This window comes from Pseudobutyrivibrio sp. YE44, from assembly GCF_900104335.1.
Taxonomy (GTDB): Bacteria; Bacillota; Clostridia; order Lachnospirales; family Lachnospiraceae; genus Pseudobutyrivibrio.
Genome location: NZ_FMXT01000011.1, coordinates 1 through 82322 on the forward strand (window position 1 = coordinate 1; position 82322 = coordinate 82322).

At 39.7% G+C, this 82322-nt stretch carries 76 protein-coding genes, 8 tRNA genes and 1 rRNA gene; 76 read left to right on the forward strand and 9 right to left on the reverse strand.

The window, feature by feature from the left end:
• From BLR54_RS12225 to BLR54_RS12275, 11 genes are all read left to right on the forward strand, one after another.
• Positions 1 to 190 (forward strand): 23S ribosomal RNA (locus BLR54_RS12225); the annotation flags it as partial.
• 73 nt (positions 191 to 263) lie between these two features.
• A tRNA-Asn gene (locus BLR54_RS12230) sits at positions 264 to 336 on the forward strand.
• Positions 337 to 426: 90 nt separating this feature from the next.
• Positions 427 to 498 (forward strand) — tRNA-Glu (locus BLR54_RS12235).
• Between the two features lie 28 nt (positions 499 to 526).
• Positions 527 to 599: transfer RNA gene (locus BLR54_RS12240), tRNA-Thr, on the forward strand.
• A 64-nt stretch (positions 600 to 663) separates the two neighbouring features.
• Positions 664 to 737: transfer RNA gene (locus BLR54_RS12245), tRNA-Ile, on the forward strand.
• Positions 738 to 758: 21 nt separating this feature from the next.
• Positions 759 to 832 (forward strand) — tRNA-Asp (locus BLR54_RS12250).
• A 23-nt stretch (positions 833 to 855) separates the two neighbouring features.
• Positions 856 to 928 (forward strand) — tRNA-Val (locus BLR54_RS12255).
• Positions 929 to 944: 16 nt separating this feature from the next.
• Positions 945 to 1028 (forward strand) — tRNA-Leu (locus BLR54_RS12260).
• Positions 1029 to 1058: 30 nt separating this feature from the next.
• A tRNA-Arg gene (locus BLR54_RS12265) sits at positions 1059 to 1132 on the forward strand.
• A gap of 334 nt (positions 1133 to 1466) precedes the next feature.
• Positions 1467 to 1799 (forward strand): nucleotidyltransferase family protein, encoded by a 333-nt coding sequence (locus tag BLR54_RS12270; protein ID WP_090421497.1) that lies wholly within the window; start codon positions 1467 to 1469, stop codon positions 1797 to 1799.
• Positions 1789 to 2190, forward strand: a complete 402-nt coding sequence (locus BLR54_RS12275) for a HEPN domain-containing protein (protein ID WP_090421499.1) — start codon at positions 1789 to 1791, stop codon at positions 2188 to 2190. Before BLR54_RS12270 ends, BLR54_RS12275 begins: the two co-directional genes overlap by 11 nt.
• A gap of 193 nt (positions 2191 to 2383) precedes the next feature.
• On the opposite strand, the gene BLR54_RS12280 is transcribed toward BLR54_RS12275, so the two are convergent.
• Positions 2384 to 4453 (reverse strand): pectate lyase family protein, encoded by a 2070-nt coding sequence (locus tag BLR54_RS12280; protein ID WP_090421501.1) that lies wholly within the window; start codon positions 4451 to 4453, stop codon positions 2384 to 2386.
• A gap of 417 nt (positions 4454 to 4870) precedes the next feature.
• On the opposite strand from BLR54_RS12280, the gene BLR54_RS12285 reads away from it, so the two are divergent.
• The 17 genes from BLR54_RS12285 (at position 4871) to BLR54_RS12365 (ending at position 24556) form a co-directional block, all read left to right on the forward strand.
• A complete protein-coding gene (locus BLR54_RS12285; RefSeq protein ID WP_090421504.1) occupies positions 4871 to 5059 on the forward strand; it encodes a hypothetical protein in 189 nt (62 codons plus the stop codon).
• A gap of 25 nt (positions 5060 to 5084) precedes the next feature.
• Positions 5085 to 5786: a hypothetical protein gene (locus BLR54_RS12290; RefSeq protein ID WP_090421506.1), complete on the forward strand. Its 702-nt coding sequence runs from the start codon at positions 5085 to 5087 to the stop codon at positions 5784 to 5786.
• A gap of 222 nt (positions 5787 to 6008) precedes the next feature.
• Complete coding sequence (locus tag BLR54_RS12295) at positions 6009 to 7634, forward strand: glycoside hydrolase family 25 protein (protein ID WP_090421509.1); 1626 nt, start codon at positions 6009 to 6011, stop codon at positions 7632 to 7634.
• Between the two features lie 280 nt (positions 7635 to 7914).
• Entirely contained in the window at positions 7915 to 11166 is a 3252-nt protein-coding gene (locus BLR54_RS12300; RefSeq protein WP_090421511.1) for a carbohydrate binding domain-containing protein, read from the forward strand.
• A gap of 215 nt (positions 11167 to 11381) precedes the next feature.
• Complete coding sequence (gene nikB, locus BLR54_RS12305) at positions 11382 to 12326, forward strand: nickel ABC transporter permease (RefSeq protein ID WP_242871250.1); 945 nt, start codon at positions 11382 to 11384, stop codon at positions 12324 to 12326.
• Positions 12319 to 13161: a nickel transporter permease gene (gene nikC / locus BLR54_RS12310; protein WP_090421513.1), complete on the forward strand. Its 843-nt coding sequence runs from the start codon at positions 12319 to 12321 to the stop codon at positions 13159 to 13161. Before nikB ends, nikC begins: the two co-directional genes overlap by 8 nt.
• Positions 13162 to 13238: 77 nt before the next feature.
• Positions 13239 to 14810 (forward strand): ABC transporter substrate-binding protein, encoded by a 1572-nt coding sequence (locus BLR54_RS12315; RefSeq protein WP_090421516.1) that lies wholly within the window; start codon positions 13239 to 13241, stop codon positions 14808 to 14810.
• Positions 14811 to 14859: 49 nt separating this feature from the next.
• The gene (locus BLR54_RS12320) at positions 14860 to 15666 is read left to right on the forward strand and encodes an ABC transporter ATP-binding protein (protein ID WP_090421518.1); all 807 of its coding nucleotides are present in this window, start codon (positions 14860 to 14862) and stop codon (positions 15664 to 15666) included.
• 8 nt (positions 15667 to 15674) lie between these two features.
• Positions 15675 to 16445 (forward strand): class I SAM-dependent methyltransferase, encoded by a 771-nt coding sequence (locus BLR54_RS12325; protein ID WP_090421520.1) that lies wholly within the window; start codon positions 15675 to 15677, stop codon positions 16443 to 16445.
• 65 nt (positions 16446 to 16510) lie between these two features.
• Positions 16511 to 17275 (forward strand): class I SAM-dependent methyltransferase, encoded by a 765-nt coding sequence (locus BLR54_RS12330; RefSeq protein WP_090421522.1) that lies wholly within the window; start codon positions 16511 to 16513, stop codon positions 17273 to 17275.
• A 1100-nt stretch (positions 17276 to 18375) separates the two neighbouring features.
• Positions 18376 to 19047, forward strand: coding sequence for a hydrogenase nickel incorporation protein HypB (hypB, locus tag BLR54_RS12335; protein WP_090421524.1), 672 nt, complete (start codon positions 18376 to 18378; stop codon positions 19045 to 19047).
• 212 nt (positions 19048 to 19259) lie between these two features.
• The gene (locus BLR54_RS12340; RefSeq protein WP_090421526.1) at positions 19260 to 21200 is read left to right on the forward strand and encodes an NADH-quinone oxidoreductase subunit 5 family protein; all 1941 of its coding nucleotides are present in this window, start codon (positions 19260 to 19262) and stop codon (positions 21198 to 21200) included.
• A complete protein-coding gene (locus BLR54_RS12345; protein WP_090421528.1) occupies positions 21197 to 22075 on the forward strand; it encodes an NADH-quinone oxidoreductase subunit H in 879 nt (292 codons plus the stop codon). Before BLR54_RS12340 ends, BLR54_RS12345 begins: the two co-directional genes overlap by 4 nt.
• Before the next feature lie 3 nt (positions 22076 to 22078).
• Positions 22079 to 22519 carry an NADH-quinone oxidoreductase subunit B family protein gene (locus BLR54_RS12350; RefSeq protein ID WP_090421530.1) on the forward strand — a complete coding sequence of 147 codons (441 nt, stop codon included), beginning with the start codon at positions 22079 to 22081 and terminating at the stop codon, positions 22517 to 22519.
• 49 nt (positions 22520 to 22568) lie between these two features.
• On the forward strand, positions 22569 to 22943 hold the full coding sequence (locus BLR54_RS12355; protein ID WP_090421532.1) for an NADH-quinone oxidoreductase subunit C: 375 nt from the start codon (positions 22569 to 22571) through the stop codon (positions 22941 to 22943).
• The gene (locus BLR54_RS12360) at positions 22933 to 24012 is read left to right on the forward strand and encodes a hydrogenase large subunit (protein ID WP_090421534.1); all 1080 of its coding nucleotides are present in this window, start codon (positions 22933 to 22935) and stop codon (positions 24010 to 24012) included. The genes BLR54_RS12355 and BLR54_RS12360 overlap by 11 nt, the downstream gene beginning before the upstream one ends.
• 148 nt (positions 24013 to 24160) lie before the next feature.
• A complete protein-coding gene (locus tag BLR54_RS12365; protein ID WP_090421536.1) occupies positions 24161 to 24556 on the forward strand; it encodes a 4Fe-4S dicluster domain-containing protein in 396 nt (131 codons plus the stop codon).
• Positions 24557 to 24716: 160 nt separating this feature from the next.
• On the opposite strand, the gene BLR54_RS12370 is transcribed toward BLR54_RS12365, so the two are convergent.
• Entirely contained in the window at positions 24717 to 27812 is a 3096-nt protein-coding gene (locus tag BLR54_RS12370) for a sensor domain-containing diguanylate cyclase (RefSeq protein ID WP_090421538.1), read from the reverse strand.
• 244 nt (positions 27813 to 28056) lie between these two features.
• Between BLR54_RS12370 and hypF the strand changes: the two genes are divergently transcribed.
• The 3 genes from hypF (at position 28057) to BLR54_RS12385 (ending at position 33880) form a co-directional block, all read left to right on the forward strand.
• Positions 28057 to 30366: a carbamoyltransferase HypF gene (gene hypF / locus BLR54_RS12375; protein WP_090421540.1), complete on the forward strand. Its 2310-nt coding sequence runs from the start codon at positions 28057 to 28059 to the stop codon at positions 30364 to 30366.
• Positions 30367 to 30570: 204 nt separating this feature from the next.
• Complete coding sequence (locus BLR54_RS12380) at positions 30571 to 32847, forward strand: cyclic nucleotide-binding domain-containing protein (protein WP_090421543.1); 2277 nt, start codon at positions 30571 to 30573, stop codon at positions 32845 to 32847.
• A 151-nt stretch (positions 32848 to 32998) separates the two neighbouring features.
• Positions 32999 to 33880 (forward strand): serine O-acetyltransferase, encoded by an 882-nt coding sequence (locus BLR54_RS12385; RefSeq protein WP_090421546.1) that lies wholly within the window; start codon positions 32999 to 33001, stop codon positions 33878 to 33880.
• 741 nt (positions 33881 to 34621) lie between these two features.
• Here BLR54_RS12385 and BLR54_RS12390 read toward each other — a convergent pair.
• Positions 34622 to 34963 carry a hydrogenase maturation nickel metallochaperone HypA/HybF gene (locus tag BLR54_RS12390; RefSeq protein WP_176761945.1) on the reverse strand — a complete coding sequence of 114 codons (342 nt, stop codon included), beginning with the start codon at positions 34961 to 34963 and terminating at the stop codon, positions 34622 to 34624.
• A 78-nt stretch (positions 34964 to 35041) separates the two neighbouring features.
• On the opposite strand from BLR54_RS12390, the gene BLR54_RS12395 reads away from it, so the two are divergent.
• From BLR54_RS12395 to queF, 19 genes are all read left to right on the forward strand, one after another.
• Positions 35042 to 35251: a HypC/HybG/HupF family hydrogenase formation chaperone gene (locus BLR54_RS12395; RefSeq protein WP_090421550.1), complete on the forward strand. Its 210-nt coding sequence runs from the start codon at positions 35042 to 35044 to the stop codon at positions 35249 to 35251.
• Positions 35251 to 36294 carry a hydrogenase formation protein HypD gene (gene hypD, locus BLR54_RS12400; RefSeq protein ID WP_090421552.1) on the forward strand — a complete coding sequence of 348 codons (1044 nt, stop codon included), beginning with the start codon at positions 35251 to 35253 and terminating at the stop codon, positions 36292 to 36294. The genes BLR54_RS12395 and hypD overlap by 1 nt, the downstream gene beginning before the upstream one ends.
• A 194-nt stretch (positions 36295 to 36488) precedes the next feature.
• On the forward strand, positions 36489 to 37490 hold the full coding sequence (hypE, locus tag BLR54_RS12405) for a hydrogenase expression/formation protein HypE (protein ID WP_090421554.1): 1002 nt from the start codon (positions 36489 to 36491) through the stop codon (positions 37488 to 37490).
• A gap of 110 nt (positions 37491 to 37600) precedes the next feature.
• Positions 37601 to 37984 (forward strand): response regulator, encoded by a 384-nt coding sequence (locus tag BLR54_RS12410; RefSeq protein ID WP_090421556.1) that lies wholly within the window; start codon positions 37601 to 37603, stop codon positions 37982 to 37984.
• Positions 37985 to 38392: 408 nt separating this feature from the next.
• Entirely contained in the window at positions 38393 to 39541 is a 1149-nt protein-coding gene (locus tag BLR54_RS12415) for a THUMP domain-containing class I SAM-dependent RNA methyltransferase (protein WP_090421558.1), read from the forward strand.
• Positions 39542 to 39544: 3 nt separating this feature from the next.
• Positions 39545 to 41284 carry a lectin like domain-containing protein gene (locus BLR54_RS12420; protein ID WP_090421560.1) on the forward strand — a complete coding sequence of 580 codons (1740 nt, stop codon included), beginning with the start codon at positions 39545 to 39547 and terminating at the stop codon, positions 41282 to 41284.
• Between the two features lie 39 nt (positions 41285 to 41323).
• Positions 41324 to 42388: an N-acetylmuramoyl-L-alanine amidase gene (locus BLR54_RS12425; RefSeq protein ID WP_090421562.1), complete on the forward strand. Its 1065-nt coding sequence runs from the start codon at positions 41324 to 41326 to the stop codon at positions 42386 to 42388.
• A 59-nt stretch (positions 42389 to 42447) separates the two neighbouring features.
• Positions 42448 to 43062 (forward strand): RdgB/HAM1 family non-canonical purine NTP pyrophosphatase, encoded by a 615-nt coding sequence (gene rdgB, locus BLR54_RS12430; RefSeq protein ID WP_090421564.1) that lies wholly within the window; start codon positions 42448 to 42450, stop codon positions 43060 to 43062.
• Complete coding sequence (locus tag BLR54_RS12435; RefSeq protein WP_090421566.1) at positions 43043 to 43546, forward strand: metallophosphoesterase family protein; 504 nt, start codon at positions 43043 to 43045, stop codon at positions 43544 to 43546. The genes rdgB and BLR54_RS12435 overlap by 20 nt, the downstream gene beginning before the upstream one ends.
• Positions 43536 to 45053, forward strand: coding sequence for an ASKHA domain-containing protein (locus BLR54_RS12440; RefSeq protein ID WP_090421568.1), 1518 nt, complete (start codon positions 43536 to 43538; stop codon positions 45051 to 45053). The genes BLR54_RS12435 and BLR54_RS12440 overlap by 11 nt, the downstream gene beginning before the upstream one ends.
• 113 nt (positions 45054 to 45166) lie before the next feature.
• On the forward strand, positions 45167 to 45754 hold the full coding sequence (locus BLR54_RS12445; RefSeq protein WP_090421570.1) for an NADH peroxidase: 588 nt from the start codon (positions 45167 to 45169) through the stop codon (positions 45752 to 45754).
• A gap of 421 nt (positions 45755 to 46175) precedes the next feature.
• On the forward strand, positions 46176 to 46853 hold the full coding sequence (gene hypB, locus BLR54_RS12450; RefSeq protein ID WP_090421572.1) for a hydrogenase nickel incorporation protein HypB: 678 nt from the start codon (positions 46176 to 46178) through the stop codon (positions 46851 to 46853).
• A gap of 101 nt (positions 46854 to 46954) precedes the next feature.
• The gene (locus tag BLR54_RS12455; RefSeq protein ID WP_176761946.1) at positions 46955 to 49744 is read left to right on the forward strand and encodes an FAD-dependent oxidoreductase; all 2790 of its coding nucleotides are present in this window, start codon (positions 46955 to 46957) and stop codon (positions 49742 to 49744) included.
• 217 nt (positions 49745 to 49961) lie between these two features.
• A complete protein-coding gene (locus tag BLR54_RS12460; RefSeq protein ID WP_090421574.1) occupies positions 49962 to 50957 on the forward strand; it encodes an alpha/beta hydrolase in 996 nt (331 codons plus the stop codon).
• A 262-nt stretch (positions 50958 to 51219) separates the two neighbouring features.
• Positions 51220 to 51642, forward strand: coding sequence for a 6-pyruvoyl trahydropterin synthase family protein (locus tag BLR54_RS12465; protein WP_090421576.1), 423 nt, complete (start codon positions 51220 to 51222; stop codon positions 51640 to 51642).
• Between the two features lie 2 nt (positions 51643 to 51644).
• Positions 51645 to 52313, forward strand: coding sequence for a putative 7-carboxy-7-deazaguanine synthase QueE (gene queE, locus BLR54_RS12470; RefSeq protein ID WP_090421578.1), 669 nt, complete (start codon positions 51645 to 51647; stop codon positions 52311 to 52313).
• A gap of 19 nt (positions 52314 to 52332) precedes the next feature.
• Positions 52333 to 52905: a GTP cyclohydrolase I FolE gene (gene folE, locus BLR54_RS12475; RefSeq protein ID WP_090421580.1), complete on the forward strand. Its 573-nt coding sequence runs from the start codon at positions 52333 to 52335 to the stop codon at positions 52903 to 52905.
• 26 nt (positions 52906 to 52931) lie between these two features.
• Positions 52932 to 53618, forward strand: coding sequence for a 7-cyano-7-deazaguanine synthase QueC (queC, locus tag BLR54_RS12480; protein ID WP_090421582.1), 687 nt, complete (start codon positions 52932 to 52934; stop codon positions 53616 to 53618).
• 19 nt (positions 53619 to 53637) lie between these two features.
• On the forward strand, positions 53638 to 54129 hold the full coding sequence (gene queF, locus BLR54_RS12485) for a preQ(1) synthase (protein WP_072915344.1): 492 nt from the start codon (positions 53638 to 53640) through the stop codon (positions 54127 to 54129).
• An 85-nt stretch (positions 54130 to 54214) separates the two neighbouring features.
• Here the strand turns inward: queF and BLR54_RS12490 are convergent, their stop codons facing one another.
• The 5 genes from BLR54_RS12490 to BLR54_RS12510 all read right to left on the reverse strand — a co-directional run bounded on the left by BLR54_RS12490 (position 54215) and on the right by BLR54_RS12510 (position 59038).
• Positions 54215 to 54817, reverse strand: a complete 603-nt coding sequence (locus BLR54_RS12490) for a cytidylate kinase-like family protein (protein ID WP_090421584.1) — start codon at positions 54815 to 54817, stop codon at positions 54215 to 54217.
• Positions 54818 to 54902: 85 nt separating this feature from the next.
• Positions 54903 to 55556 carry a hypothetical protein gene (locus BLR54_RS12495; protein WP_090421586.1) on the reverse strand — a complete coding sequence of 218 codons (654 nt, stop codon included), beginning with the start codon at positions 55554 to 55556 and terminating at the stop codon, positions 54903 to 54905.
• Between the two features lie 2 nt (positions 55557 to 55558).
• Positions 55559 to 57061: a TrkH family potassium uptake protein gene (locus tag BLR54_RS12500; RefSeq protein WP_090421588.1), complete on the reverse strand. Its 1503-nt coding sequence runs from the start codon at positions 57059 to 57061 to the stop codon at positions 55559 to 55561.
• A 6-nt stretch (positions 57062 to 57067) separates the two neighbouring features.
• A complete protein-coding gene (trkA, locus tag BLR54_RS12505; protein WP_090421591.1) occupies positions 57068 to 58456 on the reverse strand; it encodes a Trk system potassium transporter TrkA in 1389 nt (462 codons plus the stop codon).
• 81 nt (positions 58457 to 58537) lie between these two features.
• Positions 58538 to 59038 carry a hypothetical protein gene (locus BLR54_RS12510; protein WP_090421593.1) on the reverse strand — a complete coding sequence of 167 codons (501 nt, stop codon included), beginning with the start codon at positions 59036 to 59038 and terminating at the stop codon, positions 58538 to 58540.
• 214 nt (positions 59039 to 59252) lie between these two features.
• Between BLR54_RS12510 and guaA the strand changes: the two genes are divergently transcribed.
• The 13 genes from guaA (at position 59253) to BLR54_RS12575 (ending at position 72680) form a co-directional block, all read left to right on the forward strand.
• Positions 59253 to 60800 carry a glutamine-hydrolyzing GMP synthase gene (guaA, locus tag BLR54_RS12515; protein WP_090421595.1) on the forward strand — a complete coding sequence of 516 codons (1548 nt, stop codon included), beginning with the start codon at positions 59253 to 59255 and terminating at the stop codon, positions 60798 to 60800.
• 757 nt (positions 60801 to 61557) lie between these two features.
• Positions 61558 to 62190: a GyrI-like domain-containing protein gene (locus tag BLR54_RS12520; protein ID WP_090421597.1), complete on the forward strand. Its 633-nt coding sequence runs from the start codon at positions 61558 to 61560 to the stop codon at positions 62188 to 62190.
• Positions 62191 to 62209: 19 nt separating this feature from the next.
• On the forward strand, positions 62210 to 62692 hold the full coding sequence (locus tag BLR54_RS12525; RefSeq protein WP_090421599.1) for a GNAT family N-acetyltransferase: 483 nt from the start codon (positions 62210 to 62212) through the stop codon (positions 62690 to 62692).
• Positions 62693 to 62706: 14 nt separating this feature from the next.
• Entirely contained in the window at positions 62707 to 62838 is a 132-nt protein-coding gene (locus BLR54_RS15175; protein WP_255396701.1) for a hypothetical protein, read from the forward strand.
• 51 nt (positions 62839 to 62889) lie between these two features.
• Positions 62890 to 63672: a class I SAM-dependent methyltransferase gene (locus BLR54_RS12535; RefSeq protein ID WP_090421601.1), complete on the forward strand. Its 783-nt coding sequence runs from the start codon at positions 62890 to 62892 to the stop codon at positions 63670 to 63672.
• On the forward strand, positions 63660 to 64133 hold the full coding sequence (locus BLR54_RS12540) for a dihydrofolate reductase (protein WP_090421603.1): 474 nt from the start codon (positions 63660 to 63662) through the stop codon (positions 64131 to 64133). Before BLR54_RS12535 ends, BLR54_RS12540 begins: the two co-directional genes overlap by 13 nt.
• A 57-nt stretch (positions 64134 to 64190) precedes the next feature.
• Positions 64191 to 64691: an NUDIX hydrolase gene (locus BLR54_RS12545; RefSeq protein ID WP_090421606.1), complete on the forward strand. Its 501-nt coding sequence runs from the start codon at positions 64191 to 64193 to the stop codon at positions 64689 to 64691.
• Between the two features lie 6 nt (positions 64692 to 64697).
• Positions 64698 to 65543, forward strand: coding sequence for a carbon-nitrogen hydrolase family protein (locus BLR54_RS12550; RefSeq protein ID WP_090421608.1), 846 nt, complete (start codon positions 64698 to 64700; stop codon positions 65541 to 65543).
• A 589-nt stretch (positions 65544 to 66132) separates the two neighbouring features.
• Positions 66133 to 66873: a PDDEXK family nuclease gene (locus BLR54_RS12555; RefSeq protein ID WP_143008444.1), complete on the forward strand. Its 741-nt coding sequence runs from the start codon at positions 66133 to 66135 to the stop codon at positions 66871 to 66873.
• A gap of 71 nt (positions 66874 to 66944) precedes the next feature.
• The gene (locus BLR54_RS12560) at positions 66945 to 67823 is read left to right on the forward strand and encodes an SPL family radical SAM protein (RefSeq protein WP_090421612.1); all 879 of its coding nucleotides are present in this window, start codon (positions 66945 to 66947) and stop codon (positions 67821 to 67823) included.
• Positions 67824 to 67856: 33 nt separating this feature from the next.
• The gene (locus tag BLR54_RS12565) at positions 67857 to 68627 is read left to right on the forward strand and encodes a class I SAM-dependent methyltransferase (RefSeq protein ID WP_090421614.1); all 771 of its coding nucleotides are present in this window, start codon (positions 67857 to 67859) and stop codon (positions 68625 to 68627) included.
• Positions 68628 to 68896: 269 nt separating this feature from the next.
• Complete coding sequence (locus BLR54_RS12570) at positions 68897 to 71326, forward strand: response regulator (protein ID WP_242871251.1); 2430 nt, start codon at positions 68897 to 68899, stop codon at positions 71324 to 71326.
• Positions 71319 to 72680, forward strand: coding sequence for an ABC transporter substrate-binding protein (locus BLR54_RS12575; protein ID WP_176761947.1), 1362 nt, complete (start codon positions 71319 to 71321; stop codon positions 72678 to 72680). Before BLR54_RS12570 ends, BLR54_RS12575 begins: the two co-directional genes overlap by 8 nt.
• 6 nt (positions 72681 to 72686) lie before the next feature.
• Here BLR54_RS12575 and BLR54_RS12580 read toward each other — a convergent pair whose 3' ends face one another.
• A complete protein-coding gene (locus tag BLR54_RS12580) occupies positions 72687 to 73268 on the reverse strand; it encodes an Hpt domain-containing protein (RefSeq protein ID WP_090421618.1) in 582 nt (193 codons plus the stop codon).
• A gap of 123 nt (positions 73269 to 73391) precedes the next feature.
• Here BLR54_RS12580 and BLR54_RS12585 point away from each other — a divergent pair, with 123 nt between their 5' ends.
• The 13 genes from BLR54_RS12585 to BLR54_RS12640 all read left to right on the forward strand — a co-directional run.
• The gene (locus BLR54_RS12585; RefSeq protein ID WP_090421620.1) at positions 73392 to 74414 is read left to right on the forward strand and encodes an HD domain-containing phosphohydrolase; all 1023 of its coding nucleotides are present in this window, start codon (positions 73392 to 73394) and stop codon (positions 74412 to 74414) included.
• Between the two features lie 82 nt (positions 74415 to 74496).
• Positions 74497 to 75201, forward strand: a complete 705-nt coding sequence (locus BLR54_RS12590; RefSeq protein ID WP_330388208.1) for an amidohydrolase family protein — start codon at positions 74497 to 74499, stop codon at positions 75199 to 75201.
• 14 nt (positions 75202 to 75215) lie between these two features.
• Positions 75216 to 75323: a hypothetical protein gene (locus tag BLR54_RS15265; protein WP_334292239.1), complete on the forward strand. Its 108-nt coding sequence runs from the start codon at positions 75216 to 75218 to the stop codon at positions 75321 to 75323.
• Positions 75320 to 75481, forward strand: a complete 162-nt coding sequence (locus BLR54_RS12595; RefSeq protein ID WP_090421621.1) for a rubredoxin — start codon at positions 75320 to 75322, stop codon at positions 75479 to 75481. The genes BLR54_RS15265 and BLR54_RS12595 overlap by 4 nt, the downstream gene beginning before the upstream one ends.
• Positions 75482 to 75519: 38 nt before the next feature.
• Entirely contained in the window at positions 75520 to 75870 is a 351-nt protein-coding gene (locus BLR54_RS12600; protein ID WP_090421623.1) for an arsenate reductase family protein, read from the forward strand.
• 16 nt (positions 75871 to 75886) lie between these two features.
• On the forward strand, positions 75887 to 76795 hold the full coding sequence (locus BLR54_RS12605) for a metallophosphoesterase family protein (protein WP_176761948.1): 909 nt from the start codon (positions 75887 to 75889) through the stop codon (positions 76793 to 76795).
• 64 nt (positions 76796 to 76859) lie between these two features.
• The gene (locus BLR54_RS12610) at positions 76860 to 77648 is read left to right on the forward strand and encodes a class I SAM-dependent methyltransferase (protein ID WP_090421627.1); all 789 of its coding nucleotides are present in this window, start codon (positions 76860 to 76862) and stop codon (positions 77646 to 77648) included.
• Between the two features lie 89 nt (positions 77649 to 77737).
• Entirely contained in the window at positions 77738 to 78409 is a 672-nt protein-coding gene (locus BLR54_RS12615; protein WP_090421629.1) for a methyltransferase family protein, read from the forward strand.
• An 87-nt stretch (positions 78410 to 78496) separates the two neighbouring features.
• A complete protein-coding gene (locus BLR54_RS12620) occupies positions 78497 to 79054 on the forward strand; it encodes an alpha/beta hydrolase (protein ID WP_090421630.1) in 558 nt (185 codons plus the stop codon).
• Between the two features lie 316 nt (positions 79055 to 79370).
• Positions 79371 to 80459, forward strand: coding sequence for an MFS transporter (locus tag BLR54_RS12625; RefSeq protein ID WP_090421632.1), 1089 nt, complete (start codon positions 79371 to 79373; stop codon positions 80457 to 80459).
• Positions 80460 to 80489: 30 nt separating this feature from the next.
• Positions 80490 to 80978: a flavodoxin family protein gene (locus tag BLR54_RS12630; RefSeq protein ID WP_090421634.1), complete on the forward strand. Its 489-nt coding sequence runs from the start codon at positions 80490 to 80492 to the stop codon at positions 80976 to 80978.
• Between the two features lie 27 nt (positions 80979 to 81005).
• Entirely contained in the window at positions 81006 to 81776 is a 771-nt protein-coding gene (locus tag BLR54_RS12635; protein WP_330388209.1) for a GNAT family N-acetyltransferase, read from the forward strand.
• A 333-nt stretch (positions 81777 to 82109) separates the two neighbouring features.
• Positions 82110 to 82322, forward strand: a 213-nt coding sequence (locus BLR54_RS12640) for a hypothetical protein (protein ID WP_330388210.1), incomplete at its 3' end; no start/stop codon positions are given.

The following is an 82322-nucleotide window of genomic DNA, read 5'->3' on the forward strand; positions in this document are numbered from 1 at the left end:
CATAGCTGAGTAGCCAAGTCTGGACGGGATAAACGCTGAAGGCATCTAAGCGTGAAGCCCCCCTCAAGATGAGATATCCCCTCCTTCAAGGAGATAAGATCCCTTAAAGACGATAAGGTAGATAGGTTCAAGGTGTAAGTGCAGTAATGCATTCAGCTGATGAATACTAATAGATCGAAGGTTTATTCTAAATGATGTAAGCGTAAAGTTCTCGTAATCTGTATGAAGTTTTGAGGTTGCTAGTGCAGTCCAATAATCAATAATCCTCAATAGCTCAGTTGGTAGAGCACTCGGCTGTTAACCGAGTTGTCGTAGGTTCGAGTCCTACTTGGGGAGCTCATCAAAACAAAAGATATTGAATTTATTGATAGCTTATGTTATGATTAATCAGTCGCTGAACACAAGGGTTGTGATTTCAGTCGGTTTGGCTCCGTGGTCAAGCGGTTAAGACATCGCCCTTTCACGGCGGTAACACGGGTTCGATTCCCGTCGGAGTCACTTGCCTAAAGGCAATACTTAGTAATAAGCCGATGTGGCTCAATTGGCAGAGCAGCTGATTTGTAATCAGCAGGTTATCGGTTCGAGTCCGATCATCGGCTTTTTTCTATTGAGTAGAAAGAGGCCAATTTTTTTTATAAGGGTCTTGCTTGTTACATACAATATGGACCTTTAGCTCAGTTGGTTAGAGCAACCGGCTCATAACCGGTCGGTCCAGGGTTCGAGTCCCTGAGGGTCCACTTTCTAAAATATGTTAATATGGCCTCATGGCTCAGTTGGTTAGAGCGCCGCCCTGTCACGGCGGAGGTCGAGGGTTCAAGTCCCTCTGGGGTCGTTTTCCAGTTTTATTATTATCATGGGATCTTAGCTCAGCTGGGAGAGCATCTGCCTTACAAGCAGAGGGTCACAGGTTCGAGCCCTGTAGGTCCCATTAGCCTTTTGGCTATGCCGTAGTGGCGGAACTGGCAGACGCGCGGGACTTAAAATCCCGTGGTGGCGACATCGTACCGGTTCGATTCCGGTCTACGGCATTTACTCATTAGAGTATAAAAACAAAATATGTGTGTGTAGCTCAGCTGGATAGAGCACTTGGCTACGGACCAAGGTGTCGGGGGTTCGAATCCTCTCACGCACGCTATATGATAAAAAAACGATGAGTTTATCTCATCGTTTTTTTGTTATCCACAGTGTAGCTGTGCTCACCGGCAGGTCGAATTCGAACAGGTTCGAATTCTCGCCTGCCGGCTCGGTCGGTGCTAAACGACGTCCACCGGACGTCAGCACCCTCTCACGCACACAGTTTAATTATTGAATTATAACTATATAAATAATGTTATACTAGAAATAGTTGAAGAGCATGGAATAGAAAATGATATATAACCTACTTTGAATGATGTGTATGATTTGTCTTGAAAAAAATGTTATACTGTTAAAGAGGTAAGTGTATATTGTTTATAGAGGGAAAAATAATGGCAGTTATTAATGCTAATAGAATAAATAAATTAAAACTGGATAAGATTAAGCGTGCAATAGATTTTATTGAATCCGAATCAAAAAAAGAGCGTGTTATCGATAAAGTAATATTATTTGGCAGTTGCATTACAGATAATTGTACAAATCGTAGCGATATAGACGTTTGTCTTGTGTCAAACTATGATTGCAAGAATAAAACTTTTTTTAATATATATGGAAGATTACCATTGGTAATGGATGATTCATGTGATATTTTGATATATTCAAAACTGCATGGTGCTCTTAAGGACGAAATTGACAAAAAAGGAGTAGTTGTTTATGAATCTTAATCGAATTAACGCGGATATCCAAACAGCTGAATTGAACATCTCAGATACAGGAAATCCAACAAATGATGAATTTCTATATGATGTAGCAGCGTATCATATCCAGCAAGCTATCGAGAAGGAACTTAAATACATTCTGCATAATGTTTATGGAGCAGATGAAACTACCAAAAGATTCAGGACTCACAATATTTCAACACTGTTAATTCAAGTAAATGAGTACGATAGTAATTTTATTAGTAGCCACCAAGATATAGTAGAAAATGCTGATGAGATTACTAGTTGGGAAGCTTCTACAAGATATGGAGAGGATTTGGTTGCAACTAAGGATAAGATTAAAGAAGCAATAGAGTATGCTAAGAACTTACTTGAGGAAATAAAAAATAATAATTAATAAAGACTATAAGACGGAGCCTCTACAGATTGAGAGATGGAATTTTTCCATCTCTTTTTTTTTTAACTCACCGGCAGGTCGAATTCGAACAGGTTCGAACTCTCGCCTGCCGGCTCGGTCGGTGCTAAACGACGTCCACAGGACGTCAGCACCCTCTCACACACATTTACATTTACTTTGGGGCAGTTATACTTTAGTTATTAGGATATGTTAATGTTCCGTTTTGAGCGCCTGCATGGGACATAGCCCATGACTTTGCTGCGTTTGCATCTTTAAGCTGGTAACCATAGTTATTGCTTGGTCTCCAATTGGTTGTGCCAGCAGTCTTTAGATTAGAAATGCTTGATGATAAAATGCTGCCGTTATCTGTAAAACGACCTTGATAATCCATGTCATTAACTACAGCACCTTTGTGATTTCCTTTTTCGAAGCAGTTCTTTTCAGAATAGATATTGCATTCTGTATAAGGAGTATATCCTAAATCAAAGTCATAAACATAGTTATTGTAACAATGGAAATATCCGTATCTCATAAGACCAGGTGCACGTGTTATTGTTTGTTTAAAGTAGTTGTTGCAAATGGTCATGCATGGATATCCGTTGTAGGTTCCTCTTCCGTTTTCTTCAGGATAGCCTAAAATCAATCCATATTTATGACCGCCAAAGAAACAATCTGTTACAGAAACATAATTGGCTTTTAATCCTACATAAAGGAATTTGTCTGTATCATTTGAATGAATATTATAATCTCTATTCATATCATGTCCTGGCCAAGAGCAATGGTCTAGCCAGAAATTATTCCCATCTGAAATATACATTTGAATATCATCGTTATTATTAATATTTACAGAATGTGTAAAGTTGATATTTTTGTATATGTTGTTTCCTGATGCTTTTATATTTCTAAAGTGAATATTATTAAGTGTGTGTGCTCCATACGAGCCAATAAATGTTTTATTAGATCCTACATTTACTTTTGTAAGAGAGCCCTGAGAAATATTAGAACCAATCACGATTGTGTAAGGAGTAGAGCCAGAGGCATACTGCTGAAGCTCGCCAAGAGAATTAGCAGTGACAGTTTTTCCGAACACACCACCTATAACAGATGCTTTTTCATGTCCTGAATTATCCTTTGAATATCCAGCAAAGCCTTCAACTCCAAAAGGATTAATTCTAAAACACTGGCTTGCCTGTCCACTATAGTTAGAAAGTTTGAAAGATTCGCCAGAAAGTGTTAGGGCAAGGCTTGTGTTATTGCTGCTTACGATTTTGTAGTTAAGTGCTGTGTTACTAGCATCTTTTTTTACAGCAACGATTTTCCAGCACTGAGAATTGTCGCTGCTTAAAATACCTGAGTCAGTAATCTTAACACCATCAGATACATTGCTTGAATTAGGTGTTAAACAGTAGCCAGTCTTAACATTTACTATTCTGTACACACCCTCTGAAACATATGAAAGAATCCATCTGTTTGAAGGGCTACTAGATTCAGTCGAGGTGAGCGCGGAACCATGTGAACCTCCGTCTGTCATAAGCTTTCCATCTTGACAGTTAACAAAATTCAACTGTTCCTCAGGGAAGTTGTTAGAAAGAGGTGACTGAGGACTTGGGGCTGGTGATGGATTTGTTGAAGGTGTATCAGAAGGGGTATCTGCTGGTGAAGGATCAGATGACTCTGAACCCGATGAACCATTATTGCTAGGCCAAGGAGCCTGCTCAAAATACCAGATTTCATTATTCTTTCCCTTGTATGTATATTCCTGAACATTTACACCAGAATATTTTCTTGCACCATATACATTTAAAGCTGATTTAAAATTGGAAACTTCAGTGGCAATATAATAGCCTTGATTTGAGTCAGCAGACAAAATAGCAAAATTCTGAGCTGATTGACCGTTATTAGAATAGATTTGAATATTGGTTTCATCCTTAGGTGAACCATAAGCTACATCAAGAGATAATCCACCAGTCATATCGGTGGCTGGATGTAGGCGGTAGTTACCGGTTGATGAGTTTTTCTCAAGAATCCATCGTTGACCTAGAGAACCGGTGCCAGTGGCCTGGATTACATTAGCACCTGCTGTGGATGAATCATTTTCAACAGTGAGGTACAATCCACTATTCTTATTTTTAATATAGTAGATATTACCTGATTCAGGTGCTACCGCTGCTGCCCTAACATCAATAACAGGCATAGCAATTAGTGAAGCTACAGTCATGACAAGCATAGAGAATAGCGACACGGCGCGTTTGAATGTTTTCATAAAGTATCCTCCATTATAGTTTTTTAATCATTCAAACTCGTCTCCCCATAAATTGTGTGTCCTCGCCCCAAAAATAATTGACACATATGTATTGTACCAAATTTCGTCTTTATAAATACATTCCAAATCTCTAGATGAGTATAAAATTACATGAACTCTGCTTTGTAGAGCAATATTATCTTTTAGAAAAAATTAGTTCATCGATGGTTTTTGAATTAATAAGAATGTTTATTAGATATGCATTTACTAATGTGACACTAGTGTGATACTTGGGGTGATAATATTACATCAGATAATAAAACAGACGTGTCTTTTAGGAGTGAGGAAAAAGATGAAATTTGAGAATTTTACAAGAGGAATGATGGTTTTAAGCTTAGTCGTACTAGTATGTATGATTTAAAGCTAGGAGGAAGAGTTATGAGTAGAGTTTTAAGAAGACATATAGTAATAAATATAAAGTATTTAACATTAATGAATCTTGCGTTTTTTCTAGGCGCCCATTTAGTTGGTGGAAGCTATATGTTTAGTTGTATAATAAGTATATTAGTACCAATGTGTTGTGCAGAAGCAGCGCTTTACGCTATGAATGCGGGGCTTTGTGAATAAATAAAACAGTTTTTAGGAGGAAGAAATGAAAAAAGGATTAGTAATGTTAATGATTAGTATGACATGTATGTTTGTGGCATGTGGAAGTCAGGAAGCAGTAAAGGAGGAAGCAACACAGGAGACAGCAACAGTTGATACTACAACAGAAGAGACTTCAGCAGAAACAGAAAGTCAGGAAATTGCTGTAAATGAGGAAAGTGTTGGAAAGTTAAATGATGGTGAAGGTATAGCTCCGGCAATAGACATTGAGGGATGCGCTACATTTACTGAAATTGTAGATAAAAAGCTTGAGCCTGGTATGGGTTATGCAAATGTTAAAATTGGTGATAAGGATGTAATTCTTATTACAAGTGGATGCTTCAACAATAACCCAGAGGGTGAAGAAGAGGAGATGGTTGCTATTGATGCAACAATTTTTAGATACACAAGTGAAGGAACAATTGAAGAGGTTGGAAAGGTAACTTGTGGAGGTACAGCTTATCCTTTAGCAATTAAGGATGGAGAACTTATTTGTGGCGCAAATCATTGGCTCGTAAAGGATACAATCAAAGACGGAAAGCTTGAACCAGTTTTAAAAACATGGGTTGATTATTCTGTTGGTGATGGTGCTTATTATTCAATTGACGCTACAGGAGAAGGTAAGACTATAGATGAAGATACTTTCTGGGAAGCTTTTTCTGTATATGACAATGCAGAAGTTATCACATTTTCTGTTATTGCAAAGTAGAAAGATATATATATGACTTCTCATGAGTTACATAAGGAAAAAGGCCACGAGAACCATTTTTTACAGGGAAAAAAGTTCTTTCATAGAATTGTACACTATGGGATGGATTAATTTCTTATAATAAGTAAGTATTCATAAAAGGATATTAAAAAAGTCAGGTTGAATTCTCTATAATTCAGGATTAGAATAGTTGATGATATTCTGAAAGAGGAGAATGATAATATGAAATCTGAATATGATCACTTGAATAATGGTGGTAAGCGTGCCCATTCAAGGAACAAGATAAAACGAAACAAAATACGCCGCAGAAGGATAATGATTCTCGCGGCGTTTTGTGTTGTTCTGATATTAGGAGTAAGCATATTTGCTATTAATAAAATAAGAAAGAATAATCAAGAAGAGGAACAAGCTGCTAATAGTCAGCTGACTACAGAAACAGCAGATAACACTAATGTTATGGAGGAGGAGAATCCTGAAGCAGTAGTTGAGGTTGTTGAAGATTCATCCCAAGATGAGAAAGAGACAGAAGACAGCGACCCTCAGGCGGAAGTTACTAAGGAAAATGGTGTGGAAGTAAACGTAAAAGAGGCGGTAACTGCCAGCAATGTGGGGGAAAATTCCAACCTCACCTGGGGTATAGATGTATCGAGATTCCAAGGAACCATAGATTGGGCACAGGTCGCAACTAGCGGAATTGATTTTGCTATGATTCGTGTAGGAATTAGGGACGCCAAAACCGGTGAAATCAAAGCAGACACAAATGCAAAATATAATATGCAGGAAGCAGAAAAGAATGGAATAAAGATTGGTGCTTATTTCTTTTCTACAGCAGTAACAGAAGCTGAAGCAATAGAAGAAGCGGATTGGGTTGCTTCATATATATCTAAATATCCAATCACTTATCCTGTTGGTTACAACTGCGAAGGTTTTGAGAATGCAACTAGTCGCCAGTACAACTTAACCAAGGCTCAGAGAAGCACTATTGCAGCTGCATTTCTTAAGGAAATATACAACAAGGGATATACACCTATTTTTTATGCATCAAGAAATGAACTTAGAAATGATGCAAAATGGAATGCTTCTATAATAGAAAAAAACTATAAGGTGTGGGTGGCGCAGTACACAGATGATACTTCACACCTTGATCAGGGACCAGCCTACAGTGGAAAGTATGCAATGTGGCAATACACAAACCAAGGCACAATTCCAGGTGTATCGAAAAAGGTGGATGTAGACGTAGCCTTCTTTGGATATAATGGTACGGAAACAGCAAAGGATACTTCTGAACGTGAAACTGCCACAGCTGATGTTGAAGCTCTTATGAAGTTTACCGATTGTAATGAAAGTGTCACTGCAAAAAGTAAAACAAACTTGAGAGATAAGCCTAGTCAGGGTGCAGACAGCACAGTGAAGGTTACTCTTACAAACGGACAGATTGCCACTCGTACTGGAATCAGCAACAGTGGATGGTCAAGACTGGTATACGAAGGTGGAACTTATTATGCAGTGTCAAGTTACTTAACTACAGATACTTCGGCACCAGCCCAGACCACTGACAATTCAACTAAAGCTGATTCAACTCAGCAGGTAACAACTCCAGCACCGACTACAAACACAGGTTTTAAAACTAAATTTACTGATTGCAACGAAACTATAACTGCAAAGGAAAAGGTTAACCTGCGTAATAAGCCAAGCGTTACAGATCCGGACTCACAGGTGGTTGCCACATTATATGCAGGAACAACAGCTACTCGAACAGGAATTAATAATGAATATGGATGGTCAAGAATTGTGATAGACGGACAAACTCTTTACTGTGTAAGCAGCTACATTAAAGTTGTTGAATAAGAGGACTACAAGGCTTTCTGAAACAAAAGTTTAAATGTTGCTAGTGTTGTAAAAATATAAATAAGATAATATTTTTAACAGCTCTTTGGATAAAACCAAGGAGCTGTTTTTTATTGTTTCAGTAAAAAAAGATTGTGTGATACTAAATGTCCAAATTGAACTCCTTAAATTCATAAATATTTTTGAATAGATTTGACAAAAAAAGTTGTTTTTCGATATAAATATGATTTTTTTTTACCTAATATGAAAACATGAGTTGAAATTTTAAAGGAGAAGGAAAATGAAAAAAGGAAAATGGTTTAGCACTCTTGCAATGGCTATGGCGGTATCTGTTGCAGCAACAAGTGTGCCAGCAGTTAGTGTCCAAGCGAAGGGCAAGGATGCTATCAAGGACAAGTATTCCGATGAAGGCTATAGCCTCGTATGGAATGACGAGTTTGATGGTGATTCACTTGATACCTCAGATTGGAACGTGGAGCAGCACGAGCCAGGATGGGTAAACTCTGAGCTTCAGCGTTACACAAGTCTTGATGAAGGAAATATTGAAGTCAAGAATGGAAAGCTTCTTTTGAAGCCACATGTAACAGAACCAGAGTCAACTGATGAGGAAGAAACAGAGACAGAGGTTGAAGAAAAAATCACACACATTTCGTTTGATGTAAATATAGGTGAAGATAAAAATGATTCTGATTCAATTGCCCTCCAGGTAAATTTTGGAAAGATTGATGATAGCGAGGCCGGTTCAGCTCCAGCTACAGTTAAGCTTTCTAACATATCTTTAACAGAGGATGGCGACGAGCTATTAAAGGATACAAGCTTCTCAGGAAGTGATTGGAACTGCGGCTTTAGTGAAAGTGGCAAGGGTTCATGCTCTTTTGAGGATGGAAAAGCAGTTATTGATATCGAAAATTCAGGTGATGCAAATTGGCACATTCAGCTTCAGCAAAATGGATTAAAGCTTGAAGCAGGCCATACCTATAAATTTGAAATGGATGCTGTTTCATCAGCAGACAGAATGGTAGAAATCAGTCTTCTTGATCCAGATAATGGATACGACTGGTATGGTGGAAGTAAGGAAACAATTGAGGGGTCTAAGGTTGTAGACGGAGGAAGTAGTAGTTCTTCAGGAAAGCGTGAGATTACTTCTGGACGTATTACAACTCAGGGAAAGCGCGACTTTACATATGGTCGTTTCGAAGCCAGAGCGAAGGTGCCTACAGGAAAGGGTTATCTTCCAGCTTTCTGGCTTATGGCATCAGATGAGGGACTTTATGGTCAGTGGCCAAGATGCGGAGAAATTGACATCATGGAAGTGATGGGCCAGGACACTACAAAGTCTTATCATACAATTCATTATGGCTACAGTGCGGGAAGTGGTCATAAGGAGAACCAGGGCAGCAAGGTTATTAGGGAGAATGATTTTGCGGAGGAGTACCATGTTTTCAGAGCGGATTGGGAGCCGGGAAAGATTACTTGGTATGTGGATGATGAGCAGGTTTACAGCACCAGCGATTGGTATACAGGCGCTGATGAGGCAAGCCAGCTCACTTATCCAGCCCCATTTGATCAGGATTTTTACATTATCCTTAATCTTGCAGTTGGTGGTAGCTGGGTAGGAAATCCGGATGAGGAAGCCTACGAGCACATGAACGATGACAGCTATGCTATCGACTATGTCCGTGTATATCAGAAGTCAGCTGATGAGTATGAAGAGGAAGAAGCAAAGGCAAAGCGCCCAGAGCAGAAGCCTGTAACATTCCGTGAGCCTGACGAGGATGGAAACTATGTAATAAATGGTGATTTCTCAAAGGACATTGCTTTAGATGGTAGTGATGAGGCAACAGACGATAACTGGGTGCTTCATCTTGAAAGCGATGCTAAGGATTCTAAATATAAAATAAAGAATAACAAAATTAAGATTACACCAGCGGCGGTAGGTTCACAGAATCATAGTGTACAGTTAAAGCAGGCTGGCATCCCAATGTATAAGGGATGGGAATATGAACTCACCTTTGACGCAGTTGCAGAAGAGGACAGAGATATTATTGTAGATGTGGAAGGCCCAGACAGAGGATGGACACGCTACATGCAGGACACAACAGTTCCTGTTACTACAAAGAAGACAGCTTATAAATACACCTTTACAATGAATGATAAGACTGATCCTAACACAGCACTTGAGTTTAACCTTGGTAAGCTTAAGTCTACTGCGGCAGTTACTATTTCAAATGTAAAGCTTGTTCACAAGTCAGGTGAAGAGATTGCTGATGAGAATCTCAAAGAGATTCGCCCAGATGGAAACTACATTTATAATGGTGGTTTTGATCAGGGTGAAGGCAGACTTGGATATTGGGAAATTGACGAAGATGACAAGGATGCTTTCTCAGTTACAAATAAAAAGAATACAAGAATGCTTAAGGTGGTAGCACCAAAGGGTACTTCAAAGGATAAGCCACTTAAGATTTCTCAGTCAGAGCTTTCTCCACTCTCAGCAGGACAGTATGAAATAAGCTTTGATGCCTTCACAGAGGATGGAAAAGCTGATGGACTTACAGTTTATGTGGCAGGAGAAAAATATACTCCAGAGTTAAAAGATTCAAGTAAGAACTTTGCAAAGAAGATTACACTTGAGGATAGTCTTTCACGTAAGGCCTCAAAGGTTGAATTCGTATTTACGAATCCAGGAACCTACTATCTTGATAATGCATTTTTAGGTGAATCTGCACTTATTAAGAATGGTTCATTCAATGCTGGAATAACAGGCTTTAGCCCATATATTTACGATTCAGTAAAGGCAAATTATGTAATCGACAATATGAATGGAAATGACAATGCCTTTGCCATTACTATTGAAGATACAGTTGCTGATTCAGATGATAATTGTTGGTATGTTCAGCTCAATCAGGATGGAGTTAATCTTGAAAAAGGAAAGACCTACAAGGTATCCTTCAAGGCAAAGTCATCTATTGATAGAGTAATCAAGTATTCTCTTCAGGAATTCGAAGGAAATTGGACAAATTATAGTGGAACAGGTTCTGTAGAAATTGGTAAGGAGTGGAAGACCTTCACCCATACCTTCAAGATGGAAAATGAATCTGATTCTAAGACAAGATTCAACATTACAATGGGTTCTGTTGATGGTGTTAGAATTAAGGAAAAGCATGATGTATTTATTGATGATATAGAGCTTGTAGAAGTGGATGAAAATACACCAGTAGACGAGCCAGACCCATCATTAGGTCCAGCTAATCCAGAGCCTACACCTACACCTGGTGAGGCCCCAACTCCTGGTTCAGACCCATCAGAGAATCCAGGGGAAAATCCTGGAGAAAACCCAGGTGAAAATCCTACAGTGGAGCCAACACCTACAGTAGACCCAGAGCCTACAGTAGAGCCAACTCCAGAACCAAAACCAACACCTGCGCCAAGTGTTTCACCAGAGGTTAAACATTTTATGAAGCAGGTTGCAAAGGTGGTTCATGAAATAGCAAAACAGGTTGTAAAATTCTTTTCACGTATTTTTAAATGGTAATACCCAATCCCCAACTTAAGGAATGCCGCACTACTGCGGCATTTCTTTTTTTATGCTATAGATCAAAGGATAATTGGGATAATGGATGAGGCGATATTCTTGTATGGAATGGCTACTAACAATAATGGAATAGGATAACCAGCTGGATTTTCTTGTAGAATCTAGGTTCAGATTATAATATTAATAAGCTATCAAAAGATAAAAGAGGTATTCCTTTGAAATATACTATCAAACGACTATTAGGATTAATACCCATATTACTTGCAATCACCTTTTTAAGCTTTGGAATGATGAGATTAGCAGGTTCAGATGTTGTTGAACAAAAGATGTTTAACACAGGACAGGTGGTAAGTGAGGCACAGCTTCAGGCAGCTAAGGCAGAGCTTGGTTTGGATCGTCCTTTCATTATCCAGTACGGTTCATGGCTAAACAATCTTTTGCATGGAGATATGGGAGTAAGTTATGTGTCAGGAAAGAATGTATTCGATTCTTTTGTGGAAAAGCTTCCTGCAACACTTTATTTGACGGTTGCGTCTATTTTTTTAACCGTTATTATTTCAATTCCATTAGGAATAATATCAGCAGTGTACAAGAATAAAATTTGGGATTATCTAATTCGATTTTTGAGTTTTATTGGAAATAGTCTGCCAAATTTTTTTGTATCGCTGGTACTCATGTATATATTGTCAATTAAGCTAAAGCTTTTTCCTATCATATCCAAGGAAGTAAGCCTTCAAAGCGTTGCTATGCCAGCGATTACTTTAGCAATAGCAATGTCTGCGAAATACCTAAGACAGGTTAGAGCTACAGTTTTAGATGAGCTAGGGAAGGATTATATTCTTGGTGCAAAAGCCAGAGGTGTAAAGTTTTCCATTACCCTGTGGAAGAGTGTAATGAGGGCATGTCTTGTGACAATTATCACTCTGTTGGCTCTATCTATAGGAAGTTTGCTTGGAGGAACTGCTATCGTAGAAGCTATTTTTATGTGGGATGGAGTTGGAAAGCTTGCTGTGGATGCAATAAATATGCGTGATTACCCTATCATCCAGGCATACGTAATGTGGATGGCAATTATCTATGTGACAGTTAACCTGGTGACAGATTTATCCTATAGATTACTTGATCCTAGAATAAGATTGGAGGACGCTGCTCATGAGTAAGACAAAATTGTTCTCCAAAGGAAAAAATAATAGGGTCAGACTAAAAATTATCGTATTTACGATATTAGTGTTGATGCTATTACTTACGGCGATTTTCGCAAATCATTTATGTCCATTTGATCCCTATGAACAGGATTTGACCATAGCCTACAATTCACCTAGTGCCAGTCACATTATGGGAACAGATGCCTATGGTCGTGATATGTTTTCACGTGTGTTGGTAGGTGGAAAAACCAGTATTTTATCTACCTTAGCACTTGTTTTGGTTATTACTATCTGGGGCACAATTGTGGGGGTTATTTGTGGATATAATGGCGGTGTTATCGATTCCTGCGTTATGAGGATTTCTGACCTGTGCCTTGCCTTTCCGGGGCTTGTGTTTGCTCTTGCTGTAGCGGCACTTCTTGGTGGAGGTGTAGGAAATGCTGTTATTGCACTTGCTATTATAAGTTGGCCCAAGTATTCGAGAGTGGCAAGAAGTCAAACTCTTTCCACAAAGGAAACCTGTTATGTGCAGGCGTCAATAGTTGCAGGAGCAAGGCCTGGGAGAATAATAGTGCGACATATCCTGCCTAATATATTTGGCCCAATTTTGGTAACTGCTATGTTAGATATAGGAACCATGATGATGGAGCTGGCCGGTCTATCCTTCCTTGGGCTTGGGGCACAGCCTCCTATTGCAGAATGGGGAAGCATGATGAGCAATGGACGCTCTATGCTACAGACATATCCATGGGTGGTATTGTCTCCAGGGTTTGCAATTTTCGTCTCCGTGGTTGTATTCAATCTTTTAGGAGATGCAGTGAGGGATTGCTTTGACCCAAAAGCAGCTTAGTTTGTGTAAGCCTTTGGCTTATTCATTATAATTCTTGGACAATAGTGTCTAAAAAGCATATATAAAGGAGTATAAAAATGAAGAGAATTAGAAGAGTATTGGCAGTCACACTTGCTATGATGATGGCTGTAGCAGCCCTTACAGGTTGCGGTTCTGGTAAGACAGATGCTTCAAAGAATGGTGCAGCTTCAACTGGAACAAAGGTATTCACCTTTGGTGATACAACCTTTAATGCTGAAAATGAGGAACCAACCATTGATCCTCATAGCGCATATTGTGGATGGCCTTGTGTGCGATATGGTGTTGGCGAGACCCTTTTCAAGTTTAATGATAGCATGGAACTTGAGCCATGGATTGCAGAAAGCTACGAGAATGTTGATGAGCTTACCTGGAAGATTGTGCTTAAGGATGGTGTTAAATTTTCAAACGGCAAGGCCTGTGATGCAGCAGCTGTAAAGGCTTGCATTGAAGATTTGGTGGAAGTTCATGAGCGTGCAGCAGGAGACCTTGATATAGCATCTATTGAGGCTGATGGCAATACACTTACCATCAAGACAAATAGTTCAAAGCCAACATTAATCAACTATCTTTGTGACCCATACGGTTGTATTATTGATGTTGAGGCAGGCAATGAAAACGGAATTGTAGTTGGAACAGGTCCATTTGTAGCCACTGAGCTTGTGACAGATGATCACATTAATCTAGTTAAAAATGAAAACTACTGGAATGGCGAAGTTAAGCTAGACGAGGTAAAGGTTCTTACTATTACAGATGGTGATACCCTTGCTCTTGCTCTTCAGAATGGGGATATTGATGCTGCATATGGTATGGCATATGCTTCATATCCAATTTTTGAAAATGATGATTATCAGTTTACATCAACAGCAACAAGTAGAGCTTTCTACTGTCAGATGAACTACAATTCACCAGTTATCAAAGATGATGCTGTCAGAAAAGCCCTTGCAATGGGAATTGATAAAGAGAGTTTCGTAAATACGTTATTATCTGGCTATGGATATGTGGGTCAGGGTGCATTCCCAGAGTCCTTCACATTTGGTGGACAGAACGTAAAGACAGAAAGCTATGATCCTGAAGGCGCAAAGAAGCTTCTTGAAGAAGCAGGCTGGGTTGACTCAGATGGTGATGGAATCCGTGAAAAGGATGGAAAGACTCTTACTATCAAATGGGTTAGCTATCCTTCACGTCAGGAGCTTCCTCTTCTTGCAGAGAGTGCCCAGGCAACTCTCAAGGATATTGGTTTTGATGTGCAGCTTAATGTAACTGCTGACCACGGAACAATTGTAGCTGAAAAGGATGGTTGGGATGTATATGCAGCAGCCTTTGTAACCTGCGGTATCGGCGATCCAATGTATTTCTTTACAACACATTGTTTTGATGATTCCTCAAAGAACCGTGGTGGATATCACAGCGATGAGCTTCAGGAATTGGCTGATAAGATGAATGCTACCTTTGATAAGGATGAAAGAAGTCAGATTGCAATTGATATGCAGCAGCAGATTCTTGATGACAACGCCTTTATCTTCTGTTCATTCCTTAAGATGAGCATGATTAGCAAGTCAAATGTAACTGGCTTAAAGGCTTGGCCATCAGATTACTACGAGCTTACAGCAGACTTAGATATAGAATAAGCCTTCCTACTGAGGGAGGGTGGCCTGAAGGGCCCAATGAGGTGTATATTTGGAGATACTAAAGCTAGACTCAGTGCAAATTACATATGATGGTATTCCAGTTGCGGAAGATATAAGTTTTTCCCTAAATGAGGGGGAAATTCTAGGTGTGGTAGGCGAGTCTGGTAGTGGTAAGTCTACAATCATAAAAGCGGTGGTTGGATTATTGAATTCTGGTGGTGCTGTAAAAAATGGCACCATCAGATATAAGGGTGAGAATCTTCTTGAGAAATCCGAAAGGCAGCTGCGCCAGATACGAGGTAAGGAAATCGGTATGATTTCTCAGAATGCCAGTACAACCTTTTGTCCAATAAGAAAGGTTGGGGATCAGATTTATGAAACTTTGCGAGCCCATGGAAAAATCAGCAAAAGGGAAGCCAAGACGAAAACTCTTGATATTTTTAATAAGCTGAACTTTATGGATGGGGAAAAGGTTTGGAACAGTTATCCTTTTCAGTTGTCTGGTGGAATGAATCAGCGTGTGGCAGTGGCTTTGGCCATGCTTCTAGAACCAAAGATACTGTTGTCTGATGAGGCAACAAGTGCTTTGGATAACATTTCCCGCAATCAGGTTATAAGCGAATTAATTAAGCTTTATGATATGGGGACTTCAGTCATCTTTGTCACCCATGATATCGATATTGTTGAATCAATCTGTGACAAGGTGTTGGTACTGAAGGATGGTCGGATGCAGGAATATGGCTCAGCAAAGCAAGTATTATTTAATCCTCAGAATCAGTATACAAAGCACTTAATACAATGTACTAGACAATTACGCGGTACTGGCTATGGTAAGGCCGCAGGAAATGAAGTATAATCCAGCCTATGGACATTTATGAAGAAAACAAAGCCTACTGGCAAGGTAGGGCTGAAGGATATTCAGAAGTAAACAAAGAAGAACTAGCAGGCGTCCAACGAAAAAATTGGACGTCTTTTTTGAATTCACAGATTCAGGAACACTTCCCCGAGAGAGCACCAGAAACTATCAGAATTTTAGATGTGGGTGCTGGGCCAGGTTTCATATCAATTATATTGGCAGAGTCCGGCTACCAGGTCACGGCTCTTGATTTTGCAGAGCATATGCTTGAACAGGCAAAGCTAAATGCAGGTCCTCTGGCATCGCAGATTACGTATGTTCAAGGGGATGCCACCAAGCTTCCATTTGACAAAAGTAGCTTTGATGTAGTATTCTCTAGAAACTTGATTTGGAATATCCAGTTTCCTGAGAAAGCTTACCAGGAATGGATTCGCGTTCTTAAGCCTAATGGGTTGATGCTTGTGTTTGATGCCAATTGGTACGCTTATCTTGTGGATGATAAAAAGCTTGCAGAGTATGAACAGGATAGAGCTAATGTTGCAGCAGAGGGACTTGGAGATTATAACATCGGAGAGAATTTCGATAAGATGGATGTTATAGCCTCTAAAATGCCTTCTACGGCTCGATTACGTCCAGAGTGGGATAAAGACTACCTGGAATCTATAAAAGCCGGCACAGTGGAAACTAGAGAGGATATCGGCAGCATCCTGTATTCGGAAAAGGAAAAGATAAACTATAAGTCAACACCACTTTTTATGGTGAAGCTTATTAAGAACTGAGAACATAGTCTTGCTCATTAGATAAATGAGCATCTCCCTTAGGGAGTTAGAATGGATAAAAAGTAATGGGTGAATTACACTATATAGCCTTTGAAGACGAGGCAGACAATATAAAGGAAAAGGTGGAGAGCTACTGGACAAAGAGAGCAGACAGCTTTTTTGAACTTCGACACGACGAGATAGAAAGCGAAAAGGCTGCTCGCTGGCTTGGAGAGATAAAAAAGCTTTTACCTGAGGGAAAACAGCTAAATATCTTGGACGTGGGTTGTGGCACTGGATATTTCGAAGTACTTTTAGGAAGACTTGGTCACAGGGTTACAGGCATCGATTTGACTCCAGAGATGATTAATGGCGCCAACGAAATGATTCGTATATACCAATTGGATGCTGACAAGGTGAAATGTCAAATCGGTGATGCTGAGCATCTGGAATTTGAGGATGAAACCTTTGACGTGGTCATCACTCGAAATCTTACCTGGACTTTACCTCATCCAATCGAAGCATACGGTGAATGGTATCGTGTGTTAAAAAAAGATGGCGTGCTTATAAATTTTGATGCTGAATATGCAAAAGGAGCACACAATCTTAAGAGTCCAGAGAATATAGCTCATAGCAAAATTAGTGATGAGCTTAAGGATGAATGTCATGATATTTATCACATGTTAACCATTAGTACACTTAATAGACCAAATTGGGATGAGTGTGTATTACGCCACATTGGGTATGAAAACGTAAAAATCGATTCTAGTTTCGGAAGCCGCATATTTATTGAAAAAGATGAGTTTTATATCCCAGATCAGATGTTTTGTATATCGGCTTCTAAGCCTTGAAAATAGCGGAATTGGTACACAATACTTACCAAGTGTGCATGAGAGTTAGCGCTGACTAATTCGAAGTACATGAAAAATACAAAATTTGTGAATAAATTGTGAAAAAAAGTCTTGCGCAAACGGTTACGTAGTGTTATATTATCTAACGTACTAGCGAAAAGCTAATACCAAATTTTTCATAACTCAGCGACCAAGGGCAACTTTGGTCGCACTCCCCGAACTTTCACCGGCGCCTTCAAGCGTCGGTTTTTTAATGTCCATTTCCCCGCTATTCACACCCTCTATCTTTTTTATATGCCAAGGCTCCCCTGCCCATATAATCCAGCCCCCGCATTACGACCTCCCTTGTAGTTACTAGTGCACAGCCTCACCTGCTGCTCCACCCGGGCCCGCCACTTATGTATTAACATGATTGAAAATGAATTTTGTATTTTCTTAATGCTACAAACGAGCTTTTGGTAGGTGTCTTTTATTTGGTGTTGCACTTTGAAGCTACTGTATGTATAGCTCAGACACTTATAGGTTAAAATAATGCTCCTCATCAGGGGATATAACTATCAGTTGCTTCCATACTCCGTTTGCTAAGTAAAATTTAAAAAGCAGGTTTTGAATGTGTAGTCACCGTGGCACATTCAACATCGTGTCTCAAGTGACCACTGCAGCCGCCGTCCTAGCGACTGCTGCCTATACATACAAAACCTGCTTTTTATTTTACTAAGCGCACTTCAAATTCCAGCAACTGATAGTTATATCCCCTGAGGAGAAGCATTACATAAAATAGAGTGTGTCTGAGAAATACATACTGTAGCACCCAAAGTGCAATGAATATAAAAGACACCTACAATAAAGAAAGCGCAGTGTAGCATTTAGAAAATACAAATTCATTGACACTGTTAATACATAGGTGGCGGGCCCGGGTGTAGCAGCAGGTGTAGCTGTGAACAGAATTAATAGAGGGAGGTCGTAACGCGGGGGCTGATTTAATGGGCAGGGGAGCGTTGGAAGGGGCTAAACTGGAGGGTGGGAATAGTGATGGGAATGGGGTATAATAGGGGTAGGCTTTGTGAGGGCGAAGCGGGTTTAGAGTAGGAGTATAAGTGATGAGTGAAGTAAAAGTAATTGAGATTGGAGAGAGCGTATTTGCTGAAAACGAGCAGGCTGCTGAGAATATACGTGCTCAGATGAAGGCTCAGGGGACATTCTTTTTGAATGTAATGTCGGGGCCAGGTTCAGGAAAGACAACGACGCTTTCTGCAATTATTAACAGAATGAAGGATAGATACAAAATCGGTGAGATGGATGTAGATATCGAGACTAGTATTGATGCCCAGAGGGTGGCTGATGCCACAGGGGTACAGTCAATCCAGATTCATAATATGGGGTTGTGCCATATTGATGCGGATATGACAAGTCGTGCGCTTATGGAGTATGACACTAAGGATTTTGATCTGTTGATTCTTGAGAATATTGGTAATCTTGTTTGTCCGGCGGAGTTCGATGTTGGAGCAAATAAGAACCTGATGTTGCTTTCTGTGCCAGAGGGGGATGATAAACCTTTGAAGTATCCTCTCATGTTCGAGATAAGCGACGTGGTGCTTATTAATAAGATAGATACCTTGGAGTATTTCGATTTTAGTAAGGAAAAGGTTACTGAGCGTATTTTGAAGCTAAACCCAAATGCAAAGATCTTCTTTGTTAGCGGAAAGACTGGAGAGGGCTTGGACGATGTTATTGCTTGGTTAGAGCAGGAAATTGCTGAGGCGAAAAAATAATTATTTAGGCTTGAGGACTGTGTGGTCCCCAAGCCTTTTTTATATAGAGCTTGAGAGCTAGCGTAATCATAGGTGGTTGTGCACAATTACTGTAAAAAAGCAATTTTTAGGATAACATTATGGTAAAAGTGTGGTATAGTAATTATGTTGTCTCTTGGGGGTAAAGGGGCAACGGAGAGGGATTTTTTATAATGTAATAGGAGGGAGTAATAATGGAAGTATTAGTGACAGCATTGATTTGCTTTCCATTTCTCTGGGCGATATTGCCTGCCGTGATTCATAATTCGAAGCGCAGGGCATTTACCGTCTATCTAGGCTGCGGAATCGTTATGGTTCTTTCAGTCTTCACTGCGATTCAGTGGTATTTGGCAGGGGGCCAGACACTGGATTTTCGTCTACCATATCAGGAAGCATTTGGAGAAATCTTCTTGTGGGGCGATATTTTCTTAATGTGTTTTATCACATATCTTTCATACAAACATAATAGATTAATAATCGCATTCCTTTCGATTATATCTACTGTGGTACCTACAATTTTAGAAAAGTTTGGACCAGAGCTTCCAGCGGGACCAACAATGCGTTTTGACTGGCTCACCTTCATTATGGTTCTGATTATTGGTGTTGTAGGTTCACTTATTGGAGTTTATGCAGTTGGTTATATGCATGGCTTTCACATTCATCATCACAAGGAAGTTACTGATAGAAGAAGCTTCTTCCTTTCAATGATATTTGTGTTCTTCGGAGCAATGTTTGGTCTGGTTACATCTGCAAATCTTCTAGGATTATATTTCTTCTGGGAAATTACATCTGTTACATCTTTCCTTTTAATAGGATATACCCGCACAGATGAAGCAATTAATAATTCTTTCAAGGCTTTATGGATGAACTTACTTGGTGGCTGCGGTCTTGCAGTGGCTATTTCTGTTGGAATTATCTATTTCAACACAGCAAATCTTTACACTTTGATTGCTGCAGCAGTAAAGACACCAACCAAAATGCTTTGTTTGCTACCAATAGCAATGCTAGCTTTTGCAGCACTTACCAAGTCAGCCCAGTTCCCATTTTCTGGATGGCTCCTTGGTGCCATGGTTGCGCCAACACCTTCATCAGCACTTCTTCATAGTGCAACAATGGTAAAGGCTGGTGTTTATATGCTTATTAGACTTTCACCAGCGATGGCAGATAACTATGTAGGAAACATGGTTGCGTTGATAGGAGGATTTACCTTTGTGGCAGCATCCTGCTTCGCAATTACGGTATCAGATGGAAAAAAAGTTTTGGCTTATTCGACTATTTCAAACCTTGGACTTATAGTTGCATGTACTGGTTGTGGTTATGAGGAAACCATTTGGGCTGCAGTATTCCTTGTAATTTTCCATGCTGTTTCAAAGTCAATGCTTTTCCAGTGTGTAGGTGCTATTGAAACAACAATTGGAAGCCGTGATGTGGAGGATATGCAGGGCTTGATGAGCATCTTCCCTAAGCTAGCCTTCATCCTTATGGTGGGTATTGCAGGAATGTTCCTTGCTCCATTTGGAATGCTTATTTCAAAGTGGGCAGCGCTCAAGGCATTCATCGACACAAGCTCAGTTTATGTTTCCACACTGATGGTTATGTTCATTTGCTTTGGTTCGGCTACAACAATGTTTTACTGGACAAAGTGGATGTCGAAAATCCTTGGAGCGTCAAAAAGGGAAAAATCCAGAGATCTTACAAAGAAGAATGAGTATATTTCAATGTTCTTCCATGCTTTTATGATGATTTCTCTTATACTTGGTTTCCCATGGCTTTCAGAGCATGTGCTTAAGCCTCTTTCAAATGATATGTTTGGCGTGGTTAAGCAGGTTATTTCCTATGAAAACATGGTAATTATGATTGTTCTTCTTTGCGGCGTATTCGTAATTCCGTTTATCAATTATCTTTTGACAAAGGGCCAGAAGGGCAAGAAGGTCATAACATATATGGGCGGTGCAAATGCAGGAGATAACTTCAATTTTGTATCCGCAACAGGAGACCCAAGAGAGATGGATATTTCCAATTTCTATATGGAAGATTTGATGGGTGAAAAGAAATTATTCACTCCAGCAATTCTTATTTCATCCTTCATAATTGTTGTTTACCTAATTATCGTAGTGGGAGGTGCTTTACAATGACAATTCAGACTAGAGTTTTATTTGCCGTCCTCTACGTGGTACTGACACCCTTTGTGATTGGATTATTAGATGGCTTCGACAGAAAGATTTCCGCAAGAATGCAGGGCCGAAGAGGCCCATCAGTGCTTCAGCCATTTTTTGATTTAAAGAAGTTATTTGAAAAAGAATTTTTGACAGCAAATAAGATGCAATTATTTTTAATTCGTTCTTATCTTTGCTTCATCGTATTATCAGGAATTATTTTCTTTGCAGGCTTTGATTTATTGTTAGTTATTTTTTCACTTTCAACAGCTGCAATGTTTTTGATTCTTGCATCCACCGCGACACATTCACCCTTTGCATCACAGGGTACCTCACGAGAGCTTGTACAGATTATGGCGTGTGAGCCAATGGAGCTTCTCGTGGCAGTAGGTTTTTATCTTGCAACTAGCACTTTTACAGTGTCAGACATTGTTACAAAAAGTCCAGTTGCAAACATTAGATTTTTACCAGGATTTTTTGTAGGCTTTGTATTTATCCTGACTATAAAGTTTAGAAAGTCACCATTTGATATTTCTACAAGCCATCATGCACATCAGGAGGTTATCAAGGGCGTTACCTCTGAAATGGTTGGTAAGGAATACGCAATGGTAACAATTGCAGAATGGTATGAGAATGCTATTCTTCTTGGAATCGTAGGATTGTTCTTTGTCAGCAGCAATATCCTGACAGTAATTGGAGCAGTTATTGCCATACTTGTGGTATGGTTCCTTGAGATTCTCATCGACAACACATCAGCAAGAGTAAAATGGCAGCTTATGTTAAAGCTTGCATGGGGAACAACAATAGTTGCAGCAGGCATGAATTTATTCTTGCTAGAGATAATTAGGGGGTAGGACATGGCTAAGATACATAAATCTCCATGGCTGCTTCATTATGACGGAAGCAGCTGCAATGGATGTGATATAGAGGTATTGGCATGCACAACGCCAGTGTACGATGTAGAGCGATTTGGTGTAATCAATACAGGCAATCCAATGCATGCAGACATTTTTCTTATAACTGGAGGAATTAACTCCCAAAACGAAGCAGTGGTTAAGCAGATATACGACCAAATGCCTCAGCCAAAGGTGGTTATTGCAGTTGGAACCTGTGCGTGTACAGGAGGAATATTCAAGGAGTGCTACAACATAAAGGGTGGCGCAGACACAGTTATTCCTGTAGATATATACGTTCCTGGTTGTGCTGCTAGACCAGAGTCAATAATCGACGGTGTAGTAAAGGGAATTGGTCTTTTCAAGGAAAAGGCAGCAGCTCTGGCAGCTCAGAGTAAGGCTTAAAGATATAGGTTTCAATTTTTGTTGAGACCCAAGGAGGAAGATAATAGTTATGCAGGAATTAAAGACAGACTTATTTTTAATAGATAAGGCAGAGCTTCTGAATATCATTATGGAAAAGAAAAATGCTCTTTGGAGACTTTGCCAGATTTGCTGTTCATATCCCAAGGCAGAGGACCATTTTGAAATCACCTACTCCTTTGCCAATGGACAGGAATTAGCAAATTACAGATTGATTGCTGAAAGAGAGGAGGAGGTTCCTTCAATCTCTCGTGTTTACAAATCAGCAATCTACTACGAAAACGAAATGCATGAGCTTTGGGGCCTTCATGTTGAAAACATCAAGCAGGATTTCCATGACAAGCTATATCGTATAGACGTAGAGACACCATTCCTTGAAAAGGAGGAAAAGAACGATGGGGAATAGAAGTGTAGTACCATTTGGCCCACAGCATCCAGTTCTTCCAGAACCAGTTCATTTGGATTTGGTGCTGGAGGATGAGAAGGTTTTGGCGGCAATACCATCAATAGGATTTGTACATAGAGGACTAGAAAGCCTTACTAGCAAAAAAGATTTCAACGAGATGGTGTATGTTGCGGAACGTATATGCGGTATATGCTCCTTTATGCATGGCATGTCATATTGCATGGCTTTGGAGGATATTATGAACGTAGAAGTCCCACGACGTGCTGATTATCTCAGAACTATTTGGGGTGAGATGAGTAGACTTCACAGCCACTTGCTTTGGCTAGGTCTATTGGCAGATGGATTTGGATTTGAATCATTGTTTATGCACTCATGGAGACTTCGCGAAAAGATTCTTGATATGTTTGAGGCCTCTACAGGTGGACGAGTTATCTTTTCTGTAAACACTATCGGTGGTGTATTAAAGGATATGCCAGCAGATATGCTAAAGGATTTTGTCCGCCAGCTTGATGAAATGGAAAAGGAAATCCGAGAGACTACAGCCATCTTCTTAGATGACTACACAGTAAAGAGTCGTCTTGTGGATATAGGTATAATTAGTGGAGAGGATGCAATCAGAAGAGGTGCAGTTGGTCCTATGATGCGTGCGTCAGGAATCAATGTTGATATGAGAAAGAACGGCTATGGCGCCTACAACGATATTGACTTTGAGGTGATTACCTCTAATAAGTGTGATTCCTATGCAAGATGTGAGGTGCGAATCGGAGAGATTTTCCAGTCTATTGATATTATTCGACAATGTGTAGCAAAGATACCTGATACGGAGATTAATACAAAGGTTACGGGAATGCCTAATGGGGAATCTATTATAAGAGTGGAGCAGCCACGAGGGGAGGCCTTCTATCACGTGCGAGCAAACGGAACAAAATTCTTGGATCGCTTCCGTGTACGAACACCTACCTTCGCCAACATCCCAGCCCTAGCTCAAACCCTCCAGGGCTGCCAATACAGCGACGTACCATTACTCGTCTTAACTATAGACCCATGTATTAGCTGTACAGAGCGTTAACAATGTTGCTAATAAGTATTTTTTATTATTTCAATAAACTAGCTGGTAGCTAACAATTTCTACTGCTATTTTTGAGAGTATAGTGAAAACGATGAAAAAATAGTAGTAGGAATTGTTAGTGTAACCAGCGGAATTTATGGAGAAGATTATGGGACAGTTTTTACCATTTAGTAAGCAAGTACTCAAGAATCTATTTTCTGAGCCAGCCACAACTCAATACCCATTTGTACCACGTGAGTACCCTGAGCGTACAAGAGGTCATGTGGATATTGACAAAGACAGCTGTATTTTGTGTGGTATGTGTATGCGCAGCTGCCCACCAGGGGCAATCAAGGTGGATAGAGCAGGCAAGACCTGGAGTATAAATCGCTTTGATTGTATTCAGTGTGGATACTGCACCGAAAAATGCCCAAAGAAGTGCTTGAGTATTACACCGGGCTATCAAGAGCCTGGTCCAGAAAAATTCGTATATATGGTGGAGGTTCCTTACGAACCCCCAAAACCTGCGGCAAAACCCGCGACCCCTACACCGTCACAATCGTAGGATAAAAAGCATAAAATAAGCCTATTACTATACCCAGAATCTTAAGTGAGCTAGTAGGCATCAAGCTCTTAGATTTCTCAAGTGAAGCTTTCTATAGCTGAACGGAGAAATACTAAGGCTTGTAGCCGTAACTAGCGGAGTATGGTAATAGGCTCTTAGTTTATGCGTATACTTTAGTTTTTAGGGCTTTTTTATCGTAATACATTTCTTTGTCGGCCTTGTCAAAGACATCTGATACGCGTCTTTCTCCATCGTATCTTGCGTATCCAGAGGCTATAACAACTTGCCCTTTGCGCTGATTCTCAAGAACTTTTTCTCTAAAGGAAGCCATAAGCTCATTTAGCTTGTTGTAATCAGAGCCTTGAGCAATAGCTACAAACTCATCGCCACCTATTCTAAATACAGGGCTGTGTTGGAATTGCTTACATATGAGCATACAACCTTCTTTAATGTATCGATCGCCCTCATGGTGACCAAGAGTATCGTTTATTTCCTTCAGACCATTTAAGTCGAATACTATTATTGCAAAATCGGTATTCGTCTTTTCTTCTATTAGGATGTTTAACTTCGCTTCAGCATCAATATAGGCATGCTTATTCTTCACACCTGTTAATGGATCGGAGTTAGCAGCTTTACTCATCTCTGCAAGATTCTTGTGGTAGCTTTGTTCTTTTCTAACTTGAGAATCAATATCCACAAGACCGAGAATGAGCTGAGGGCCTAGCTCCTCATTAAGGACCGTTGCCTTTATGCAGGTGTATCTTGGGCTTCCTTCGTATATTAATCTAAGGTTAAGCGAGAAAATACCTTCTGTCTTAATAGCTTCAAGAACATTTTCTTTAGTAAATAGTGTCAGGAAGTTCTCGATGTCGTCAATGAAAACATTCTTTAAGGACTTTATTCGGAAGTATTCATAGAAGTCGTCACCCTCATTCTCATGACCTAAATATTTGTAATCATCTGCTAGGACATAGCGGATATAGTGGTCAGTTTCAATATCCACTGCAAATATACAAATGAAATCTCCAGTAAGAGAGGTAACTCTAGAATAGGTTTGTCTTTCCTGTTTAATTCTTTCTAACTCATCTTTGTGTCTAAGCTCTAAGTCATTGTCCAGGTATCCAAGTATAACAACGGAAAGTGCTACAGCACCGGTTTCAGGATTGCTAGCAACCTTTCTTATGAAAAGATGAACTACATCATTTTTGGTTCCTCTTATGTCTACAATTACAGGTTTACCATCCTCTTTGCACTTTATAACAGCATTGAAGAAGTTTATATCGTTAGTACCTTTTAGATACCCATCGGTATTGCTAACAAAGGAAGGATAATAATTCTTTATAAATTGTTTGTAGGACTTGTTGCTCTTTAAGAGGCTTATTTCATCATCTACAACTTCTACGATAAGCATTGGCATTGTGTCAAAGAAACCGTTATAATTATCATCCCCATCAGATAAAGAGAAGGAAAAATCGTATAAATCCATATTTCCGATGGTGGAATAATATTCTGCCTCGTTAGGATTTTCAAAGGCAAACTTGGCACCTTTTTTGTAAATATCAATAATTACAGAAAATGGTAAAGCCTCACTATAGTAGAAGCCTTGAAGCAGTGTACATCCAACCTCATTGAGGAAGTCGATGGATCTATCTGTTTCAACGCCTTCTGCGACAGTTTCACTACCGAGACCTTTTGCAATTCTAATCAACTCTGAAACAATAATTCTACTATCTTCACTATGATCAAGCTGATCAATATAGGATTTGTCTAGTTTGATTACATCAAAGTGGATTTTTTGTAGCAAGTCAGGAGAGGAATAGCCGCTTCCAAAATCATCAAGCCATACGCTGAAACCTAACTCTCTGAACCTATTAACCTGAGTAAGCATAAACTCAGTATCATCCATAATGACACTCTCGGTTAATTCGATGGCAATATTGCTTCTGTCTACACCTGACTCATCCACAAGCTTTCTTATTTCCTCTACAATATCGCAGGAATAGAAATCAGTACGAGATAAATTGATGGAATTTGGCACAACACCAAAGCCGTACTTCTCTTGATTTTTTATTTTGATAATAACCTGTTTAGCTACATATAAATCCAGCTTGTAGGCAATTTTAGCATCCTCAAGAATAGGAATAAAATCATTTGGTTCGATTAATCCTTTTTCAGGGTCATACCATCTAACAAGGGCTTCCTCGTTACATACTTTGCTATTTGAGGTACGCACAATCGGCTGATAACAAACCTTTATCCAACCATCCGACATTGCTTTATCTATATTTTCAAAAATGTAGCGTCTATCCTCAAATCGTTTGAGCATAGCTTCGTCGAAATACGCAATTGTGGACTCAAAGATATTGCCACAGCTGTCACAGGCAATCTTGGCTCTGTCTGTTGCAGTTGCAGGTCCAACAAGGCCATATTTTGTATCATAAATACCAATTCGTACAGGTAAATTCTGTCCCCCGTTAATGTGTTTGAAATCTTCTAAAAGTTGCTCAAGCAACCTTTGTGAACCATACTTTTCTGTATAGCAGGCAAAATGGTCTGAGGTTGTTCTACAGCAATGGTAGTTACCAAAGGTTCTTGACAGAAGGTGGGCTACTTCTTTAATGAGCGCGTCGCCAGCAGTATAACCATAGCGCTGGTTATAGGCCTGCATGCCGTTTAGATTTAAGAAGATCATCAATAACTCGTGCCCCTCACTGATTGCTTCCTCTCTATAGGCTTCTGCCAATTCAAAGAAGTAGTTCATATCTGGAAGGCCTGTTAAATAATCATAGCTTAAATTGCCCATGCCCTTTTTGTTTTGAAAGCTTTTATTGTGAATAAGATTGAAACCTAAGGCAATGTCGCTGTTATCTGTATTGTAAACTCCTTCGTTTACATAATTGATTACAGCAAGCTTGGTGCCGTCTTCTTTAATTACATGTGTGCCTATTGCGTGGACAATAATATAATCCTCACCTTTTTTCTGGCGATAAATAACGTCATATTCTTCATCTTTAGATGCGAAACGTACAGCAGCGTCAGCCATCTCAGCTATATCATCTGGATGAACATATCTGTACATGTCCTTATTCATAAACTCATAGGTTTCCTCAAGGGTATCAAGACCAATAAGCTCTCTAAAGCCATTGGACAGAGCAATAGTAACTACCCGCTTATTAATAAACTGGTAGACACCCAAAGGTATACTGATATTTTCAATTAGTTTTAATTCACTGGCGTTATACTTGTATTTTTTCATGTTGTAAATCCCTTCATAGGCATTTGGATACAACTTTCACAACATACATCAAAATTATATCAAGTCAATCTTTATAAATGTTGATTTTGCATTAATGTTCAAAGAATGTTACGAGAATGTTCAAACTTTATTTTTGAATAATTATTTAAACGTCCACGGGAGTAATATGATAGAATTATGTAATGAAATGAATAATATAATCTTAAATGAGATGTATAAATAAACGGGATTAGGGAATAATGTAATGACTAATAAATACGTTATTAAGGGGCTGGTTCAGGGAATTGGATATCGTCCCTTTGTGGCAAGAATTGCAGAGGAATTAAAGCTTGATGGATGGGTAAGAAACACTGGTGGAATTGTGACTGTTATGGCCTCGGGATCAGAAGAGGCTTTGCAGCAGTTTTTTCAAGTGTTATCTAATCAGGTACCTACAGGTGGCTTTGTAAGCGCAATTGATGTGGATGAGTTGTCCTCTCCGACAGAGTTTGCGCCAGGATTTTACATCCTTGAGTCGGATTTTGATGAAGCTTCTAATTTACCCATGCTTCCAGCGGATATAGCTACTTGTGACAGCTGTAAGGAAGAACTTTTTGAATCTCGTAATCGACGCTTCTTACATCCGTTTATAAGCTGTACTATCTGTGGCCCTAGATATTCTATTCTTAAAAATCTTCCATATGACAGGGATACAATCACAATGGAGGATTTTGAAATGTGCCCACAGTGTAGGGCTGAGTATACTGGGAAAAAGGACCGACGAAGACATGCTCAGACTGTTGCCTGCAAAGATTGTGGACCAAAATTGGAATTTATCAGAATAAAAGACAAAAATACTGACAATGTTACGACTTGTGGAAAAGTTGATAACTCTGTGGATATATATAACGAAAACGATTTAGGTCCAGAATTATCAAGGGCTTGTGAAATATTAAAAGATGGGGGAATACTGGCTATAAAGGATATTGGTGGATATCATTTGGCATGTAATCCTTTTGCAGAAAGGTCCGTATCAGCCCTTAGAATTCTTAAACACAGAGAGGCAAAAGCTTTTGCTGTAATGTTTGAGAAATTAGAACAGATTCGAGGGTATTGCCAGGTTAATCAGCAGGAAGCTGAGCTTTTAGAATCACCAGCCAGACCTATAGTTCTGGTTAGAAGAAAAAAGGTTGGTGGTGATAGTTTAGATGCTGTCTGTCTTAACAGTCCAGATATTGGGGCAATGCTTCCATGTAACCCTGTGCAAATAATATTGACAAGAATCTGCGGTCCTCTTGTTATGACCAGTGGAAATGCCAGCGGAGATGTGCTAGAAATAGATAACGATAGAATGAGATTATGGCTTGAAGGGCGTGTGGCTTCCGGAGATATTCCAGAGGAAATTCAAATTGCTATGCTTGGTCATAACAGGGCTATCCTTCGACCTTCCGATGATTCTGTAATGAAGGTGGTAAAGGGAAGACAACAGTTTATCAGAAGAGGAAGAGGCCATGTGCCAAGTCCACTGACAACGGATATAATGGATGAGATATTTGCAGCAGGGGGAGATTTAAAATCCAGCTTTTGTTATGTGCAAAACGGGTATGCCTATGTAAGCCAGTATCTAGGAGATATGGAAACTGTTAGCTGTCAAAACTTCTATGAAAAGGAAAGGACAGCCATGAAGGATATCTTTGGCTTCAATCCTAAGTATATAGCTGCTGACTTGCATCCTGGTTATTTTAGCAGAAATATGGCTAAGGAGCTTTCGGAGGATTTGAATCTTCCTATTAGCTGTTATCAGCATCATAAGTCACATGTGGCTGCGGTTATAGCTGAGCACAGATTATCAGAGCCAGTGCTTGGCTTTGCCTTTGACGGTACAGGTTATGGTGAGGATGGAAACATCTGGGGGAGCGAAGCTTTTATATGGCGTGGAACAAGCAATATGGAACGAGTTGCACACCTGAAGCCATTGAAGCTTATTGGTGGTGATGAAGGGGCAAAGAATTGTGATACTATCCTTTCAGGATTTTTACATAGTATTGGCCTTGAGGCCTTTGATATAAATCCTAATAAGGAGCTAATCTATGCAGCTATAGATAATAATATAAACACTGTAACCTCCACTTCCATGGGACGTTTGTTTGATGCAGTATCTGCTATGCTTGATATATGTCATTACAACTCCTATGAAGGGCAGGCTCCGGTTGAACTGGAAAATATAGCAGCAAGAAATAATGGAGAAGCATATGCCTTATCCCTTGGCGAGGATGGTGATGTGGCAGAGCTATTTGCAGGGATAGCTGAGGCTATGAAAAATCAGATACCAAGAGAGAAAATTGCAAAGGGATTTATTCAGGCTGTTGGAAAATATATTCAAGCTATTGCTTTGAAATCAGGAATTACAACTATAGTTTTATCGGGAGGAACCTTCCTAAACAGAATCCTTTTGGAGTATACAATCGATTTGTTGGAGTCAGAAGGATTTACGGTTTACATATCAAATCAACTTCCTTCAGGAGACGGTAGTATTTGTTTGGGCCAGGCTTTTTTGGCATACATGGAAAAATAGATATTTGTTAATTAGAAAAGATTTCTGCCGGTAGAATATCCTTCTGCCAGTGGGAATCTTTATATTTTTGTGAATTCTTTTACAGTTAATTGACATAATTTTCTGACAATTTTATAATTATAGTGTGGTTTAATCTAAGTAAAAATAGGGATTAAGACATAAAGAGTGCTTCGTTGGTAACTGTGTAAATTGGGGGAATTTACTGTGGAACCTATTAACATTCAACAGGGACAAAAGCTAATAAATGAAGGGGACCCAGTTGATAGCATGTATGTTATCGTCACTGGTGCTATTGAACAGATTTGGAGGGGACAGCATTTGATGCTTGGACCAGGTACAATTGCTGGACTTTCAGATTCTCTGAACCATGAGTATGAGGCTGATTATGTGGTGGCCGAGGATGCCATGGTTATTAAATGCCCTTACAAGACGGTGGCTGATTTTGGAGGTATTTTTGAGGCTCAGCCAGTCTACATTTTCGGCTTTTCTAAGGGCGCCTTTAGACAGTGCCGAGATGTTTTCAAGATTTATGATGACAATAAAAAGAAGGTTGATGATTTCCTTAACTATTGTAGAGGCATCAACAATGAATATAAAAAGCAGTGCCGTGCTATAGGTGCTGAAATTCAAGAAAATCCTATGTTAGAGGAACTGGAACCGCTAGTATTGGATTCAGAGATTTTACAGTGGGAGCACGACTATATTGACAGCCTTAATTCTGTTGATAACAAAGAAATAGAGAATATATATGGTTCGAAAACTGAAATAGCCACAGGTGTTATTGGAATAAGCTGTGGTTATATGAAGCGTGCTATTGAAGCTATTGAAACTATGGGCTTTTATTTGGAGGAATTTACTCCAATTCTTCTTGCACCTGAAAAGGGTGATATGTTTGAGCAGATTTTCAATCTTCGTATATACGCTGCTCAAAGAGGCGCTGATCAGGAAAATGTAATTAAGCTTATGAAGATGCTTTACAAGTTCCTGTCTCAGTCTGGAATATATGACAAGAAGCTTTTAAAGGAACGTTGGCAGGAGTATGACAGCCATGACTTTGCAGCTACAGCAGCATCCTTTGATGAGGCCAAAATGCAAAAGCAGGCAGAGTTTACCCAGACCTTTGAGCACCTTTGCGAATTTGCTGAAATTGAAGAGGAGAAGACAGCAGAATATAGAGAACAGCTTGATGCATATCTTGCTCTTGATGACCGTGAAGGTAAGGATGATGAGGAGCGAAAGGCTCGTAAGAAGGCTGTTGATTTGTTCTACGACTTATACATGAAAATCTTCTTTAGAGCCCTTGAATTGGAAGCCTACGGAGGAGAGTTGGATACAATTGTCCGCATGTTCCTGAACTTTGGATATATTGATTACAATGCAGTGGGGGATGAGTTGACAAATGAATTGGCTGATTTGGTAGACAGATTAGATACATTATGTCACTCGGAGAATTTGTTTACTATTTATACCTGGCTTAGGGCGGTTTATGCCGGTGACAGAGAGCCAAGCAGAAACGAGCTGGACTTAGACTATCGAGGCTTTGTTTTAGAGGAGCGCAAAAACGGAAATATTTCTGAGGCAGATATGCCAACTTGGATGAATGACCAGGAGCAGAAGGTAAAGTTTGAGATAACAAATTTCTTCGTATCTGCAAACAGAACCACCTCAGGAAAAATGACCTCCTTCTGTCCTGTTCTCACCAAGGAGGACTTTGGCGCGGAGCCTATGCGAATGCTTCTTACCAACGCAAAGCTTATGGAAGCCATGGAAAAAATAGAATCAGTGGATTATCAGATATTCCTTCGAGAAGCATATTTCACAGATATGGAAGCCAACGTAAAGAGTGAGGCTTATCCAAAACGTGTTCAGCCAGATATTATTCTTCTTCCAAACTGTGGTATGCGTGCCATGATGTGGCAGGAGTGTGGTGGTATCAAGGTGGATTCGCCAGGTAGATTCGTATTTCCGATGTTCACCTTCGACGATCTTGATAAGCTCATGATTTACTGCTGTGGTGCCTTCCGTTGGGAGATTTGCCGTAAGGAGCAAGGCCCTAGATGGAATGATATTGGAAGTGAATGTCTCACCTCTGATTTCTACGACTACTTTACCTTCTACAGAAAGAACAAGGAACTTTCTGCTGAGAATAAAGAAAAGGTTAAAACTCTTCTTAAATCATCACGTAACAATATGCGTGAAGCCTTTACCAAGCAGTACACCATCTGGATTAATTTTGAGGCCCAAGGAAGTATTCGTTTGAACAAGCCTGAGCGAAATATTCTAAACAAGCACTGTACCTTCTCAAAGCCATATCGCTCAAAGGTTGCTAACCATCCTATGTACGAGCAGGTAATTTCTCGTCATGAGATTAAGTGTAGTCAGGCGTTAAATCATTTGAAGACCCAGCTAGACAAGGTTGAAAAAAATGGTGGAACTGTTCCAGAGGAAGTATTAAAGGGAATGGAATATCTTAGAATGTAGAACTAAAATACAAGGGCTCCCAGACAACTGGGAGTCTTTTTCTGTGTAAAAAAATAATTTTATGTGCTAAACTAGTACCATCTTAATGTTTCTAGTTGGCAGACATATTTTGCCGGCAGGAAGACAACGAAAACTGACAGGAGAATTAATCATGGATGGCAAAAAAATAGAGCAGGAAATCCTCGAGATTACTGAAGAACTTATTAAAGATTACAAATCAGACAGAGCTATAGACAAGATGGATACCTTCCATCAGCCAAACAAAGACAGCATCATCGACATCACAATGAAGCTGCTTCGTATTGTTTATCCTGGCTACTATCGTGATCACGTATACAAGGTGTACAATGTTGAGACCAACCTTAACACCCTTATGGAGGATGTAGTTTACAATCTTAACAAGCAGATTGCATTGATTCTTTGCTACAGTGCAGATTACTGCAATTGCTGCGATGATGATTGTGCTGCTAAGGCTGAGGAGCTTTCCTTAGCATTCCTTAAGCGAATTCCACACGTAAGAGCCCTTCTTGATACTGACTTAGCTGCTGCTTATGATGGAGATCCTGCTGCCACCAGCATCGACGAAATCATTTTTGCATATCCAGGTATTCTTGCTATTACAATATACCGCTTGGCTCACGAGCTTTACCTTTTAGGCGTGCCAATCATCCCACGTATTATGACTGAGTATGCTCATTCCAACACAGGTATCGACATCCATCCTGGTGCCACCATTGGTGAATACTTCTTCATTGACCACGGCACAGGTATCGTAATCGGTGAAACTACCATCATCGGCAAAAACGTAAAGGTATACCAGGGCGTAACACTTGGTGCCCTTTCTACACGAGGTGGCCAAAACCTTCGTGGAGTTCGTCGTCACCCAACCATCGAAGACAACGTAACCATCTACTCCAACGCCTCAATCCTTGGCGGCGACACCGTCATCGGACACGATTCCATCATCGGCGGCTCAACCTTCATCACCGAATCTGTACCGCCTGAATCTCGTATCTACTACGACGTAAAATAAAACCACGCAAACCTGCGGCTCTTTTGATATCTCAAGGGGGCCGCTTTTTCTATGCCCACTCGCCGTCCTTTTACCCCCGCCTGCCCCGCCCCAGCCCCGGCACCGACCAATACGGCACACCTGTTATCACAATCGCTAAACGTTGGTTTTCTAATTCCTGCTTTTCGCTTTTTTATTAGTGAGTGTTCTTTCAATTTATTGCACTTTTATCGCTACTGTATGTATTGCACAGACACACACTATTTTTTGTAATGCGCCCCATCAGGATATATAACCATCAGCTGCTGGAATTTGGAGTGCGCTTAGTAGAATAAAAAGCAGGTTTTGTATGTATAGGCAGCAGCCGCTAGGAAGGCGGCTGCAGTGGTCACTTGAGACACGATGTTGAATGTGCCACGGTGACTATACATTCAAAACCTGCTTTTTTAATTCTACTTAGCAAATGGAGTATGGAAGCAACTGATGGTTATATATCCTGATGGGGCGCATTGTTTGAATTCATAAGTGTCTGTGCAATACATACAGTAGCTTCAAAGTGCAACACCAATGAAAGTACACTCACAAAAGCTCAAATTGCAGGAATAAGAAAACCTAACGTTTCGCTCAAATGATGATAACAGGTGTGCCGTATTGGTCGGTGCCGGGGCTGGGGCGGGGCAGGCGGGAGACTTTGGAAAGCTGAGTGGGCATAGAAAAAGCGGCCCCAGGAAAGAGTCAGGAGCCGCAGGTTTGCGTGGAACTTTAGCTTACTTCGATGTTTTTTACGATGAAGTCGGTACAGCGCTGGAGCTTAAGGTTGGAGCTGCCGCATTCTGGACAGCGGTCCGAGAACTGGTGTCGCGTGAAGGTGGAACGGCAGTCGGTGCAGAGAACGGTGGATTCTTTGATGGTGGCGTCCACCTTGACTCCGGCTAAGGGGGTGCCTTCACTCATGACCTGAAGGTATTGTTCGATGATTTCGGGTACGTAGTCGCACTGGTCTCCTAAGAGGAGGTGGATTTTGTCTACATGGTTGACGCCCGCTGCGTCAGCCTGTTTTTTTACAAGGTTAAAAACGTATTCTGTCACTGCTAGTTCGTGCATTTTATCCTCCCAAAACATGTCAAATGTAGTATAGTAATACTGTTGAATAATTATATCAAAGATTAGGGGAAAAATGTAATGTGTGTGGCAATTCCAGGACTTGTAAAGAAGATAAAAGATGGCAAGGTTACCGTGGATTTCAATGGGAATGAAGTGGAAGCTTATGCAGGTCTTGTAAATATAAAGGAAGGCGATTATGCCTTGGTTCATGCAGGCTGTGTTATTCAGACCTTGAAGAAGTCGGAGGCTGAAGAAATTATTGAGCTGATGGGAGGTCTGGAGGCTTAATGGAAATAGCAGAGCTTGTAGATTTTTTACGAAATTATGATGGGAAGCCTATAAGGCTTATGGAGGTATGTGGCAGTCATACTCATGCTATTGCGAAGCATGGAATACGTGGGTTGTTGTCAGATAAGATAGAGCTTTTGTCTGGGCCAGGGTGTCCGGTTTGTGTAACGCCTACGGCATATATTGACAAGCTTATTGAGCTTAGTTTGCAGGAAAATACTACGGTGGTTACCTTTGGGGATTTGCTAAGGGTACCTGGTAGTGAAGAAAGCTTGAATGCTGCTAAGGGACGTGGCGGTTCTGTGGAGATGGTTTATTCGCCTATGGATGTGCTGCAGCTTGCGAAAGATAATCCATATCGTATATACGTATTTGCGGCGGTGGGTTTTGAAACCACAGCTCCGGTATACACCTTGCTTTTAGATCAGGCAGTGGAGCAGGGGCTTTATAATATCAGATTGCTTACAGCCTTAAAGACTATGCCAGGGGCTATTTCATATCTGTGTGATAATGGTGCAAGGATTGATGGTTTTATTGCTCCGGGCCATGTGAGTGCTGTTACAGGTGCGGATTACTTTAATGACTTGGCTAAGAAGTATCAGATTCCTTTTGCTGTGTCAGGCTTTGGGGCTAAAGAGTTGGTGGTAGCTATTTATGGCTTGGTTCAGATGGTTATAAACGGTGATAGCTCTGTAAAGAATTTCTATACCTCAGTTGTGGAACAAGACAAAAATCCTGTCATAGAGATGCAGATAAATAAATACTTTGAAGCTGCAGACGTTGCGTGGCGTGGAATGGGAATAATTCCAGGTTCTGGCTTGTTGCTTAAGGATGATTATAAACAGTTTGATGCTGGAAGTATGGGGCTTGATGTGGATAACAAAAAGAATAAGGCATGTCGATGTGGAGAAATTCTCATGGGTAAGGCAAAGCCTTCCGATTGCCCACTGTTTGGCACTGCGTGCACCCCATCAAATCCAGCTGGTGCATGCATGGTCTCAGAGGAAGGGGCATGTAACAGCGTATATCTGAGCAAGAATTAATTAGATAAATATAAAATATAAATGAGCAAATTCTAATTACTGATATATTCAAATGTTAAAAGTCTTAAGTGAGCAAATTCCAATTAACAATCTATTAGAACTCTACTGCGAGACGTGTTAGTCGAGCAGAGAGTTACTAATGATTGTTAATGTAGGGATTTGCGGACTAGAATTTGCGGATTAGGGTATTAATTATGGAGAAGATTTGTATGGAGCATGGCTCAGGCGGCCGTGCAACAGGTGAATTGATTAGAGAAATTTTTGAGTCACAATTTGATAGTGATGTGCTTTCGGAGATGGAGGATGCTGCGGTGGTTCCTGGGGATGCCACAATTGCAATGACCACTGATAGCTTTGTGGTAACTCCTTTGGAGTTTCCGGGAGGAGACATTGGAAGGCTGTGCATATGCGGAACGGTTAATGATTTGTGTATGCGAGGTGCCACCCCTAAATATATTACCTGCGGGTTCATTCTTGAGGAGGGGGCTGATATACCTACCTTACGAAGAATTGTAAAATCCATGGCGGATATTGCAAAGGAAGCTGGAGTGAAAATCGTTGCCGGAGATACAAAGGTTATTGAGGGCAATGGTGGAATATATATAAATACGGCAGGCGTTGGCTTTGTGTCAAAGTCTGTGGATATAAAGGCAAAAAATGCTAAGCCTGGTGATGCGATTATAGTCTCAGGAAATGTTGGGGATCATCATGCTGCTATTTTAAGCCAGCGCATGAATATCAAAAATTCTATTGAAAGTGACAATGCACCTCTTCAAGATATGGTGACAGCTTTAATCCAAGAAGAAATTCCAGTTCATGTTTTGAGAGATGTTACTAGGGGAGGTCTGGGAACGGTTCTTAAAGAATTGGCAATGGCTAGCAGGCTGTCTTTTTGTATAGAACAGGAAAAGCTACCTGTCACTCCACAGGTTCAATCCTTCTGTGGGCTTCTTGGATTGGATCCTCTTTACATGGGAAATGAAGGGAAGTTAGTTGCTATTGTTCCAGAGGAATATGCAGCTAAGGCTGTTGAAATAATAAGAAGCTGCAAATATGGTGAAAATGCCTGTATAATAGGCAAAATCTGCGCTCCTAAAAAGGATACAGACGCAGGTACTCTTATTATGAACACCGAAATTGGCGGCCAAAGATACTTGGATATTCTTCAAGGTGAAGGATTACCACGTATCTGTTAGCCTTTTGTATACAAAGAGTTAACAGAAGTTTCATAATTTTAGCACCACTTCATGTGGTATAATATATCTACACTTCCAAATTGATTTGTTTCATAAGAGGAGGATGCACGGTGGGTAAGACAGTTCTTATAGTTGATGACTCCAAGTTCATGCGAGCTGTAGTCAGAGGCGAAGTAGAAAGAAATGGTCTCACTGTAGTTGGCGAAGCAGATTGTAGTGATGGTGCTGTTACCAAGTACAAGGAGCTTAAACCTGATATAGTTACGATGGATATCACCATGACAGTTGACGGACATACTGTCGGTCGTAGTTCTAACGGCATCGATGCTATTAAGCAAATCAAGGAATTCGACCCAGATGCCAAGATCTTGGTGGTAAGTGCCATGGGCCAAAAGTGTTACGTTATCGAGGCAATAGAGGCTGGAGCTAAGGATTTTGTTATTAAGCCATTTGATGAGGTTAGATTTGCGGAAGCGCTAGCTCATTTTAAGTAATAGAATATATACAAAGGGCTACATTTTGTAGTCCTTTTTATTTAGACATCATTTTGAAAACGTGTATAATATAATTCATAAGTAGTTTTAAAAAATGTAATAATATGGAAACTGTATTTGAATATGGTATAAGAGACACTTGAGGATTTGAAAAATTAATGCAAAAGAAAAAGACCGAGTTTTCGGTCTTTTTGAGGGGAGTATAAATAATTAATAAGGGCGTGGGCGGGAAACTCCGTCCACGCTTAGGATTATAATATAGATGATACCCCTTTGCAAGAAAATATTTCAGAAATTTTTCACATTTTTGAAATATAGAACAGTCAATTTATTTGACGTGCTTGGTGATAAATAATAAGATATTTTTGTTAAGTATAAGTAATAAAAGAAAGAGATAGAAATTTTAATATGCCAAAGATTTTCACAATTAGTTGCCCTTGCCATTTTGGTTTAGAGGCTCCTTTAAAAAGAGAAATATATGATATGGGATACGACGTTACAGAGGTTACTGATGGTCGAGTAACCTTTACTGGTGATGCAGAGGCTATTTGCCGCGCAAACATTCACCTTCGTACTGCAGAACGTGTTCTTGTTGAGGTGGGCCGCTTTCATGCCACCACCTTTGAGGAGCTGTTTCAGGGGATTAAAGCTCTTCCTTGGGAGGAATATATTCCTGAAAATGGTAAGTTTTGGGTTACAAAGGCAACCTCTGTAAAGAGCAAGCTTTTCTCTCTTACAGATATTCAGTCCATTGCTAAAAAAGCAATGGTTGAGCGCATGAAGACATATTATGATACCCAGTGGTTTAAGGAGGACGGCTCCGAATACCCTGTTCGTATCTTCTTGTTAAAGGATGACGTTGTTGTCACCTTGGACTCTACAGGTACTCCTCTTCATAAGAGAGGTTATCGTACCTACACCAGCAAGGCTCCACTTTCAGAGACTATGGCTGCGGCGCTTATTCAGCTAACACCATGGCGTCCAGACAGAATATTGGTGGACCCTTTCTGTGGTTCAGGTACATTTCTTATTGAGGCAGCAATGATGGCTGCAAATATTGCTCCAGGACTTAATCGCGAATTCACATCTATGGATTGGGACAATATTATTGATACAGATTTATGGAAGGATGTTTTAGACGAGGCTAGAGCTGATGTTGACACCTCGGTGGAGTGCGATTTACAGGGCTTTGATATTGATCCTGATATGGTCAAAATCGCTCGTCTTAATGCAAAGCAGGCAGGTGTGGATCATATGATTCATTTCCAGGTTAGAGATGTCGGTGCTTTGCGTCATCCAAAGAAATTTGGTTTTATTCTCACAAATCCTCCATATGGAGAGCGTTTGGAGGATAAAAAGGATTTGCCAGAGATTTATGGAAAGCTTGGAGATTCCTTTAAGGCACTTGATAGCTGGTCTATGTTTGTAATTACCAGCTATGAAAATGCTCCAAGAGATATTGGCAAAAAAGCAGACAAAAACAGAAAGATTTATAATGGAATGATAAAGACTTATTTTTATCAGTTCCTTGGACCAAAGCCTAAGAAAAAGGACTAGAATATGAAATTTTCCAAGAGATTTGTGGTGTTTGTGCTAGTGATAGCCATCACCTTGTTTGGAAAAATGAATAATTGGAACGACAGATATGCAGCTGTCGAGACCTTCCGTGGTGCAGCACTCAATGAAGATGTGCTGTATCCTTTGATGTCCAAAAATCTTAATGATGGTAGCAAGCTCAAGGTTTATATCAATGGAGAGCCTTATGTTGAAAGCAATCAAAATACCATGTTAGATGATGGACTTAATCCTGTTGGCTCTTTAGAATTCATCCGAACTGTTCTCAACGGATCAGCCTTTATGCAGGATGAAAATAGCGCAGTTGTACAGATTACAAATGACATTTACGAGTTCATTGAAGGAAAAAACAGTGCCACTGAAAATGGCGAGGAAATCAGCCTTAAAACAAGACCATCCTTGCATCTTGGAGATTTGTACGTAGGTCTCGAGGATTTATGTAAGGTGTTTAATTATGACTATTCTTATGACAAGTCTACCTACACTGTAAACATAAATATTAATAAGGTTCCTAAGCTTCCAAAGTCTTATGATCTTCGCTCAGTCAATCGTGTAAGCTTTATTCGAAATCAGGGGTCCACTGCCACCTGTTGGGCTTGTGCATCCCTAGAGTCTCTTGAGTCTTCACTTTTACCAGCAAAGCCATACAAGTTTTCTGTGGATTCCATGATTAATTCAAATAGCTTTAATTTGGATGAATCAGCAGGTGGAGATTACACAATGGCCTTGGCCTATTTGTTGTCGTGGCAGGGTCCAGTAGAAACAGAGGATAGCAAAAATCTTTTTGAAGAACTGACAAGTGACGATGAAATCAGTCCAGTACATCTTCAGGAAGCTCATTTTTATGATTCTGAAAATTTGGATGATATAAAGCGTGCAGTATATTGTTATGGCGGTGTTTCTACCTCTATTTATGCCAGTGTTTCTACTGCTAATCTTAATGGTTCAAGCAGCTATAATCGAAGTACCAATTCATACTGCTATACGGGAAATGCGAAGCCAAACCATGACGTGGTTATTATAGGCTGGGATGATTCATATTCTGCTGATAATTTCAGTACAAAGGTTGCTGGAAATGGTGCCTTCATTTGTCAAAACAGTTGGGGAAGTGGTTTTGGCGATGATGGTGTATTCTATATTTCTTATTATGATTCAAACATCGGAAATCAGGCTGTATCCTATGTAAAAGTGGATACAAATAACAGCTATAGCTATATTTATCAGAGTGATTTGTGTGGTTGGGTAGGTCAGATAGGCTACAGTAAAGAGTGGGCTTATGGCGCCAATACCTACACTGCAGAAGCAGATCAGCAAATCGAGGCGGCTGGCTTCTATGCTCTTGGCAAAAACACCAGCTACCAGGTTTATTTTGTTCCAAATTATGAAAACACAAGCACCTTGGCTTCAAAGGAAATTGTGGCTTCAGGAACAGTTGACCAAGCGGGATATTATACCGTAAAATTTAATTCAGCTAAGACAGTAGCAAAGGGAGAAAATTTTGCAATTGTTGTCTATATAAACACTCCAGACACCTTGCGTCCACTGGCTGTGGAATATGCAAGTGACGCCATGACAAAGAATGTTGATATCACCGATGGAAAGGGCTTTATCAGCAATAACGGATTGGATTGGGAGAATGTTGAAGACGTTGCAAAAGCAAATCTTTGCATAAAGGCTTATGCAAATAATGTTGTGGAAGTGTTTAATCCTGAAGATAAAAAGTAAGCATTAGGGTTACGCTTTGGGGTTGAACCGGATGAGTTAATGGAAGAGAAAGTAATGGGGGCCTTTACGGCCATAGTGTTGGCAGTTGTTATTATAATGAGCTGCCTGCTTATTTATGTGCCAAACATGCATATAATTGCGCTTAAAATTCAAGACAACAAACTCGCAGGGGGAAGGACATCTGTTATGGAAATGCTTCGTGCCTCTGAAGAGGAGCTTGAAGGGGATGACGAGCAAACAAGGGAGAGTGTTCTTAAGGGGCATCAAATCAGATTGACCCTGCCACAGAATGTCACAAGTAAAGCGGTTTCTATTGATAATTCCCAAGTTGATAGAACAATTAAAATCACCATTAATGGTATTGGAAAGGACTACTTCACCAATTATCCAATGAGAGGAAATGGAGATAATATCGTGGATATCACCTACGATAGTTCAGATTTGGTAGGTGTTATTGAGCTTGCCCTTGATGATGTAAAAGAGGTTAAAATGACCTCGGAGGGGGAGTATATTTACTTGGATTTCCTTGAGCCTCACGACGTGTATGATTACGTTGTTGTGGTGGATGCTGGTCATGGTGGAAATGTGCCTGGAGCTAGCAAATTAGGGGTTGATGAAAAGGATTTAGACTTGCAGATTGTCTTAGAGTTGAAAAAACTTTTTGACGCTAGCAATAAAAATATAGGTGTTTATTATACTCGTACCGATGATTCCAATCCTTCCTTTGAAGCAAGAGTTGGTTTGGCAAATGATTCTGATGCAGATTTATTTTTATCTGTACACAACAACTCCACTGCCTCAGGCCGAATGAGCAACATCAGTGGAACGGAGGTTATGTACAAGGGTGGAGATTCTACTGGAGAGTCCAAGAAATTTGCTGAAATGTGCCTAAATCATCTTTTAGAGGAGCTAGGTTCAAAATCAAAGGGCACGGTTGTTGGGGATGAGGTTTACATAATCAGAACCTCAAAGTCACCAGTTGCCTTGGCAGAAATCGGCTTTATGACCAACGCCAATGAGCTTGAAAAGCTTCAGGACAAGGAATACCAACAGTCTACAGCAAAAGCATTATATGACGCAGTTCTTGAGTATTTAAATTTATAGAGTATAGAGCCTTCTCCTTGAGGAGAAGGTGCCCCGTAGGGGCAGATGAGGTGTGAATAATGAATAAAACTAAAATCGTTTTTGCCACTGGCAATGTAAACAAGATGCGAGAGATTAAAGCAATCTTAGGTGAGGATAAATACGATATTCAGTCCATGAAGGAGGCAGGTGTGGACTGTGACATCGTTGAGGATGGAAAAACCTTTGAAGAGAATTCTCTTATTAAATCAAGAGCAATATCAAAGCTTGTTCCTGATGCAATCGTTCTTGCTGATGACAGTGGTCTTGAAATTGACGCATTGAATAAGGAACCGGGTATTTACTCTGCCAGATATTTAGGTGAGGATACCTCTTATGATGTAAAGAATGCAAATCTCATACAGCGACTTGAGGGTGTTGAGAAGCAGGATAGAAGTGCCAGATTCGTATGCGCGGTTTCCGCTGTTTTTCCAGATGGAAAAGAGGCCGTAGTCCGTGGTACTATAGAGGGGTATATTGGCTGGGAGCCTATGGGAACAAACGGCTTTGGCTATGATCCTATTTTTTATCTTTGGGACAAGGATGTTAGTACAGCCAGTGTATCACCAGAAGAAAAAAATGCCATAAGCCATCGTGGACAGGCGCTTAGAATGATAAAGGAAGAAATAATTAAGCATGAAAATATTAGTTGTTAGTGATAGCCATGGAAGGTCTGAGAATCTTCGTGATGCAATACATATTGAAAATCCAGATGTAATCTATCATCTTGGAGATGGACAGGGGGTGGAGGATAATCTTTGGATGATGTCCGAAGCACCATGCGAGTGTGTTGCAGGAAATTGTGACTGGGGTGGAAATCTTCCAAGCGAGGTGGTTCTCGAAGTTGGAAACCACGTTATACTTCTCACCCATGGTCATTATTACGGTGTTAATTATGGTTATGAAAAAATAGCTGAGGCGGCCAAAAACAAAGGCTGCGACATTGTTTTATACGGTCACACACATGTGCCAACCATAGACCACTATGAGAATCTGATAATCGCAAATCCTGGAAGTATATCTTATCCCAGACAAAATTCCAGAGAACACACTTATATGACAATTTTGGTAGATAATAGTGGTGAACTAAAAATGGATTTGCATTCACTTGAGGAATACGATAGGACACATGGAAATTAAAATTGTTATTGAAGATGTTGTTCCTGAACAGGAATATGTATACATGACAAGGGATGAGGAAATCACCTTTGGGGATGTTATGGACCATTTAGGTCTTAAATTCTATAGACCTTGTGGCGGTATTGGAAAGTGTTTAAGCTGCGCCATAAGGTTCGTTTATGGTGCACCTGAAATGACTTCAAACGATGAGCGAGCTTTAGATTTCTCGGAAATGAGAAATGGCTGGCGCATCGGTTGTAAGTGTGTAATCACAAAGGATTGCAAGATTCAGGTGCCAAAAAGACTAGTTTCTGAAATCACATCTGTGGCTACCTCTGGTGTCGAAGAGGAGCTCCCACTTGATAAAACAAATATTGCAATTGCAGTTGATATTGGAACCACGACGCTTGCAGCAGCTGCAGTGGAGCTTGGTACAGGAAAAATCCTTAGACAACGTACATGGACCAATGGACAGCTTAAATTTGGCGCGGATGTTATGAGCCGAATTAAAGCCTCAATAGAGGGAAATAGAGATGAACTTAGTCAGCTTGTAATTAAGGATTTGATGCGTCTTGGTACAACGATCATTGGCGAAGATTTCTTAACTCATAGGGTGGTTATTTCAGGTAATACCGTTATGACCCACCTGATGTTGAAATATCCAATGGATGGTATGGCCAAGTATCCTTTTGTACCTTATACCACTGATGCCGTAAAGTTCCGTGAGACCAATCGTAATATCTTTTTTATGCCATCTATAAGTGCCTTTGTAGGCGGGGATATTGTTTCAGGTCTTTACTATATAAAGCGTGAAGCCAAACTTAAAAACAAGGAGAAGGAGACCTTCCTCTTTGTGGATATGGGAACCAATGCGGAGATAGTTCTTTTTGATGGTGAAAAATATTGGTGTTCTTCCGCATCCGCAGGACCAGCTTTAGAGGGAGCATCCCTCAGCTGTGGCTGTGCGTCTATAGCTGGAGCAATCAATCATATCTCTATAAACAATAGAATCTGCAAATTCACCACCATTGGAGGTGAAAAGCCAATTGGTATATGTGGTTCTGGAATAATCGATTTAATACATGAGCTTAGACGAAATGAGCTGATTGATGAGGGCGGACTTCTTATAGAAGAATATGCTGATACGGGCTTTCCGATTACAGAGGATATTATTGTTACAGGCGAAGATATTCAACAGGTTATTTTGGCAAAGGCAGCCATAAGATCCGGTCTGCAAATGTTGATGGAAGCTGCAAAACTTCCGCCAGAGTCCATAGACCACCTTTATGTATCAGGTGGACTTGGGGCAACCATAAGCATATGGGCAGCTGCAGGTATAGGCTTATTCTCTATGGATTTGATACCTAAATTTGAATCCCTTGGTAATACCTCCCTCATCGGAGATATCGCCTTTATTATGGAACCTGACGAAGATGCTTTAAAGGAAATAAAGGACAATTCACAGGTGGTACTATTGGCCACTACTCCTCGATTTGAAGAACTGTTCCTGGAGAATCTTAAACTGTGAAAAATGTGAGAATTCTTAGTGTTTTGAAACGATAAAAGATAATCTGTGTGCTAAAATAGTATTATCTTTTTAATTTAAACTATTGGGGGCTGTTTTCGAAAGGAGTTTATACTATGGCAAAGTATGTATGTCCTGTATGTGGTTATGTTCATGAGGGAGATAATCCTCCTGATGAATGTCCTGTATGTCACGTTAGTGGTGACAAGTTCAAGAAGGTCGAAGGTGAAATCGCTCTTGCAGCAGAGCACAAGTTTGGTGTATATGGTGCAACAGTAAAGGATAATCCTGAGATTTCTGAAGAAGATAAAAAGTTTATCTTCGAACAGCTTAAGTCTAATTTTGAAGGCGAATGCTCAGAAGTTGGTATGTATCTTTGCATGGCTCGTGTAGCTCATCGAGAGGGCTACCCGGAGATTGGACTCTATTGGGAGAAGGCGGCCTTTGAAGAGGCAGAACATGCTGCCAAGTTTGCAGAGCTTCTTGGTTCTGACTTAGAGAAGAATATGACAAACTCTACAGAAAAGAATCTTAGATGGCGTGTTGACTGCGAATATGGTGCTACAGCCGGTAAGGTTGATTTAGCTACCTGTGCTAAGAAAAACAACCTTGATGCTATTCATGACACCGTTCATGAGATGGCTCGTGATGAGGCTCGCCACGGCAAAGCACTAGAAGGATTACTTAATAGATATTTTAAATAATATATTAATATATTTGCTCTTTAGACCTCCGGAATTCCGGAGGTCTTTTTTGTTATTTTTATAGGGATTGTTGGTGGGGACAGGGCAGTTGTAATGTTGAGTTAAAGGGGAATAAAGTTGTATAATTGAATTACAAATATAAAATAAAATGAAAAATATTGAAAAAATATAATACAAACTAGTGATTTTTACATAATTCTGTGGTAATATATGTATATATTGTACAAGAGAATTATCTGAAAATACTCACGTGGGTATTTATGGCGTTTTGTACTAGATTTTATACGGAGTTTGAGACTTGACCTAATTGACAATAATTTATCAATTAGGTTATATTTATACGACTAGGAAACTAGAAGATAATGGTTTAGTTTTCATTCTTGGGGTTTTATACACAAGAATGCAATTAAGCGGAGGGATTATGGAAGATTACAAAGTTATTGAGGTAAAGCAGAGTATCTTTGAGGATAACGATGCTGACGCAAAAAAACTTAGAGCTGAATTAAAATCTCAGAAGACTTTTTTAGTTAATCTAATGTCTTCTCCGGGCTCAGGAAAAACCACCACCTTATGCCAAACCATAGCCAGACTTAAGGACGAGATGGCTATTGGCGTTATGGAAGCGGATATTGATTCGGATGTGGATGCAGCCACAATTCAGGCGGCAGGAGCTCGAGCAATTCAGATTCACACTGGCGGTATGTGTCATCTTGATGCAGACATGACCAGACAGGGCTTACATGAATTTGGTACAGAGGATTTGGATTTGGTTTTCCTAGAAAATGTTGGTAACCTTGTTTGTCCCGCAGAGTTTGATACTGGTTCTTCAAAGAATGCAATGATTCTTTCAGTTCCAGAGGGAGACGACAAGCCACTTAAGTATCCACTTATGTTTTCTGTTTGCGATGTGGTGCTTATCAACAAATGTGACACACTTCCTGTGTTCACCGAATTCTCAAAAGAAGCTGTTACAGAGCGAATCCATAAGTTGAACCCTAATGCCCAGGTTATATTTGTTTCGGCAAAAACAGGCGAAGGTTTTGATGAGTGGATTAACTGGTTGAGGGGCCAGGTCGCTGACTGGAACGCTGATAATTAACCTGCTGGCACAGGTGTTTATCAGAAGGCTTTAGCCGACGAACTTTTTGAGGGTAGAGAGAGTATAAATAGTTTTTAAGGTAAAAGGAGGAAATAATTAATATGGGAATTGGACCAGACCGTTTAGGTGATTTTTATCCTGATTGGGTAAAAGATTTAAAGGATGAAGATCTCCGTCCTGAGATTCTTCAGCTTGGTAAGGTGATTACAGACCGAGCAAAGATCAAGCTTGGTCTTCAGAAAATCACAAAGTATGATCCAGAGTACTGGGCAGTTGCAAATCTTGCACCTACAAAGGAGATTGCAGAGCTTGCACTTCAGATGGGTGGTATTAGAAAGCCAAAGACTTTTAAGCAGATGCTTGAAATTACAGGTCTTGATGAGAAGACACTTGAAGAGCGTCTCGAGCAGGCTAGCTACACAGGTCTTATTGAGTGGAACTATGAGAATGATGCTCACGAAAAGCAGTGGGTTCTTCCTATGTTCGTTCCAGGTTCAGCAGAGTTTTCTAACATGAACCAGGATCTTCTCAAGGAGCATCCTGAGATGGGACGTTTCTTCGAGAGAATGTCACGTCTTCCACTTGAGGGACTTACACACATGGTGCCACCAGGAGGCGCTGGTATCGGTATGCACGTTATTCCTGTTGAGGAAGCTATCGGTATGGAGCAGGAAGCAATTGGTCTTGAAAAGATTTCATACTGGCTTGATAAATACGAAGGAAAGTATGCTAAGTCACCATGTTCATGCCGTCTTTCTAGACAGACATATGATGAGGGCTGTGCAGATGATCCTATCGGTTGGTGTATCGCTGTAGGTGATATGGCTGATTACGTTGTTGAGACCAACAAGGGTGGCGTTTATATCACTCGTGAGGAGGCTCTTGAGATTTTCAAGCAGGCTGAGGAGAACGGTTTCGTTCACCAGATCACAAATATCGATGGTGAGAACAAGATTTTCGCTATCTGTAACTGTAATGTAAATGTATGTTATGCTCTTCGTACATCACAGCTTTTCAACACTCCTAATATGTCACGTTCGGCATATATTGCTCACGTTACTGCTGAGGATTGTGTTGCTTGTGGTAAGTGTGTTGAGTCTTGTCCAGCAGGTGCTGTTAAGCTTGGCCAGAAGCTTTGCAAGGCTGATGGTTCAGAAGTTCAGTATCCAAAGCACGTTCTTCCAACAGAGAAGAAGTGGACTACAGACGACTGGGATGACGATTACAGGGACAACAATAGAATTAACTGCTACGACACTGGTACAGCTCCATGTAAGACAGCTTGTCCTGCTCACATTGCTATCCAGGGTTATCTTCGTATGGCAGCTCAGGGACGTTACAAGGAAGCTCTTGCTCTTATCAAGCAGGACAACCCACTTCCAGCTATTTGCGGTCGTGTATGTAACAGACGTTGTGAGGCTGCTTGTACAAGAGGTACAGTTGATGAGGCTATCGCAATCGATGAGGTTAAGCGTTTCTTAGCTGAGATGGATCTCAAGGCTGAGACAAGATATATTCCAAAGAAGATTGTTCCTTCACTTAAGGGCGAGTTCAACGAGAAGATTGCTATCATCGGTGCAGGTCCTGCAGGTCTTTCATGTGCTTACTACTTAGCACTTAAGGGCTACAAGCCAACAATCTTCGAGAAGAGCAAGTATCCAGGTGGTATGCTTCGCTATGGTATTCCATCATTCGTTCTTGAGAACAATGTTATCGATGCTGAAATCGAAATCATCAAGGAGCTTGGTGTAGAGATTAAGTGTGGCGTTGAAGTAGGTAAGGATATCTCTCTTGCAGAGCTCCGTTCACAGGGCTACAAGGCATTCTACGTAGCTATCGGTTGCCAGGGTGGTAATCGTCCAAACGTACCTGGTGATGATGCTATCGGTACAGCTACAGCTGTTGATTTCCTTCACCAGTGCTCAGAGAATGAAGCATACGATATTAAGGGTGACCTTGTTGTTATCGGTGGTGGTAACGTTGCTATCGACGTTGCTCGTTCTGCAAGACGTGTTGGTAATGAAAAGGTTTCTATGTTCTGTCTCGAGAGCAGAGACATCATGCCAGCTTCTCCAGAGGAAATAGAAATTGTTGAAGCTGAGGGCGTAGAGCTCAACTGCGGTTGGGGTCCTAAGGAAGTTCTCGTTGACGAGGCAGGCGCTGTAAAGGGTATCGTTCTTAAGAAGTGTACACGTGTTAAGGATGAGACAGGTCGCTTCTCTCCACAGTACGACGAGAATGATACAATCACTGTAGAGTGTAAGCATGTTATCTTCTCAGTAGGACAGCGTAGCGTTTACGGAGATCTCTTCAAGGATTCCAAGGTTGTTATCGAGCGTGGACCAAAGGCAGATTCTCTTACATATCAGACAGACGAGCCTGATATCTTCGTTGGTGGTGATATGTACACAGGCCCTAGATTTGCTATCGATGCTATCGCAGCTGGTCGTGAGGGTGCTATCTCAATCCACCGTTTCGTACAGCCTAATAGCTCACTTACTATCGGACGTAACCGTCGTGATTTCATCGAGCTTGATAAGGAAAACCTTATGATTGGTGATTACGATCACAGCCCACGTCAGATTCCAGGTGTTTCTAAGACAACTGTTGACGGCGAGCTTACATTCCGTGATAAGACTGTTGAACTTACAGAGGAGCAGATCAAGATTGAGACAGCTAGATGTCTTAAGTGTGGAGCTTCTGTTGTTGATGAGAATAAGTGTATCGGTTGTGGTATTTGTACAACCAAGTGCGAATTCGATGCAATCAAGCTTTACAGAGAACATCCAGAGTGCTCAAAGATGACTCCTTCTGAGGACAAGCTTAAGTACGTGCTTCCATACGGACTCAAGCAGCGCGTAAGCGTAACCTTCAAGCGTGGTCGTAAGTAATTTAATATAATATAAAGCCTTGGGTTACGCTCTCAAGCCTTAGATATTACTCCGCTCAGCTGAAGAAAGCTTCGCTTGAGTAACACTAAGAGCTAGATAGCTACCCAAGGCTTATTTTATACACTTCTTTTAGTATGTACTACTTTCGCTACATATTACTTGTGATACGTACTACATGTGATATTATTGAAGTAACGACACGTACGGGAGGACTAGAATGAATTTTTACTTATTTAATGAAGGTTTTGCGCAAGCGCTTCGCACAATAATACTTGTTTATTTTATATTGACATTCGTATTTACGGTATATTCTATTGCCAGAATGTACTATTATGAGCATATTGCAAATGATGTTAAGGGTGGAAGAGCTCGTATGAAGGAGCTGGCAGCCACCGGTCGTTTCATTCAGATGCCAGTGTACACTATGGAGGAGATGGCAGAGGATAAGCACAAGCGAGATGTTCGACTTATGTATTTTCCTGCTGACAATCCTAGAGATAAGCGCTTTGTTATGATACTTCCAGGTGGAGGATATGCACATGTTTGTTTGAAGCAGGAAGGATATCCTGTTGCAGCAGCACTAAACAAAATGGACATTAATGCTTTTGTGCTTGATTATAGAGCTGGCCGTGATTGCGAACCTTTTGCGCCAATGCAGGATTTAGGCGCAGCACTAGTTCTGATAAAGGATAATCCTGACAAGTTTCAGGTTGATATTGAGGGATACTCATTAATGGGATTTTCTGCAGGGGGTAATCTTGCAGGCATTTTCTCCAGCCATAAATTTGGCTATATTGATTATCAACTTCCTAAGCCTAAGGCTATACTTCTTGGCTATCCATGGACTTGTGTTAATGACTGGCTTCATCATCCATATTGGAATATATGGATTGGTCTTTTAGGCGTGTGGTTATCAAATCGTGGAAGCTATTATATGTTTGGATTGCGAGGTATTCGAAAGGGCCGCCAGCTTCTTGATGTAAAAAATTACATTGAGGAGGATTATCCTCCAACCTTTATGTATTCGGGTTCTTGGGATGTGCTTGTACCAGCCAGCCGTCATGCGGACGTGTTTGATGTAGCTCTCACTGAAAATGGAGTGGTTCATAAGTATGAAAAATACTTTGGTGTACCCCACGGTATTGGTCTTGGAAAGAGGACAAAAGCAAATGGTTGGTTAGAAAGAGCAGTAGCCTTTTGGGATGAGGCTTAGAATCTTTATTTTATAAGAAAAATCAGCCCATTTATGCTTGCATTTTTCTGGTTCAGGTTGTATTATATTCAAGCAATTAAGATATAGAAATTCACCTTCGGGTGAGGGACAGTTCGTTTGTACCATCCTGTCCATAAACAAAACCAGGACTAAGATATATTACTATGTTTGTTTTGGCTGCCGGTGCGCAGCCTTTTTTATTGGAATCCTTTGTGGATTTTCGCGTCTGTATTTCTTATGTCCTGATTCAAGGAGATTTTCAATGTACTATTTAACAGCAGAGGCATCCTTTGATGGAGCTCACTTTTTAGCAGGTTACGAGGGCAAGTGTTCAAATTTACACGGTCATCGTTGGAGAGTAATCCTAAAAATAAAGACTGAAAAGCTACAGTCTGAAGGCCAGCAACGTGGCATGGTTGTTGATTTCGGAGATGTAAAGGATGCTTTAAAGAAGGAAACAGATTTTTTTGATCACAGCTTTATATATGAACTTGGTTCCCTGAAGGACGAAACAGTTGCAGCTTTGAAAGCTGAGAATTTTGAAATGCATGAGGTTCCATTTAGACCAACGGCAGAGAATTTTTCTAGGTACTTCTTTTACAAGTTTAAGGAATATGGCTTTACAGTTGCAGAGGTGACCGTTTACGAGACACCAAATAACTGTGCAAGTTATTCGGAAGACTAATTATGGCAGTATTTAACGTAGTAGAAAAATTTGTCAGCATTAATGGTGAGGGACAGCACGCAGGTGAGCTTGCAGTGTTTATTAGACTCCGTGGATGTAATCTTTCTTGCAGCTATTGTGATACAAGATGGGCTTGTACTGCTGATGCCAAGGCAGAAGAAATGACAGAGCTTCAGCTTCTAGATTATGTGAAATCCACAGGAGTAAAAAGAGTTACTCTTACTGGTGGCGAGCCACTTTTGGCAAAAGATGTTATGGTTCTGCTAGAGGCTTTTGCTAAGGAACCGGATATAAAGGTCGAGATAGAGACTAATGGTAGTATTTCACTTGAGCCATTTGTTGCTATAGAGAATCCTCCAGCCTTTACCCTTGATTACAAGTTGGCAGGATCAGGAATGGAAGCAAAAATGGATTTATCAAACTTCCAGTATTTACAGGAAAAGGATACTGTTAAGTTTGTTTGCTCAGATGTAAGTGAGTTGGATAAGGTTTGCAATATCGTAAATACGTATTCACTTTCAGATAAATGTACTGTTTTAATCAGCCCGGTTTTCGGTCGTATTGAACCGGCAGATATGGTGGACTATTTGATAGAGCATAAGCGAAATGATATTCGTTTACAGCTTCAGCTTCACAAGTTTATTTGGGATCCAAATAAGCGTGGCGTGTAGTTTTAAGAAGAGGATAGAAATGGCAATTAACAAGGAATTAATAAAGGAAAGCATTAGAAATATTATTATAGCTCTTGGGGATGACCCAGATAGAGCAGGACTTGTGGAGACCCCTGACAGAGTGGCTCGTATGTACGAGGAAGTCTTTGAAGGAATGAATTATAGTAACCAGGATATTGCAGAAATGTTTAACAAGACCTTCGATGAGGATTATTACGATGATAACAATCAGGATTTGGTCTTTGTAAAGGATATTGAGGTCTTCAGCTATTGCGAACATCATCTTGCACTTATGTATGACATGAAGGTCAGCGTAGCCTATATTCCAAATGGAAAGGTAATTGGTCTTAGCAAAATTGCAAGAATCGCTGATATGGCAGCAAAGCGACTTCAGCTTCAGGAGCGAATTGGAAATGATATTGCTGAGATTCTTCAGATGGTTACTGAATCAGAGGATGTAGCTGTATTTATAGAAGCTAGCCATTCTTGCATGACTGCCAGAGGAATCAAAAATGCAGGGGCAAGAACTTATACTCAAACCTTACGAGGTAGGTTTAAGACTGATAAGGACTTGCTTGCAAGATTAAGATAGAGGATGAGCTGTAAAAGGAGATAAATATGAAAGCATTAGTTTTAGTTAGTGGTGGCGTGGATAGCACCACATGTCTTGGAATGGCAGTAAAGGAATATGGAAGCGAGAATGTAGTTGGACTTTCAATTTTCTACGGACAGCGTCATGATAAAGAAATCAAGGCTGCAGATGCGGTTTGCGAGCATTATAAGGTAGAGCATATCACTCTTGATTTATCTACAATGTTTCAGTTTAGCGATTGTACATTGCTACAGCATTCAGAGGGAGAAATTCCAGAGGAATCTTATGCAGAGCAGCTTGCTAAAACAGATGGCAAGCCAGTGAGCACATATGTGCCATTTAGAAATGGGTTATTCCTTTCAAGTGCCAGTGCCATTGCACTTTCAAAGGGATGTTCAAAGATTTACTATGGAGCACACAGCGACGATGCAGCAGGCAACGCATACCCAGACTGTTCAGAGGCTTTCAACGAGGCTATGAACAAGGCAATCTACGAGGGCAGTGGAAAGCAGCTCGAAATTGTGGCGCCATTTATTAGTCTCACAAAATCACAGGTGGTAAAGAAGGGCTTAGAATTAGGTGTGCCTTATGAGCTTACCTGGAGCTGTTATGAGGGTCATGAAAAGGCCTGCGGTAAATGTGGCACTTGCATCGATAGAAAGGCTGCATTTGAGCTTAACGGGGTTACAGACCCTATTGAATATGAAATGTAATATATCGGAGGAAAAAATTATGGCAGATAGAGCAGCAGAGGGTACACTTACCCTTCTTGGAAACAAAAACAACACTTATCCAGACAATTACGCACCAGAGATGCTTCAGACATTCTTGAATAAGCATCCTGAAAATGACTATTTTGTAAAGTTTAATTGTCCAGAGTTTACATCACTTTGTCCAATTACAGGTCAGCCAGATTTTGCGAACATCATCATTTCCTATGTTCCAGGAGAAAAGATGGTGGAGAGCAAGTCTCTTAAGCTTTACCTTTTCAGTTTTAGAAATCACGGTGACTTCCATGAGGATTGTGTAAACATCATCATGAAGGATTTGATTAAGCTTATGGATCCAAAGTATATTGAGGTTTGGGGCAAATTCACTCCAAGAGGAGGTATTTCCATCGACCCATATTGCAACTATGGAAAGCCAGGTACAAAGTGGGAAGAGGTTGCCTTCAATCGCATGGCAAACCACGATATGTATCCAGAAAAGGTAGATAATAGATAATAAAAGACCAGTCGACTTTGACTGATTGATGAGATGTGAAAAGAGGCCCACTCCCTAGCGGAATGGACCTCTTTGCTTTTTGTAGTTATTCAGGATACTTTTCAGCAAGCTGACAAATTGTATTTACACAGGTTTCTTCACCGAGAGTACCGCTGTCTAAAATTACATCATACTCTCTGAAATCACCCCAGTTTTTGTCGGTGTAATATTTGTAATAGGTTTTTCTCTGTTTATCCTTCTTTGCAAGGCGCTTCTCAATGCTGACATTTTCTATGTTTTCGTAGCGGTCAAGAACTCTCTTTTTTCTGTGCTCCATATCTGCGTGAATCATAACGTTCATGCAGCGGATGCCCTCCTTGCGAAGAATGTAGTCCGCACAACGTCCAACGATTACGCAAGGACCTTTGCTGGCAAATTCAAGGATAACCTTTTTCTGAGCTATAAATATTTCATCCTGAGGACTCTGGAAGTACATTGTACCTGCAGCTGAAATATCAAACCACATTGCTGTAGAAGATGTATATTCACCTTGAGTCTCTATAAGCTCTTTTGCATAGCCACTTTCAACAGCCACACGATTTACGATTTCCCCATCGTAAAAAGGAATGTTTAATTGCTTTGCAACAGCTTCTCCAATGCTATGACCACCGCTGCCGAATTCTCTTGAGATAGTAATTACTGGATACATAGTGGTTCCCTCCAATTTTAAAATATAAATCATACAGATTCTGTATTTGTATCTATATGATAACCCAACATTTGTTACTTATATTTTAAAAGTTTTCCGATAAAAAGTCAAAGAGAGCAGCATTTGTCTGATTATTAATTTTGCCGCCTGATTCGGCGTTTTCCCCGCTGTCTCCGCAGATATCTACGCCAATAATCCTGTGATTTTTAAAGAGGATCTTCAGAGAATCAAGTAGTTCTTCTAAAGTCATATTTCCCTGGTCCCAATCGGTAACGGAACATTCAGTGGAAAGAACGTCCTTGTCGATGGAGATATATAAAGGTAAATCCATTGGAATATCCTCCACAGGTATTTCTTCACCAACTCCATAGGTGAAGACCTTCTTTAAGTTCGGCAGAGTTTCTTTAGCTTCAAGAACCCATCCGCCACAGGAGGTGATTTGGCCGAAGCTTGGAGGCTGATCATCAGGATGGTGATCAAAGAGTACAAGGCTAAAATCCTCCTTCACTTTTTGAAGCCAAAGAAGGCTGAGATAGTGGTAGTTGCCTGAATCAATAAAGTGTATGCCAGTTGGAGAAAATTCGTATATACGTTTTTGGATTTCTTCTTTTGCAAGGTCATCTAAGTAGCATCTTGTGCCTTCAATATCTCGGCAGTCAATTGTTATAAAATTTTCTTTGTAATTGTAGAATGACTGATGCTCGAAAGCATCAGTCATTTTCATAAGAATAGTTTCCATAATTATTTATTTTTGAAAATCTTTCCTGCGTGTTCTAATTCCTTAGAGCGACGCTTTGTAAATAAGTCTTGCCAAATAGTTGGATGGAAGAGCATAAGGATTGGGAAAAGCTCAAGTCTTCCTGCTAGCATATCAAATATCAAAACAATCTTTGATAAATCAGTAAAGAATGCAAAGTTTGCAGCAGGACCAACCATGCTCATACCAGGTCCGATGTTACTCATTGTGGCAATAACTGCTGTAAAGATGGTCGAAAAATCTAGGTTCTCGAAAGAAAGGATAAACACACTTACAAAGAACACCAACATAAATGTACCGAAAAATACGTTGTTGGAACGAACTGTATCGTGGTTAACTGGCTTTCCATCCATAAGAGTCTTTCTGATACTACGTGGATGAATGTAGCTGATCAACTCCTTGTGAACAGCCTTGCCCATAAGTACAAATCGAGAAACCTTGATACCACCACCAGTGGAACCGGCGCAGGCACCAATAAACATAAGGATTACCAAAACACAACGGCTGGCCTGTGGCCAAACAGCAAAGTCAGCAGTTGAGAAACCAGTAGAAGATTGGATTGAGGTAACCTGGAAGGCTGCCTTTGTAAGAGCATCAAACAATCCTGCGCTGCAGCTTAAGGTGTTAAAGGTAATAATACCGATTGAACCAAGTGTCAAAAGGGTGTACATTCTAACTTCTTCCATTCTAAAGGCATCTCTAGCATGGTGGAATAGCACATAGTAGTAGAAGTTGAAGTTAACACCGAATACAAACATAAAAATAGCTATTATCCACTGACAAGCCACGTTGAAGCCTGCACAGCTGTTGGCGTAAATACCGAAACCTCCAGTACCTGCTGTGGCGATACCAGTATTGATTGCCTCAAATGGTGTCATACCTGCAATCAATAGAAGAGTGATTTCTAAAGCGCAAAGGCCTAAATAAATCAAGTAAAGCATCTGTGCTGTGTTCTTAAGCTTTGGAACCAGCTTTCCAACAGATGGGCCAGGTGACTCAGCTTTCATAAGATTGAACTGTGAACCCTCACCACCTGCAAGTGGGATAACTGTAAGAAGGAATACCAAAACTCCCATACCACCTACTAAGTGAGTAAAGCTTCGCCAAAATAGTGAAGCGTGAGAAAGGGTTTCAACATTATCAATAATGGAAGCACCTGTTGTGGTGAAGCCGGAAACAGCTTCGAATAAAGCATCAATATAATGAGGAATTTCTCCTGTGAGCCAAAGTGGAATGGCGCCAATGACGGATAAAACCACCCAAGATGCACCTGTACAGAAGAAACCTTCTTTTAAGTAGAAACTAAACTTCTTTGGTTTGAAATAGCTGTTAATAACGCCTGCCACAAGACATGGGAATGCAACTATAGCATAGTCAACCCAAACACTTTCGTGGTAGATAAATGCCACAAAAATCGGAAGCATTAAAAACAATCCTAAAAATCCTACAACATATAATAGGATAAAACGAATGACGGAATTATTCATGTCCTATTACCTCAATGTATCTAAAATAGTAGCAAAGCCAGTGTGTGTAGTTACAACCATGATTGTATCACCAACCTCGATGGTATCAGAACCGCTAGGAATGATGATTTTGCCATTACGATTGATAAAGGCAATAAGAACATTGTCTTTAAATTGTAAAACTGAGAAAGGCACGCCTGTGGCCTTTGACTTTTCAGTAATGTTAAACTCGATAGCTTCCACTCTCTGATCGAAAAGATGGTAGAGGGTAAGGATATCGTTTCCATCACCAGAAGCACTCTTTGCTCGAACGTAAGCGATGATAGATTCTGCTGTTATCTGACGAGGATATACCACAGATCCAAGGTTCAACTGTGACATAACGTTGTCGAAGCTGATTCGGTTAATTTTTGTAATTACCTTTGCATTGCTAACTTGATTAGCATAAAGGGTAAGGAAAATATTTTCTTCGTCGATTCCTGTAAGAGGAATAAAGCTTTCAACATATTCGATGCCTTCCTCACGAAGAAGTGCCTCGTCGCTACCATCACCATTAATGATTGTAGCCTTTGGAAGGGCAATAGAAAGTTCTTCGCAGCGTTCCTTGCTTCTTTCAATGATTCGTACGTTCATTCTTGCCTGAAGAAGGAGCTTTGCAAGATAGAAGGAAGCCTTTCCGCCACCAACAATCAAACAGTCCTTAACCTGGCGGGTTTTGAATCCAATTTCGTTCAAGAAGGTACGAGCAAATCGTCTTGCACCAACGGCACAAACAATATCGTTTGTTTTAAGGACGAAATCACCAGTAGGGATAACTACTTCGTCGTCACGTTTAACGGCTGTGATAAGCACCTTGCTAGAGCTTGATTGGCTAAGGTTCTTAATTGTAAGGCCATCAAGGATGTTGCCCTCCTCAATTTTGAACTCAACCATTTCAGCCTGGCCGTGGGCAAAGGAAGAAACTTCAAGTGTGGATGGAAGAGAGAGAATAGATGAAATCTCTCTGGCAGCCTCAAGCTCTGGGTTGATAATCATAACCAAGCCAAGCTTTTCCTGAAGATATGAAATTTCCTTTGAATAGTCGGGATTTCTAACTCGTGCGATTGAAGCGCAATCACCTACCTGTTTAGCGATTGTGCAGCAGAGAAGATTAAGCTCATCTGAGTTAGTTACGGCAATAATGAGATCCGCATCCTTAATACCAGCTTCAACCTGAGTGCTGTAGCTGGCACCATTTCCCTGGATACCCATTATGTCATAAAGATTTGTGAGATTATCGATTCGTTCTTGCTTCTGATCGATAACGACAATATCATGACCTTCCTTTGAAAGTCTATCTACTAGGGTGCGGCCTACTTTACCACATCCTACAATTATTATTTTTAGTCCTCTTTTTTGGGACGAGCCAAATATCATTACTTTTGCCTCCAAAAAAATTTAAGGAGATTACATAATCTCCCATATGATAATTTAATCCATAAAGGGCAAAAGTGCAAGTTAAATCCTTACATCAACTCTTCGTGTAATTCTTTTGGCTGCATCATATAAGTCCTTCAAATACTTGGAATCTTTATCGAAGAAATTCTGAAAACGTTCAGATTTATATGTGGTTGAAGCTGATTCATAAAGGGACATAGTGCCGTCCTTTTGTACGGTTATGCCAATCCTTTTCAGCTCAGACGCATATTCATTATTAAGTGTTTTGATTTTTGAAGCTGCGTTTCTTACAGAGGTGTCGTCTTTTCCGTATTTGCTGGCAGAGGTAAGCGTATTGTTTACGGCGTCGGTAAAAGCCTTCAGCTTTTCTTGATTTTGAGTATCACTGCTGTCGGTAAACTTGTAATCCTGCAGCTTTTTGATGGCATTACGAAGAGCACTTGCATCAGCCATAGAAAGAGTGCCTTTAGTGGCCTCGTTTCTGGTAGAACCTTTTGCAAATGCAGAATACTTTCCATAATATAATCTTAAGCTGAGAGAATTTGTTACGCTTACGTTCATATATTATTTCTCCTGTGAGATGGTAGTTTGGTTAATATAGCTACTATGACATTATCCTATATTTTATATCGGTGGGAATTGGTGAATTATTTATATTGAAGTAAGGATTATATTAGTTGTATAAGGAAATTATGTATATTTACTGTTGAAGAAAATGTTAAAAGCACATATACTATAGGAAATTTAAAAGTAACTTTAATAGAAGGAGCGTCTAATGAACCAGGAAAAAGTCATTGTTATCGACTTTGGCGGACAGTACAACCAGTTGGTTGCTCGTCGTGTCAGAGAATGTAATGTCTATTGTGAAATCTATTCTTACCGTACCCCTATTGACCAAATTAAAGAAATGAATCCTGCTGGAATTATTCTTACTGGCGGACCAAATTCTTGTTATGAAGATGGAGCACCTACCTATACTAAAGAGCTATTCGAGCTTGGTATACCTGTGCTTGGTCTTTGTTATGGTGCTCAGCTTATGATGCATCTCTTAGGTGGTAAGGTTGAAAAGGCGCCTGTACGCGAGTACGGAAAGACTGAGACCTTTATTGATGGTGCTTCAGAGACACTTTTTGCTGGTGTTGACAAGTCAACTATCGTTTGGATGAGTCACTTTGACTATATTAGCAAGGTTGCTCCTGATTTTGATATTATAGCTCATACTGCTGATTGTCCTGTTGCAGCAGCTGCTTGCGAGGCTAAGAAGCTTTATGCAATTCAGTTCCACCCAGAGGTGCTTCACACTGTTCAGGGAAAGGACATTTTATTTAACTTTGTTCGTAACATCTGCGGTACTGCTGGTTCTTGGCGTATGGATTCTTTTGTTGAGCAGACCATTGGCGAGATTCGTCAGCGTGTTGGCGATGGCAAGGTATTACTTGCCCTTTCTGGTGGTGTTGATTCATCAGTGCTTGCAGCACTTTTGGCCAAGGCTATTGGAAAGCAGCTTACCTGTGTGTTCGTAGATCATGGTCTTCTTCGTAAAAACGAAGGTGATGAAGTAGAAAGCGTATTTGGCCCAGCCGGTTCCTTTGATATTAATTTTGTTCGTGTTAACGCTGCAGAGCGTTATTATGCAAAGCTTGCTGGTGTAGAAGAGCCAGAGCAGAAGCGTAAAATCATCGGTGAAGAATTCATCCGTGTCTTCGAGGAAGAAGCAAAGAAGATTGGTACTGTAGACTTCCTTGCACAGGGAACTATCTATCCAGACGTTGTAGAGTCAGGTCTTGGCGGTGAGTCAGTAGTTATTAAGTCTCATCACAATGTTGGTGGACTTCCTGACTATGTTGATTTCAAGGAAATCATCGAGCCTCTTCGCAATCTTTTCAAGGATGAGGTTCGTAAGGTTGGTCTTGAGCTTGGCCTTCCAGAATACCTTGTATTCCGTCAGCCATTCCCAGGCCCAGGCCTTGGTATCCGTATCATTGGTGAGGTTACAGCAGAAAAAGTTCGCATAGTTCAGGATGCTGATTATATTTATAGAACAGAGCTTGCAGAGGCTGGCTTAGCTAAGCTTCCAGATCAGTATTTCGCAGCTCTTTCAAACATGCGCTCTGTTGGTGTTATGGGTGATGAGCGTACCTACGACTATGCAGTTGTACTTCGTGCCGTTGAAACCATCGACTTCATGACAGCTGAAGCTACTGAGATTCCTTTCGAGGTTCTCCAGCGTGTTATGAGCCGCATCATCAATGAGGTTAAGGGTGTCAACCGCGTAATGTACGACCTCACTTCTAAGCCACCAGGAACTGTGGAGCTGGAATAAAGCCTATAAAGCACAAGCCGAGTAAAAATAAGCAGTCTAGTTGCGTGGATGCTTGCATCCAAAGTGACTAGGCTGCTTATTTTTATTGGGCGCCGCTAGGCGCTAGTAAGTGTGCCAGGTTGTGGCGCACTTACGGGAGGGTTGAGCTTTGGCACAGTGAGTGCCATTTTAAATAACAATAATTGGTAAATTAGCATGTTTTACGGAACATAGGCTGACTTCAGCTTTTTTTCCGTAGTCAATATTCTTAGAATGAATCTGATTACGGAAAAAGAACATAATAATATGATTTTTTCCGTAGTCATGACTTTCATAGATGTAAATATCGTTAGCTTGTTAATGAATTAGCACTATAATCCTACGGAAAAAAGTTGTTGTTTTATAATCTGTTCCGTAATTGAACATGATTTGTCATTTCGGCCTACGGAACAGAAGCCTATTGTTAGGCTTTGTTCCGTAAATATTGTTCAAATTAAAAAAAGCTTTGGAATGTTATAGGAAAAATAAGAAATATTGGAACAGGGCTACTAGAAAAGTATTTATAGCAAAGAATTTGCAGAACAGAGCATTAAGAACAGAGCTTATATAACAGATTTTGCTGACCAGATTAAAGAAAGAACTTATAAAACAAAATATACAAAAAGGTCAAGCGTAACCGAAAATTCGACAGTTTTTATTACAGTTCACTATGCAACAAATTCTGGATTTAGTATACTAATTCAAAACAATAAACAAAAAGAATAAGGCAGGGAAGAGCATGGCATTTGATTTCAAAAAAGAATATAAAGAATTTTATATGCCTAAAAATAATCCAGAGATTGTTAATGTGCCTAAGGCAAATTACATAGCGGTTAGAGGTAAAGGTAATCCTAATGAAGAGGAGGGAGATTATCAGAAAGCAATCAGTGTATTGTATGCTATCGCATATACATTAAAAATGAGCTATAAAACTGATTATAAAATTGAAGGTTTCTTTGAATATGTTGTTCCACCACTTGAAGGTTTTTGGTGGCAGGATGAAGTAGACGGTGTCGATTATACTGACAAATCAACCTTCAATTGGATATCTGTTATTAGATTACCTGATTTCGTTACAGAGAAAGACTTTGCGTGGGCTGTTGAGAATGCAACGAAAAAGAAAAAGTTAGATTGTTCCGCTGCAGAGTTTATGACAATTGATGAGGGATTGTGTGTTCAGATTATGCATTTAGGTTCATTTGATGATGAACCTGCAACAGTCGCTCTTATGGATGAATATTTAGCAGAAAAAGGATATGTTACTGATTTTACTGAAATAAGACTTCATCACGAGATTTATATGTCAGATGCCAGAAAGGTTGCTCCAGAAAAATGGAAAACTGTTATTAGGCATCCTATACGAAAAGCGTGATAAGTATTTGGAGGCGAAAATGCTAAGACTCGAGAAAATCAACGGGAAAAATGTTTGGGATATATTAAAACTTTCAGTCAATGATTCACAAAAGACGTTTGTAGCAAGTAATGATATAAGTATCATTGAAGCATACACAGCTATAACAGCGCCTGGGTATGCCTATCCTTTTGGAATATATGAGGGGGATACCCCAATAGGATTTTTGATGATTGGGTTTGATAAGGATGATTATTGGGAAGATGCACCTGATATTGCCATAGGAAATTATAATTTGTGGCGACTGATGATAGATAAGAAATATCAGCATAAAGGATATGGCAGGCAAGCAGTAAAGCTTGCATTGGATTTCATTAAGACTTATCCATGTGGACCAGCTGAAAACTGCTGGTTATCCTATGAGCCAGAGAATCAAATTGCTAAGGAGTTGTATGCATCCTATGGATTTGTTGAGACTGGGGATATGGATGGAGAAGAGATTATAGTAGTTTTGAAATTATAAAATGGGATAATACAATGTCAGATTTTGGGATTAACGAAATGCTTGAAATGCAGAAAGCGCTTCAAGAGAAGTACAAAGATAAATGGGAGCATATTTCTCCAGAAGTTGGTAAAAACAAGCTACTTTGGATGTTTGGAGAAGTGTGAGAAGAACATGAACCGCTGGTAGAAGGAAAAAAACGCAGGAGGAAGGTCGTTTTGAACGAATATAGTCTACAACATAAAAAAGCCTGGGAGTTTGATGCATATGACTTTTGGGTAAGAACCGCCGGGACTCCGGAGGAAAGAGCATCAAAGGATAAAGAAAAAACCAGGAAGATGCTAAAGCAGTATGCGAACTACTTTGATTTTTTTGAAGGTGTCAAGGTAGCTAATATCTGCGGATCCTGCGGCAAGAAAGCAATTCCGCTGGCTCTTTTGGGAGCAGAGGTTACAGTATTTGATATATCCGAAGCCAATAAGAAATATGCCATGGAAACAGCCGAGGCTGCAGGCGTAAACATTGGCTATGAGGTTTGTGATATCATGGAAATCGATATGGACAAGTATGCCGGCTTTTTTGATGTTGTCTTTATGGAGGGTGGAATCCTTCATTATTTCCACGATATAGATGTTTTTATGAATGTTATGAACGGATTGCTTAAACCCGGTGGAAAGATGATCTGCAGTGACTTCCATCCATTTACTAAGATTTCCGATATACTTGGGCTGCAGCAGCCAACCATGAGTTATTTCTCAACAGATATCTTTGAAGGTGAGATGGCGCACGCAAGATTTTACGATGAGGAGATCCGTAAGCAGATTCCTAAATGCCATTACAGGAAGTACACAATCAGCGAAATCATCAATTCTATCATCGGGAGCGGATTTACTTTGGAGCGTTTTGATGAGCATCCTTCATGGGAGAACGAGAAACTTCCGGGAGAGTTTACTGCAATTGCAAAAAAAGATATGAAAGGCGCAGATAAATGGTTGGCTTAATTGTAGCACGTTCAAGAAATAATGTTATTGGAAAAGATGGAGCAATTCCATGGAAAATCAAGGGGGAGCAGAAACAGTTTAAGGAGCTTACTACAGGAAATGTTGTTGTGATGGGCAGACGTTCTTATGAAGAGATAGGTCATCCGCTTCCTAATTGGGAGACAATAGTTGTGTCTAGGACTAAAAGGTTTGATGGGGATAATGTACGAACAGCAAGCTCTGTAAAAGAGGCGATAGAGCTGGCTAAGGGCAAGGATATTTATATTGCAGGCGGCTATGGATTGTACAAAGAGGCTATCCCATTTGTAGATGTCATGTACATTACAGAAGTGGATTTAGAAGTTGAAAATGGAGACGTTTTTTTTCCTGAATTTAATGAAGCAGAATTTGAAAAGGAAATAGGGGAAAACTTAGGTGATATCACAAAATATATTAGAACGGTTTATCGAAGAAGGAAATAAATATAGGGGAGTGAGCGTTTGTATATTTATAAAAGCAACTAATGATGATATGGAGGTATGGGTAAGTTGACAGAGTTATTTTCTAAACCTGCGGCAGGTGGAATAATAGAAAAAATTGTTGATGGAGAGGTATTTATCCTTTTACAGGGGAGATGTAAAGGCAATAGTCGTGAAGATGGATTAATAGAAATACCAGCAGGTAAAATTAGAGAATTTGAAAATATTTACGATTGCTTGAGAAGAGAAATATATGAGGAGACGGGTCTTGAGGTAACATATATCCAAGGCGAGGAAGAGTCAGTACTAGTTGAACATAATGGTTATAAAGTTTTAAATTATACACCCTTTTCATGTTCTCAGAATGTTGAAGGAGAATACCCAATAATGGTTCAGGTTTTCATTTGCAGAGCAAGTGGAAAAGAGGTAGATGAATCCAATGAGTCTAAAAATCTTAGGTGGGTTTCACTGAATAAATTGAGAGATATGTTGAAAGATGAAGAGGCCTTTTATCCTATGCATGTTTCTACTTTAAAAAAGTATTTATCTTCAAAGAGGTAAGAAGGCATGATATACAAAATCGCAATTTTACAAAGACGAGCAACAAATGGCGAAATAGATAAGAATTTACAACTAGTATTGGATGCAATGTCTGAAGCTGCAGATAATGGTGCTGACATGTTGCTACTACCAGAGTGTTTTCTGACGGGCTATGATCTCCCAATGAAATATGACAAGTGTGTATCAGACGATGATAATCGTATAAAGAGAGTATGTTATGCGGCTAAGGAAAAACATATTGGTGTTATTTTAACATCCTTCACTAAAGGTATTAGCGCTCCACAGAATAGCGCTTTTGTAATAAATAAACATGGTGAGATACTCATGAAATATTCAAAGGTTCATACCTGCGATTTTGCAGATGAGAAAAATGTTGAAGCTGGAACAGAATTTAAAGTGTGTGACTGTGATGGCGTGAAGCTTGGGATTATGATTTGTTATGACCGAGAATATCCTGAAAGTGCAAGGATTCTTATGTTAAAAGGAGCAGAAATTGTTCTTGTACCAAATGATTGTGGTTCAATGGCTCCAAGAATAAATGCTTTGTCTACAAGAGCATATGAAAATATGATAGGTGTAGCCATGGCAAATCCTAATGGTGCGAACGCTGGATGCTCATGTGCTTATAGCCCAATATGTTGGGATAAAGCGGGTAAGTGTATAGATAATAACATTCTTTTGGTTGATGAATTATCAGAAGGACTTTTTTATGCTGATTTTGATATGGATGCCATAAGAGAATATCGTAATACTGAGATGATGGGAAATACCTTTCGTAAGGTTGATGCCTATGGTGAACTTTTGAATAAAGAAATCAGCGAGCCTTTCTTTCGCAAGGGACAGAATAATTAAGTTAATGTATTATTAATTTTTGAGACATCTAAACGTATGGGAATCCATACGTTTAAATGGTTTTTCAGGATGACATTTTCATGTTGACAAATGAATGCACTGGCGTTATATTTGTTATCGGGTTATGAAAAATGCTTCTTATTTATCACTCTAGTGGCGGCTCGCCACAATTTTTCCTTTTTAAACGAAAGATTTAAAGGAGTTTGTTAAGAGAAATTTGGTAATTGACTATGATTTACGGAACATGTTATGAAATCAGTTTGTTTTTCCGTAGCCAAAAATCTTAGAAAGAATCCAATTACGGAAAAAGATGCGAAGAATAGGATTATTTCCGTAGCAAGGACCCTCTGCATAGCATATATGAGATGTTCACAAGCAGGGTTTAGTTGTTATCCTACGGAATAATAGTATTATTTTATGGATTGTTCCGTAAATAGAATCTAATCACCATTTTCGACTACGGAACAATTGAGAATTAATGGCATTATTTCTGTAAATAGGGCTCAAATTATAAAAAATCGCAAGGAGGTTATGAAAAATAAGAGATTATAGAAAAGAACTTGAGGCTCAGCTTCAAGAAATTCAAGAGTTGATTAAGAAATCTAATCGAAATGTGGGGCGGTATAAGGATTTACCTAATTCCCATGTTTACATATCAAATAGTAATGGATGTCCTCAGTATTATTTGAAAAATGAAGGTGCGCCAAGACAGTATGTTAGAAAGAAGGATATAAAACACATTACACGTTTTGCGCAGAGGGATTATGAGGAGGACATGAATAGAAAACTTAAATTGCTTGAAAGAAATCTTGCAGACTTCCTAGAATTATATGATGTGAATGTGGTGAATGCATATGATAGGTTTGACGACTCGAAAAAACATATCATTAAGCCACTAATAGAGACGGACGGGCAATTTATAGATAAATGGTATGACGAACATCCAGGTGAATGTAATCAATATCCAAAGGACGAGGAATTAAAAACAAACCGTGGGGAAATTGTTAGATCTAAATCTGAAAAAATAATTGCTGATGCTTTAGATAAATATGGTGTTCCGTACAGATATGAGCCTTTGCTGGAGTTAGGATATAGCACAATTTATCCTGATTTTGTAATATTGAATACTAGAACGAGAAAGACGCTGTACTGGGAACATTTAGGAATTATTTCAGATATAGATTATGCGACGAAAAATCTAAGAAAAATAAGGGATTATGAGAAACAAGGATTCCTGTTAGGTAGAGATTTGATTTTAACAATGGAGGAGTCTGATAAGATAATAGATGTAAATCTTGTAGAACAGAAAATAAAAGAGTTTTTACTATAATCTAACTATGCAACAAATTCTAGATTTAGTATACTAATTCAAAATGACAGACGTATATGTGGAGGCAATATATGCATTTTGTTGACGCAAAAGGGATTCTAACCACCAGTGGTGGGCACTGTGGAATGAATATATATCGAGGATGTACTCATGGATGCGTATATTGTGATAGTAGAAGTAAATGCTACCAGTTTACCCATCTCTTTGAAGATATTGAAGTGAAGCAGAATGCACCTGAGCTGCTGGAAAAGGCTTTGAGGTCAAAAAGGAAAAAGTGCATGATTGGTACTGGTGCAATGTCTGATCCCTATATGCATTGTGAGGAGGAATTGAAGCTCACAAGAAAATGTTTGGAAATTATTTTGGAGAATGGATTTGGGCTTGCTATTCAAACAAAATCAGATCGAATTCTCAGAGATATTGATTTGCTGGAAGAAATAAATAAAAACACAAAATGCGTTGTGCAGATGACACTTACAACCTATGATGATGAACTGTGCAGCATTTTGGAACCTAATGTATGCAACACTAAGCGCCGAATAGAAGTACTTGAAAAGATGCAGGAACGAGGGATTCCTACAGTTGTTTGGCTAACACCTATTCTTCCATTTATCAATGATACAGAGGAAAATATCACAGCTATTCTGAATGAGTGCGCCCGAGTAGGGGTAAAGGGTGTTATAGATTTTGGTATGGGGCTCACCCTTCGTGAAGGTGACAGGGAGTATTATTACGAAGCGTTAGATAAGCATTTTCCTAGAATGAAGGAGCGTTACATAAAGGAATATGGTAATGCCTATGAATTGCAAAGTCCTAATGCTCAAATGTTAACAAGAGTTTTTAAGAACATTTGCAAGAGTAATGGGATTATGTCAACGCCAAGTGAGTGTTTTGAATATATGCAGGAATTCCCAGAAAAATATCAGCAGATGAGCTTGTTTGATTTATAGATTTTTTAGCAGAAATGGATTGAGGGAGTTTTAATGAACAACGAAGAGATACTAGATATTAATAAAAATTATTGGAATGACCATGCTGACCTATGGTTCGGCACAACAGCTCTTCCACAATATGGAGTTCATTTTCCAACAGAAGACGATTTACATTTGTTTGGGGATGTTAGTGGAAAGAAGATGTTGGAGATCTGCTGTGGTAGCGGCCATTCTTTACTATATAACGCCCAAAAAGGTGCAGGTGAATTATGGGGAGTTGACTTATCCCAAAAGCAATTAGATAACGCATCAATACTTTTAGAAGAACAAGGGTACTCTGCCAATTTGTTGTGCGACAAAATGGAAAATGAATTAGCAGTTCCAAAAAATTATTTTGACTATGTCTATTCTATTTATGGAATTGGTTGGACCACAGATTTGCAGGGGACATTTGATAAGATTGCCAGCTATTTGAAAAAAGATGGAATATTTATCTTCAGCTGGCATCACACTTTGAATTACTGTATAGCCTGGTCATGCAAGGATCGAAAGGTCGTTTTTGACGATGACAAGTTAGTAATGTCAAAAAGCTATTTTGATGAATCTTATTTTAAAATGCCAGTGCATGATAGCGAAATAGTACTGTGCAATCGAAAACTATCCACATACATAAATGCACTTGCTAAAGCAGGATTTGTTGTTGAACAGCTTGTTGAGGAGAGCGATGATGACACGCTGAATGCAACAGGAGAGCTTGCTCCTAAGACACGAAAGGCAAAGATGTTGCCACTTTCATTTTGCATTAAAGCAAGAAAATTATAGGAAAAATATAAAGAAATTCTCCACCATCATACTTTTTTAACAATATAAAGATAAGTAAATGATAGAATTAATCTGTGTTAATTTGTATAACATCTTGTTTTTCATCAGAAAAACAAGATGTGTACTGGACCAATTTTTACATGAAATGGAAAAGTTGTCTGGCAAGGCCAGATTCATGCTGGCAATTCCTTGTTTTGCCAGAATGAAGTCATAACTTCTTGCTGAAAATCAAAAATCTATAGCTATTTAGTTTATAAAGAGGACGCAGATTGAAGAAACGATTTATTATCATTATTAATATCTTGATAGTAGGTTTGATTTTAGCAATTACCTTGAAGTATGCCAACGACAGGGCTACAGAATCAAACCGTGCTTCTATTGCGTCTTTTGAGAAGATGACAACTACAACAGAGCAGATTGTTGCCAACTATCTGGAGGACGAGCAGCATCTGTGCGATATCTGGGCAAATTATATCAACAGGTCTGCTGAAGCAGGAACTCCAATGTCTGTTGAAGAGGCCATTTCATATATTCGAAAAGCAAAGATATCCCCTGAAATCTCTGGGCATCTTATATTTATTGATGATGAATCTATGGCGGGCATTTCCACTACCGCTAGCTCCACAGATTCATCGGATTACTCTGTAAATTATTCCCATATTAATATTTTTGAAAATCTTGAAATTAGTAATGTAAATGGTGTTGTTAACCTGACAAGAGCTTATACCAATCCTCATAATGGCGTTCAATCCATTGGCTTTTTGAACAATGTAAAGGTTTTGGATGATGAAACAGGCAAAATGAGAAACGGCCTTATTATTCGAGTTGTTCCTGTAAGCCGTCTAGAACATAAGCTGGTATTCTTGAAAGGTGAATATGAAAACGTGGAAATATCTCTTATCGATTGGGATGGAGATTATATGATTCACGGAAAATCTTTGAAAAACAGCAATTTCTTTGAATACTTTAAATCCTACAATCCTATGTCCGCACAGGAATATAACACTGTTGTAGAAAAGATTCACACTGATATTGGGTCCATGCACATCCGCAACTCAAAAGATGAGGACAGTGTCATTGCCTATGCGCCTTTAAGTAACTTGGATTACTGGTTTTTGGTGGCGTATATTCCTGCAAAAGAGCTGATGGCAAACCGGTCTATCGACTGGATTCTTTTGGGAATTTTATCTTTCGGCTTGTTAGCATTATTACACTTTAACCTGGCAATTCTCCTTAAATATAATCGACAGTTATCAGTTACAGCGGAGGCGGCAAATCAGGCAAACGAGGCAAAATCCTACTTCCTATCAACAATGTCCCATGATATAAGAACACCTATGAATGCCATAATCGGCATGAATGAAATGATATTGAGAAATAGTAAGGATAAGGAGATTCTGAACTATTCAGAAAATATAAGGGCGGCAGGAAACACGCTTCTTGGAATCATCAATGATATCCTTGATTTCTCTAAAATTGAAGCAGGCAAGATGGAAATTATTAATGTGGAGTATAACTTCGCATCATTATTGAATGACCTTGTAAATATGGTTCAAAGAAAGGCTGACGAAAAGGGGCTGACCTTCAAGTTGGATGTAGATAGAAATATTCCACTGGTACTTCAGGGCGATGAGATTAGAATCAAGCAGGTCATTACTAATATCCTTTCAAATGCTGTTAAATACACCAAGGAAGGTGAAGTTGTTTTTTCTATATCAGGTAGTAAATGCCAGGACGAACCTGACTATGTAAATCTTCAGGTTAGGGTGAAGGATACTGGCGTAGGGATTAAGAAGGAAGATCTTGATAGGCTGTTTGGAGCCTTTGAGAGAATTGATGAAAAGAGAAATCGAAACATAGAAGGAACGGGCCTTGGAATGGCAATAGCACAGAGCTTTCTTAATATGATGGGAAGCAGGATGCAGGTGGAAAGTGAGTATGGCGTTGGGTCTGTATTTTCCTTTGAGCTAAAGCAAAAGGTGGTGAAGTGGGAGCCGCTGGGTGAATTTGATACAGCCGTCCAACGCTTCCTTAGCGAAAGAGAAATCTATCAGGTTCAGTTTGCAGCGCCAAAGGCAAGAATACTGGTGGTGGATGATAATGAGATTAACCTAAAGGTGTTTGTAAGTCTTCTTAGTGAAACAAAGATGCAGATAGATACCGCAGATAGTGGAGATGCTTGCATAGCCCTATTTAAGCGGAATTTCTATGATGTGATTTTCTTGGATCACATGATGCCTGATAAGGATGGTATCGAAACAATAAGGGAAATGAAGGCGTGTACGGACACTCCGAACCAGAAGACACCTGTGATTTGTCTTACCGCAAATGCTATATCGGGAATGCGTGAAACCTACACAAACGCGGGCTTTGATGATTATCTGACAAAGCCTATTGATACAAATAAACTTGAAACCATGCTTTTGACATATCTGCCTTCGGATATGGTGATGAAGGTTGAGGATTTGATGGAAGAAGAAAAGAATGAATCTGAAGCCGTCATAGAAAAGAACGGAGCCGAGAAGGTCCAAAGCATTCTTGTATTAAGCGAAGATGTTGGATTTTTAAAGAGCATAAGAAATCGATTATCAGGCAAATATAATGTGGTTCTGGTTAAATCTGAAGAGCAGGCTTTAGCATACTTGCAGAAGCAAGAGGCTATAGAGCAGATTGATGAGGAAAGGAGAGAACATGAATAGATTAATAAAGAAAATTGCATCCTTGGGACTCGTGTCAGTATTGGTTCTTAGTGCAGCAGGCTGTGGTCAAAGTAACGGCCAAAGTAAGAATAAAAGTCAGAACTCAGGCCAGAGTAAGGAGCAGAGCCAAGCAGAAGTAAGCAAGGAGTTTTCTCCTAAATATTCTGCTGATACAGAGTACAAGATTTCTGTTGTGGGGACCTATTCAAATTTCGAATCCTTGGAAAGTGAGTTTGAAAGATTCTATGAGCATTATCCTAAAGGAGAAATCGAGTACACCTACCTGGATGATTATAGCAATACCATAGACCAGGCTTTGGCAGGACAGGAGCCGCCAGATATCTATGTGGTACAGCCATGGATGTATGGTGATGAAAGATATGATTCGCTTTTCGATGGGGCGGAAGTGCTCTCTGACCCAGAACTTGAAATTGACCTTGATTGTATCCGGTCTAGCTTCAGATGGGATATGGGTGAGGGCAAAATACTTACGCTGCCAGTATTTGCCACCTCTTACGGTATGCTTGTAAATATGGATATATTTGAGAAGGAAGGACTTGAGGTACCAAAGACTTTTGAGGAACTGAAGGATACCTGTGACAAGCTTAAGGCTGCAGGCTATGATTCTCCAGTGATGGGCAGCAATACCTCAACCACGCCAGGTATAGGTTATTCTTTTGCTTACCCAATGTTTGCTAAAACAATAAAGGATGATAGAAGCGTAGAGGATGATCTTAATAATCTGGAACCTCCCGCAGGTGAAGCCCTGCGTACATCCTTGACAAGGTTGAAAGAGTTTGTGGATAACGGTTGTATAGATATAGATAAATGTACAGCGGAAATTGAAGATGATTACAATGCAGTTATTATGCGATTCTTTGAAGGGGATGTTCCTATGATGCTTTGTTCCGGAGATGTTGTTTCTGGTACAAAGAAACGTGAGAGCAAGTCAGAAGCCTTCGAGGCAAATCCATTTGAGTATGATTTTTATGTGGCGCCATCAGGTGATGAGGGCGGATATTACATGGATTCAATTTCGTTGCTGTTTTGCGTAAATAAGAATAGTGAAAGTCTTGATATGACAAACGAATTCATACGTTTCCTTGCAAATGAACAAGAGCTTGGCCTTATGGCTCAGGAGAAGAGACTTATTACGCCAACCAAGGATTATTCATTAGATGAAGTATATGCTTCACTTGCAGATTTTCCAGAGGATAGAACTGTAAACTTTAGAGATATTGAAATCATGGATACTGCTGTAAAACAATTTAGAGCAGCAGCCTACGGTGTAATAAATGGTGAAATGACAGTGGATGAAGCGGTGGAAAATTATGGCACCATATCCACAGATTAAGCCCTCTTAGAGACTAGAAAGTAAATGATTTGATAGCTCTTTTGCCTCATCATAATCAAGATTAGTAATAAGCTTGTCTAGGGAGTTTAGCTTTTCAAGCAGCTCACTATCACAGTCATAGGAAAATAGTTGTTTTACGGCAGCTTCAGCTGCACCAAGATTAAAGTCATCTATTGCGGTGATAAGCTCATTTAAGATGGCTGAAAAGGCCTCCTTGTCATAGCTTGATTTGTTGCTTTCGTCTTTTTTAGCGAAAGGTTCAAGATAAGGTTTTAAAGCCTTGAATGAGTTTAAAACTCCTGGTGTAAGAGCCTCAATTTGCTCCAGATTGTTTTCCTTACCTAGCTTTTCGAGGGTATAGAAATCCTCACCAAGGTCCATTGCGCCAATGGTGCGGCAGGTGGTTTTGAGAGAATGAACTTCGACGGTGAAATTTTGAATGTTTTTTTGCGCAAGGTAAGATTCTACTCGTTCAATCTTTTCATCCATGAGCTTGTAGATATCACCAAGAAGCTCTATGAAAAGCTTTTCAGAACCAGAATTTTTGATGGCTTTTTCTATATCGATACCAGGGATATTAATGTTCATTGAAAGGTTCCTCCGTGGGCTATTTCAATGCAAGTTTCACCTTGAGTATACCACTATGAAGTTTATGTATAAATGGCAATTAAAAATCATTGAATGAAGGGGATTTTCCTTCTGGAGGTGAATATGATTCCACAGATTATAATTGTTGACGATGACCCTATAATTTTAAAAGGAGCCTGGACCACCCTTACGGGTGCCGGGTTTAAGGTGGTTGCGCTGAAATCCGGGGAAGCTCTGTTTAATCATATGAAGGATAATCCTGCTCCTGATCTTATTTTGATGGATATTAGTATGCCTGAGATGGATGGGTTTGGAGTTATTAAAGAACTTAAAAAGAGTGAGAATGGGTGGCGTGATACACCTGTTATCTTTTTGACCGCCAATGAAGATGAGGATGCGGAGACAAAGGGCTTATCCCTTGGAGCAATGGACTTTATCCGAAAGCCATTTGTTGCAAGTGTTTTGGTGCTCAGGGTTAAGCATGCGGTGGAGCTTATTAGGCTTCAAAAAGATCTTGAGGGTATGGTCGCTGAGAAGACCAAAGAAAACGAGAATCTTTTCATGCACGTGGTTGAAAGCCTTGCTGATGCCATCGATGCCAAAGACAATTATACAAATGGCCACTCTGGACGAGTAGCCGACTATTCAAAAGAGATAGCCAAAAGATATGGCTATGATGAGAAGAAACAAGAAAAAATATTTATGATGGGTCTTCTTCATGATGTTGGAAAAATAGGGGTTCCTGATGAGGTAATAAATAAACCGGGCAGACTTACAGATGAAGAGTTTGCCAAAATCAAAAAGCACCCGGGGATTGGAGGCAAGATTCTCAGCAATATTAAAGAGATGCCTGAGCTTGCAGCAGGTGCCAAGTGGCATCATGAAAGATATGATGGCAAGGGCTATCCACAGGGACTTTCTGGGGATGATATTCCAGAAGAAGCAAGAATTATTGCAGTGGCCGACGCCTACGATGCCATGACCAGCAACAGAAGCTACAGAGGTTCTCTTCCTCAACAAATTGTTAGAGGTGAGATAGAAAAGGGCAAGGGCAGTCAGTTTGATCCAAGGTTTGCAGATATCATGCTTGGAATGATTGATGAAGACACAGAATATAGCATGAGGGATAATTCTTGTGAGGATTAGCTATGCAACAAACTTTGAATTTAGTATACTAATTCAAAATAACATGAAAACGGGAGAATATAGTTACTGGTAACGCTTTAATATGAGAACAAAACATGTTGTGGTACTTCCATATAACAATGAGTGTAAGCAGAATTTTATAGATGCAATAAAAAATGAAGACCTTGCGGCTATTCGCAAGTGTCCTAAGGCGGATTTGCACAATCATTTTGTGCTAGGGGGCTCCAGGGAGTATTTGAAAAAGCAGACTGGCAAAGATATTCAGCCAATCGGAAAGCCTCTATGTTCAATGGATGAGATGCACGCATGGAATGCCGAGAATATTGGACAAACATTCAATTCGACAGAAGGTCGCAAGCAATTGATTGAAGCAACTTTTGCACAGGCAAAAGAAGATGGAGTTACTATTCTAGAAATTGGTGAAGATGTTTGGGGGCTAGGCGAGTTTTTTCACGGTGATATAGATGAGCTGGTTGAATCCTTTGAAAATGCTCATCAGGAGATTGCTCCGGAAATTGAATTGCGATTACAGATTGGCTTGTCTAGACATTGCGATATAGGGTATTTGGAAGATTGCCTATCTCATTTTTGGGGTAATAAGGCATTTTATTCTATTGATTTGTATGGTGATGAGTTGGCACAGCCTATCGAGAATTTTAAGTCAATCTATAGCAAGGCTAAATCTGAAGGCTTGATACTTAAAGCTCACGTAGACGAATGGGGAACAGCAGATGATGTGCGAAAAGCAGTGGAGTTGATGTTACAATTAATTCTGATGATGTTTTGATTTTTGATTCGGATGTGTCTAAGGAATATCTAAGACTGTATCAGAGCGGTTGCCTGACCGCGGAGGAGTTGGATGATATTAGAAGAAATGGATTGAGTAAAAAAGGAGGGGTTGAGCTATGAAGTATGTATGTGATGTATGTGGTTATGTTTACGATGAAGAGGTTGGGGAGCCTGATTGGGACATTGAACCAGGTACAAAATTTGAGGATTTACCAGAGGATTTTGTGTGCCCAGTTTGCCTTGTTGAAAGGGAGCATTTTAAACCAGTTGAAGAGTAACACACCAATAAAATAGCTGATTCATAGGAGGGATTAAAATGAAGGTCTATTGCTACGAAAGATGTACAACATGTAAGAAGGCATTAAAGTGGTTAGATGATAATAAAATCAAGTATGAACTAATCGACATCAAGGGGGCGCACCCAGACGAGAAGACCCTTAGGGCGGCCCATAAAAAGAGTGGTGTAGAGCTTAAGAAATTCTTTAATACAAGCGGACAGCTTTATAGGCAGATGGAGCTCACAAAGAAATTGCCGGAGATGTCAGATGATGAAAAGTTCAAGCTCTTAGCATCAGACGGTATGCTTGTTAAGAGACCGCTGGTGATTACAGATGATAAGGTGCTTCTTGGATTCAAAGAAGCTGAGTGGACTGAGGTGCTTAAGTAGACTAGAGGAATTAGACGTGAAAATTGGAGTTATTTCAGATGTACACAGTAACATTGTGGCACTAAAGGCTGTTACAGGCTACATGGAATCAGAGGGGTGTGAGGAGTATCTTTTTCTTGGAGATTATGTTTCAGACACACCTTATACAAGAGAGACCTTAGATTATTTATATGAATTTATGGATATTCACACCTGTCATTTCTTAAGAGGAAACAGAGAAGAGTACATGCTTAATCATAGAAAGACACTTCAAGAAGGCAGGACAGAGGAACAGTGGATTTACAATTCTGCCTGTGGTAATTTGCTTTTCACTTATGAGCAGCTGACAGAAGAGGATTTGAATTTCTTTGATAAGCTTCCTATTTCATTTGATTATGAAAAGCCAGGCTATCCAAATATTAAATGTTGTCATGGTTCTCCGGTGAACACTAGGGAGAGAATCCAGCTTAATGATGAGTCAGCAAGGGCGTGGTTTGAAAAAATCGATGCAAATTATCTGATTTGCGGACATACCCATTATCCTGGAGAATATACATATGGCAACAAGCATTATTACAATTCTGGAAGTGTTGGTATTGCTATAAATGATGCAGGATTTGCCCAGTGCATTATCCTTGAAGATGCCACGATTGATGGTCAAAAAGAGTGGCAGCCAACATTCCTAAAGATTCCATATGATAACCAAAAGGTTGTAAGAGATATTGTGGAAAGCTCCCTATTAGAGAAGGCTCCATGGTTTATAAATAGTAACATCCAGGTGCTTCTTACAGGAGAAGACAATTCATTTGAAATGGTGGCTGAGGCAGCACAGCTGGCGGAAGAAGCCGGAGAGGTTTGGCCGCTGGTGGATGATAAATATTTCGCCATTGCAGCAGAGAAATTCAACATCCCTGATTATAGGGAAGAATATGGATTGCTAGGATAATAGGGCGGTCTAGAATAGAAAATACTACATCAATGATTTGATAACATAACAGGAGGGGCAAGCCATGCAGATTTCAGACATCGACTACGGTAACTCCTTTGACTGGGGCAACACATCAGAGGATTATGCAAAGTATAGGGACATTTATCCGGAAGAGTTTTACCAGAAGATATTGTCACTAGGACTTTGTAAGGATGGTCAAAAGGTATTAGATATCGGCACAGGTACGGGAGTCCTTCCAAGAAATATGTATAAATATGGTGCCAAGTGGATTGGAACTGATATCTCTGAAAATCAGATAGAGCAGGCGAAAAGACTTGCAGATGAAAGTGGAATGGATATAGATTTCTATGCTTGTCCCGGGGAGCAGGTTGATTATCCAGATAATACATTTGATGTGATTACAGCTTGCCAATGTATCTGGTATTTAGCTCCAAAAGTTATTACATCAAAATTCAAAAAGATGTTAAAGCCAAAAGGAAAACTTCTCATCCTGTACATGGGATGGCTTCCATATGAGGATAAGATTGCTGGAAAAAGCGAAGAGATTATTTTAAAGCATAATCCAAATTGGTCCAGCTACGGAGATACAATTCATCCAGTATTTGTTCCAGAGGAATTAATGGAGAATTTTGACATCATCCAGCGGGAAGAGTTCCCTGTGGATGTCACGTTCACAAGAGATGGATGGCATGGTCGCATGCGTGCCTGCAGAGGTGTGGGTGCCGCCATGAATGAAGAACAGATTAAGGCTTGGAACCAGGAACACTGGAATATGATGCTTGAAAATGCACCTGATATTTTCCCAGTAAAGCATTATATGTCTTATGCAGAATTACAGGTTAGAAAATAGGAGAATATTAAAAACTCAAAACGAATTAGGTAAATAGAAAGACTTTAGGGAGACGTGATTTAGGTTTCAAGTGATTTATAGGGGGAGTTATGACAAAGGAATTGTTTATTCAGGCAATATTAAAAATGATTGCGGGTGTTGTTATTATTGGAGGATTGCTGTTTGTGCCTGCAGGTTCAGCTAACTATTGGCAAGGCTGGTTATTCCTTGCTGTCCTGTTTATCCCGATGTTTGTGGCTGGCATCATTATGATGTTTAAGAATCAGGATCTTTTAAAAAAGAGATTAAATGCTAAGGAAGAGCAGACAGAGCAGAAGTTAGTGGTGCTCTTTAGCGCTCTTATGTTTATTGCCTCATTTGTAGTTGCAGGTTTAAACTTCCGCTATCAGTGGATTATTCTGCCAACATGGGCTATCGTACTAGCAACAATAGTTTTCCTGCTGGCATATCTTTTGTATGCCGAGGTGATCAGAGAAAATGAATTCTTATCAAGAACAATAGAGGTTCAGGAAAATCAAAAGGTAGTGGATACAGGACTTTATGGTATAGTAAGACATCCTATGTACATGGCAACATTGTTGTTATTTGGGGCAATGCCATGGGTTTTAGGTTCGCCAATTTCATTTATAATAATGTTAATCTACATCCCTATAATTACTAAGAGAATTAAAAACGAGGAACAAGTTTTAAAAGAAGGACTTCAGGGATATAGTGATTACTGTGAGAAAATTCGCTACCGAATCATTCCGTTCATATACTAGATGCAGCTGTTTTTTAGGGAAAAGGGCTGGTTGGAGAAAAAACGTCCTTGGAAAATCTATAAATCATAAGATAATTTGGAGGAAACAATGAGCAAGAAATTAGCAGTTATATTTCCTGGAGTAGGCTATCACACAGACAAACCACTCCTATATTATTCAAAAAAGCTTGCAAAGAATAAGGATTATGAAATTGTTGAAGTAAAGTATGATTTGCCGGACAACAGCGCGGTTATCAAGGCTGATGCTGAAAAGCAGAAGGAGGCTTTTGATGTAGTTTTCACACAGGTGACCGACCAATTGAAGGATATCGTATTTAAGGATTACGAAAAGGTGGTATTTATTGGTAAGAGCATCGGAACAGCCTTAGCCGCAAGATATAATATGACATATGAGCTTGAAGCAGATCAGATTATTTTCACACCAATAGAATTGACTTTTGCATATATTAATCCTTGTGAAGGTTTTATTTTCCATGGAGATGCTGATCCTTTGTGTGACACTGATATGTGTACACAGCTTAGTGATGAGCTATCTCTCACATATGTGGTAATTCCAGATGCAAATCATTCACTTGAAACAGGTGATGTTGCAGTGGATATTGCTAATCTTGGAAAAGTTATGGGAATGGTTGAAAAATTATTATAGATACACTAATAGAGGATTGTTAATCAGATTGACACATAAACTGTGAAATGGTAGACTAATCCGTAAATACGAAATACGTTAATTATGTAGAAAGGAGCACCTATATGACCTGGAAAACAGAGAATTTACATCTCATGAAAGGTTCAATTTTAGCTGTTTATGGGGATAGTGCGCTCTTTTTTGCATCTATTCAGAGCAAAATAAAGTATAGCTGCATATGAATGCTTGCGTTCAATATGCTGATATATTTAGATGATTATAAAGCACATTATCTCCTTAATTTCTTGTAAAAACACAGATTTAAGGAGATTTTTTTATGGATAAAATTACAGCTAGAAAACAAATTAAGAAACTATATTTTATAGATGTTATGGGAGGCGTGATGATTGCAGGTGCCTCCTGGGTAGCCTTGCTTGCAGCTAGAGGTTTCTCAACCATAGAGATAGGTTTATTCGAAAGTATCTTCCATGTTGCAAGTATGACTTTTGAAATACCATCAGGTGCAGTGGCAGATGTTTTTGGACGAAAGCGTGTTATGATCATGGCAAGCATCATGTCCATAGTTTCATCTTTAATGATGATTTTCTTTGACTCCTTTATAGGAATAGCCTTTGCTATGGTGGCAAGTGCGTTGAGTTATAATCTGGCATCGGGAACCAGAGAGGCTCTTGCTTATGACAGCTTGAAACAAGGCGGTATAGAGGATGAATACAACAAATTTGCATCCACGGATATGATTATTTACCAGTTGGCAAGCTCAGTAGGAACTCTTATGGCTGGTGTTGCCTTGATGCTTGGATATAAAAAGGCAAACGCAGTGGATATTGTTATTGCTACAGGCGCGGTGTTAATTGGCTTATCCCTAGCGGATGTAAAAACTGAATTAAATGAAAAAGAAGGAGTTTTAGCTCGCTTTAAAGAGGTGGTCAGAGAGAGCGGCAAATTCCTTAAAGAAAATCGTAAAGCAAGATTGATTATCATGTTTAATGCGTTGCTTGGGGCTGTGGCAGTGTTAATCATTTTCTTTTTGCAGGCAAGACTTCCACAGCTAGGACTCAAGAAAATATGGCTTGGACCAGCACTGTTTGCTGTTGGTTTAGGTTCAGCGGTTGGTGCAAAGGCTACGGAATTAATATCGCATATACGATATAGAATGGTTAGTTGTATAAGCTTTGCCGGAGTATTATTTGCATTCTTATCAATATTTTCAGGAAATATGTATATAATGATGCTAGGTGGATTTATTGGGGGCTTTGCAGATAGCTTTATAGAAGTGAGGTCGGATGTACTACTTAATAACATGATTCCATCAAACCAGCGAGCAACGCTGATGTCAATAAATTCTTTTACCTTTTCGGTAATAATGATTATACTGGCACCAATTTTTGGATGGTTGTTTTCGTAGTATTAGGGCTTTTTTAGCAGGAGGAGAAGGATGAAAACACTTATAGTTTATTATTCACTTGAGGGAAATTCACAGTATATTGCTGAGGAATTAGCAAATAAGCTTAATGCAGATACATTGAAACTTATTCCAAAGAAAGCATATGCAGATAAGGGATTTGCAAAATTTTTCTGGGGTGGTAAAAGTGCAGTTATGGCTGAAAAACCAGAGTTGGAAATATATGATGTTAATCTTGCAGAGTATGAGCGGATTATTATTGGTTTTCCTGTTTGGGCTAGCACATTTACACCACCAATTAGAACTTTCGTTTTAGATAACATTGATGCATTGAAGGGAAAGAAGATTGCTACATTTGCATGCCAGAGCGGCAAGGGTGCAGAGAAAGCATTTGAAAAACTAAAGGAAACTCTTGGCATTCAGGAGTTTGCTGCCACTGGTATTTTCTTTGATCCTAAATCTAAGCCTTCAGATGAGAATAGCAAGAAGATAGAAGAATTCTGCGAAGAGATACAGAAATAGAGTATACCTTTAATACTGAGGGAATCAATGATGACAAATGACGAAATAATGCGCATTGCTATGGTACAGTCTGCGGAAGATTTAGGCTGCCAAGTGGAAGATTTTACTAAGAATAGTAATGTGATTGTTCCGCTTAAGCTTGGAACAAATGCTAAGAATTATTACAAGCTTCCTATAGGAGCAAATTTCATCTCTTATGGTAACAACATTGTGGTAGGAACAAATGCAGAACTTGCAGATTTAATAAAGGAATATATTGACAAATTTGAGTTTTATCATTGCTTTGAAACACCAAATCTTAATTGGTTGAATGAGCGTCTAATGCCAAAAGGATATAAAGTTTGCTTTATGGCAGAATATTATCTTCCGAATGTGACTAGGATTCCAGAGGTGGATTGTAAGTATGATTTGAGAATCTTAGAGCAGAGAGATTTTACAGATTTGTACCTACCCGAATGGTCAAATGCATTATGCAAGGACAGGAAACAGTTGGATGTACTTGGCATTGGAGCGTATGATGAAGGAAAGCTTATAGGATTGGCAGGCTGTTCAGCTGATGCTGATATGATGTGGCAGATAGGTGTAGATGTGCTTCCTGATTATAGAAAACAGGGAGTTGCAACTGCACTAACATCAAAGTTGGCACTTGAGATTTTAAACAGAGACAAGGTTCCATTCTATTGTTCTGCTTGGTCAAATATCCGCTCGGTAAGGAATGTTGTAAAAAGTGGCTTCATTCCAGCATGGGTAGAGATGACTGTGAAACCTACAGATATTGTAGATGAGTTGAATAAATAAGAAACCATAGAGTTTTGGAAGTTTCACAAGATATTTTAGTAGGAGAAAATCATAGATTGCCTCTTTTTACGGAACAAATGGTTTGATTTGCAATTATTACCGTAGTCATTTATATAAATATCATATTAATGCATTGTAAAATTAAGTGATTTACGGAAAAATAAAGCATAAGTAGGATTTTTTCCGTAGATACTTCAAGTACATTTAGCTAAATTGAAGTGGTAATGTAAAAGTAGACACACACGTACTTTTGTAGACACTACAATTAATTACGAGTAACATCGTAAGTATGAAGTAGTCATCCTTGAATAAAAAGTGTTACGGAGGTGTCTTATGAAACACACAACAGAAGAAAGATTAGCCATAGGAAAGCGACTGTACAACAAGGAGCTTTCGCATAAAGAGGCAATGGCTGAGTATGGCGTTTCCGATTCTTCTCTTGATAAATACACTCAAGAATACAAGAAATCACAAGGAATTCCTATAAAGGATGTATCCTCATCCAGCAAATCGGTTAATCTACGTTCTAAATCTATATCAGATATT

Coding starts and splice junctions, on each gene's coding strand:
- BLR54_RS12420 (WP_090421560.1), top strand. CDS start 39,545: ATGAAATTTTCCAAGAGATTTGTGGTGTTTGTGCTAGTGATAGCCATC.
- BLR54_RS12580 (WP_090421618.1), bottom strand. CDS start 73,268: ATGAACATTAATATCCCTGGTATCGATATAGAAAAAGCCATCAAAAAT.
- BLR54_RS12595 (WP_090421621.1), top strand. CDS start 75,320: ATGAAGTATGTATGTGATGTATGTGGTTATGTTTACGATGAAGAGGTT.
- BLR54_RS12550 (WP_090421608.1), top strand. CDS start 64,698: ATGATATACAAAATCGCAATTTTACAAAGACGAGCAACAAATGGCGAA.
- BLR54_RS12525 (WP_090421599.1), top strand. CDS start 62,210: ATGCTAAGACTCGAGAAAATCAACGGGAAAAATGTTTGGGATATATTA.
- BLR54_RS12540 (WP_090421603.1), top strand. CDS start 63,660: ATGGTTGGCTTAATTGTAGCACGTTCAAGAAATAATGTTATTGGAAAA.
- hypF (WP_090421540.1), top strand. CDS start 28,057: ATGACTAATAAATACGTTATTAAGGGGCTGGTTCAGGGAATTGGATAT.
- BLR54_RS12545 (WP_090421606.1), top strand. CDS start 64,191: ATGGGTAAGTTGACAGAGTTATTTTCTAAACCTGCGGCAGGTGGAATA.
- queE (WP_090421578.1), top strand. CDS start 51,645: ATGGCAGTATTTAACGTAGTAGAAAAATTTGTCAGCATTAATGGTGAG.
- folE (WP_090421580.1), top strand. CDS start 52,333: ATGGCAATTAACAAGGAATTAATAAAGGAAAGCATTAGAAATATTATT.
- BLR54_RS12635 (WP_330388209.1), top strand. CDS start 81,006: ATGATGACAAATGACGAAATAATGCGCATTGCTATGGTACAGTCTGCG.
- queF (WP_072915344.1), top strand. CDS start 53,638: ATGGCAGATAGAGCAGCAGAGGGTACACTTACCCTTCTTGGAAACAAA.
- BLR54_RS12455 (WP_176761946.1), top strand. CDS start 46,955: ATGGGAATTGGACCAGACCGTTTAGGTGATTTTTATCCTGATTGGGTA.
- BLR54_RS12620 (WP_090421630.1), top strand. CDS start 78,497: ATGAGCAAGAAATTAGCAGTTATATTTCCTGGAGTAGGCTATCACACA.
- BLR54_RS12390 (WP_176761945.1), bottom strand. CDS start 34,963: ATGCACGAACTAGCAGTGACAGAATACGTTTTTAACCTTGTAAAAAAA.
- BLR54_RS12610 (WP_090421627.1), top strand. CDS start 76,860: ATGCAGATTTCAGACATCGACTACGGTAACTCCTTTGACTGGGGCAAC.
- BLR54_RS12500 (WP_090421588.1), bottom strand. CDS start 57,061: ATGAATAATTCCGTCATTCGTTTTATCCTATTATATGTTGTAGGATTT.
- BLR54_RS12385 (WP_090421546.1), top strand. CDS start 32,999: ATGGATGGCAAAAAAATAGAGCAGGAAATCCTCGAGATTACTGAAGAA.
- BLR54_RS12285 (WP_090421504.1), top strand. CDS start 4,871: ATGAGTAGAGTTTTAAGAAGACATATAGTAATAAATATAAAGTATTTA.
- BLR54_RS12490 (WP_090421584.1), bottom strand. CDS start 54,817: ATGTATCCAGTAATTACTATCTCAAGAGAATTCGGCAGCGGTGGTCAT.
- guaA (WP_090421595.1), top strand. CDS start 59,253: ATGAACCAGGAAAAAGTCATTGTTATCGACTTTGGCGGACAGTACAAC.
- BLR54_RS12575 (WP_176761947.1), top strand. CDS start 71,319: ATGAATAGATTAATAAAGAAAATTGCATCCTTGGGACTCGTGTCAGTA.
- BLR54_RS12290 (WP_090421506.1), top strand. CDS start 5,085: ATGAAAAAAGGATTAGTAATGTTAATGATTAGTATGACATGTATGTTT.
- BLR54_RS12280 (WP_090421501.1), bottom strand. CDS start 4,453: ATGAAAACATTCAAACGCGCCGTGTCGCTATTCTCTATGCTTGTCATG.
- BLR54_RS12275 (WP_090421499.1), top strand. CDS start 1,789: ATGAATCTTAATCGAATTAACGCGGATATCCAAACAGCTGAATTGAAC.
- hypB (WP_090421572.1), top strand. CDS start 46,176: ATGGAAGATTACAAAGTTATTGAGGTAAAGCAGAGTATCTTTGAGGAT.
- BLR54_RS12625 (WP_090421632.1), top strand. CDS start 79,371: ATGGATAAAATTACAGCTAGAAAACAAATTAAGAAACTATATTTTATA.
- BLR54_RS12340 (WP_090421526.1), top strand. CDS start 19,260: ATGGAAGTATTAGTGACAGCATTGATTTGCTTTCCATTTCTCTGGGCG.
- queC (WP_090421582.1), top strand. CDS start 52,932: ATGAAAGCATTAGTTTTAGTTAGTGGTGGCGTGGATAGCACCACATGT.
- BLR54_RS12600 (WP_090421623.1), top strand. CDS start 75,520: ATGAAGGTCTATTGCTACGAAAGATGTACAACATGTAAGAAGGCATTA.
- BLR54_RS12370 (WP_090421538.1), bottom strand. CDS start 27,812: ATGAAAAAATACAAGTATAACGCCAGTGAATTAAAACTAATTGAAAAT.
- BLR54_RS12270 (WP_090421497.1), top strand. CDS start 1,467: ATGGCAGTTATTAATGCTAATAGAATAAATAAATTAAAACTGGATAAG.
- BLR54_RS12630 (WP_090421634.1), top strand. CDS start 80,490: ATGAAAACACTTATAGTTTATTATTCACTTGAGGGAAATTCACAGTAT.
- BLR54_RS12345 (WP_090421528.1), top strand. CDS start 21,197: ATGACAATTCAGACTAGAGTTTTATTTGCCGTCCTCTACGTGGTACTG.
- BLR54_RS15175 (WP_255396701.1), top strand. CDS start 62,707: ATGTCAGATTTTGGGATTAACGAAATGCTTGAAATGCAGAAAGCGCTT.
- trkA (WP_090421591.1), bottom strand. CDS start 58,456: ATGATATTTGGCTCGTCCCAAAAAAGAGGACTAAAAATAATAATTGTA.
- BLR54_RS12440 (WP_090421568.1), top strand. CDS start 43,536: ATGGAAATTAAAATTGTTATTGAAGATGTTGTTCCTGAACAGGAATAT.
- BLR54_RS12330 (WP_090421522.1), top strand. CDS start 16,511: ATGGGTGAATTACACTATATAGCCTTTGAAGACGAGGCAGACAATATA.
- BLR54_RS12360 (WP_090421534.1), top strand. CDS start 22,933: ATGGGGAATAGAAGTGTAGTACCATTTGGCCCACAGCATCCAGTTCTT.
- BLR54_RS12585 (WP_090421620.1), top strand. CDS start 73,392: ATGATTCCACAGATTATAATTGTTGACGATGACCCTATAATTTTAAAA.
- BLR54_RS12355 (WP_090421532.1), top strand. CDS start 22,569: ATGCAGGAATTAAAGACAGACTTATTTTTAATAGATAAGGCAGAGCTT.
- BLR54_RS12520 (WP_090421597.1), top strand. CDS start 61,558: ATGGCATTTGATTTCAAAAAAGAATATAAAGAATTTTATATGCCTAAA.
- BLR54_RS12315 (WP_090421516.1), top strand. CDS start 13,239: ATGAAGAGAATTAGAAGAGTATTGGCAGTCACACTTGCTATGATGATG.
- BLR54_RS12365 (WP_090421536.1), top strand. CDS start 24,161: ATGGGACAGTTTTTACCATTTAGTAAGCAAGTACTCAAGAATCTATTT.
- BLR54_RS12295 (WP_090421509.1), top strand. CDS start 6,009: ATGAAATCTGAATATGATCACTTGAATAATGGTGGTAAGCGTGCCCAT.
- BLR54_RS12425 (WP_090421562.1), top strand. CDS start 41,324: ATGGAAGAGAAAGTAATGGGGGCCTTTACGGCCATAGTGTTGGCAGTT.
- BLR54_RS12590 (WP_330388208.1), top strand. CDS start 74,497: ATGAGAACAAAACATGTTGTGGTACTTCCATATAACAATGAGTGTAAG.
- BLR54_RS12510 (WP_090421593.1), bottom strand. CDS start 59,038: ATGAACGTAAGCGTAACAAATTCTCTCAGCTTAAGATTATATTATGGA.
- BLR54_RS12325 (WP_090421520.1), top strand. CDS start 15,675: ATGGACATTTATGAAGAAAACAAAGCCTACTGGCAAGGTAGGGCTGAA.
- BLR54_RS12565 (WP_090421614.1), top strand. CDS start 67,857: ATGAACAACGAAGAGATACTAGATATTAATAAAAATTATTGGAATGAC.
- BLR54_RS12615 (WP_090421629.1), top strand. CDS start 77,738: ATGACAAAGGAATTGTTTATTCAGGCAATATTAAAAATGATTGCGGGT.
- BLR54_RS12465 (WP_090421576.1), top strand. CDS start 51,220: ATGTACTATTTAACAGCAGAGGCATCCTTTGATGGAGCTCACTTTTTA.
- hypE (WP_090421554.1), top strand. CDS start 36,489: ATGGAGAAGATTTGTATGGAGCATGGCTCAGGCGGCCGTGCAACAGGT.
- BLR54_RS12300 (WP_090421511.1), top strand. CDS start 7,915: ATGAAAAAAGGAAAATGGTTTAGCACTCTTGCAATGGCTATGGCGGTA.
- BLR54_RS12350 (WP_090421530.1), top strand. CDS start 22,079: ATGGCTAAGATACATAAATCTCCATGGCTGCTTCATTATGACGGAAGC.
- BLR54_RS12560 (WP_090421612.1), top strand. CDS start 66,945: ATGCATTTTGTTGACGCAAAAGGGATTCTAACCACCAGTGGTGGGCAC.
- rdgB (WP_090421564.1), top strand. CDS start 42,448: ATGAATAAAACTAAAATCGTTTTTGCCACTGGCAATGTAAACAAGATG.
- BLR54_RS12495 (WP_090421586.1), bottom strand. CDS start 55,556: ATGGAAACTATTCTTATGAAAATGACTGATGCTTTCGAGCATCAGTCA.
- BLR54_RS12460 (WP_090421574.1), top strand. CDS start 49,962: ATGAATTTTTACTTATTTAATGAAGGTTTTGCGCAAGCGCTTCGCACA.
- BLR54_RS12435 (WP_090421566.1), top strand. CDS start 43,043: ATGAAAATATTAGTTGTTAGTGATAGCCATGGAAGGTCTGAGAATCTT.
- nikC (WP_090421513.1), top strand. CDS start 12,319: ATGAGTAAGACAAAATTGTTCTCCAAAGGAAAAAATAATAGGGTCAGA.
- BLR54_RS12395 (WP_090421550.1), top strand. CDS start 35,042: ATGTGTGTGGCAATTCCAGGACTTGTAAAGAAGATAAAAGATGGCAAG.
- BLR54_RS12415 (WP_090421558.1), top strand. CDS start 38,393: ATGCCAAAGATTTTCACAATTAGTTGCCCTTGCCATTTTGGTTTAGAG.
- BLR54_RS12445 (WP_090421570.1), top strand. CDS start 45,167: ATGGCAAAGTATGTATGTCCTGTATGTGGTTATGTTCATGAGGGAGAT.
- hypB (WP_090421524.1), top strand. CDS start 18,376: ATGAGTGAAGTAAAAGTAATTGAGATTGGAGAGAGCGTATTTGCTGAA.
- hypD (WP_090421552.1), top strand. CDS start 35,251: ATGGAAATAGCAGAGCTTGTAGATTTTTTACGAAATTATGATGGGAAG.